We start from the raw sequence: 114,834 nt of genomic DNA on the forward strand, positions 1-114,834 counted from the left end.
CCTTTTCCTTCAGGTGAGTCAGAAGCTGATAACCATGCGCATCCCGAAAAGACAGTGCTGCCAATACCGCGTAACGCAGTGCGGCTCGGGCAAACTCTTCCCGCCATTGCCAAATGTCCATGCTTGTACGCTAAGTGATGCTATTCGAGATTGAAACTTAGTTTGGGAAACTATCTACTTTAGGGTGACGATTTATAGACGAAAGTATTAAGAGTGGGTGCGTTGTGCAGAGTTGAGAGGCTCGATGCGCCTTGCACAAGCGTGGGACAATGGAGCGGATGACTCCCAAAAATTCCTCCCCAGAGCCAGAACACCACCGTTCCGGAACCTCCAAAGCGCATGCGCGCCGCCCGGATGCACCGAGCGCCGGCCCATTGCGCGGGGTGAGGGGAGCGGACGGGACGCGGCCCGCTCAATTGAGTGGCGGCGTCGTACGGGAAAATAACCGCAATCAAGTGCGGCCCGCGACTGAGGGCTGGGACCAGCAGACTACCCCCGAGGGGCGTCCGCTTCTACAGTTCAAGTCGCCGCGTGTTTCGCAGCCACCAGCACACTTGGCGGACCTCACTCTCGAGGAGCGTCAGGCGAAACTCAAGGAACTGGGCCTCCCAGCATTCCGCGCGAAGCAGCTTTCCGTGCACTATTTCCAGCACTACACCACTGACCCCGAGCTCATGACGGACCTTCCGGCGACTGGTCGTGAGGAACTGGTTTCGGCGATGTTCCCGAAGCTGCTCACCGAGGTCAAGCGCCTCGTCACGGACAACGGTGACACTATCAAATTCTTGTGGCGCCTCTTCGACGGCTCCCTCGTGGAATCCGTCCTCATGCGCTACCCCGGCCGCATCACCTTGTGCGTGTCCAGCCAGTGCGGTTGCGGCATGAACTGCCCATTCTGCGCCACCGGCCAGGCCGGCCTGACCCGCAACATGTCCGCCGCTGAAATCCTTGACCAGATTGTGCAGGCCAACCGGGTGATTGCCGAAGGTGGCTTAGGCGGGTTACGCCGCGACGGTGGGCACGATGCCGAACGAGTCACGAACATCGTGTTCATGGGCATGGGTGAGCCGCTGGCCAACTACAAGCGCGTCATGAACGCCGTGCACCGTATGGTGGCTCCCGCCCCCGAAGGCCTGGGGATGAGCGCGCGCAACATCACGGTCTCCACCGTGGGCCTTGTCCCGGCGATCAACAAGCTGGCAGACGAGAACATTCCGGTCACTTTTGCGTTGTCCCTGCACGCACCTGATGACGAGTTGCGCGACGACCTAATCCCCGTGAACTCGCGTTGGAAGGTCGACGAGGCGATCGACGCCGCGTACGGCTACTACAAGAAGACCGGCCGCCGCGTCTCCATCGAGTACGCACTCATCAAGGATATGAACGACCACGCGTGGCGTGCCGCGTTGCTCGCGAAGAAGCTCAACTCGCGCGGACGCGGTTGGGTGCACGTGAACCCGATCCCGTTGAACCCAACCCCCGGATCCATCTGGACCGCTTCTGACCCAGACGTGACGCGGACCTTCATTCAGACTCTGGAAGACGCCGGAGTTCCTACAACGCTGCGCGATACGCGCGGCAAGGAAATCGACGGCGCTTGCGGTCAGTTGGCGGCTGCCGAGTAGTTATTTTTTGATGACGACGCCGGGGCTTGCGTTAGTGCCTCGGCTTCCGGTGGTGCGGGCGGCCGGGGCTATCAAAGCTAGGTCGCGGAGAACCCGCCGAGCACGATAGCCAAAAGTTTTGAAAGGTCGATACTTTTGGCTCTGTTGCGCCCAAGAGTTGGGCAGTAACTTAATTGGCGTCTGCACTATCGACGAACTGTTGAGTTCTCACTGGTCCACAGCTGAACCGACGCGGACCCTGTGAAGTGAATCCGGCGGACATGCAAAAGTACGCAAGAATGAAACTTCTCCCTAAGATGATGATGGCCGCGGTCAGTGGTGTCTTCACCGGAGCATGCCTGGTATTTCTAGTCATCGTCGGAGCACTCGGTTTAACCTATGCGACGACCAAAGCGGTCCATTTGCCGGGTCTCATCCAAGCTTGGTTCACAACCGAGAACGCGATGCCCGCCGTGAACTTCCAGCCGAACTTCGCTGGAATGCTGGTGTTGGTGGGTGTCGTTGCGGCCATGTTTTGTTTCTCGACGTGGCGTCAAGCTCGGGGCGGCTCGTCAAATGAACTTCCCGAGTGCGGGTGAAGTCAGTCTGGGTTCTATTGGAAGGACGGCGGTGCCATCCGTGCCGCGGGCAGTCCTTCGGGCTATGGAAGACGCCGAAATTCCTATCACGCTGCGCGAGATACACGCGGGGCGGGAAAACGGCGGCGCTTGCGGACAACCCGCGGCGGCAGACTAATGCAACACCCGAATTACTGTTCGGCAGCGTACCGACGTGTAGTTTCGCGTAGTTGTTCGGCAAAGGCGTAGATTTCGTCGACCGACTCGATCGGATGCCTAGTTTCAGTCTTGTCCGCGTCGAAAAGACCAATGTACTTTTGAGGTCGATTGAAGTGGAGACGAGCGATTGGGCGCCGGTTGTTGTCATCGAGAAGAATCGCAAAGTATGACTTGGCATCTCGATGGGCAACTCTGCTGGCTTTGACTTCGCCACACACAATCGCCTGAACTACACGGAACCCATCGAGCTCCACAAGTGTGGTTATAACACCATCTTCGTTTGCGAGATCTTTGTCGACAGCTTCTTCGCTAGTGACAGTGCTCGCAAGATCTGCATCGTTGTTTGAAACGTAGACGTGAGTCGTTCCCGTTTCACCAAGCGCTGCCTTGAGTCGATCGTTGATTCGCTCGCTAAGAAATTGGCCGCAAGCCTTAGTTACGAGTGGCGTGAATTGCTCTCGTACTTTTTGAGTGATGGGACCCTCGTAAACTTTTGCTGCAAGGAACTTAACCCACTCCTCTGTTGGTTCCGAGAACAGCGAAGCGATATTCCGCTTAAGGTGGCCTATGTAATTGAGTTCCTCAGCTGCGCTTACAACTGACTCGATATCGAATTTGTCTTTCGACAATTTCTGTAGTTCTGGAATAAGAGTTTCGTCGATGTCCGACATATCGAGAATCAAAAATGGTTTTGAATCCATCCGGTTCGCCGCGTCCAAGTCAGTGTAAAACTGATAGACCTCACCATTCGTCAGAACGGCGACACGTGCGTTTGTCACGGCAAAGTAGCGGTAGAGCTGTGAGGCATGTTCAATTCGGAGATCGCCAGCAGACTTCTTGCACTCAATCAGCATTTGAATTTCACCGTCGCGCACAATCGCGTAGTCAATCTTTGCGCCCTTCTTCACCCCTACGTCGGCGGTGTACTCGGGAACTACTTCAAGTGGATTGAAAACGTCGTATCCGAGGATGGTCGAAATGAACGGCATGACGAACGCGTTCTTAGTCGCTTCTTCAGTGTCAATGATCGATTTTTGCTGACAAATTTTTGCCGCAAGAGCATTTAGACGCTCTGAAAATGCGCTCGGTTCCCCTTCGAAGTAGTTGTAACTTTGAATGTATCTCCAGTTGATGACACTTAGAAAGTGCTTTCCGAAATCTTTCGACGACCATGCTAAATCAACTGAAATCTTTTAACCTGCAGATCACATGTCAATTGCCTACTTACCGTTACGCAATTGACGCCCAATCGATGCGATCTCTTGCTCGCTTCTCGCTCAAGACAGGCATAGCGTTCTGGCATGAGCGAGAGAGAGTTTTCTCAGCAAGATCCAGATGACGCGCATCCCGGGAGTCCGGGGGTGGGCGCGGGGGCAAATTCGCGTCGAAATACTGCCATTTTGGCGTTAGTGGTGGCGGTCATCGCCTTGGTGGTGGCTCTCTTCATGATGTTTAGCCGGGGCGGCGGAACTCCACCTGCTACCAGCTCATCGCCGGGTGTTTCGAGCCCGGATGGAATCCCCAGCACTCTGAACTCTTCCTCTTCACCAACAGTGGCGTCCTCTACTTCAGCCGCAACGACGTCAACGTCGGCACCTACGTCAGCTGCGTCGTCGTCCTCTGTGAATTCGAGCGCAACCGCACTGCCGGCCGCCGAAGCAAAGAATGTGGTCTGGCCGAATCCGGCGGGAAGCCTGCGCTACAGCTCCGCCGAAGAAGCCGTCCAGGGGTTCGCCGAGGAGCTCGTGGGCTTCACGGATCCGGTCTACGGGGACGTGCAACAAGGCGATGCGCGGTCCGGCGAAGTGGAGATCCGAAACGACGCGACCTCCGGGGCGGTCACGACGGTGATGTTCCGGCAAATGTCCGACGGATTCTTCTACATCCTGGGTGCCGTCTCGAGTGAAACTGAGCCAGCGATGCCCGCAGCAGGTGCCGCTATTTCCAGCCCCGTCACCGTGACCGGAAAATCGCGCGCGTTCGAGGCCGTGGTCAACGTTCATCTCTACGCCCACGGAACCTCAGCGCGCATCGGCGAAGCTGTGGTGATGGGCGGCTCCGCGGAACCACTAGAACCATTCACCGGCTCCGTCACGTTCGCCGAGCCCGGGGCAGCGACTGGCGCGTTGGTGTTCCTCGAATACAGCGCCAAGGATGGCAGCGTTTACACGGCGGCCGCGGTGCCGGTTTCCTTTGAGGAGAACTGAGTAGGGTGTAAAGAAGGATCCCACCGCAACCCGGAGGTACATCTTTGGCACTCTTGAATCCGCTACCCGGTCAAAAATCGACCCCGGCATCGCAGGACGTCTTGCTTCTCCCGCATGCTGGCGCGCTTCCTTCCACCTACATTCCGTGGAGTGCTCCGCTGCGGGAGGCTTTCGGCGAGACCTCCGTCCGATTGTCCACGGCGGTTCTTCCGGGGCACGTAAGCTCGGGCGAATCGGCGCCGCGGCGCGCTACCGAACTGCACAGTCTCCACCGGTACGGCGAGCGCCTAGCTCAGGAAATACTCGCCCAACGTCCTTCGAAAGACTCGAGCGAGACCCGGCCCCTGATCATTTTCGGACACAGCATGGGTGCGCTCCTCGCGGTGGAAACGGTGCGTGCGCTCAGCGAAGCCGGGCAGTCCGTGCTGGGAACAGTTCTGTCTGCGAGCGCGGCGCCCGTGAAGCGCAAGCGGTTCGCGCGTGCGCCCATTTACGTCCGTGAATCCGCCGGGGAGTTGCGCGAGCTGAATGACCGGGACGCTCTCGAGTTCCTCGTGAAGATGGGCGGCATTCCGCGCGAGCTCGCGGATCAGCCCGAGGTTGCGTTGTCCTTCTTGCCGCAGATCCGCAGGGATTTTGAGCTCGTGGACGCTTACCGCTTCACACCGCCGCCAACGTTCAACACCAAGCATGTCCTGACGCTGAGCGGCAGCGAGGACGATCGCGCGAGCACCGAGAAAATGCGCGGTTGGCACGAGCTTCTGGGCGTCAACGGCAGCCACCGCGAGTTCCCCGGAGGGCACTTCTACCACCAGCAACACGTCCCCGAGATCGCGGCGGCGCTCGCAGGATTCGCCGACACCACGCTTTCATGACACTCACGCTGAAAGACATGGCGCCCGAGGGCATCATGATCGCTGGTGGCGGGCGGGCAATTCTGTTGCAGATCGCTCACCCGGGCGTCGGACACGGCGTGGTGCAGCATTCGAACTTCGCGAAAGACCCGCTCAAGCGCCTCCACGGCACGCTCACTTACCTTTACGCCCTCACGAATGGCACGCCGCGGCAAGCGGCGAAAGTAGTGGAGTGGGTGAGCAAAGCGCACCAACCAGTTCGTTCAGCTGGCGGCGCGGATCATCCCGCTTACGATGCTCGCGACCCCGAGCTCCAGCTGTGGGTAGCGGCAACGCTCTACGACTCGGCGATCCTGGTCTACGAGAACATCTTCGGACCCATGAACCGCGCGGACGCTGAGAATATTTACCGCGAGTACGCCCTGTTGGGCACCGCGTTGGGGATGCCGGAGGAGCGGTGGCCCGGTTCGCGGGCAGAATTTAGGGATTATTGGTACGACGCCGCAGCTCGGCTCCGCGTCGATCCTCCCGTTCGCGAGGTCGCGGCACAGCTGATGAGGCCCCGGAACGTGCCTCTCTACCTGAAAGCGGCCATGCCGATCGCCCGAACCCTGACGGCCGGAATGCTCCCTGCTCAACTCCGCGAAGCCTACGGTCCTGAAGTATTTGGCGGCGCCTACGGAACTCGGCAGGATCTGGAGTATCGGGCACTCATGGCGAGCTACGGCGTCGTACTACCGAAAATTCCGCTCGCCGTGCGGCACGCGCCAATGCGCTATTACTTGAGCCGTTTGGGCTGAAACCTGCCAAGGATCGGGGCGTGGTTGAATCGAGGCATGGTTGAAAAACGCGTAGCCTCCCGAGCCCTCGTCCCCAGCTTCCACGTCATGAACATTCTGGATCGCGTGGCCCAGTTGCGGGCGGCCGGCCACGACGTGGTGTCCTTGTGCGCGGGGGAGCCCTCGGGCGGAGCGCCAGCGGGAGTGAACCAAGCCGCCGCCGAGCTACACGCTTCCGGTGTATCGCTCAACTACACTTCCGCGTTCGGGATTGCGCCGCTGCGCGAACGGATCGCAGCGCACTATCAACGCTGGTACGGAACGACGGTGAACACCGAAAATATCGCCATCACCACGGGTGCATCCGGCGCGTTCATGCTGGTGTTCCTCGCCGCGTTCAACGCAGGCGACCGCGTCGCCATGGCACGCCCCGGTTACCCCGCGTACCGCAACATCCTCAGCGCCCTTGGCATCAACGTCGTGGAAATCCCGTGCGACGCCTCCACCCGGTACCAACCCACGCCCGAACTGCTCGATGAAGCCCAAGCCGAACACGGGCACCTCGATGGCCTAATCCTCGCCTCGCCCGCAAACCCCACCGGAACCATGGTGGAGCGCGCCGAACTCGAAGCGCTCGTGGCCTGGTGCGACGCCCACGGGGCGCGTCTGATCAGCGACGAGATCTACCACGGCATCACCTACGCGCCGTCATCGGAACCGGATGCGCGCGGCGTCTCCGCCGTGGAATTGGACCCCACCGCCGTGGTCATTTCCTCCTTCTCCAAGTTCTGGGGCATGCCCGGGTGGCGACTGGGCTGGGCGGTGCTGCCGAATGATCTGATCCCGGGCGTCGATGCTCTCGCGGGGAACGTTGCTTTGTGTGCGTCAGCGCCCGCACAGCATGCCGCTGTGGAAGCCTTTTCTGAAGCCGCCTACGCGGAAGGGGACGCCGCGGTGGCCGAATTCGCCCAGACCCGAGCCTTCTTGCTGGAAGCGTTACCGCGCTTGGGCTGGGGCGAAGTAGCGCCAGCCGACGGCGCGTTCTACGTCTACGCGGACTTGGGGCCGTGGCTGTCCGTCTGGGAAACGTCCACCGCGTACTGCGCGGCACTACTCGAGGAAGCGTTCGTGGCCCTGACCCCGGGACCGGATTTTGATGCGGAGGACGGGGACCGGTTCGTGCGGTTGAGCTTCGCAGCAGGCTACGACGCCGTCGCCGTCGCAGTGGATCGAATCCTCGAGTTCCAGGAGCGGCACGCTCGGTAGTGCCAGGGGCCAAGTGTTCTCAGGGATCAGTCCATGACAAGTGTCATGCGGATCCTGTGACGGCTGGCGCTTCTCTTAGGTTCTCAGGGGTGGGACTCTTGAGGCATGGTCTCATCACCGGCAAATTCATCAGGGTCATCTAGGTCATCAGGGCTGAAATCTACGGCGCCCGCGGTTCATTTGCGGAACGTCTCCAAATCTTTTAGAACGCGGGACGGACTCGTAGAGGCCGTCAAGAACGTCAACCTCACTATCCACCCCGGCGAAATCGTGGCCTTTCTGGGCCCGAACGGCGCGGGAAAAACCACCACCATCGACATGATGCTGGGCCTCACCGAACCCACCGACGGCACTGTGGAAATCTTGGGCGCCGCGCCCCGCGTTGCCATGGACGCCGGACGAGTCTCCGCCGTCATGCAGACCGGCGGGCTCTTGCGAGACCTGACCGTCCGCGAAACCGTGACGGCAATCGCCGCCCTGCACCACGGTCGCTCACGCGTGGATGAAGTCATGGCACGAGCTGACATCACGGCTCTAGCGTCTCGCAAAGTCGTCAAATGCTCGGGCGGCGAGCAACAGCGCTTGAAGTTCGCACTGGCGCTCTTGCCAAACCCGGAAGTGCTCTTCTTGGATGAGCCCACCGCCGGCATGGACGTCAACGCCCGGCGCCACTTCTGGCACACGATTCAAGCCGAAGCGCTGACCGGGCGCACCGTGGTTTTCGCGACTCATTACTTGGAAGAGGCGCAAGAGTTCGCCCAACGAGTCATTTTGATGGCGCAAGGCTCCCTCATTGCGGACGCGCCTACCGCGGAATTCCGTTCGCTCGCGTCCGGCCGCACGGTTTCCGCAACGCTGTCCTTGTCTTCAGTTTCAGAAGACGACGCCGCAGCTGGGGTTGAGATTCTTCGCTCCATTCCTGAGGTGCAACAGCTTTCACGCAACGGGGATCGGGTTGAAATCTTGGCTAAGGACTCCGACGCTGTGGCGCGGGCGCTTTTGACCTCTCCAGCGCTCGCGGACCTTTCGCCTCGTGATCTCGAGATCTCCGGGGCATCCCTTGAGAACGCCTTCATTTCTTTGACCGAGGCCAATGCGTCAGCCCACAGTGCTGAAGAAACCGTAAGGACTGCATCGTGAACCCCACCTACATGGTCATAGAGTTCAAGCGCCAAGCGCGGGACGTATCGAACGTGATGTTTGTGCTGTTGCTGCCAGCCGCAATGTACTTGCTGTTCGGCGCTTCCACGGCAGGCGGCGAGCAGATGGCAGGGCACGCGAACCTGAAGTACTACGTCATGGCTTCCATGGCGGCGTACGGTGCCGTAAGTGCGGTGACCGCGATCTCGGCGACGGCGGCCACCGAGCAGACTCAAGGGTGGGGCCGGCAGATCGGGCTGACACCTATGCGGCCCTGGCAGTTCGTGCTCACCAAAACGGTAGTGGCGCTGGCCTTCGCGGCCGTGGCCATGGTCATTGTCTATGCCGTCGGCATCTTCACTGGAGCTAAAGCGGACGCCACCTGGATCTGGTGGGCGACAGCCGCAATCTCTCTGGGCTGCTCGGCGGTTTTTGCGCTTTACGGACTCGCGGCCGGGCTCTTGTTCAAGAGCGACTCCGCGGCTGGCGTGGCCTCCGGTGCCGTGACGTTCTTTGCGTTTTTCGGCAACGTGTTCATCCCACTGTCCGGAACCATGCTGGATATCGCCCGCTTCACGCCGATGTACGGGATGATTGGGCTGGTTAGATGGCCGGTGCTGGAAGGCTTCATGGCGGACGGCAAGCGGGAGGAGCTCTGGTGGTACATCGCCAACGTGGTGGCCTGGACGGTGATTTTCTTGGCGCTCGCATTGTGGGGCGTTCGCCGCTCTCGCGCTCGCCGTTAGGCTGAAGACCATGAGCGAGACGTCATCCGCACGCCCGAGCTTTTGGGCGAGGCACGCGTGGATCATTGCCGCCATTTGGCTGTTCTTCCTGATCTTTCCCTTGATGACAGTGTGGGAGTTCTCAGGTTCTCCAGCCATCCGCATCCTGGGGCTGGCCTCCATTGCTGCTTTCGCCGGCGTGTACCTCTACGGGTTCATCACCTTGCCGGACTGCCTCGGCGGACACGCGCCGAAGAGAGCGTGGACTGTCTTCGGCATCCTGTGCCTCTTGCCCCTGCCAACCATGCTCGTAGACGCCGCCAACTACCTGTCCTTCACGCCCTTCCTGATCAGCTTTGCCGCCTATCTCCTGGGGCTTCGGGCGCTGCTCGTGACTGCGGCGTTGTCCTTTGCTGGCCTGGTCCTTGCAGGATGGTGGTTAGGCAGCGTCGACGCAGTGCTGTCCTTGGGAATTGCGATGGCGTTGGTGTTCATCGTGAACTTGATGGTGACCCAGATGATGCGTGCCGGCCAGAGCGCGGAACACATGCGCGTTGAGCTTGCACGAGCCGAGGAACGGGTGAAATTGTCGCGGGATGTGCACGATCTCTTAGGGCACTCACTCACGGTGGTCAAGCTAAAATCCGAGCTCGCCGAGAAGCTCTTAGACGCCGAACCGGCGCGCGCCAAAAAAGAACTTCACGAGATTGGCGAGATCACGGCGGAAGCTCTAGCGGGGGTCCGAGCTACCGTTACCGGATTGCGCGGAGCGAGCCTGAGCCAAGAGTTGCTGAATTCCCAAGCAACGCTTGAAGCCGCCGGCCACGCGGTGACCGTCTCTGGGGACCCCGTTGACGTGCCACCTGCCGTGAGTGTTCAACTCGGGTGGGTCATCCGCGAAGTGACCACGAATATTCTGCGCCACGCTCACGCCACCGAAGTTCTCATCTCATGGGACGTCGACTCCTTGACCATCGAGGATGACGGCGACGGCTGGGGCAGCATCCGCAAGGACGTCTCAGGTTCTGATGCCGTAGAAGGTAATGGCCTTCGGGGAATTCGCGAACGTTTGGCTGCGGTGGATGCGCGTTTAGTGTTGAGCGAATCGCGCTTTGGCGGCGCTTTAGTGGAGGTGGCGTGGTGACTGGAGATAGAGTTGTTGCGGGAGGCCGTGCGCAGATCAGAGTGCTCATCGCAGACGACCAAGCGCTGGTGCGCGGTGCCATGGCGGCGCTGCTGAACCTGGAACCAGACATCGACGTGATCGCCGAAGTGGGTGACGGCGCAGAGGCGCTTGCGGCCCTCCGCGAGCAGGAAGTGGACGTTTGCTTACTGGACGTTCAAATGCCGGGAATGGACGGCATTGAAACCGCTGAGCGGATTCGCACCGAACAACCACACGTCCGAGTGCTCATGGTGACCACCTTCGACCGGCCCGGATACCTCAAACGAGCGCTCGCGGCCGGTGCCTCCGGGTTCGTGGTCAAAGATACGCCCGCGGATCAGCTGGCCGAAGTAGTGCGACGTATCCACTCGGGACTGCGAGTCGTCGATCCGCACTTGGCACAAGAATCCCTCTTTGAAGGGGATAACCCGCTCACCGAACGCGAAGTGGAGATCCTTCTCCGTGCAGCCGACGGAGAACCGGTCGCCAAAATTGCGGCAGCCCTGTACTTGAGTGCGGGAACGGTGCGGAACTATCTATCCAACGCCATCGCCAAGACGTGCACCACAAACCGCATCGAAGCGGCCCGCACAGCACGAGACCGCGGCTGGATCTAAAAAATAGCGCCAGCCGCGGTCTCGTGTAAGTGCTCCACGCTTTAGCGAGCGTCCTTCAAGAACTGCACCAAATCAGCGGCAATGCCGGTGTACGTTCCGGGGGTGAGCTCGGAAAGGCGAGCTGCGGCGTCGTCCGTCAGACCCAAACTGGCCACGAACTCACGCATGCGAGCCTCATCAACGCGGTGTCCGCGAGTGAGCTCCTTGAGGCGCTCGTAAGGGTTCTCCATGCCAGGCACGCCCGCGATCGCTTCGGCACGCATGACGGTCTGGATGGCTTCGCCGAGAACTTCCCAGTTCTCATTGAGGTCCTGAGCGAGCACGCTCTCGGCGACGTCAAGGCGCTCGAGGCCCTTGGAAACGTTGCTGATCGCGAGAATCGAGTGACCGAAAGCGACGCCGATATTGCGCTGGCTCGAGGAGTCCGTGAGGTCGCGCTGCCAGCGGCTCGTGACGAGCGTTGCTGCCAGGGTGTCGAGAAGCGCGTTGCTGATCTCGAGGTTGGCCTCAGCGTTCTCGAAGCGGATGGGGTTGACCTTGTGCGGCATCGTGGAGGAGCCGGTGGCGCCTTCGACAGGGATCTGGGCGAAGAATCCGATGCTGATGTAGCTCCAGATGTCCGTGCAAATGTTGTGCAGAATGCGGTTGAAGCGGGCGACGTCTGCGTAGAGCTCGGCCTGCCAGTCGTGCGACTCGATCTGCGTGGTCAGCGGGTTCCAGGTGAGCCCGAGACCTTCGACGAAGGTACGGGAAATCTCTGGCCAGTTGGCGGTGGGAACTGCTGCAACGTGGGCGGAGAACGTGCCGGTTGCGCCGTTGATCTTGCCCAAGAATTCAGTGTTCTTGACGCGCTTGAGCTGGCGGTTGAGGCGCCAAGCGAAGACGGCGAGTTCCTTGCCGAGGGTGGTCGGCGTGGCTGGCTGACCGTGCGTGCGAGACATCATCGGGACGTCTTTGTTGGCCTCGGCCATGTCAGCAATCTGCTGGGTCAACGCGTCTGCTGCTGGGAGCCAGACCTTGGACACAGCGTCCTTGATGCCGAGGGCGTAGGAGAGGTTGTTGATGTCTTCGCTGGTGCAAGCGAAGTGAACCATGGGCTTGAGGTGCTCGAGTCCGAGGCCAGCGAGGCGGGCGCCGATGAAGTACTCGACGGCCTTGACGTCGTGAACCGTGACCTTTTCCGTCTCGGCAAGTTCCTTGACGGAGTCCTGGTTGAAGTCCGTGACGATCTTGCGGAGGCCGGCCTTCTGCTCGTCGGTGAGCTTCTTGGCGCCTGGAAGAACGCTGTTTTCCGTCAAGTGAATGAGCCATTCGACCTCGACATGGACGCGATCGCGGTTGAGGGCGGCTTCGCTCAAGTAGTCCACGAGCGGAGCGGTCGCGGCACGGTATCGGCCATCAAGCGGTCCGAGCGCAAGGAAATCTTCAGAGCCTGCGTTGGCGGAAGGTGATTGGACCAAGGATGTGCGAGCAATTTCAACCATGGCCCCTATTCTTTCACCTCTTCGCGGCTTCCTTGGAGTCGATGTCATAGAAGTGTGGATATCCCGTGTGGTGTCACGCACTTTTGGTGTTCTCTTCACCCTTTCTGCGCTGTTATCCCCAGTTTTTGGGCTGGGGCGGGGTGGTGTTCTCTGAGCTTCATAGCCTGTGGTGAGTGGCATTCGGGGCTTGTGCCTTCACGTCAGGACTAAAAGGGGAATCACATGTTGGAGCAATGGTTTGCTGACGCCGCGTCAGAAATCCAACAAGGGCAGCACTTTGCCCAATTGGCCGAAGCCAAGTTGCGGCACATTAGCGCGGTCAAGTGGGACTCCATGGCCGGCATCAACTTCAAGCGGCGTGTGGAGGACATGCACGCACGCACATGGTCTGCGGTTCAAGACTCGCGGGAGGCGGCTCACTCGATGCCGGGCATCATCGCTGGAATGGCTTCCATGGATCAGGATTTGCGAGATCTGCAATCTGATGTAGCCCAGGGATTTGTTGACCAGGGCGTGCGATTAAGCCAGCTAGTGCAAGTTATGGCAGAAGTTGGCATGAATGCTCCGGTCTATCTGGGGCAGCGCGGCGCTTTCAATCCGTTGTCCACTTCCTGACCCGCTATCTCTTCCGAATCACTTTGGGAACTGCATTTTTCTTTTCTTAGGAGTATCGCTATGACCGTATGGGTAGAAGGTGGAACCAGCTCGACAACTGAGTTTCGTCGCGAAGAACTTGAAAAGGCACGGGCGCTGTTGAATGACGCGCACGCGCATCTGACAGAAGCTGAGAGTTGGTATATGAAAGCGCAGGGCAAGACGGCGCCTTTCGGGCTGTTCCACCCGGCCGTGGAACCGGTGTCCATGACTTTGTGGAGAGTTATCAGCAACGTGGACAAGCTTCGGTTCGACACCGCCAAGAATCTGACACGACTGGATCTGGCGATTCAAACCTACGAAGGCTCCGAACGGTTAGTGGTGGAAGCCATCGATCGCGTCCGATCCGACCACCCGTTGGCGTCGCTACTCCTTGATCTTTTGGACGAGTCCCCGCAACTCTCCACGGAATCGGGCGAACTGATCATGCGTCGATGGCCTTCCTTTGCTCAGGAGGCCATCATGCTTCTGTTTCCGGCGCTCAAGGCAAGCTCTCTCGTGGAAAAGGCCGAGTCCGTCAGGGGTCCGGTGGAAGAGTTCTTGGGTGTCAGCGAGGAGAACGTCCCGGAGAATACGGTGAGAGCAGCTGAATGGATCGCAGAGCGCTTCGATTTGGTGGAGCACCTGCCCATCAACGTAGAACGTGCAGAAGACATGGGGTACCGAGAGTTTCGTGGGGACCTCAGTGATCTGGTGGCGATGTCCCGGGAACTGGATCAGACCTCGGTGCCGAAGGAGACAGCCGGGCAAGTCATGATTGCTGAGGTTGAGGGGCTCGCCGGCGGGAAGACCTACGTCGTGACGCTGCCGGGAACCACATCGCTGGATTCCTTGGAGAACCCGTTTTCCATGACAGGCATTGCCGAAGGAATGCTGCACGGAAGCCCTCACGTAGCGCAGGCGACCATGGAATCACTCGAAGCCGTAGGGGCTCCGGCTGGCTCCCGCATCATCTTGAACGGATACAGTCAGGGCGGCATACATGCGGCGAACTTGGCGGGAAACGAGGCTCTGCGCTCGCGATATGACGTCTCGCAGATCGTGACAGTCGGTTCTCCGGTCGCGAGCATCGAGATCCCTGAGGAGGTCAAAGCGCTCCATATTGAACACATAGATGATGCAGTTCCCGCGTCCGACGGGGTTCGAAACCCTGCGACTCCCAACAGGGTGACTGCATACCTCAGTGGTTATGCGAACCTAGACGACCACCTCGCGCTGAATCCGCTGCGCGCGCACCGACTCGAGAATTACCACCTGCAATCTAAGCAACTGACCTTTGACGATTCACCAGGAATCGTTGAAGCCAACGCGGCGCTGGCGGGTGCGGCCGGTATTGCGTCGGTGGCCAAGATCCACCGTGTGACCTGGAAGCGCTCGACTGAGGGATCGTTGCCCAAGATGGCGACGCGGGTCCCACAGGCGAAGTCGTCATTTCGTCCAACTGTCACTGAGGATCTTGGGGTGAAAGTAGGCAGCAAGTAGTTCACTCATGCGAGGCGCTGCCTGAAGGGCCTAAACGCGAGGCGCGGAGCTTTCCCTGTTGTGGGTAGGCTCCGCGCCTTCGTTGTGTCCCGTTGAATTTTTGGTGTTTCTCAGCCTCAATCGAGATTGTTGTTAGGCGCCACGGTCGATCTTGTCTGGGACCACCCAGCCGATCAGCGCAGAAACAACGCTGATGATGATGGAACCCAGAATCGCGTCCCAGAAGAAGGCGTTGACGTGGAATCCGATCGGCGTGAAGGACATGATCCAAGACGTCAGCATGAGCATCGCCGCGTTGATGATGATGGCGAAGAGGCCCAGCGTGAGGCACGTGATGGGGATGGACAAGAAGGAAATGATCGGCCGGACAATGGCGTTGACCAAGCCGAAAATTGCGCCGACGGCAAGGTAGGAGAGGATGTCTCCGGCCGCGTTGCTTCCGGTTGCCGAGGCGGCGGCTTCAGTACCTACCGTGATGCCCGGCAGCAGCCAAGCTGCGATGAAAAGTGCAAGTGCGTTGACGATGACTCGGATGAGAAAACGGATCATATTGTCATCATGTCACGCCTCTTCTAGGTATGGGCTGTGACGAGCCGCTCAATTTGGGCATGCAGTTGGGGATATTCTTCCTATATGTCTTCTGAGGAAAAATCTGTACCGACTCTTCGTCCCCGACCGGTCGTCGATCGGCTTCCGCGCTACGCCGCGGGCAAGCCTGCCGCACCCGTACCAGGTCTTGAGGCCTTCAAACTGGCATCCAACGAGAATCCTCTGGCGCCGTTGCCAGAAGTCTTGACCGCGATTGCCGAACAAGTAGCTATTAACCGATACCCGGACTCCGTTGCGACGAAGCTACGCGAGAAACTGGGCGAGTACTTGGGTGTACCCGCCGACGATATTGTGACTGGCGCCGGCTCTCTCGGCGGTTTGGTCCAAATTCTGTCTGCCTTCGCTGGCCAGAACGATGATGGCAAGCCGGATGAAGTGATTTACGCGTGGCGTTCCTTCGAGGCGTACCCCATTTGCGTACAAACGACCGGTGCTGCTTCTGTGGCGGTTCCCGTTCTCGCTGATGGACGTCACGATCTCGATGGAATGATCGCCGCAATTACTGATCAGACCAAGGTCATCATCCTGTGCACCCCTAACAACCCGACAGGACCGTCGCTGACGAAGGCCGAAGTTGAAGGCTTCCTGGCTCGAGTGCCTGCGCACATCCTGGTGGTCCTGGACGAGGCTTACACGGAATTCGTGCGTGATCCGGAGGCTGTTGACGGTATTCAGCTGTACCGCTCCTACCCGAACCTCGTGGTGCTTCGGACGTTCTCGAAGGCTCACGGTCTGGCGAACTTGCGCGTGGGCTACTCCGTTTCCCAGCCTCACATCACGGAAAGCCTGCGCATCGTGGCAACGCCGTTCGCGGTCTCAACGCTTGCGCAAGATGCCGCCGTGGTCTCCTTGGAGAACATCGACAAGGTACTTGCCCGCGTTGAGGAACTTGTTCAAGAACGAAACCGGGTTGTTGCCGGTCTCAAAAAACAGGGCTGGGACTTCCCGGAATCGCAGGGCAACTTTGTGTGGCTTCCGCTCGGTGAGCGTAGCCAAGAGTTTGCTCAGGCGGCTGAAAAGCAAGCGCTTTCGGTCCGCGCTTTTGGTGTTGAAGGTGTGCGCGTGAGCATCGGCGAAGTCGAGGCGAATTCTCGGTTCTTGAGCATCGCGAAAGACTTTGTTCAGTAGCTCGAACATGCAATTCTCAGAGGCAAATGCCGACTAAAGTTTGGCCCTGCGACACCGTCGTGGGGCCAAACTTTTTGGTTAATGGCTGAAATTTACGCGAATCGGGTGCATAGTACGGAGTGAGGTGACGGCGTTCAGCGGCTGTTGCCAAAACCTATTCTGGAAAGAGTGTGCTGTGAAGCGAAGCTGCTCCCATAACAAGTCGCACACGGCCCGGGGTAACGAGTACGAGGTATTTCATGCATGAATCTGGCGACATGATCCAGCTGTTGAACAGCGAGGGTGAGCGCACGGCCAACCCGGAATGGGATGCCTATCTGGGGGACGTCGACGCGGACATGCTGCGCCAGTTCTACCGCGACATGTTTTACACCCGGCGCTTCGACAAGGAAGCGACTGCGCTCCAGCGTCAGGGTCAGCTAGCACTCTGGGTTCCACTGCGTGGCCAAGAGGCCGCACAAATTGGTGCTGGCCGAGCCACGAAACCGCAAGACTACTTGTTCCCGACGTACCGCGAGCACGGTGTAGCGCTGACGCGAAACGTTGACTTCCCACAAATGCTGCGGTTGTTCCGCGGTATTTCCAATGGCGGTTGGGATCCCCGGGACAATAACTTCCACATGTACACCATGGTGCTGGCAGCCCAGGTGCCACATGCAACGGGCTATGCCATGGCCACCAAAATGGACGAAGCTGACTTCTCGCCAGAGAAGCGTGCCGCGGATGGCACGGCAGTGATGGCCTTCTTCGGTGACGGGGCAAGTTCTGAAGGCGACGTCCACGAATCCATGGTCTTCGCCGCCAGCTTCAACGCACCGTTGGTCTTCTTCTGCCAGAACAACCAGTGGGCCATCTCCGTCCCCGTAGAAGTGCAAGCGAAAGTACCTATTTCGCAGCGCGCTCAGGGTTACGGATTCCCCGGCATCCGAGTCGATGGAAACGACGTCCTTGCCGTCTTGGCAGTCACGCGTTGGGCGCTTGAGCGCGCTCGCACCGGCCAAGGACCAACCTTCATTGAGGCGTATACCTACCGCATGAGTGCTCACACGACCGCGGATGATCCCACAAAGTACCGTCTCGATTCAGAAGAGGCATCTTGGATTGACCGGGATCCGCTGGTTCGTCTGGAGAAGCACCTGCGCGACAACGGTTTGGGGGACGAAGCCTTCTTCGAGGATGTCTCTCGCGGAGCAGACGAGATGGCGCATCGCGTGCGACAGGAAGCAATGGCCTTCCCTGTCCCTCGCCTCGAGCAACTTTTCGACAACGTCTACGCAGGCGCTCACCCGCTGATTCAAGCGGAGCTGAAACAGCACCTTGAGTATGAGGCCGGATTCTTGGACCGACCAGAGTCGGACAACACCGATGGAGGTGCGCACTAATGACCACCATGACTATTGCCAAGGCAATTACCAACGGCCTAGCGAAGGTGCTCGAAAGCAACCCAAAGTCCGTACTGATCGGTGAGGACATTGGAAAGCTCGGCGGCGTGTACCGCGTCACCGAAGGTCTTCAAGCAAAATTCGGTGCGACCCGAGTCATTGATTCGCCGCTCGCCGAATCTGGAATTGTTGGCACCTCCATCGGTATGTCCCTCCGTGGCTACATGCCCATCGCGGAGATCCAGTTCGATGGCTTCGTCTTCCCGGCCTACAACCAAATCACCACGCAGCTTGCAAAGATGCGTTCTCGCGCCGAGGGCCGCTTTGGCGCACCCGTGGTCATCCGCATTCCTTACGGTGGTGGCATCGGTTCTGTCGAGCACCACTCGGAATCGCCGGAAGCGCTCTTTGCGCACACCGCCGGCCTGCGTATCATCACGCCGTCCAACGCGAACGACGCCTACTGGATGATTCAGCAGGCAGCGACCTGTGGCGATCCAGTGATCTTCTTCGAACCTAAGCGCCGCTATTGGCTCAAGGGTGAGGTCGACCTCGAGAACCCAGCTCCGGACGCCTTCCGTGCCCAAGTGGTCCGAGAGGGTAACGATGCAACGATCGTCACCTACGGACCATTGGTTCCCGTCGCGCTCGCAGCGGCCGAAGCCAGCCTCGAGGATGGCCGAAGCGTTGAAGTCATTGATCTTCGATCCATCAGCCCGATCGACTTCGACGCGATCGCTGAGTCAGTCGAGAAGACCGGCCGCCTGATTGTCACTCACGAGGCACCGACGTTCGGTGGCATCGGTGGAGAAATCGCATCCCGCATTGCCGAGCGGTGCTTCCACTCCCTAGAAGCGCCAGTCATTCGCGTCGGCGGCTACCACATGCCGTATCCGATCTCGAAGGTTGAAGACCAATACTTGCCGGACATCGATAAGGTGCTTGACGCCCTTGACCGGTCCTTTGCTTACTAGCATTCCCTCGCGGAATCAGGAGAATCATGCGCACCTTTAATTTGCCAGACGTCGGCGAAGGGCTGACCGAAGCAGAAGTCGTTTCATGGAAAGTGAAGCCAGGCGATTCCATTCGCGTCAACGACATCTTCGTTGAGATCGAGACCGCGAAGAGCCTCGTGGAGCTACCGAGCCCGTTCGAGGGCGTTGTTCGAGAACTCCATGCCGCTGAAGGCGACACTCTCGAGGTTGGCGCCCCGCTGTTTTCGGTCGATACTCTCGCCGATGACCCAAACCCCAAGACGAGCCCCATCCGAACCATCAAGGTTGATTCGGTTCCCGGTGAACTGGTCACCCCAACGGGGCTGACGGCTGGATCAAAGCTCGGCCTCGAGGAAGCCCCTGCTTCGATGAAGTCGGATTCAGAAGTAGGACCCTTGGTTGGTTCCGGCCCCAAGGCGGACGCCCCACACCGCCGTCGCCGTATCCGCCCTGGAATTGACGCTGCAGCGCCGTCTCCCGTAACCACACCAGCAGACTCCCCGGTTGCCGCGCAAGAGCCAAAGGCTGAGCAAGCGCCTGCGGCTATGTCATCAATAGCCAAAGCTCGTCAGCCGCTGACGCACTTCGTCAACCGCGTTCTCGCTAAGCCTCCGGTGCGCAAAGTAGCTCGTGACCTCGGCATCGATCTTGAGCGCGTGACTCCAACGGGCGCCTACGGTGAGGTCACCCGTGGCGACTTGGAGAGCTACCAGGCGCAACGCGAGCGTGAACAAGATGCTGCGCCAAAGTTCTGGGCCGGATCAGACCAAACGAATAAGGGCCATGTTGAACGCCAGACCGTCCGTGGCGTCCGCAAAGCCACCGCGAAGGCGATGGTTGATTCTGCCTTCAGCGCCCCGCACGTCTCCATCTTCGTTGATGTTGATGCATCGAGGACCATGGAATTCGTTCAGCGTTTGAAGAAGAGCCGCGACTTCGAAGGCATCAAGGTCTCTCCGCTGCTTATTCTGGCCAAGGCCGTCATCTGGGCCGCAGCGCGGAATCCTTCAGTGAACGCCAGCTGGGTGGATACCGCAGACGGTGCTGAAATCCATGTCAAGCACTTCATGAACCTGGGCATCGCGGCCGCGACGCCTCGTGGGCTCATGGTGCCGAACATCAAGGATGCGCAGAACCTGTCCCTCAAGGAGCTGGCCATAGCGCTCAACGACTTGGCGAGCACTGCCCGTGCAGGCAAGACGAAGCCGTCAGACATGCAGAACGGCACACTGACTGTGACGAACATCGGCGCACTTGGCATCGACACGGGCACGCCGATCATCAACCCGGGAGAAGTGGCGATCGTTGCCTTCGGAACCATTCGGCAGAAGCCGTGGGTGGTTTCTGGAGAAGTCATTCCACGCTGGATCACCACGCTCGGCGGATCCTTCGACCACCGCGTGGTTGATGGTGACCTGTCGGCGCGATTCATGGCTGACGTCGCAGCGATCATGGAAGAGCCAGCACTGTTGCTTGACTAAAGGGCCAGCGAGCCGCTTCGAAGATGGAGCGCGTCCAAGTCCCTAAAACTAACTTCCAAGTTCCAAACACTAGAGGAGCCGGTCACCGAAAGGTGACCGGCTCCTCTAGTTGAGAACCTAGTTTGCTACCGTGAAGCGGCGCTCGCGGTGCTGTGGGTTCTCGATTTCGTCGAGAACGGCAACAGCGAAGTCCTGAGTCGAGATGGAATCTCCCACAGGGGATTCGGCACCCAACTTGTATTGACCAGTGCGCTCACCCGGAGCGATCATCGGTGCTGGGGCAAGCATGGTCCAGTTGACGCCCGAGGAGTCGCGATAGGCATCAAGAGCCTTGGACATTGTCTCTGCCTCAGCCTTGTAGGCGTCGGGGAAGCCCGGCTGATCCTTCAGCTGAGCGTCGCCGACCTGAAGGGCGCCAGCGCCACCGATAACGAACAAACGGGTTGGCAAAAGCGTCTCAGCCAATTCCTCGTGCGTGTTCAGGATCGGGGCGTGATCTCCACCGTCGCGTGCTGGGGGCACGGAAATGACGATGACGTCGTTGTCCTGCGCGAGTTCCTGAATCTTATTCACGTCGGTCACGTCAGCCTGCTGGCTGCTGACCTTTCCGGCAAGCGCTTTATCTGCCAACTGACCCGAACGGCTCAGAACCGTCACTTCGTGGCCACGGGTTACTGCTTCGTTGACAATCTGGCTGCCAACCATGCCATTTCCGCCATACACAGCGATCTTCATGGGTGATTCCTTTCGAGAGGGCTTTGCAACGTTTCGCAAAATCTTTGAAGCGATTCAGCTACTGGACATCTACAGGGCCTAACCGGTGGGTCGTAGCCCTTATTCCACTAACTTGAATCTTTAATTATTGGTTTGATTCCACTCGTCCACAGTGAGCCGGTCGAACGCAAAGATCTCGCCGAGACCTGCCCATTCGTTCGCGCCCAGACGGGATACGGGATCGAGAAGCCCGGGAATCGGATGCCGTCGTTCGTTGAAGAGGTCGCTGTTGACGGCAAAATGACGCACTCTTCCAAAGGCCATATATCCGTTACCCATCTGGAGAACTTGTTCCAGCACGCACTCAATGACCGCCGGTGACTGAGCAACGCGAGGTGGTTTGACCGTCTTTGACGGTTCCATGGCGATGCCCACCTTCTCGAACTCGCTGATGCCGTGTTCAAACGGTGTTGCGCTCAGATTCACTTGATCCCTGAGCTCGGTGGTCGCGACGTTGAGAACGAACTCCCCGGTCTCCTCGATGTTCCGCAACGAATCCTTCCGCGCCGTAGATGTGAACTGAACAATGCCCGGTTCGGACGAAACAACGGAGAAGAAGGAATGTGGGGCAAGGTTTGGAACCCCTGCGGAGTCGATAGTGGAGACCCAAGCGATGGGACGCGGGATGACCAGAGACGTCAGAAGTTTGTACACTTCTCGACTCGTCAAAGACTCAACAGGTATCTCATCCCGCTCCGTCATGACGCGGCGGCCCCTTCGGCGGCCGCAATCGCCTGGATCAGCACAGGAGCAAGCCGCTTGACTCCTTCACGAATGCTTTCTTCGTCCACGGCGCTAAAGGCGAGACGTAGCTTGTTGGGGTTTTCCTGAGTTGGCGAGAACGCGGCTCCGGGAATGAAAACAACGCCAGCCTCGATGCCAGTGTGCAGCAGCGGGTACGTATCCACTCCTTCGGGAAGCGTCAGCCACACAAAGAAGCCGCCTTCGGGGACAGTCCACGAAATGCTCTCAGGCATGAACTCTTCAAGAGCGGCGATCATTGCAGCACAACGCTTCGCGTAGAGCTCGCGGTACGTGGCAACCTGCCCCTTCCAGTCGTGATTTTCCAGATAGGAAGTCACCAGCATTTGGTTCAGGGTGGGCGGGCACAAGATTACGGCTTCGTTTGCGAGGTAGAAGCGTCGCTGGAATCGCTCTGGAACAAGGGCCCAGCCCACGCGAAGCCCTGGAGCGAAGATCTTGGAGAAGCTACCGAGGTAGAGCACGTCTTCAGGATTGTCGGCTCGCATGGGGCGGTTGAATTCGCCCTCGAACTTGAGCATGCCGTAGGGATTGTCCTCAATCACCAAGAGGCCCTCTTGCTTACAGATGTTCACAATCTGCTGACGCCGCTCGGCGGACAAAGTAATGCCCGAGGGATTGTTGAAGCTAGGGATCGTATAGAGCAGCTTGACCGTCTTGCCTTCAGCGCGCAACGCGACGATGGCTTCTTGGAGGGCCTCTGGAACCAGACCGTGCTCGTCAACGCGAACAGGGTGGACCGCCACTTGGTTGGCTTCAAAGGTGTTCAATGCACCCACGTAGGTGGGGTCCTCGCAAAGCACCACGTCGTGCGGATCGCAGAAGACTTTGCAGGTGATGTCCAGCGCGGACTGGCTGCCGGCGGTCACCACAACGTTCTCGGGAGAAGCATCGAGGATAAATTCTTCAGCCATGACGTGGCAGATAGCTTCGCGAAGTTCTGAGGTGCCCTGGCCATTGCCGTACTGAAGTGCCGTCATGCCCTCTTGCGCAAGGATGTCGTGCGCAAGAGTTCCGAGCTTTTCAAGAGGCAGCGACTGGAGGTACGGATTTCCGCCAGCGAGCGAGACGAGACCTTCACGCATCGAGATATCAAAGACATCACGGACCGCGGATTGCTTGATATTCGCGGCACGCGCGGAGTAAAGGCAATCGAGCTCTGGTGTTGCTTTGTTCATTACTTTCCTTTGTCGCTGAGGTGTGACCTGCTGGCAAGCCATGCCATGACATCCGCCGGTTTAATACGCCGATGGGTGCCCCGATATTCGACGGGGATTTCTCCCTTGTCTGTGAGCTGGCGCATATAAGTATGCGAGATCCCAGCCAGTTTTGCCGCTTCTGAGGTGTTGAGGAATTCTTCGTTGGTGCTCACGGTGATGGAATCGCCTCGGGAGAGGCGCCGGAGAACGTCCTGAACGGCGACCACGGCCTCAGTTGGCAGCTTTACGGCGGTGCCATCCACAAAGACCGTGGCGTCGTCAGAGTCGGCCAGCGCCTTGGCCAGCCGATCGGCGGCGGCGGCGTTCAGAGGCGCGAAGGTTGCGGGCTGATTGGCATGGGATTTTTCGCTCATGATGTCTACGAGTCTAGGCGCTGGGCTGCTGGGATTGTCGGGCACGTTGAACATCGCGCACCCACGAGTAGCTCGCCTTTGGCGTTCGTTCCAACGAGATGCGATCCACATGCACCAGTCCAAATTTTTGACGGTACCCGGCCGCCCATTCCCAGTTGTCTACCAAGGACCAGATGAAGTATCCGCCGACGTTCACGCCCTCGGCGACGCCACCCGCTGAGGTGGTCGCGAAAAGCGTGCGAAGGTGATCCTGCAAGTATTCGATTCTGTTGTGATCTTCTACCCGTCCACGGTCTGGATCCGGAGATTCTTCAAAACTCACGCCGCCTTCGGTGATGAGTAGCGGCGGCAGATTGGGGTAGCGGTCGCGCATGCGGCTCAGCATCACCCCAAGATATTCGGGGGCAATGGGCCAGCCGTAAGCGGTCATGTCCCGGTCTGGCCACTCGGCTTGATGTACAGGGGTCGGCAACGGTACCGGCGAGGGATCTTGTCCGTTGGGGATGAGCATGCTCGCAGGAACTGGTCCGTCCGGGCCGGGGCCGGACGCAATCTTGGTAGGCATGTAGTAGTTCAGCCCATAGAAATCCAGGGGAGTGCTAATGATCTCCAAGTCGCCATCGTGGATGGTCGCACCCATGAGTTCGGTCAGTTTTTCGATGCCCCAGGGGTACTCGCCCTTCAGCACGGGATCGGCGAAAAGCCAGTTGTAAGCAACGTCCACAATCGCGGCACCGGCCGTGGCCAATGGGTCTTTCTCGGAGGCAGGCACCACTGGTGAGTGCACATTGGACATCCCGATCTTCCCGCGCACACTAGCATCGCGAAGTGCCTGAACGGCCATGCCGTGCGCTAAAAGGAGGTGATGCGCGGCTGGCAAAGCTTTCAAACCGGCGTTGCGCGCAGGCGCGTGAAGCTCGGACGCGTACCCGTTTCCCACCACTGTGGCCGGCTCGTTGATGGTGCACCAGTAGTCCACTAGATCGCCGAACTCTTGACCCATGAACGCCGCGTAGTCAGCAAAAGCGGTCGCGGTATCTCGTGACAACCAACCGTCGCCGGTTTCGAGATACGCCGGGGTGTCCCAATGGAACAGAGTCAGAACGGACGTAATTCCGGCGTCGGACAGCTCCTGCAACAGGCGCCGGTAAAAGTCCACGCCGGCCGGATTGGGTGCGCCTCCGGGCTCGGGGAAGATCCGGGACCAAGACACCGAGAAGCGGTAGGCATCCAGGCCCGCCTCGCGCATGAGAGCAACGTCCTGGGGCATGCGGTTGTAATGGTCCACCGCGTTGCGAGCATCGGATCCATCGACCGCTTTCGAGGGGTCGCCAAGCCAGGCATCCCACGTTGAGGGTGTTCTGCCGTCCTGCTCAACGGCGCCCTCAATTTGAAAAGCGCTGGTGGCTGTTCCTACAAGGAAGTTTGGTGGAATCTCGGCGGCAAAGTCCGCTGCATCCGCAATGTTCACAGGCTCATTCTGCAGGAATCACCAGTGAAGGTCACGTGGGCGTCAACACGCGGACCACACAAGAGAGACTGAGAGACGTCCCGGGCTTCGTCCCCGAACATTCCTGGCGGTTCCGGCGCAATGGATAAGTAGCGATGCCCGGTAGGCGTGGTGGTAGCAACGCTGTGCCGACCACCGGGAACCACACTGCTGGACCACCCGGCTTGTTGCTTGACGTAGTTGCAGGCCTCGCACATTCCCTGCCCGTTCTCCACGGTGGTTAGGCCGCCCTCCGCCCAGCCCACCACGTGGTCCGTGTGCCGGATGGATGCATCACACCACGTCGTCGCACAGCTCGCGTCCCGCAGCTCAATGAATCGCTTGAGCCCTGACGGGAAGATGCGTGCGCGGGATTCCAATCCCACCAAATCACCGGTGGACGGCGCTGTGAACACGCGGCGGATCATGAGCCTCGAATCGGCGGAGGCTCGCTCCACAATTTCACGGGCCACATCGGCTGGCAGCGTGCCATAACCGGCCAGGTGTGCGGGTTCCGAATCCCCGGAGAACAGCGTCCGTTCCGTCATCACAAGCTGAACTTCTACAGAGTGAGGCGGAGTCAGCGCACCTTCGCCGGTGTGCGGGCCGCCCACCACAAGGTCCAGCAGAAGATCCGCCATGATGGCCCCGAGCGCCCGGTTCCCATTGTTGGGCCCGGTCAGGACCTTGCTCGCAGATTTGGACAACGCGTTGAAGATCGCGGCGCCGTCTTGGGCTGGCACAATCGCTGTCAGTTGCGCCATTCCGTCGTCGAGGGGCTGCAAGGTGACGTGACGGTTCTTCTCGGCAGTACGACGACGCTTGGCTGCGGCTAGTCGGTCAACTCCCTGAGCGTGATCGGCGGCTAGAGCGCGCAGATCGCGGGAACCCAAGTGTGCGATCTTCTGAGGATCGCCGCACACCAACTCATCAACCTCGGCTCGCGCATCCGAAGACAGTGGAGCTGTGGTCAGGTAGACCGCTTCGCAGCGCTCGCGGTTTAAGACTCCACTGGCCAAGGCCTCGAAAGTTCGGGGCATGTCATCGACCACCGCCAACGCCACCTCCAAGGCACGAGCGCCTCGGTATCGCGGTTCTTTCTGTGCTAACGCGATCTCGGCCTCGAGGCTCTTTGTAGCGGATTCGCCTAACCTCTGCGGGGTGGCTGCGTCCGCAGTTTCATCGGCGAGGGAAGGGGCTGCGAACGGGTCGTTTGACGGCCCTTCGGAACCCGGTAGGGGCGGAACGCTCGAGAGCGAAGACGCGCGAACCGCATGCAGACTATGGATGGTGCGCATTTCGAACGCATCCGCGGCAGCCCGAAGCGCGGATAGCGCTCGCAGCATGTCCACGCATTCGGTTTCACACGCGAGCTGTCCGGCGCTTCCTGAATCGCGGCCGGAAGGCTCGCTCCCCAACGCGGCGCTCGCAAGAACCGCGGTAAGCGCCGCAATTTCGGAACTAGTCCCAACAGAAACAGCAAGCACTCCCGCCGGTTCCTTCGCCTCCGGTGTCACCCGGGCTCCTTCATCAATGTCCATGCCCTCCACGCTAGGCACCCACCCACATAGCAACCCCCGGCAAAGCCGCAATTGTGGATAAGCAAGCCCATTTAGCGCCATCACGCCAACCTGTGCGTTCTTTCCATCACCAATTCATTCAAAAAAGGACCCTCAAAATGCCTGATTCGCCACAACCACTATGAACAAAAGCGCCAAGCACCCATTCAGGTGGATAGGCTGGAACACATGGCATTTCGTAACCGACGCGCAGCAGCTCTTCCCGCAAAACTTTCTCGCTCCTGGCTTCTTGTCAACGCCTCGAAGCCGGAACTTTTCGCACCAGCTCTCGCGTCTGAAGCGGATTCCGTGATTTTTGACCTCGAGGCAAGCGTTCCCGAGGAGAAGAAAGTTGAAGCTCGCGCGGCTGTTGTCGAGGCGCTCAACACGGGCATGACCGCATGGGTGCGCGTCAACATTCCTGACACGGATGATTGGGCGACGGACCTTGCGGACCTCAGCTCCGCGAAGGGTTTGCGCGGCGTGATGCTCGCTCAGACTGAGAAGCCAGAGCAGGTTGCCTACACCGCCATGCGTTTGCGCGCAGGTATCCCGGTTCTCGCGCTGATCGAGTCTGCACTGGGCATCGAGAACGCCACCGCAATCGCTAGCGCGCCTGGCACCTTCCGCTTGGCTTTCGGTACCAACGATTTCCGTAAGGACACCGGCGTTGGCGATGACCCGCTGGCTCTTGCGTATGCCCGCGGCAAGCTCGTGGTCGCTTCCCGCGTTGGCCGCCTCCCGGGCGCCATCGATGGCCCGGCTGCTGTTACCGCCGCAACCGGCGAGGTAGTCGAGGAGTGCAAGACCACCGCTCAGATGGGCATGACCGGAAAGCTTGCCTTGGCAATCGAGCACGCGGATGCCGTGAACAAGGGTCTGTCCCCGAGCGACGACGAGCTCAAGTGGGCACAGCAGATGCTCGAGGCACACGCGGCCGGCGCCGAGGTCGGGGACGGTTCCTACCTGCCGCGTCTGGCTCGCGCTCAGAAGATCGCGGGCCTCGCGGACTCGTACGGCCTCTGGAACGCCTAAATTTCCGTTTCTTTCTGAGTACGACGACGCAGCTCAGCTTTCTCTGTGACCCTCCGGTCGCCAGTGGGCTGGGGGATCTTCGCCGACGCGACCATCGATTGACTCGCGGATGAGATCTGCGTGACCGGTGTGCCGACCGTACTCTTCAATGAGATCGCAGATGATGCGTCGCAGGGTCACTGTGGTTCCCCACGTCTCGCTGAGAAAGATGGGCTGGTCTAACCCATCTTTCTCGATGGCTTCCGCAAGAACCGAGCGCGAACGCAATACAGCGGCGTCGTAATTCTCGTAGAGAGCCGCGGGGGAGTCCTCAGCCGCAGAGGTGAACGGCCAATCATGATCTTCAAGCGACGCCCATGGCTCGCCGGGGTTGCTGCCGAAGAGATCCCACGTAGCCTTCACCGTCTCGGCGCCAGTCAGGTGCTTGAGTAGGCCGCCAATCGTCAGCGCAGAAGGGCCCAAGCGCGTGGCCAATTGCTCGGCCGTGAGGCCGCCGGCCTTCCATCGGAAGGTTGCGCGCAATCGATCCAAAGCGCCCAACAGGTGCTCCGCTTCGGTGCCCGCAAGTGGCGGCTCCCAAGGGTTTTCGCTGTCGTCTCCTTCGTACCAAGTAGCTGTCATGAGGACACGCTACAGCAGGGCGGAGACCCCCGTGAGATGAGCCCCTGCGAGATGAGGCTCGCGAGGCCTAGACCCCGCGAGCCTTGAGCCAGCTCGTGATGACCTTGTTGAACTCGTCCGCGCGTTCCACCTGGGACCAGTGGCCGCACTGGCTGAAGATGTGAGCGTCGGAATTTGGGATGATGTTGAGGATTTCCCACGTGCGGGAGACCGGGATGACAACGTCCTGGACGCCGTGGATCAGGAGGACGGGAACCTCGAGCTTGGAAAGCACGTCGAAGTCCAACGGAAGTTCAATACGGTCGCGGTCGCGGGCCTCAACAACTTCCTTGAGACGATCCGAGGCGGTGTCGTTCAAAGCCGACGCGTAGCGCAGCTTCACGAGCTCATCCGTGACGAGGGACTTGTCCACCACGAAGAGTTCGAGGGTGTTGCGGATGCCTTCTTCAGTCAGCTGCGGGTTGGAGTGACCCTTGAGAGCGCCCGTGAGCTTAGCTCCGCCGGTCCCCATCGAGATGATGCCCAAGAGGCGCTCCGGGAAATCGATGGCGAACTGGAAAGCCAGCCATCCACCCAAAGAGTTGCCCACAATCCAGGTCTTCTCGATGCCCAAAGCATCCAGAACGCGCACCGCGTGGCGAACCCATTCCTTGATGCCGTACTCGGTGCCCTCGGCAACTACGGACTGGCCGTATCCGATCGAGTCGATCGCAATGCAGCGTCCCACCTTGGACAGCTCAGGCAAGTTCAGCCACCAGTTCGCGGCAGCAGTCACGCCCGTGCCGGAGCCGTGGAGGAAGAGGATCGGGGCGCCTTCGCCCACCTCGTGGTAGTGCGTCAGCTCGCCGGGAGCGGTCTCCAGCCACTTGTCTTCGATGCCGAAGAACTTATCCGTGGTGTATTCCGGAATGGCAACCGTGCTCATGAGACTCCTAGGTGTTGATCGAGGCATTTCTTTCAGCCTAGGGACAACATGAGCACGGCTCTAGTGCGCGTTCCAGAGGACGGCACGATTGGCGAAAACTTCCACGGGGGAAGTTTTCGAGTCCGGCCTTATTCGGGCTTCGTTCAAAAAGTCCCGCCGAGGAACTTTTTACTTGAAAACATTCCTCTGCACGCCGAGACCCTCAATTTCGGTCTCGAGCACATCCCCGGCCTTGAGCCACGGATGGCGTCCCTCAGCATTTCGGCGACCCAGTGCCACGCCCGCCGGCGTACCGGTCAGGATCAAGTCGCCGGGGCGCAAGCGAACCAACGTAGAGCAGTAAGCAACCAGCGCAGCCGGCGAAAACACCAGATCAGCCGTGGAATCCTCCTGCACCACTTCACCGTTCACACGCGTGACAATCCGCGCGCCAACTTCAAATTCTTCCGGCGAAACCAAGTACGGCCCCACGGGCGTCGCGGAGTCCCAGCACTTGCCCTGGGTCCACTCGGGCGTTCGGCCCTGGTAGCCGCGCATGGAAACGTCGTTGGACACGGCGTAACCGGCGATCGCTTCCAGAGCATCAGCCTCGGACAACCGGCGCCCACCTGCACCAATCACAATCGCGAGCTCACCCTCCCAATCAATGCGGTGATCCTCGGCAGGAATCTCGATCTCATCCTGAGGACCGCACAACGAATCGGCGAACTTCGTGAAGATCGTGGGGAACTTTGGCACTTCATTACCGGTTTCGGCGATGTGGTTGCGGTAGTTCAAACCAATGCAAAAGACCTTGGAAGGAGAAGTCACCAGCGTCGCAAACGAAGCAGAAGACAAGGGAATGGAAGCTAAACGCTCCACCGAATCCACGGATTGACCGCTCGCAAGGAAAGCGCCAACGTCGGCGAACCCGGAAAGCTCAGTGGCGGCGTCGTTCTCAATAATGGCGGCGAAAGTGTCCGCAGGGTTGCCGTCTCGGCGAAGCGTTGCAAGTCTCATATTGCAACTTCATCACGTTTGCCCCCGAATTTCAGATACCGTTTCAAACAGTGGAACGAAAGGGCTGCCATGAATTGCCATTTAGTGATTGCGTGTCGTGCGGAGGGCACTCTTGAATTACACCGTTTTTCCGGCGGAATTCTGGAGCGCATCGAGGTTTTGCACGGCTATGAGGGCGTGAATTGTCTCGCGTATGACGCTCGCGAGCAGCGTCTGTATGCGTCGCAGACGGGCAGAGTTTCGCACGTGACGGTCTTCAACGTCTTCCAGAACGGCGATATTGAGCCGGCCGGATCGTTCGATCTTCCGCACCAGACCGCCTACATTTCCGTGGCCGAGGACGCGCTGTGGAGTGCCAGCTACCACGACGGCAACATCGCGTACGTCCCGCTGAACCCGGATGGCATGCCTAGCGCGCCCGCCCAAACGGATAGCTTCGGCGAGAACGCGCACTGCATCATCACGGCCCCGGACGGCCGCCATACCTACGCGACCTCGCTGCGGGCTGACGTGATTGCCGCGTATTCCGTAGAGAATTCTGAATTACGACGCCGCAGCTTGCGTTCCGTAACTCCCTCCGGCGCCGGCCCGCGCCATTTGGCATTTGTGAATGACGAGACCTTGTTGGCCGTGACGGAGATGACCGGTGAAGTCATCGAGTTCCGGCGCGATGTTGCTACGGGTGAGCTGACAGAACTTACGCGGGTGTCGATGGTGCCCGAGGGCGCCGGACTCACGCGCGGCGTGGCACGTTACCCCGGTGGCCCGGAGGTCCCCGCCCGCCCGATCTGGGCGGCCGACGTCCAGGCGACCTGCGAACTGATCTTCGCGACCGAGCGCACCACCAGCACGGTGACGGCGATTCGCCACACCGCAGAGACCGTAGCGGACGAGCCCGAACTCGAAGTCCTGGAACACATCCGCACCGAAGAGCGGCCGCGAGCCACCGCCGTTTCGCCAGACGGAAAGTACTTCGTAGTGGGCGGCGAGACCTCGAGTCACGCGTCTGTGTATCGCGTGAATCATGACCATGATCCGTCCGCCGTCGACGCTCATTATCCTTCGGTGCTGGATTTGGTATGCCGCGTCCAGACTGGCGAAAACCCGGCCTGGTTTGCGTTCTTGCCGTAGGGGAGAGTTAGTACGAAGCTCCTCGGACTCCAGATGGAACTCGGTCAGAAGGTGCGCCAGTCCCTTGCTTGAACTTGAGCGCAGAGAGGATCGCTTCGAGGGTGGCCGGTCCGTGCTGGTTGAGGCACGCGCCTGCCACGAAGCGGTCTGGTCGCAGGAAGATCATCGGGGTGGGGCGGTCATCGAACCACTTCTTCATGCGGCCCGTGTGATCGCCAAGAACCATGACGTCCTTGTCCATGTACTTCTCGGCCCATTCGCGCTGCGTTTCCGGAACGATCGAGACAAGCTTGGCGCCAAGACCGCGGAGCTTCTCGAGCGCAGCTTCGGGAAGCACGTCCTTGGGGCTGTTGCCCCAGACAATGACGGTCCACCAGTTGCCGATGACGTCGTCAAGCAATGCGTTCTTCTGCTAGGAGGTGTTGAAGCGGTACTGCGGGAACTGCACGCCTACTGGGGAGACCGTGTTGTTAGCTGTCAGCACGGGGATCATCTTGGAGACGATGTGGGACGTCGCGCGGCCTGGTGTGCGGGTAGAAGGATCCGCGAGCACGCCTTCGGTGTAGCGAGGCATTGGCTTGAAGCGCATGCCGGAGTTCCAGCCCTGACCCATCCACACGGGCATGAGGTGCGCAGCGTCGCCGGCGATGATCTGGCGGCCCTTGCGGAAGGAGCCAGCAATACGGCCGTGGTGCGTGAAAACACGGCGGCGAATGTAGTCCAGGCTCGCCGGATCCGGCACGTGATCCTTGAGCATCCGGTTTACGAATTCGGGATCCGTGACCTGCTCTTCGGTTTCGTGATCCAAGAGCATGAACTCCCAACGGCGGACGGCGTGGGGCAAGCCAATGGAAACGTACGGACGCTTCGGGTCTGCGCCCAAGAAGACATTCGGAGTGCCGAGTGGATCGTTGTTGACGTCAACCACCAACCAGCGGGTGGAAGGAGATTCGCCCTCGAAGGAGACGCCCATGCGCTTGCGCGTAGGGGACTTGCCGCCTTCGCAACCCACCAAGTACTGGGCACGGAAGCGGCGCTCCACCAAGGTGTCGTCGTCCTGAGAGACCAGCGCAATGGCGGTGACGCCGTTTGCGTCTTCCTCAACGTTCTCTACGCGGTGGCCAAAGTGAACTTCCACGTTGTCGAAGCGCGCGAGGCCCTCGTAGAGCGCCTTATCAACCTCGGGCTGGATGAAGCTGTGCTTGCGATCCCATCCGAACTCGTCCGTCTTGGGGTTGTTGGTGAGGATGACCTTTCCGGCGCCGTTGACCAAGCGCATGATGTGCTGTGGGGAAGTGTGTGGGCGGACGGTGTCCACGAGGCCCACGGTCTGGATGGTGCGGAAGGACTCGTCGTCGAGTCCCACACCGCGCGGGTAGTCGATGAGCTGGTCCATCGCTTCAAGGACCACCACCTTGCGGCCGTACATGCCCAAGATGTTGGCGAGCATGAGGCCAACTGGCCCCGCGCCAACAATAAGAACTTCGGTGTCCTGGACTGCAGTTTCTGGGACGTCAGTGTCCGTAGTTGCCATGATTCCGCCTTGCTTCAGAATTATTGTGCAAATAACGCACATCATCTGCCGTTATTTGCAAATTTGAGTCAATTCAAGACGTGTTAGTGAGCTAGGTCAAGTACAGCGTGCCGTCTGATGGAACGCATGTTCAGGCAATTAGCCCAGCGCAACCAGCATGTCCTGAGCGGCCCGCTGGAGACGAGCTACGGCGTCGTGCTCAATATCAGAACGGGTAGTGATCACGTTTAAGCAAGCCGCGGGCCCGCCGTGCGGCAACTGGAGTGGAACCGCAAATCCATACATATGCGGTTCCACTTCGCCAAAAGTCTTGGTGTAGCCCCGCGTTGACGCCGCGATCACCTCAGGGTGCGCGGACGGTCCGTGGGGCAGCAGCGATGAGATCGCGTGGCCAGCAGCGCCGCGGTCCAGCGGATGCGTGCTGCCTTCCGTGAACACCACGTGATATGCGCCGTTGCGTGGCGACACCACCAGTACCGCGCGGGCAATATCGCCCTCAGAAACAATGAGCGCTACCGTCACTCCCAAGGCGTCCGACGACGCCTGCATCGGTCCCAGCGCCACCTCGCGAAGGTTCGAGTAGGCAGATACGGCCAACTGCGCCAGTCCGAACGATCCCCGATATTTCCCGTCCGGCCCGCGGAAAACCAGCAGCGCATCAGCCAGGGTGTTGAGCAGCCGGTAAGCCACCGTGCGGTGCACACCCAGATGCTCACTAACTTCCACCACCGTGACGCCCTCGCGAGCGGCAATGAATTTGAGCGCATCGATGCCGCGTGCCAGCGTCTGCGCTCCCGAAGTGCGGGAGGCGGCGGGCGTGGGGGATTCGGGCGTGCTCGGCATTCAATGATCATGACATGTCCGCCGATTCTGTGTCGCGAGAGTGACTTGCGCGCCTTCTCGTAAACCCACAACTCAGAGGCCTTTCGCGGCGCCGAAACACGTGGACTAGTTAGCGCCGCAACACCCTTTTGTCTTGATTCACCATGAAAGGCACACGATGACCTACAAGCTCGCGACGTACCTCACTTTCGAAAACACCGCACGTCAGGCCATGGAGTTCTACCACTCCGTACTCGGCGGCAAGCTGGATATGAATACGTTCTCCGAATTCGGCATGAGCCAGGGTGAGGCGGACGCCGACCTCATCATGCATGCGCAGCTGGAGACCGAAGAAGGCGCCTTCATCATGGCCTCGGACACCCCGGCGCACATGGAAGTTCAGAAGCATGGCGGCTTCTCGATCGCACTGTTCTCCCAGGACTACGAGAGCGTCCAGGACAAGTTCGATACGCTCGCAGCCGGCGGCCAGGTCCTCCAGCCGCTGGGACAGGCTCCGTGGGGCGACTACTTCGGCATGTTTGTTGACCAGTTCGGCATCAACTGGATGTTCATCGTAGCGGGCCCGAAGGGCGAGGCTGCAGCGGAGTAACCTTCCGCTGATCCGTTGGTTGACTTGGGCGATACTTGGTTAATGACTATTGAAGCTTTTGCCGGGAACCCACCCATTGCACAGGACGCGCTGAACCAGATCTTTGTGGAGGCGCGCACCGCGTACCGCTTCGATGAGACGAACGTGGTTGCGGACGAGGATCTCGTGAAGATCCAGGAGCTAGTTGCACTCGGCCCGACGGCCATGAACTCGCAGCCCATGCGCATCACCTGGGTGAAGTCGCGCGAAGCTCGCGAGCGTCTGGCCGAGCACATGTCTTCCAACAACAAGGAGAAGACCCTCTCCGCTCCCATGACCGCGATCCTGTCCTACGACGATTCGTACTCGGAGCACATGGGTCTCGTGGCACCACACGCAGTTGGCATGAGCGAGAAGCTCGGTGCCGACGCAAAGGCACGCCGCGGCATGGGCGAGCTGAGCTCCCACTTGCAGGGTGGCTACTTCATTCTTGCCCTGCGCGCTTTGGGCTTCGCGACCGGTCCAATGGCCGGCTTCAGCGTGGATGGCGTCAACAAGGAGTTCTTCGAAGGAACCGCTTTGAGCGCATTCATGGTGGTCAACTTTGGCCGCGCCGGCGAGAACGCTTACCGCCCACGCGCACCTCGTCTGAGCTTTGACCAGCAGACGGAGACCGTCTAGCTCTAGGCTGGAGCGGTGACTACACAACAATCACCACTCATTTACGGATGCATGGGCCTTGGTGGCCCGTGGGGTCCGGGCGCTCTCGCGGGACGCCCGGACCAAAACGAACTGGTGGCTCAAGCCCATCACGCCATCGATGCCGTGCTCGCAGCAGGCATCACCACCTTTGATCACGCTGACATCTATAAAGATGGCCGCGCGGAAGAAGTCTTCGGGAAAGTGCTCGCTGAGCGCCCCGAATTGCGCGAAACCATCAGCATTCAATCCAAAGTCGGCATCATCCTCGGTGACCCGCAGCGCTACGATTCCTCGCCCGCTCACGTAAGCGGCGGCGTCGTACGAATTGCGGAACGACTGGGAATCCCGCAGCTGGATACTTTGCTCATCCACCGTCCGGACCCGCTGACCTCGTGGGACGAGCTCGCGGAGACGCTCGGTAAGCTGCGCGAGGACGGGCTCGTCAAGCGCTTCGGCGTCTCGAACATGTCGGCGGCCCAAATGAGCGCGTTTGAACGCGCTTTCGGCGAAGCGCCTGTCGCGGCGCAAATTCAGCTGAGCCTGCAGCACCGGAATCTGCTGGACTCGAGCATTCTTTTTATTGCTTCGGATGAGCCCGTGGAATCCGGATTCGTTGAGTATTGCCTCGAGAAAAACGTTGAGATCCAGGCGTGGTCGCCGCTGGCAGGTGGCCTCTATGACCCGTCGCGAACGGGAGAAGCTGACGCGGAAGTGCTCGCCACCCGCGAGCTCGTCGGCGATATCGCAAAGAGTCTCGATTGCTCCGCCGAGGCCGTAGTTCTGGCGTTCTTGCTCAAGCTTCCGTGGGGTGTGCGGCCTGTGCTGGGCACCACGAATCCTGCGCGCATCGCCGCGAGTGCTGACGCTGCGGCCGTCGCTGAGCGGATGAGTCGCGAAGACTGGTACCGCTTGTGGACGGCCGCGCGCGGGGCGAAAGTTCCGTAAGGGATTACTGCTTCGCGGACGTGATCTTCCGATCGCGGTACGCATTGGCACGAGCCACGAACCAGTCGATGGTCTCCGGGTTCTGTAGCGAACCGCGGTTGATGGCGCGCTCGGGATCGTGACCGGCGAAGAGTTTCTTCACGGGAACTTCGGTGCGCTTGCCAGCATGCGTGGTGGGCACGCCGGGCACCGCGATGATCTCATCAGGGACGTGGCGAGCTGAGGTGCGCGAGCGGATGGTGGTCTTGATCCGATCCGAAAGTTCCTCGCTGACCTTGCCGTTCTCGGTGGTCTGGCCATCGCGAAGCACCACGAACAGCGGCATGTAGTACCCGCCGTCGGCTTCCTCCACGCCAATCACCAACGAATCGGTGACCTCCGGAATGTGCTGCATCGCACTGTAAATATCAGCCGATCCCAAGCGCACGCCTTGGCGGTTGAGCGTGGCATCGGAGCGACCGTGCACAATGAAGCCGCCGGAAGGCAGCTCGGAGATCCAGTCGCCGTGCGTCCAGACGCCCGGGAACTTCTCGAAGTACGCATCGCGGTACTTCTGACCGTCCTCGTCGCCCCAGAAGAACACAGGCATAGACGGCATGGGACGGGTGATGGTCATGTCGCCCACGTCGTTGAAGACGCGGCGTCCGCTGTCATCCCAAGCTTCAACAGCCACCGCGAGCTGCGGTCCCTGCAGTTCGCCCAATCGCACCGGCTCCAACGGGTTCGATCCCAAGAAACCACTGCAGATGTCTGTGCCGCCGGAGTCAGATCCCAAGTGCACATCGGGTCGCACGTGCGTGTGCACCCAAGCCCATGTCGAGTCCGGCAACGGCGAACCGGTGGACAGGATTGAGCGCATCTTGGACAAGTCGTATTCGGCACCCGGGACCAGTCCGGACTTTTCCACGAGGGAAAGGTAAGCGGCGCCGGTGGCGAACATCGTGGCGCCGGTTTCGGCGATGATCTTGAACTGGTGATCCACGCGGCCGGCCATGGGCGAGCCCGCGTAGGTGACCACGGAAGCGCCGGTGATCAGGTTGTTGACGAGCGTATTCCACACCATCCATGAGGTGTTCGCTGCGACGTAGTAGAGGTCGCCGCGGCGCATGTCATGGTTGAGTCCGGGGCCCTTGAGCGATTCGAGCACCATGCCGCCGTGCCCGTGCACTATGCCCTTCGGCTTGCCCGTGGTTCCGGAGGAAAACAGGACCCACAGAGGGTGCGCAAACGGGACGCGCTCGTAGTTCGGCGTCGCGGGGGCCAACGGTTCTTCCTGTACGACGCCGCCGCTCGGCGCCGCGCGATAGCTCAGGACACCGTCCGTGAGTTCTGCGGAATTTCCCGGATCCAGCGTGGGCACGAGGATTCGCGTCGTGACGCTCGGGATTTCGTCCGCGATCTCCCTGAGCTGCGCGGAGCGATCAATGATCTTGCCGTTGAACTGGTAGCTGTCAACGCCGAACAACACCTTTGGCTCGAGCTGCTTGAGACGATCCAGCGTTGCTTGCACCGAGAGGTCAGGGGAGTTGATGGTCCAGACTGCGCCGATCGAGGCGGCGGCCAACAGCCCGATCAACGCTTCCGGAATGTTCGGCAAATACGCGGCGACGCGATCACCAGGCTGAACGCCACGATCCTTGAGAAGTTGAGCCAATTGGGCCACGTTGTTCTCGAGCTCGGCCCAAGAGAAGCGCGTTTGAGTGCCATCTTCGGTGACGTTCAACAGCGCGAGCTCGTCCCGCTGCTCAGGGTTCTGTGCGTACTTCAGCACGTTTTCGGTGAAGTTGATCTTCGCCTCCGGGTACCAAACGGCCCCAGGCATCTGCTCGCTTGCGAGTGCGCGCTCGGTGTCCCCGAAGCCCTCACCGATGACCCCATAAAAACGGCGCACGGCATCCCAGAAGCCACTCGTGTCATCAACAGACCACTTGAGGACGTCGCGGTAAGTTTTCAACTCAATGCCGCGGTGTTCCAGCGTCCATTGCATGAAGTGCCAGAGTGTGGTGCTTTTCGTGAACTCTTCGCTGGGTTCCCATGTGATCGCTCCGCGGTTGATGGTGGTTTCCAAAGGAAGCTGGTGCGGCGTTGCACCCGACGTTGTGGTGGTAGTCACGTTCATGAATTCGATAGTAAGTCAGCGCGCTGAGACACCTAATTTTAGTGAAAGAACGCTACGTCATAGAGCGGCGCGACTAAGAATACATGCACTTGTGCAATATTGCACTGGTGCAATAAAGTAGTCGGGTGAGTGAATGCAAACCTGAACCATCCCTGCGCGAGCGACGCCAAGTGGAGACCTGGACTCAGATCCACACTGCCGCTTTGGACCTTGCGCTATCTGACGGCCTTGCTGTGGCAACCATTGACGCCATCGCCGAGCGCGCTGGAATCTCTCGCCGAACCTTCTTTAATTACTTCCCCTCTAAAGAAGACGCGCTCCTGGGGTTGCGAACCCCGCAACTGAGCGACGAAGTTCGGGAGCGATTCCGCGCCAGCCAAGAACCTGCACTCGTGCGTCTCACGAGGCTCGTTCGAGGCACGGTGCGCGAAACCTCTGCTATGGACCAGTTGGGCCGTACTGCTGACATGAAGCGCCGTAAGGAGCTGGTCAGCCAGCACCCTGAATTGGCGCTCCGCATGAAGGCTCACATGGGCGCTGTCTCGGACATGCTCATGAAAGAGCTCGAGCGGGCTGAAGAAGAAATTGCCGACGGCAACGAAGAGCCAATACCTGATGGATTCAGCCACGAGGACGCGGAAGCCGCCATCATGCTGGCCAACATCATCCTTTTTCACGCCTTCAAAAAAGAGGGTGAATCTGCATTGCATCGAGATTCAGACGCAATCATTCACTCCATTGAAACCTTTAGAAACATCCTGGAAAGCAAATAATGAGCGCTACTAATGAAGAGGTCGCCGTCTCAGCGACTCAAGAGGCGAGTCAACAGCCTCTTACTAATTCACACTTAGAGACCGGTGCTATCCCGGTAGTTCAAGAGAAGACCGCACACTTAGGCCTCATCTTTGCGGCCCTCATGCTCTCTATGCTGCTGTCTTCGCTCAATCAGACGGTGCTTTCCACAGCACTTCCTACGATTGTGGGCGAGCTCAACGGCGTAGAGCATATGTCGTGGGTCATCACGGCGTTCATCCTAACCAGCACCATCATGATGCCCGTCTACGGAAAGTTGGGCGACATCTTCGGCCGCAAGCCGCTCTTGATGTTCGCCATCATCATGTTCTTGACCGGCAGTGTCATCGGTGCGTTGTCGCCGGATATGAACCTGCTGATCTTCGCTCGTGCCATTCAGGGCATCGGCGGCGGTGGCCTCATGATTTTGTCGCAAGCGATCATCGCTGACGTGGTTCCTGCGCGTGAGCGCGGTAAGTACATGGGCGTCATGGGTGGCGTCTTCGCGTTCTCCTCCGTCGCTGGTCCGCTGTTGGGCGGCTGGCTCACTGAAGGTCCCGGCTGGCGTTGGGCATTCTGGATGAACGTGCCATTGGCCATCATCGCGTTTGTTGCGTGCGTGACGTTGCTCCATATTCACAAGCCTGTTCACGAGACGCGTCCAAAGATCGACTACCTTGGCATGGTTCTGATTGCTATCGCCACGGCATCCATCGTCTTGATGGCAACGTGGGGCGGCAACCAGTACGAATGGAGTTCTCCTGAAATCCTCGGCCTGATCGCTGCTGCCGTGATTGCTGCCGCATTGTTCGTGTGGGTTGAATCCAAGGCTGCGAATCCCATCATTCCGTTGGCCTTGTTCAAGAACAAGAACTTCAACCTCACCACGGTGGCTGGTTTGGTGACCGGCATTTCGATGTTCGGCGCTATTGGCTACATGCCTACCTACTTGCAGATGGTCACGGGCTTCGGCCCGTCCCAGGCAGGCTTGCTCATGATTCCGATGATGGCTTCCCTCCTGATCGTCAGCGTGTTCGTGGGTCGCTACGTCTCCGCGTCCGGCCGCTACAAGAAGGTCATGATCGCCGGTTCCATCGTGACGGCGCTTGGCTTGTACTTGCTTTCCACGCTTCACGCGGACGCCCCGGTCTGGCTCATTTGCGCCTACCTTGGCGTGATGGGCATTGGCTTGGGTGCTTCGATGCAGCTCCTGACCTTGGTCGCTCAGAACTCCTTCCACATCTCCATGGTGGGAACGGCAACCGCCGGTCAGAACTACTTCCGCCAGGTCGGCGCAACGCTCGGTTCCGCAGTGGTGGGTTCCGTCTTCGCTTCGCGCTTGAAGGACTTCTTGTCAGAGCGTTTGCCGCAGTCGGCAGGCGGGGGTGGCGAGCATGCTGGCTCGTCGCTCACACCGGCGCTCGTTAACAGCTTGCCTGACCAGCTCAAGGACATCGTGATCGGTGCCTACAACGAAGCTTTGGTTCCGTTGTTCTTCTGGCTCGTTCCGGTCATGTTGATCGGCATCATTGCCCTCTTCTTCGTCTACGAGAAGCCTCTCGCCACGAAGATCGAGCGCGGCTAAACCTCGCCCTCACTCACTGTCATTCCCGCTTTCGCCAGGGGATAAATGAACGCTAGCGGCGTCGTCGTACTTCTAAATTACGACGGCGCCGCTTGCTTTAAGCGCGCACGCTTGGCGGGTGTGGCACCGGCCGCGCGGTGTTTTGTTCACCCAGAATTAAGCAACTGTCCAGATTGTGTTTCTAGGGTCGAGGGTATGCCGAATTATCTGATGGCTGGCGGCGCCCGGCTCGCGCAACAACCGGGGCGATTTGTGGCCATTGGCGACTCGTTTACCGAGGGTGTGGGGGACTGGAATCCGCGCTTGCCCAATGGGGTGCGCGGGTGGGCGGATCGTGTGGCGAAGCAGCTCTCCAAGGTGGATCCGGCCTGGGAGTATGCGAATCTGGCCATTCGAAGCCGGCGCTTGGATCCCATTGTGGACGAACAGATTGACGTGGCTCTCGCCATGGAACCAACGCTCATTTCCTTTTATGCGGGCGGAAATGACATTCTGGAATTGCGTCAAGACATGGATGATTTGCTGGCGCGGTACGCGGCGGCCGTGGACCGATTGTGCTCGTCCGGCGCCCAAGTAGTGCTGTTTACCGGTTTTGATGTTCCGCTCAATCCCGTTTTCGGCCCTATGAAGCGGCGAAATCATCAATTCAACGATGCCGTGCGGCAACTCGTGGCGGACAACGCTGATCGTGGGGCCGTGCTGCTGGACTACTGGACGCTGGATGCGTTTTCGGATCAACGCATGTGGGATGTCGACAAATTGCACATGAACCGTGCAGGGCATCGCTATCTAGCCATTCAGTTTCTGGAGCTGTTCGGCATTGACCACTTCTTGGAGTTTGAACCTTTTGGGCGCACGAAGCGCGTGGGGCCGGTGGGCTACACCGTTCGCGAAGTGGAGTGGTGGCGCGAGTTTGTGATGCCCATGTTCGGGCGGCGTCGGCGGGGCGTGACGTTGGGAGACTCGTTGTCCCCGCGGTGGCCTGAGCCGATCCGTCCCGCGGATGGGATGAAGAGACTTTACCGAAAGCGGCTTCGCAGACTAGGGCAAGACGCGTTTGCGTCACTAGGATCGAAGAATGAGTGACGCGCCTTCCGTGGCTTCCGGTTCTGCCGATGTGCCAGAGGCACTCGCCGAGCCCACTCGGCGCGTCAGTTCCCGATGGGTGAGCAGTGTTGTTGCCGTCAACTGGGGCATCAATGTGGCGTTCTTTGCGCCGATCAATGTGTTGATTGGCCTGCAGGCCACGGCGATTGATGAGTCTCAGAAGGAAGCCATTCTCTCGCTCGTGACCGCGTGCGGTGCCATGGTGGCGTTGTTTGCTAATCCTCTGACGGGCGCGCTTTCTGACCGGACTTCGTCGCGATTCGGGCGCCGTCGGCCGTGGGTTTTGGGCGGAGTCATCATTGCCGTGGCGGCGTTGCTGGTCATGTCCGGTGCTACTTCTGTAGCCGTGATGGTGTTGGCCTGGAGCGCTTTGCAGCTCGGCGCGAACGCCATGTATTCCACGATTTTTGCGGCTATTCCAGACAGAGTCCCGGTGGAGCAGCGAGGATCCGTCGGCGGTTTTGCGGCGATGGGGCAGACGCTCGGCATCCTGACCGGCGCCGTGATTGGCTTTGTCATTAATGGCAATGTGCCGCTGGGGTACTTGCTGTGTACTGTGCTCATCGCCTTGAGCGTGGTGCTGTATCTGTTTGTGGGCGATGATCCGGCACTGCCTCGTTCCTTGGTTTCGCCATGGAAATGGAGCGAATTCCTGGCAGGGTTCTGGGTTTCCCCGCGCAAGTATCCGGATTTTGCCTGGGCGTGGATTACGCGTTTCCTGATGTTCGTGGGCAACCAACTCACGATCGTGTACTTGCTGTTCTTCCTCACTGACGTGATCAAGCATCCGGATCCTGCGGGAGGTGTGCTGGTACTGACCGGAGTGTACGCAGTCATGACGATTGCCACCACCGTTCTTGCCGGCCGCTGGAGCGATGCCGTGGGTAAGCGGCGCGTGTTTGTGGCGGGATCATCTGCCCTCATTGCCGTGGCCGCGTTGATCATGGCCTTCGCGCCCGTCTTCCCGGCAGCCGTTGTTGGCGCAGCGGTTTTGGGTGCCGGTTTTGGCGCGTATTTGGCGGTGGACTTCGCGCTCTTGACGCAGGTTTTGCCTTCTTCCGCGAACCGCGCGAAGGACCTCGGCGTCGTCAATATCGCGGCGTCTTTGCCGCAGGTCATTGCACCGACGATCGCGCTCATCGCCGTCACGCAGCTGGGTGGATACCGGGTCATGTTTATCTTGGCCGCGGCGATCGGATTGCTGGCGGCCGTATTGGTGTACCGCATCAAGTCGGTCCCTTAGATTCTTCGCCTGGAACCTCCGGCGACTTAAACGACGCTTCCCGGCACCGAAGCTTGTCGGTGCAGGGAAATCCCGTCGTTAGTTTCGTGATCTGAGGCTTTAGATCACGGCGTAGGTAATCATTCCGTCGTTTTCCGGTTGGCCTGCTGCTTGCGACGTTGGAGCTGATGCGCTTTCGGAGGGCTGAGCATTGTTGGTCTCAGACGGCTTGGCGGCCGGAGCTGACGACTTCTGAGCCTCCGCAACTTGGGTGGCGCTCGAGCTCGAGTTCAGCGAAGAGCTCTCGGTGGCTGGTGCCTCTGTTGCCGGAGCCTCGGTGGCCGGGGCTGAAATAGTGGTTCCTGAACCTACGTTGTTCACGGGCTGCTCCTTTGTAGAAGTAATGGGTTCTAGAGCGACGCGGGGCCGCGGATAAATGCCACGGTTTCCCACGTGTCGTTTGGACGCTGAACATCAACGGCTCGGTACACGTAGACGCTGACTTCAGTGCCGCACAAAGCCCCCTTGATCGGCGCCGAAAAGTATGGCTTGTCGTCTGCAACCCAGGCCTTGTGGATAGTGTTATAGGTCCACGTGCCCGTGTAGTAGGTGACGTAGCGGTTGTAGCCGACCTTCGTCGGTCCCTTGGTGGTGTTGAGCGCCGGGCCAGACCAGCGAGCTGTACTCTGATGCCGCGGGCCGTGCCTTTTATAAGCACTGGGCGAAGGTCATGAACACCCCCGCATGGCATGAGAACAACGAAGGCTAAGGAGACTCACACCATGAGCGAACCAATCAACATCGGATCTGTAGACGACATCGACGAAGGCGAAGCAAGGGTCATCCCGGCAGCGGAAGCTGGCACGGAAGAGGACATTGCGGTGTTCCACGCGGAAGACGGCAACTTCTACGCACTCAACGACGAATGCACGCATGAGACGGCGTCCTTAGCTGACGGCTGGATTGAAGGAACGGAAGTTGAGTGCCCCGTACACTCGGCCAAGTTCTGCTTGAAGTCCGGCGAAGCCATGTGCATGCCGGCCACCATCGCAGCACGCACGCACAAGGTGGAGGTCGTTGACGGGGACGTTCTTCTGTACCCCAACGTTCCTACCGCCGAACAGGCCTAGGTCCCACAGAACTTTCAGTACGCAGCTTCAGCTACAAAGGACACAGCACTATGACTTCGCCACAATCCGTCGCGATAGTCGGCGGCGGAATGGGTGGTTTTTCCACCGCCCACGAACTTCGCCGCCGCGGCTATGAGGGTCCTATCTCGATTCTCGATCCGTACGGCACTCCGTATGACCGTCCGCCGCTTTCAAAGGAGTACTTCCTTCAAGAGCGCTCAGCTGAAGAAATTCACCTGATCAAGGAGGACTGGTACGCGGAAAATAACGTCGAGGTAGTTCCCCAGAAAGCCGTCTCGATCCACCCTCATGAGGGCGTTGTGGTGGCTGAGGATGGAACGAAGATTCCGGGTGAAGTCATTGTGCTGGCCACCGGTGGTGTGGCTCGCAAGCTGCACATTCCTGGCAACGATCTGGACACCGTGTTGCAGCTGCGTACTAAAGAAGACTCGGACAAGCTGCGTGAGGCAATCGCTGGCGGCAAGCGCCTCACCATCATCGGTGCTGGTTTGATTGGCGCCGAGGTAGCCTCGAGCGCTCTCAAGCACGGCGCCACCGTCACACTTATCGATCCGGCTGAGACGCCGCTGATCCCCGCGGTGGGCGAGACGCTCGCCAAACGCCTCCATGGAATGCACGCGGACAAGGGCATCACCGTTGTCCAGGGTATTCCGCTCGAGATCTTCGTCGATGAAAACGGGACGAATGTCCGCGTCGAATCGGGCGAAACGTACGCGAGCGACGTCGTACTGGTAGGAATTGGCATTATCCCGCTCACGGATCTCGCGGAAGACGCGGGCCTTGAGGAAGATAACGGCACGCTCGTGGACGAAGCCCAACGCACCACGCACCCGAACGTGTACGCGGTAGGGGACTCGTCCCGCACCCGCTTGCGTGACGGCACGCTTTTGCGCCGCGCGGAGCACTGGGAGCACGCCATGAACACGGGCAAGACGGCCGCGGCTGCCATCTTGGGTCAGGATCTGCCCGTGCATTCGGCGCCATGGTTCTGGTCTGATCGCCACGGCGTGCACGTTGAAGGCGTCGGCACTATGTGGACCGAGCACGGCGAGACGGTGATTCGTGAAGTCGACGGCGTCCCTGCCGCGGCATTCCGCCTCAACGAAAACGGCGAACTCGTGGGGTGCGCAGCGATCGATGATGCGCTCGCCGTGCGCGCTGCCCGCCGGATCATCGACAAGAAAATCCCCGTGGATCCTGCACAGCTCGCAGATTCCAGCATCAATCTCAAGAAACTGGCGAAGTAGGCTCTCATGACTGAAACGGCTGAAAATGTTGGAGTGTACGCGGAGCGGCTCGCTGACGCTGAGCTCACGCACCGGTAGCGCAATTCTTCTATCACGAAGCAGAGCTGCTGGATGATGGCCGCTTTGCGGACTGGCTGGAGATCTTCGACGATGACCTTTTCTACTGGGCGCCGTTGCGCACCAACCGTTTGCGCCGTCAGGCAGCACTCAGAGTGGGTTCGCTTGGCGAGGCCGCGTACTTCGATGAGACGAAGGAATCGCTCGCGTGGCGCATCCGCCGCTACGACTCCGGCATGGCCTGGGCCGAAGATCCTCCATCGCGCACGCGCCACCTGATTTCTAACGTGATGGTCCGCCATTCGGGCGAGAACCAGCTCACGGTCCGCAGCGCGTTCTTGGTCTACCGCAACCGTCTCCAGACGGAAACGGATATCTACGCGGGCGGCCGGATCGATACCCTGCGCGTTGCCGCTCGAGCGTAGTCACGAAGGATTCCAGGCCATGGAGAAAGGCGAATCGGCCGGCAAGATTGTCATCACGTTCTAGACGGCTCCCGCCGGAGGGATCGGTTCTTTAATCGTTGCAAGAATAGTAAGTTTTGGAAAAACTATTGATGTTAATGAGTGGTCGAGGTTATCCTCGAGCTACTTCGAGGATCTGTCTAAGTTTTCGATCTAACAAAGGAGCTAGGATGGGACTTGAAAAAAAGGATTCTTTACAGCCGTATTGGTGGCTGGGCTGGCGCCAGTCGCGCTAGTGCCAACGATTGCGCAGGCCGTAAATTCTACCTACTGTTACAACAGTAACTGGATTTGTATTTATGATGATTCGTATCATCAAAATGGTTTAGGTGCGAGGACTGCAGGTTTTGCACTCACCAATGTTTCTAGCGCTGCCAATGATCGGATGACTTCGTGGGCTGGAAACGGAGTCTGCTAGCCCAATGAAATCCAATTTCGCTCTCGTCGATGTCCCCGCCATTCGGCTTAGGAATCTGACTAAAGAGTTTTATTCAAAATCGGAGACGGTCACGGCCGTGGACGATGTGACGTTAGAGATTTCAGCTGGGACTTTCACGTGTTTGATGGGGCCAAGTGGCTGCGGTAAGTCGACGCTACTGCACCTCATTTCCGGTGTGGAGACACCGACGAGCGGCGAGATTTGGGTTAATGAGTCCAACGTTTCAGAGTTATCGCAAGCGGAACTTTCCAATTTTAGATTGCGCCAACTTGGCATTGTGTTTCAAGACCACCGACTTATTCCCGAATTCACGCTTCTAGAGAACGTGACCTTGCCACTGGAGATCGCGGGCATTTCTGCCGTTGAGGCGCGTACCGCGGGAGAAGGGGCGCTGGAGCGTGTGGGAATCGCCGAACTCGCAAACCGTTATCCGGATGAAGTCTCCGGTGGACAGAAGCAGCGCGCCGGTATTGCGCGTGGGATTGCAGGAAACAAGCGGATATTGCTTGCAGATGAGGCCACGGGCGCGCTTGATCGAAAGAATTCCTTTTCAATATTCGGTCTTTTTCGAGAGTTGGCGGACGCTGGTTTCATGGTTCTGGCCGCCACTCATGATCAAGGAGTGTCCGAGTTCGCGGACGAGATCATTGGGATGGAAGACGGTCACTTGGTGGCAGTTGGAGCGGAAGCCCGGTCATGACCTTCAGGCTCATCGGGCGTTTCCTACGTTCTTGGCTCAAGCGTCCTTTTGCTATTCCACTAGGAGCCATAGCTTTAGTCCTCACCGTGGTTTTCATTGTTCTTACACGCGTTGAAATTTCGCCAGAAGGTGACCGTGCTTTGAATTACGGTGGGCGGGACATTTCCATTTCTCTGAATCAAGGCGTGGACTTGCAATCAGGGTCGGTCGATCTCCGCAAAATTGAGCAGGAGCTTCAAGCTCTCGGCGCGCGGAATCAGTGCTTTCGGATTGGCTCCTACATTGGCAACTATTCCTATTTTGAAACAACCGCTGACTGTGGCGGGGCGGCTTTCGGCGATGTCTTAGTGGAAGGGCGGTCTACCGCGGCCGTCAACGAAGTGGTGGTGGCTGGCAGTACCAAACTAAAAATCGGTGACACCATTAGCGGCCACACACCGCAACCATTAACAGTCGTGGGGATTACAAACAACAAGTTTGCCGAAAATGCGCCGCGTGTCTTGGCGCATACTGGGACATGGCTTTCGTGGCCGTGGCCGGACACCACCAGTACGCATCCACGATTGGGCGGCATCGCAATGATGATGGTGGACGCTCCGGACGTGCCGGGCTTTGAAGATCAGTTTGCCGTAGCCCAATCCGGCATCCCCCTTTTGCAAGACGCCTTATTGAGCAATGCGTTGACTTCAAGATCGACCAATGTGGATCGGCAGAATTGGCTCTACAAAGACATCGCCATTCCGGCGATGATCTTCATTGCATTCCTGGGGATGTCTCTCAATAGACGTATCCGCACCAGCCGCACGGAATTACTCGTCACTCAGGGCCTGAGCCCGAATAAGGCGGGCCGAGTGGTCGCTCAAGCGGAGTTGGTGACTTTTCTTCTGTATGCGGGTGCCGGAATCACTGTCGGCTTCGGCATGAGCCTGGCACTTTCCCCGTTGCTCGCCGAATTTTTGGGACGCCCGCTCTCCGGCGTACCGCCGCTGTGGGATCCCGTATTACGAATTCTCGGGGGTGTTTTCCTCGCCCACATTCTGGTGATCACAAACTCTTGGTTCACGAACTTGCGGCGTAAGCGTGGTGCGCAAAAGATGGCATCCGTCAAACCCAAAGCCTTCAAGTTCCGAGCGATTCTCAGCGCACTATTTGTGGGCATCGCAGTTTCACTATTTGTCACTCAGTTCACCTTTGACCGGATACTTATCACGGGAATTATCATCTGCGCCTCGGTCGCCCTGATTGCTCCTGAACTGATATTGGTGGCGGTGCGATTCATTCCGGCCAAGAATCCCTCCAGCAAATATGCGGCAGCACGCGTGAGCAAACATATTGGATCGCCGACTTTGGTCTTCACGGGTGCCCTGCTCACGGCTGGTCCCCTGTTGCTGCTCTCAACATTCATTGCCTCCACAGTTGAAATGAATAATGAAATGGATCGACAACCTCCCATTTCCGGGCAAGCAATTTTTTACCAAGTGGATCAGGCGAAAATTGGAAATGATGTTTCGCGGATCATCTCCTCGGTCATTCCGGAATCTCGGGCTATCGAGATTGGCTCGTTAGATCTCGGCGAGCGTGACAGCATTACGGCCTCACCGGAAGGAACTGGTGGCGTCCGGGTTATCAAGAGTGTGGAGGATCTTGAGGCGATTTTTCAAAAACCAGTATCTGCTGAGATCAGGAAAGTTCTTGGAGGTGGTGGAGTTCTCTTTGGAAACGACTCATTCGGAAACCCGTACCCTAAAGACGCGAATTCGCTGTGGTTAACAAGTGGATCCAGCCAGCCGAAGCCCGTTCCGCTGCCATCGGCCATTCAGGCCACTCTTGAGTGGCGATGGTCTAAGGCGGCGCCCGCCATCATCTTGGCGGAGTCCTCGGAAAAGTTGGGCATCAAGGTCGCGCCGACGTTCAGAGTTTTCACCAACGTTCCGGACGACCAGCGAGATGCAGTTAAAAGCGCGCTCGTGTCCGAGGGTTATGACCAGCGCACCATCGAGATGTATCGCGAGGGGGATCGCCATTCGATCGGTGCTCTAGATTATGTGCTGATATTTCTGGTCGTCTTTATCAGTTTGGCGATGGTGCTTGGAGCCATTAACGGAAGTCTTAAGACGTTGGGCGAACAAAGTGTGGAGCTCAACCTGCTGGGAGTATCGGTCGGCTGGCTGAAGGCTGTCTTCGCCAAAGAGACTCTATCGCTCGTGGCGCTGGGAACCCTCGCTGGAGTCCTTATTTCCGTACCTGTTGCCGGATTGTCTATTGCTCAGCAAAAGGTCGGGTTCGTAGTGCCGTGGGGATTGCTGGCCATCATTCTCGCAATGGAAATCGTACTCGTAATAGCGATGGTCGTCATTCAAGGCCGGCGTTACCTGCAACCAGCGGCGACCGGCCGGTAATCGTCGCTTGGGTCAGCCTTGTGTCCGCAACGACTCAAGGGTGACCCAAGCTGCGTCGTCGTTATCTTAGAAAGGGTACGGCGCAATCTCTGGGCGCATGGTCAACCACTGAATCTCGGTAAAGGATTCGATGTTTGCGGTCGCTCCACCGATACGCGTTCCGTTGCCGGAGTTCTTGACGCCGCCGAATGGCGCTTGCGATTCGTCCATCACCGTTTGTTCGTTGATGTGTACCTTGCCGGAATCGAGCTGGTCAGCGATCTGCATCGCCAACCCCACGTCGCCAAGAATTGAAATCGACAGTCCCAGATCGCTATTGTTCGCGAGCTCGACGGCCTCTTCAGCCGTGGAGAATTTCATGACAGGCGCTACCGGGCCGAAGATCTCTTGGTTCCACGCTGGATGCTCAACTTTCATGTCCGTGAGCACGGTGGGCTGATAGAACAGGCCCTCCTTGATGGCGCCGCCAGCAGTAACAGTGGCGCCTTGCAATACGGAATCCTGGACCAGGGCGTCTACCTTTTTGAGCTGGTTCTCATCAATGATGGGACCCAATGCAACTTGCTCGGTGGCGGGATTGCCCACTGGCAAGTGCTTCGCCTTTTCGGCGAGCGCGGCCACGTATTCATCGTGAATGGACTCGTGGACAAGGTGCCGTCCCGTGGACATGCAGATTTGGCCTTGGTGCATGAAGGAGCCGAAAGCTGCTGCCGAAGCGGCTTTTGCCAAGTCAGCGCCCGGAAGCACGATCATCGCGTTGTTTCCACCGAGTTCCAAGTGCGCCCGCTTGAGCAAGCGTCCCGCGGTTTCGCCGATCTTCCGGCCCGCGTTCGTGGACCCCGTGAACGCAATCACGGAGACTTCGGGCGCCTCCACAACGGCCGCACCTACATCCGCTCCACCCGGTAGCAGGCTGAGCACTCCAGCTGGCAACCCAGCTTCTTCAAAAATTCGCATGAGTACGACGCCGCCGCACACCGCAGTGCGCGGGTCCGGCTTCAGCAGGACTGCATTTCCCAGTGCTAGCGCGGGCGCCACGGCTCGGATGGAAAGAATGAGCGGGAAGTTGAACGGCGCGATGACGCTGACGACGCCCACGGGACGACGGCGCGCAAAGGACCAACGATCGTCGTCCGAGGCGAGGACTTCACCTTGAGGGAGATGAGGGAGAGCGGAGGCGTCAAAGCACTCGTTCGCGGCGACGTGGGTTTCGAGGCCGGCTTTGCCCTGGATGGCACCGGACTCCTTCATGATCCATTCGTGGATCTCTGGCGCGTGCTCTTCGAAGAGCATTCCGGCCTTGCGGAGGATGGCAGCGCGCTCTTCAGGCTTCTTCGTCGCCCATTCTTTTTGAGCCTTCGCAGCGACTTGTGCTGCTTCTTTGACGTCGTCGACGCTCGCCATGCCTACCGAAGCGAGTTTGTTGCCCGTCGCTGGTTCGAGGGCATCGGCGGTTGTGGAGGCATCTCGCCAACCATTGATGTTGATCTTGTTTTCCCACGTGGACTGATCGAAGAGCGTCATTGCCATCCTTAAGCTGGTCATATGCGGTGAAAGTGATCCACTACATAGATAGATAGTGATGACTCTCATTAGATCATTGGCTCACACTATGTGGAAGAGGTTCTCAGCAAACCACTAGGCTAGATAAATGTCTGAAATGTTCTCTTCGCTGCCGTTTGGGCTGGCGTATGTAGGACTTTTCTTAGGTGCCATGTTGCGCGCAAACACCACGTATTGGATCGGCCGCGGCATCGCCCGAGGAGCTGAGCACTCCCGGTTCAAACACTTCCTTGAGGGTCCTATTTACGAGCGAGCCCAGCGTTTTATGGAACGGTGGGGCATCTTCGCTGTTCCCTTGTCCTTCTTGACCGTGGGTATTCAGACGGCCGTCAACGCGAGTGCCGGAATGGGCCGGATGTCACTCAAGCGCTACTTGCCCGCGGTCATCGTGGGATGCCTCATGTGGGCACTCATTTACTCGACGGTTGGCATGGCCGTGATTTTCGCCTGGCTAGACCTCGGCTGGCAATGGGTAGTGGCCGGAGCGATTGTGGTTGGAATTGTCACGATGGCATGGATCAAATACCGTCGCCAAGACGGATAAGAACGTGGCGGTACGGCGAACTACTTCGCGCGTTCTCGCTCAAGTTTGTCGATGGACGTGATGATGCGATCGGCGCTTTCCAGAATGCGTTTTTGGGAAGCTGATTTCGCATAGACAACTTTTCGACCACGGGATTTCAGTCCCACAGGGTTCGATCTATGCTGCTGCCCGCGTGGCGATGCGGACTGGTTCATCTCATCAATCATGATTCCTCCTTCACTCCATTGTCCTCAAAAAGGTCCGCCGGAACCAGTATGTCTGGCTCCGGCGGATTCACTGCACACTGGAGGTACTAGTTGCTAAGTACCTCAGAAACGGGCGTGAATTCGTAGCCGTGTGCTTCGGCGACGGACTTGAAGGTGACCTTGCCCTTGTGGGTGTTGAGGCCGTTCGCGAAGCCAGCGTCAGACTTCAACGCTTCTTCCCAACCGCGGTCTGCGATGCGCAGCGCGTAAGGAAGGGTGGCGTTCGTGAGAGCCGCGGTGGAGGTCTGTGGGACGGCTCCTGGCATGTTGGCCACGCAGTAGTACACGGAATCGTGAACGCGGAAGGTTGGCTCAGCGTGAGTGGTGGCCTTCGAGCCCTCGAAGCAGCCGCCCTGGTCAATAGCGATGTCCACGAGCACGGAGTTTGGCTTCATCTTCTCCACCATGTCCAGCGTGACGAGCTTCGGTGCTGCGGCGCCGGGGATGAGCACGGAACCGATCACCAAGTCTGCGGCAGCAACCTCGGAAGCGATGGTCAGCTTGTTGGAAGCCAAGGTTTTGATGCGACCGTGGTGGACCGTATCGATTTCCTTGAGGCGTGCAATGTTGATGTCGATGATCGTGACATCAGCACCCATGCCTGCCGCGACAACAGCTGCGTTCTCGCCGGCAACGCCGCCGCCGATCACCACAACCTTGGCCGGACGGGTTCCGGGAACGCCACCCATGAGGATGCCTGGGCCGCCATTAGGCTGCTGGAGCTGCACGGCGCCGATCTGAGCGGACAAACGGCCAGCGACCTCGGACATTGGGGCAAGCAAGGGGAGTGCACGTCCGTTGGTCACGGTTTCGTAAGCGATCGCCGTCGTACCTGCATTGACCAATGCGTCAGTGCAGGCCTTGTCAGCAGCCAAGTGCAAGTAAGTAAAGAGGACCAAGCCGTCACGCAAGCGGTGGAATTCCTCAGCGATAGGTTCCTTGACCTTGACCACCATGTCCGCGCGGGACCAGACCTCGTCAGCGGACTCGACAATCTCGGCGCCCACTGCGCGGTAGTCATCATCGGTGTGTCCGGAGCCCACGCCAGCGCCGGCCTGGATGAGGACCTTGTGGCCGCGGTTATCGAATTCGGACACGCCAGCGGGGGTCATCGCGACGCGGAATTCGTTGTTCTTAACTTCGGTGGGGACGCCGATGATCACGGTGGCTCCTAGCAATTGTGGTGGGTTTTTCTCGTGCGATCTGCCGCACTTTCTGCACACAACTGTAGGGTTTTCTGCGGAAGTACAATAGGTTCACCGAATTATCCGCGGTTACCTCAAAAATATTGGTAGATAGTAACGAAAGCGAGTTCCAGTGATGGCGGCCACATCGAAGAATCTGCGGGAGAATTTCGTGCTCGATTCAACTGATCACAAGCTACTCGCTTTGCTCAATGAAAACTCGCGCCGCACGAACGCTTCGCTGGCTGAGGAGTTGGGGATTGCGCAGTCAACGTGCCTCGCGCGGCTCAACGCACTGAGGGATCACGGCGTGATTCGCCGATTTACGATCGAGGTGGAGCCGGCGTCCGTGGGCCATGCCTTGGAGGCGCTTATTTCGGTGCGCATTCGTCCGGGCGCGCGGCACCTCATGGCCGAATTCTCGGCGATGATTCGAGCGCTGCCGGGTGTTGCCCAAGTGTTCTTCTTGGGCGGTGACGAGGACTTCTTGATCCATGTGGGACTCAAGGATTCGCAAGAAGTGCGGCAATTCGTGCTGGACCACTTGTCCGCGAATCCGGCCGTTGCGAATACGCGGACAAGCTTGGTCTTTGAGAACTCCCGTGGGGAAGTGCCCTGGGTTTAGGCGTGCGCCTAGCTAGGGTTTAGGCGTCAATCACGAGGTCGGTCTGTGCGGTGGAGCAGCACGGCAAGAACTTGCCGGCGGCTACTTCACGAGCACGAATGCCGCCTTGATGATTCATGTCCACTTCTCCGGACAACTTCACGACCTTGCAAGAACCGCACATGCCTTCTTGGCAGTTCGCGCCAATTCGCACGCCGGCGCTCTGAGCTACGTGAAGGATGCGCTGGTCCGGGTTGATGCGGACTTTGAGCTTTGACTTCACGAAGGACATGGTCAGCGTGCCTTCGCCCACTGACTTGAACGCGGAGTCGTCCGGTGGGAACTCCTGAAGCTCCTCGGTCTCCTCGAGAGGCTCGGCGATGGCCGCCGTCTCCAGGAACTGCAAGTTGGTGGTGTGCGTCTCTGGGGCAGCCTCACGAGCGGCGGCAATTTCCTCCGCAAACTCCTCAGCAATATCCTCGGCATGCGCGATTTCCTCTTGGTATTCAAGAAGAGTCGCGCGGTCGCCTGAGAAGAACTCCATATGCACGGACGTGTCATCCACACCCACGTTGCGGAGCAAGTCGGCGGCGTGGTTCAAGTAGCCTTCCGGCCCGCACGCGTACACCTTGCGGCCGTTCGCATCCGGCGCCACTTGCTCGATCATCTCGGCGGTCAGGCGCCCCAGCATCCACTCCCAGTTCTCCGGCACCGAACGGTCGCCGAGGGAATAAAACACCTTGATGCGCTCATCCACCGCGCTGATGTATTCGAGCTCCTTGTGGAACGCGAAGCCACCCGGTTCCGCACCGTGATAAAGCACGACGACGTCTGCTCGGCTAGGGAGCGCATGGATGGTTCGCACCATGGACATGATGGGCGTGATGCCCGCACCGGCTGCGAGCAGCAGGTAGCGCGGGCGACGTTCCTGGTCCGGAAGGTGGAAAGCTCCCACCGGGCCAAGCATGTCCAGAACGGTTCCCGGGCGCACGTTGTCATGTACCCACGGGGAGACGAGTCCCTGAGCATCTCGTTTGACCGAGATGCTGAAGGTCCACGGAGATGTGGGCGCACTCGAGATCGAGTAGCTGCGGTCCACGAACTCGCCGTCTTCCCCATTAATAGGGAAGGCAATATTCAGGTACTGGCCGGCGCGGAACGCGAGCGGGGCACCGTCGAGGCGGCGGAACACAAAGGTCATGATCCCGCCTGCCTCGGGGATTGTCTGCACGCACTCGGCCAGGAACTCTTGCGGGTGCCACGGACCTAGCGCACGAGCGGCACTGGCGGCCGCATCGTTAGCGCTGAGGACCCGATTCCACGGCATTTGAAAATCGCTGGTCCTCTTGGGCTCCGGCGTTTCAATGCTGGTGGTCATAACGGTCATGCCAAGTGCTCCTGCATCCGCTGCACGTACCAATTGATGAAGGCTTCCACCTGGTATTCGCTCTTCATGTACGGGCCGGGCTCGTAAGCAGGGCTAGCGGCGCCCTGCTGGCAGAGCTCCACGAAGGCCTTGTCCTGAATGTTCGTCTGCTTCCACGTGTGGGTGAGCTTCTCGAGATCGTAGTCGTCGCCCTCAACGGCGTCATCTGCCACGAGCCACGTGGTGCGCACCAAAGTCTGGTGCTCGTTGATGGGGAAGACGCCGAACGTGATGACGTGGTCGCCCAAGAAATGGAACCAGCTGTTGGGCTGCAAGTGCATCGAGCAACGGCCCAAGCGGAAGTCCCGAAGTTCGCCCAAAAGCTTCTTGGACAAACGGTGTCCGTCAGGGGAGAAAGATTCGCCTTCGCCATCGAGTGGTTCGCGGGAAATGCGGATGCCGGCGATGCGGGTGTCGAGCTCTTCGACGACTTCGTACGGCAAACCGTAGCGGCGGCAGCGAGCCTCAAGTGCTGCTTCCGATTCCTTATTACGCTGCCAAACGTCTTCAAGATGCGGAGGGACGGTCTCTTCCGTCAAACCCCAGGTAGGGAAGAGCGAGCAAGCGAGCTCTGGGTGACCGTCACAGTGGTAACACTCGCGGTTGTTCTCCATGACAAGCTTCCAATTGCCCTCTTCAACAATGTTCTGCTGGTAGGCAATCTTGGTTCGGCTCAAATCGTGAGGCGCAAGGTACGGCTCAAAAATCTTGGCGGTCTCGTCAAAGTCCGTTGGTGGTTCATCCGCGACGCAAACAAAGATGAGTCCCGCGTAAATACGGCTGTGTGCCTTCTTGAGGCCGAAGCAGCTTTTGTCGAAGTCGGTCTCGCCGGGTGCGGAGGCGTGAATGAGATCGCCTTCGGGGGAGTAGGTCCACGAGTGGTAGCCACACACCAAGTTGCCGGTGCTTCCCGATGGGGCGGTGAGCACGCGTGCGCCGCGGTGACGGCACACATTGTGGAGGACGTTGACTCCGCCGTCGTCATTGCGCATCACCAAAAGTGAGGTGGGGCCGTACTCAATTGTTACGTAATCCCCGGGCTCAGGTACTTCAGCAACGCTTGCGGCGAAGAGCCAGTGCTTCTGGAAGATGCCCTGCATGTCCATGCTGAAGACGGTGGGATCCGTGTAAAACGGAGCGTCCAGGGAGTATCCGACTCGTCGTTCGTCGAAGAGATCCTTGATCTCCGCGAGTTGATCGAGTGGTTTGGTGCTACGAAGCGTGCCGCGCGACGTGCGAGGCGCGTTGGTGGAAACAGACATATGCAGGTATTCCTTGTGATCAGAGGGCGATGACCAAGCGGTACAGATCACTTTAGAGATTTGTAATGTGTGAGAAAAGCGTAATTTTTTATGTGAAGTCGTGCACAATTACCGCATGATCGATTCCCGCCTCCTCACGCTTCGTACATTCGCTGCATGCGGCACTGTGGCAGCCACCGCTGAGCTCACTGGATACTCGCCGTCAGCGGTGTCCGCGCAACTTCGAGAGCTCCAAAAAAGTTTGGGAATGCAGCTGGTGACGAAGGATGGTCGCGGACTGCGATTGACGTTGACGGGGCGTCGACTTGTCGAGGGCGCCGATGTGCTTTTGGCGCAGTGGGAAGAGCTCAAAGCATCCGCTCTGAAAGCCGGCGAACAAATCCCGGCGCGTCTTGGATTGGGTGGTTTTTCGACGGCGGCTTCGCAACTCTTGGCACCGCTTGCCGCTCGGCTGCGATCGCAACGCCCAGATCTGGAACTTCAGCTTATTGACGCGGATCCTGAGCGTTGTTACCGGTTGCTGTTGGCGGAGCGAATCGATCTTGCCGTGGTGGTGTCGATGCAGTCCGCGGCTCACGGCGAAGACGATCCGCAATTCGAACACGTGCACCTTCTCGATGACCCGCTCGACGTGGTGGTGCCGGCAACTCATCCGCTCGCTGATCGAGGTGCTGTGGGGTTGGAGGAGCTGGCTTCCGACGCATGGATTACGGACGTTCCAGGTTCGACGTATCGGGCACTTTTCACGGCAGCTTTTGCGGCCGTTGGACACACTCCGCGCGTGGCTCACGAGTCCACTGAATGGGAGACGATGACCTCCTTTGTGAGTGCCGGAATGGGGGTTGGATTCCTTCCTCGGCTTGCTCCGATGAGCGCGGAAAAGGATCTTGTCCGGCTGCGCTTAAGTGGCGCTAGTAGGCCCATGCGTGGCATCGTGGCAGTAGTTCGTCGAGGCAGTCTGGAGTCTCCATTGCTACGCGAATCCATAGAAATATTGCAGGATTCTGCGCACCAGATACTGATAGGCCGTATGGAATAAGAGCGATTGCGGCGCCTATTTATTAAGCGGGAGACCCTTGACAAGCCTTGTGACTCTCAGCACACTGTTCAGTAGTCTGCAACATATATCAGACTAATATTTTAGAGTCCGGAGGTTTAGGCATGGGCAATAAAGCCGTCAGCTACGCAGGCCCGGGAAAAGTCGAAGTTATCGACACTCCATACCCTGACTTTGTGCTTCACGATGGTCCCGGTGTTCATCCGGCTAACGTAGGTCGCAAGGTCAATCACGGCGTCATTCTCAAGACAATCGCCACCAATATTTGTGGTTCGGACCAGCACATGGTGCGAGGACGCACTACGGCGCCGGTAGGCCTGGTACTTGGTCACGAGATCACTGGTGAGGTGGTTGAGGTTGGCCCCGACGTTGAGTACTTGAAGGTCGGAGACATCGTTTCCGTTCCGTTCAACATCTCGTGCGGCCGTTGCCGTAACTGTAAAGAGGGGCAGACGGGCATTTGCTTGAACGTGAACCCTGACCGTCCAGGTTCTGCATACGGATACGTGGATATGGGTGGCTGGGTAGGCGGTCAGGCTGAATACGTCTTGGTTCCTTACGCTGACTGGAACGCTCTCAAGTTCCCTGATCGCGATCAGGCACTTGAGAAGATCCTCGACCTCACCATGCTTTCGGACATTTTCCCCACCGGCTTCCACGGTGCTGTTGGTGCCGGAGTGACGCTGGGATCCACGGTCTACGTTGCCGGTGCAGGACCTGTTGGCCTAGCGGCCGCAACGTCCGCCCAATTGCTGGGCGCCGCCGTCGTTATTGTGGGAGACCTCAACAAGGACCGCTTGGCGCAAGCCCGCAGCTTCGGCTGTGAAACGGTAGATGTCTCGCTGGGCAACCCAGCAGACCAAATCGAGCAACTTTTGGGAACGCCTGAAGTTGACTGCGGTATTGACGCAGTGGGCTTCGAAGCGCGCGGCCACGGTAGCGCGGCCGGTACCGAGCAGCCGGCGACGGTCCTGAACTCGCTCATGGAAATCACTCGCGCCGGCGGCCGTTTGGGTATTCCGGGCCTCTACGTGACGGGTGACCCAGGAGCAACGGATGAGGCCGCCAAGGTGGGCTCGCTGTCCATGCGCTTTGGCCTGGGCTTCGCCAAATCTCACACGTTCGTCACGGGTCAGTGCCCAGTGATGAAGTACAACCGCGGGTTGATGCACGCGATCTTGAGCGACAAGGTGTCTATCGCCAAGAACGTCAAGGCAACCCCGATCTCCTTGGACAAGGCACCTGAAGGCTATGCAGCCTTCGACGAAGGCGCAGCACGCAAATTCGTCCTAGACCCCCACGGAATGATCAAAATCTAACGCGTGCTGCTCGGCCATGAACGGATTACCGACTCATGGCCGAGATGGCGCCATCACTCCACCATTCGGCGAACGCTGCGCGGAACTTCTCCGCGAAGCAAAGGTTGAGAGCCGTGAGTCTCAGCTGGTAGGAGGTGCCTAGCCTCAATCTTTCATCTTGCGCAATCAGTGTGCAACCCAAAATTCATCACTCAGGCGACGCGGCGTCGTCGTACTCAAGAAAACGACGCCGCGTCCCTAACGGAGGAAAAGCCGTGAATAAACCAGGCACAACCAAGATCGAGAGAAATCTCTTCGACGAATTCCGCAAGGCGATTAGCCGCAAGCCAGAAAACTACTCACAATCTGGCACGGACAAATGGATTATAGGCATTGCCGGCGCCATTGCAATCTCATTCATCATTTGGGGCTTCGCATCCCCAGAAGGTCTAGGCGTCGCCGCGAGCGCCGCTCTTGACTGGGTCATGACCAACACGGGCTGGCTGTTTGTCAGCGCCGCCGCGTTCTTCGCGACGTTCGTGGTGGTCGTAGCTTTCAATAGCTTCGGCCGCATCCCACTGGGCAAGGACGGCGAGAAGCCGCAGTTCAGCACCACTTCGTGGATTTCCATGATGTTCGCCACCGGTATGGGCATCGGCCTGGTGTTCTACGGTGTGGGTGAACCTCTGTTCTTCTACATGTCGCCTCCGCCAGGCACCGTGGACGGTTCCACGGATGCCGCGCTGGGTACCGCCATGGGCACCACGCTCTTCCACTGGACCCTGTTCCCGTGGGCGATGTACGCCATTGTGGGGCTCGGAATGGCCTACAGCTGCTACCGCATGGGACGCCCGCAGTTGTTCTCCGCAATGTTCGTGCCGATTTTCGGCGAGCGTGTTGTCCATGGTGCGGGCGGCCGTACCATCAACATCCTCGCCATCCTGGCGACGCTTTTCGGCTCCGCATGTTCGCTGGGTCTTGGCGCGCTGCAGATTGCCGGCGGTATTGAATCCGGCGGCTTCATGAGCAACGTCGGGTCATCTCTGGTGGTGGTCATCATCGCCATTCTGACGGCGCTGTTCGTAGCCTCCGCCGTGTCCGGCATTGAGCGCGGCATCCAGTGGCTCTCCAACGCCAACATGGTGCTCGCCGTGATTCTTGCAGTTCTCGTGTTCATCGGCGGACCGACGCTCTTCATCCTGAACGTCATCCCGAACTCGATCGGTTCCTTCATCAGCGACCTCCCGGCCATGGCTTCCCGCACGGCGGCCTCCGGTGACGTTGCCACCTGGTTGTCCTCGTGGACCGTCTTCTACTGGGCCTGGTGGGTGTCATGGGCACCATTCGTGGGCTTGTTCATTGCACGTATTTCCCGTGGCCGCACCATCCGCCAGTTCGTGACCGGCGTGCTGTTGGTTCCATCGATCGTGACGCTGCTCTGGTTCGCCATCTTCGGTGGCGGCGCGATTGGTCTGCAAGAGCGTGCTGAGCGTGCGAAGGACATGGGAGGCGCGTTGGCCCAGATGGTGGACGGCGCTCCGAACATTGACTTCAACTCGGTGCTCTTCGACTACCTCGGCGCTCTCTCGCTTCCTGACTGGCTCAAGGCCACCATGCTGGTGGTCACCGTGATCCTCATTGCGATCTTCTTCGTGACCGGCGCTGACTCAGCGTCGATCGTGATGGGCGCATTGTCTGAGAACGGTGCCGAGCACCCTTCCAAGAAGTCCATCATCTTCTGGGGCTCGTCCGTGGGTGCCGTGGCAGCAGTCATGCTGTTGGCCGGTGGTGATCATCCGGCGGCCGCGCTGAACGGCCTCAAGAACATCACGATTGTCTCGGCTCTGCCGTTCGTGATTGTCATGCTCCTGCTCTGTGCCGCCATTTGGAAGGATCTTAGTAGGGATCCGCTGGTGCTGAAGAACAAGGTGGCCCAGGAGGTTCTGGAGCAGTCCGTGGTTCAGGGCGTTGAGCGTCACGAGACGGGCGAGTTCAGCCTGCTGACTACCGAGATTGAAATTGTTCAGCCCGCTGGTTCCGCCGCGGATGACGATGATCTCTACGAGAAGGACGCTGTGCGTTAGTTTTCTTGATTACGACGGCGAAGCCCTGACTTTCAGTCCCTGCCCTGTAGAGGGTGGGGACTGAAAGTTTTTAAGGGGCGATGTTGCGGAGAGCTTTAGCCCCCGGAGGTCACTTAGACAGTCGGAGCCTAGACGTTCAGGAGCGCTTCGCGGACGGCCACTTCGAAGTCCTTGACGTGGTGCTCGGCGAGATCAGCGGCTTTGGCCTCGTCGCCATCGATGATGGCCTGCAGGAGCGCCAGGTGTTCTTTCACATGGGTGCTCATGCGGGGGAGACGGTCAACCACCATGCACCAGATACGGGTGGCCAGGTTGCTTTGACGAATGAGGACGTCTTCGAGGTACGGGTTGCCGCACGCGCGGTAGATGGCGCGGTGGACACCGGCGTCAAAGGTGAGCAGCTCGGTAGTGGTGGCGTTTTGGACATCAAACTCTTCGATGTCGCGCTTGGTTTCGCGCAGCTCGTCACGCATGGCGGCGGTGGCCACGCGGGCGGCACGAGCCGCGGCGGCAGGTTCTAGCTGCTGGCGGATTTCGGAGACGAACGCGAGGTCGCTGACCTCAACGCGGGTCGCGAAGGTGCCACGCTTGGGGTAGGTCACCACGAGCTTGTCTACTTCAAGGCGCTTGAGTGCTTCGCGCACGGGGGTGCGCCCGATGCCCAATTCGCTGATGATCTGCTCATCGTGGATGGGGTCGCCGGGGTAAATGCGCAGAGTCACGAGCATCTGAAGAATTTGCTCGTACGCGATGTCCGCCATGGACGCGCCGTTCGACCTGGGCTGGGATGCCAGAGCCTGCGCCACTTTTTACCCTCTTTCAAAAATCAGTCCGGAGAAACTCTTGACCAAGAAATTGCTGTGACTTAGGCTACTAGAAACTCTAGTATATAAGTTGAATACAAAGTTTGCGCATCGTCAGGAGCAAGAACAATGACCACTTCAGTGTTTGATTCATCCAGCATCTCACCCTCCTCCCAGCGCGTCGTCATTATTGGCGCCGGCATTGTGGGAACCAACCTGGCTGACGAACTCGTCCAGCGCGGATTCACCAACATCACGGTCCTTGAACAGGGCCCACTCGAACTTCCCGGCGGATCCACGTCTCACGCTCCGGGCCTCGTCTACCAGACCAACTCGTCGAAGAACATGACCAAGTTCGCCGCCTACACGGTAGAGAAGCTCACGTCCCTCGACGCATTCAACCCAGTCGGTGGCTTGGAAATCGCCGTCACCGAATCTCGCTGGGCGGATCTTCACCGCAAGCAGGGTTGGGCCTCCGCGTGGGGCATCGAAACCAAGCTCTTGTCTCCTGCCGAGTGCAAGGACATGTATCCGCTGCTCAACGAGGAGATTGTCCTTGGCGGCCTCTACATTCCTTCTGATGGACTAGCGCTCGCCGGCAAGGCAGTCGACGCACTCATCACTCGCACGAAGGCTGCAGGCGTGGTCTACCGCGACCGCACCGAAGTCACGGGCATCGAGCACTCCAACCACCGCGTGACCGGCGTCCGTGTGGGCGAAGAGCTTATTGAAGCTGACGTCGTCATTTCTTGCGCAGGTTTCTGGGGCGTCAAGGTCGCCGCAATGGCTGGCATGAAGTTGCCACTCGTTCCGATGGCCCACCAGTACGCCAAGACGTCTGCGGTCAAGGGACTTGAGGGCCGCAACGAAGATCCCAACGGCGCTGGCCTTCCCATCCTGCGTTACCAGGATGAGGACCTCTACTTCCGCGAACACGGCGAGGTGTACGGCATTGGTTCGTACGCGCACCGCCCGATGCCGATCGATCTCGACGACCTTCCCAAGATCAACTTGGACGAGTACTCGAAGGAAAACATGCCTTCGAGCCTTGAGTTCACGCTCGAAGACTTCTTGCCAGCTTGGGAAGCCTGCAAGAGCTTGCTTCCTGATCTCAAGGACGCCGAGGTCGCAAGCGGCTTCAACGGCATCTTCTCCTTCACCCCTGACGGCGGATCGCTCGTCGGCGAATCCCCAGACGTAGAAGGATTCTTCGTCGCTGAGGCTGTCTGGGTGACCCACTCGGCCGGCATCGCTCGCGCCGTCGCCGAACTCATCGCCACGGGACGCTCGGAAATCGACCTCTCCGACAGCGACATCAACCGCTTCGAGGACGTCGAGTTGGCGCCAAGCTTCGTCAAGGCCACCTCGAGCCAGAGCTTCGTTGAGGTCTACGACATCCGCCACCCACTCGAGCCACGCTTGAGCAACCGCAGCCTGCGCGTGAGCCCTTTCCAGGCACGCCACCGGGAGCTCGGCGCACACTTCTTACAGTCCGGCGGTTGGGAGCGTCCGTACTGGTACGAGTCCAACGCCAAGTACCTCTCCGAGCTTCCATGGGATTGGCAGCCGCCAGTGCGTGACTCGTGGAGCGCCATGCACCACTCACCAATCGCCGCGGTCGAGGCCTACAAGACCCGCACTGGCGTGGCCATGTATGACATGACCCCACTCAAGCGTCTTGAGATATCCGGCCCAGGTGCCCTGACCATGCTTCAGCGCTTGAGCACGGGCAACATCGCCAAGTCCGTGGGATCGGTGACCTACACGCTCATGTTGGATGAGAGCGGCGGAATCCGAAGCGACATCACGGTTGCTCGGCTCGAGGACGACGTCTTCCAGGTCGGCGCCAACGGCAACATCGATACGGCCTACTTTGAGGTGGAAGCCCGCAAGCAGAACACCGGCGAACTGCCTGGCGGTTACGTCCACGTCCGTGACATCACGGGTGGGACGTGCTGCATCGGTTTGTGGGGTCCGCTGGCTCGCGAGGTCATCAGCGGCATCACGAATGAGGACTTCTCCAACGATGGCCTCAAGTATTTCCGCTCGCAGAAGGCGTACCTTGGCGGAGTTCCGGTGACCGCATGGCGCTTGTCCTACGTGGGCGAGCTCGGCTGGGAAATCTACACCACCGCGGATAACGGCGAGCGCTTGTGGGATGTCTTGTGGGAGGCCGGCCAGAAGCACGGGATCATCGCAGCCGGCCGTGCCGCCTTCGGCTCGCTCCGCTTGGAGAAGGGCTACCGTTCGTGGGGCTCGGACATGAGCACCGAGCACAACCCATACGAGGTCGGTCTCGGCTTCGCTGTCAGCACCAAGAAGGAAGAGGACTTCGTCGGCAAGGCCGCGCTCGAAGCCATTCGCGACAAGCCACTCACGCGCAACTTGCGCTGCTTGCTGATTGATTCAGCGAAGGACGTGGTGCTGGGCAAGGAGCCTGTCTACTACGACGGCGCAGCGGTTGGTTACGTGACGAGCGCCGGTTTCGCGTACACGGTGGGCCGTCCGATCGCCTACGCGTGGCTGCCAGCTGGCATTGAGTACGGAGAGACGGTCTACGTCGAGTACTTCGGCAAGAAGATTGCCGCGACGGTCACTGAGGATCCAATTTACGACCCAGAAATGAAGCGGCTCCGCGGCATCCCGGAGGACACCACGGAGCGCGTCAACGTGGCTGCGAAGTAGTTTCGCAGCTGGTACCTTCCACGTTTGGGGGCTACCAGCTGGACTCGCGTGGGCGGCCTTCGTCGTAGCCAGCAGCTGACTGGACTCCGACGATGGCCCGCTCGCGGAACTCCTCAATCGAGCGAGAACCTGCGTAGGTGAAGGACGAACGAACGCCGGAGATGATTCCGTCGATCAAGTCCTCAACACCTGGGCGCTCCGGATCCAAAAACATCTTGGAGTGGGAGATGCCTTCTTCGAAGAGCGCCATGCGCGCACGGTCGAAGGCGGAGGCGTCCTTGGTGCGGTTCTTGACGGCACGAGCCGAAGCCATGCCGAAGGACTCCTTGTAGAGCTTGCCGTTGGAATCCTGCATGAGATCGCCAGCGGACTCGTGAGTTCCGGCGAACCAGGAACCGATCATCACGTTTGCGGCACCGGCGGCCAACGCCAGGGCGACGTCGCGAGGGTACTTCACGCCACCATCAGCCCAGACGCTCGCTCCTAGATCCGTGGCAGTCTGCGCGCACTCGAGCACGGCCGAGAACTGCGGGCGGCCCACCCCGGTCATCATGCGAGTGGTGCACATAGCGCCCGGGCCCACGCCGACCTTAATGATGTCTGCACCTGCGGAAACCAACTCATCCACGCCTCGCGCGGACACGATGTTTCCAGCAACAATCTGGATACGACGGCCGGTCTTATCCGCGAATGCATCGCGAGCGGCCACCGAATGGCCCAGCGCCTCAATCATCTTTTCCTGGTGACCGTGAGCAGTGTCCACCACCAGCACGTCGGTTCCAGCTTCCAAAAGAGCATCGGCCTTGGACCGCACATCACCATTGATGCCAATCGCGCCGCCCACCAAGAGCTTTCCGGACGGATCCAGCGCCGGCGTGTAAATCGCCGAGCGCAGTACGCCCTTGCGCGTCAAGACGCCTGCAAGCTGGTCACCGTCGAGCACAGGAACCATGTTCAAGTGGCGAGAGGTGAGCTTGTCGAAGACATCGCGCAGGTCGGCATCAGCAGAGACGGTCACCATCTTGGTGTGCATGACCTCGGAAATCCGCGTAAAGCGATCTACCTCGTGGAGGTCGCGCAGGTTCACCACGCCGACAGGCGTGCCGTTCTCTACGACTACCGCCGCGCCATGCGCCCGCTTTCCGATCAGCGCTAGAGCCGAGGCAACGGCGTCGTCCGGGGAAACCGTAATAGGGGTCTCGAAAACCGGGTGCGCAGCCTTGACCTTCGCGATCATGTCCGCCACCGCAGCCTGGCTGATGTCCTGCGGAATAATCGCGATTCCGCCTCGACGTGCCATGGTTTCGGCCATACGGCGGCCCGTCACCGCGGTCATGTTGGAGGCCACGAGCGGAATGGTGGTGCCAATGTTGTCCGGTGTCTTCAGATCAACATCCAGACGGGACGTCACGGAAGAACGCGAAGGCACCATGAAAACGTCGTTGAAAGTGAGGTCATGGGCGGGGGTGACATCGTTAAGAAATTTCACCGTTCAAGCCTAACTAATAGAGGGAAGCGCAAGACTCCCGGTATATCGCGATAGGTTAAGGGCAGAGTACTAACGAATACCTTGAGGAGAATTCGTGGAAATCTGGCCTGGAGAAGCGTACCCATTAGGCGCTACCTATGATGGCAACGGAACTAATTTCGCGATCTACTCAGAAGTCGCGGAAAAAGTAGAACTGTGCTTGTTTGACGATCAGGGCACCGAGTCCCGCGTTGAACTGACGGAAGTCGATGGCTACGTGTGGCATGGCTATGTACCCCACGTGATTCCCGGCCATCGCTACGGCTACCGTGTCCACGGTCCGTACGATCCCGCCAACGGGCACCGCTGCAACCCCAACAAGCTCCTGTTGGACCCGTACGCGAAGGCCGTTGAAGGTGAAATCGATTGGGATCAGTCCCTCTTCAGCTACAACTGGGGCGACGAAAACTCCTTCAACGATCAGGATTCTGCCGGCCATGCCATGAAGGGCATTGTGGTGAATCCGTTCTTCGACTGGTCCGGTGACCGCAAGCCACGCACGCCGTATCACCAGTCCGTGATTTACGAAGCCCACGTCAAGGGCCTCACCGAACTGCACCCGGACGTCCCGGAGGAACTCCGCGGCACTTACGCCGGTGTGGCTCACCCGGCCGTGATCGCGCACTTGCAGAAGCTGGGCATCACCGCGATTGAACTCATGCCCGTGCACCAGTTCGTCAACGACAGCACGCTGCAGGAAAAAGGCCTCTCAAACTACTGGGGCTACAACACCATTGGATTCTTCGCTCCCCACAATAAGTACAGCTCCACGGGGGACGCGGGCCAGCAGGTTCAAGAGTTCAAGGCCATGGTCAAGGCGCTGCACATTGCGGGCATCGAAGTGATTCTGGACGTGGTGTACAACCACACGGCTGAGGGCAACCAGATGGGCCCCACGTTGTCCATGCGCGGCATCGACAACCAGGCGTACTACCGCCTGGAAGAGAGCGACAAGCGCTACTACACGGACTACACCGGCACCGGTAACTCGATCAACGTCCGCAACCCGCATGCCATCCAGTTGCTCATGGACAGCTTGCGCTATTGGGCGATCGAGATGCGTGTGGACGGTTTCCGCTTTGACCTCGCGTCCACCCTGGCTCGCGAGTTCTATGACGTAGACAAGCTCTCCACGTTCTTCGAACTCATTCAGCAGGACCCGGTGATCAGCCAGGTCAAGCTCATTGCCGAGCCGTGGGACATTGGTCCCGGCGGCTACCAAGTGGGTAACTTCCCGCCGCAATGGACGGAATGGAACGGCAAGTACCGCGATACCGTGCGTGATTTCTGGCGCGGAGAACGCTCGTCGCTCGGCGAATTCGCGTCCCGCATTTCGGGTTCCGCGGACCTCTACGAGCACTCCGGCCGCCGCCCAGTGGCGTCCATCAACTTCGTCACCGCTCACGATGGCTTCACGATGCGAGACCTCGTCTCCTACAACGAGAAGCACAATGAGGCCAACGGCGAGAACAACAACGACGGCGAATCCCACAACCGTTCATGGAACAGTGGTGTGGAAGGACCCACGGATGATCCCGAGGTCCTCGCCATCCGCGCGCGGCAGCAGCGAAACTTCATTGCCACGCTGATGCTGAGCCAGGGCGTTCCGATGCTCTGCCACGGCGACGAATTGGGCCGCACCCAGAACGGCAACAACAACGGCTATGCGCAGGATTCTGAGCTGACGTGGATTGACTGGGAGAAGGCGGATACCCCGCTGCTCGAGTTCACTGCCGCGGTAGCCAAGCTGCGCGCTGAGCACCCGACCTTCCGGCGTCGTCGGTTCTTCGACGGCCGCCAAGTTGAAGTGGAAGACGGTGCGGATCTGCCGGATATCCTCTGGTTCGGCACGGACGGCAAGTCCATGTCCGCCGAGGCATGGAACGCCAACACCCCGGCCTCCGTGGGCATGTTCCTGAACGGTTACGGCATTCGGTCCACCGATTTCCGCGGTCAGCCCATATCGGACAAGAACTTCTTGCTCTACTTCAATGGGCATTTTGAGGACGTGGATATCACTATCCCGTCTGAGAAGTTCGCCAAGGGCTGGGACATTGTGGTGGACACGGCGGGAACCAGTGCGGATTCGCAGGTTCTTGCGGCGGGTTCAACGTTCAAAATCACTGCGCGCTCCATGATTGTGCTGCGCGAGCATGAAGACGTAGAAGTTGATACGGACCACTCCGTCGCGGCTTCGCTCGCGGCGATGGCGGGATCGGTGAGCCAGAAATCGGAGACCATGTCGTGAGAATCCCCGCGAGCACGTACCGCCTCCAAATTCGTGAGAGCTTCACGCTCTTCGACGCCGCCGAGCTAGTTCCGTACCTGCGCGATCTGGGCAGCGATTGGGTCTATCTCTCACCTATCCTGACCGCCACGCAGGGCTCGGATCACGGCTACGACGTTGTTGATTTCACCACCGTGGATCCGTCTCGCGGGGGTCCCGAGGGCCTCAAAGCGCTCGCGGACGCCGCGCATGCGGCGGGTATGGGCGTGCTTGTGGACATCGTCCCCAACCACATGGGCGTCGCGGATCATTCCGCGAACGCTTGGTGGTGGGACTTGCTTACGCATGGCAAGAATTCGCGGTACGCTGCGGCGTTTGACGTGGATTGGGCCGCTGGCAACGGCAAAATTCGGCTTCCCGTGCTGGGTGACAGTCCGGAGGAACTTCAGCATCTTGAGTACGACGACGCAGCTCGCCTGGTGCGGTACTTCGACAAGACATTCCCTCTTGCCCCCGGGACGGACGCCTCGGCTGCCGGACTGGCCGATCAGCACTACGAGCTCGTGTCATGGCGCGAGGCCGACGCCACGTTGAACTACCGCCGCTTCTTCGGCGTGACCACGCTTGCGGGCGTGCGCGTGGAAGAGCCGTGGGTCTTCGACGAAGCCCACGCCGAAATCAAGCGCTGGTTCAATGAAGGACTCGTAGATGGACTGCGCGTGGATCATCCGGATGGCCTCGCGGATCCGCAAGGGTATTTGGACCGGCTGGCCGAGTTGACCGGTGGCGCCTACGTGCTGGTGGAGAAGATCCTGGAGCCGGGAGAGAAGCTTCCCGAGTCCTGGAAGACCGCCGGCACCACCGGCTACGACGCCCTCGCGACCGTGGACCGGCTCTTCGTGGATCCCTCCGGACGCGAGATCCTCACGGACATGGTTCCCGTGGAGCGGTACGCCGAAATGACGCATGACACCAAGCGTGGCATCGCGGATGGACTCTTGAATTCCGAAGTGCGGCGCCTCGCTCGGCTGGCTACTTCGTCTTTGCCGGACGTCGAGTTTGAGCAGCTCGTGGATGCCATCGCAGAGATTCTGGCAAGCTTCCCGGTGTACCGCTCCTACTTGCCGGACCACGGCTCCGAGTATGTGGAAGAGGCTGTGATTGCGGCCCGTGTGCACCGTCCCGATCTGTCCGAACTCTTGGGGCGCGTGCGTCCGCTCTTGAGCGATTGCTCGCTCGAGTTCTCGAAGCGATTCCAGCAGACCTCCGGCATGATCATGGCCAAGGGCGTGGAGGACACTGCGTTTTACCGTTACACGCGTTTGACCTCGCTCAACGAGGTGGGCGCCGACCCTTCGGTGTTCTCGATCGACCCTTTCGACGTCCACACACAACTGACGCACCGTCAGTTCCAGACGCCGCATTCCATGACCACGTTGTCCACGCATGACACCAAGCGGTCCGAGGACACTCGTGCCCGCATTTCGGTGTTGGCCGAAGTTCCGGCGGACTGGGCAGGAACGCTGGCTCAGCTCGATGCCTTGGCGCCTCTCGGGGACAAAGCCTTTGCGGATCTCTTGTGGCAAGCGCTCATTGGGGCCTGGCCGCTGAGCCGCGAGCGCGCATGGGCGTACGCCGAAAAGGCGGCTCGCGAGGCCGGTAACTCCACTACGTGGACGGACCCGGACTCGGAGTTCGAGGCCAGGCTTCGTCATGCCGTCAACGCAGCCTTTGATGATGAGCGCGTCCGCGCGGTGATCGAGGACTTTGTGCAGCGCATCCAAGCGGCTGGTGAGTCCAATGCGCTTTCCGCCAAGCTCGTGCAGTTGACCATGCCCGGCGTCCCGGATGTGTATCAAGGCACCGAGCTCTGGGATTCCTCTCTTGTGGACCCAGACAACCGCCGTCCCGTGGAGTACGCGGAGCGCAAGGATCTCCTGCAGAACCCGGACGGGCATCCAAAGTTCGCACTGGTCCGCGCGGCCTTGCGTCTCAAGCGCGACAACCCGGATTTGTTCACCACCTACGACGCCGTGACCATCGACGGACCCACGAAGGATCACGCCTTCGCGTTCGATCGCGGCGGAGCCATCACCGTGGTCACTCGCTTGCCGCTGGGCCTCGAGCGCAACGGCGGCTGGCAGGACACCGTACTCAAGCTCGCGGCCGGAACGTACCGCGACGAAATCACGGGTGCCACGCACAGCAGCGACGGCGAGCTTCTCGTGGCCGAGGTTCTCAAGGATGCTCCGGCCACGTTGTTGCGCCGCTTGGCCTAAAGATCTGCATCACCAGCCTCATTCGATAGGAGACTGTCATGACCCGGTTCAGCGTCTGGGCACCGAACGCCACGTCCGTGCAACTCGTCCTGCAAGGAACACCGGATGAGCAAGGGAACACCGAAAACACCGCACACGAGATGACCCGCCTTCCAGCGCCTCAGGTTGCTGAACGGGATATTCGCGACGACGGCTGGTGGGAGCTTGAGCTGGAAACCGGCGACGAGGCCGGAGGCGAAGTTGGCGCTGAGGCTAGCGCCGATTCCAATTCAGAACCGCTGAATTACGGCTTCATCCTGCAATCTCAGACCGGCACGCACGGCACGCTCGAAACGCCACTCCCAGACCCCCGTTCCCGCCGTCAGCCCTCGGGAGTGCACGGTGCCTCGCAGACGTGGGCGGCGTCGTCGTACTCCTGGAAAAGCGAGGCATGGCAAAATCCGGGCCTGAACGGCGGTGCGATTTACGAGATGCACCTCGGCACGTTTACGCCCGAGGGCACGCTGGATGCGGCCGCTGACAAGCTCGAATATCTCAAGGAGCTCGGCGTCGCGTTCGTGGAGTTGCTGCCGGTCAACGGCTTCAACGGCACGCATAACTGGGGCTATGACGGTGTTGCGTGGTTCGCGGTGCATGAGCAGTACGGTGGGCCGGACGCGTATCAGCGCTTTGTGGACCGCGCGCATGAGCTGGGTCTCGGCGTCATTCAAGACGTGGTCTATAACCACTTGGGTCCCAGCGGAAACTATTTGCCGCAGTTCGGGCCGTATTTGAAACCCGGCGACGCCAACACGTGGGGTGACTCGCTCAATCTGGATGGCCCGCACTCGGACGAAGTGCGCCGCTACATTCTGGATAACGTGCGTATGTGGCTCGTCGATTTCCGGGTGGACGGTTTGCGTCTCGACGCCGTGCACGCCCTGCGAGACGAGCGCGCGCTGCACATTCTCGAAGAGATCGCGATCGCCGTCGAGGAACTGCGCGAGCAGCATGGCGAGAAGTTCTTAGTCGCGGAGTCTGACCTGAACAATGACCGGCTCATTCGGCCGCGTTCGGCCGGCGGTTTTGGGTTGGATGCCCAGTGGGATGATGACTACCACCATGCGATGCACGCGAACATCACCGGCGAACTGGACGGATACTACGGGGACTTCGGTGGTGCGTCCGCGCTCGCCAAGACCCTCACGGAGGGGTACTTCCACAACGGTTCGTGGTCCAGTTTCCGCGAACGTCACCACGGCAAGGCCCTAGAGAAGAACCTGATTAGCCCACTCCAAATGGTGGTCTGCATCCAGGACCATGACCAGATTGGCAACCGTGCCGCAGGCGACCGGTGGAGCCCTGCACTCGGTGCTGACCAGCTCATTCTCGGTGCTGCCCTCAACATTTTGAGCCCCTTCACTCCCATGCTGTTCATGGGGGAGGAGTTCGCGGCCTCCACACCGTGGCAGTTCTTCACGAGCCACCCGGAAGAGGACCTGGGCGAAGCCGTTCGCAACGGCCGCTTCGCCGAGTTTGAGCGCATGGGCTGGGATAGCGCGAAAGTTCCCGACCCGCAGGATGAGGCGACATACCGCAATTCCGTCTTGCGCTGGGAGGAGGCGGACGCGTCCGCCGATACCCCGCACGCGGTGGTCTTGGGCGCTTACCGTGAGCTGTTGAACCTTCGCAGTACGACGCCGCAGCTCACCCACCCGGACTTCGCTACCGTTGCGGTGGACTTCAGTGAGCAGGATCAGTGGCTGGTCCTGACGCGTGGCACCGCTTCTGCCAGAACCGTCCACGCGCTCTTCAATCTTTCCTCGCAACCGCAAGCCCTTGAGAAGGTGCGGGAGGCTGCTGGGCTGGGCGGCGGCGTCGTACTGACTCTGTGGACAAGCCCCAACTGTGGGGGAGAAGCGGACGAAACCATCCCCGCGTTGGGCGTAGTGGTCTGGGAGCAGTTCGAAGCAGTGGGAGACTAAGCACGTGGATATTCAGATCATCGTCACGATCATTGCGGGACTGCTTCTGGCTGTTTCCGCACTCGGCACCATTTACCCCGTCCTTCCCGGAAGCATCCTCGCGATCGGCACCTTGTTGGGCTGGGCATGGATTCTGGGAAGCTCGGCGTCCTGGACCATGGGCATCATCGGAATGGCCTTTGCTGCCATCGGATGGAGTGCATCCGCGGTGCTGACCGGCAGGAATCTCAAGAAACAACAGATCCCAAGCCGCTCGATCATTGTGGCCGTGATCTGCGGAATCGTGGGCATGTTCTTGATCCCCGTAGTGGGACTGTTTGTGGGCTTCGGCGCCGGATTGTTGGGCATGGAGTTTGCTCGCCGTAAGGACTTTGGAGCGGCATTGCGCTCGTCCGGTTCCGCGCTGCGAGCTACCGGCCTGGGAATTCTGGTGGAGTTCGGCATGGTGGCGCTCGCGAGCTCCATGTGGGCCATTGGCGTGCTCTGGCACTTCTTCTGGCGCTGAGATATCCACAAGTTTGATCTAGTGCTCGCAAACGGGCTCAAATGAGACCATAATTGGGGCATGCCCCGTTTTTTGACCTTGCCTGATGTTGCCGAGATCCTCAATGTCAATGTGCCGCAGGTACGCGCCCTGGTGCGTAGCGGTGAGCTGAAAGGCGTCCAGATCGGTGGACGCGGAATGTGGCGCGTGGAGGATGTCCAGCTTGAGGCTTACATCAAGCGCGCTTACGAAGAGACGGAAAAGCGCATCAGCGCAGGGGCGGACGTCGAGGGCTAACGCTCGACACTGGTGATGAGCGCGGGCAACGGCATCAGCGCTTGCTCTCAGTATTTTCCGGTAGTTGCCCAGTAAGTCATGCGCTGTTTAATAAGCTGAGCGAATTCAGGCGCACCCGCGTCAACAAGGGCTTGGTGAAGCGTCTTATTCGATGATTTTTTGGCCCAGTACTCAATTTGGCGTCGAGCCGCTTTACTAATAGCTTCGGGTCGACGCTGCGCGATGAGGCACAGCATCTCATCGGGTCGATAGATTTCGAACTCGACGTCTTCCACGGCAGGCTCAAAGTCAGAGTAGTTTGCCGTTACTAGATAATCGACTTTGCCATGTTCTGCAGCCGCAATAACGTGACCGTCTAGTGGATCGCGCACTGTGGTGAGGTGCGTTTTGGAGATCTCATAGCCTGTAATTAGTGCTGCGGGAAAAGCCTCGCACAGCCGACGACGCCACCCGCCTATTTGCTGTTCAGACCAGCCTGGGTTCGCCTTGCGCACGTGATATTGATACTCGGTCATCACATCTTCGCTCCATCTGGGCTCGATGCCGTCAACTCCGGATTCTTGACTGATGATGCAAAACCAGTCGCGAAGTGTCCTCGAGACGAGAATGTTGGCGTCCAGAAATACGAGCGTGGCCCCTTGCTGCATGCTTTCAGCTTAGGCAGTCAGGGGCCACGGATCTCGAAATTACTCTTGAAAGTCCAACGAGTCTTCGAATGCGCGAAGTTCATCGAAAGACTTCCGCTGCTTCTGCGTCCGTTGTTCAGCGAAGGCCTGAAGATCGGTTCGATCGAAGCGGGTGTGTGATCCCACCTTGTGTGAAGGAATTTCGCCGCTAGAAGCCAGCTTCATGAGCGTCGGGCGAGACATTCCAAGGAACTTTGCTGCTTCCACACTAGTGAGGGACTTTGAGAGGCGAGTTATTCCTACTGTTTCTCCGGCGGCTGCTAGGCGAAGGACAGCTTGGAGAAGTTCGCTGAGCGATTCGGGCACAGTAATCGTGTCACCTGTTGGTGATTCAATGCGGATCCGCAAGTCGTCCGGAGAAGCCTTTTCAAAATGTCGCGTGACTTCTCGGGCTTCTGTGCTCTGCGATGACGAAACGTCTATTGTCTGAACGCTCTGGATGTTGGTAGAGGTGGACATGGTCTACTCCTTATTGCTTGCCTCAATTGTGACACGTAACTGCAATAACTGCAATAAGTGAAATCGGCAGATGCGCAAAAGTCAGAGATGTTTGGCTTGAACCCTTATTTGCGGCGCCGGAAGCTGAACGCGCCCACTACCCAGCCGAGTAGGAACACCACGCCCAGCGTGAGCCAGAGCGGTGAATACATTTGGCTGAAAAAGAGCTCGATGCGCACGCGCTCGCGGTTCTGCAAGATAAACACGAACACCACGATGACCAGCGCCACCGCGAGCCACTGCTTGGCCGAAATGCGATGGAGCCACCCTGAAAAACCTGACCCCGAGTTGGGGTCCTGGACGGGGTGCTGATCGCTCATTCTTCTACTTTAGAAGCTTCCGCACTCTGGTGCACGGCGTCGACGGCTTCGTTAGTAAACTCCGTCAAGAGCGCTATCTGCTCGGGGGAGTAACGATCAATCACGGTCATGAGTGACATGGCGAGTGGCATAAACATGCGCCGACCATCCTCGGCCGCTTTAGGCGTAGCTTCCAAAACAACACGACGACGGTCGGTTTCGCTCGCGCGGCGCGTGACGTGCCCGCTCTTCACGAGGCGATCAATGAGGGCCGTAGTGGCTGGCGTCGAGAGGTTGACGGCCTTCGCGAGATCCGTGGGACTTAGTGACTCTCCTGCGAGTGACCCCTGCATGATGGCGCGCAGCGCATACATATCCCGCTGCATCATTTTATTGTTTCCGCCCACCAGATGCGCGTAGTGATCCGAAGCGATCGTGAAATTTTGGAGTGCGTTGATCAGAGCAAACGCCTGAGGATCCGGGCGGTAGGCGCTCGGATCTTTTGGCCCACTAGCAGATGCGGGTGTCACGCTGTAATCTACTTCCATAGTGAAACTATTCTACTATCGAATAGTATCTTTCAAGATATAACCTATGAGGCGGAAGAGCAATGACTGGGAAGCACGAACTCGACCACACCAAGAGTGTGCGCGGAGATTCTCCGCAACAACACTCAACCAAGAAAGCGTACCCACGCTGGTTGAGAATTTTCATTCCGCTCATTTTGGTTCTTGTCTGGTTCGGCGTCACAGGCGTGGGTGGACCCACGTTCGGCAAGCTCGAGGAGGTCCAATCCAACGACCAATCCAGCTTCTTGCCCGCCACCGCCGAGGCCACCAAGGCGCTCGAAGCTCAAGAGAAGTTCCGCACCTCGGAAGCCATTCCGGCGATCATCGTTTTCGAATCTGAATCTGCGCTCACCCCCGCCGATATCTCCAGCTTCATGACGGAGCTCAAAGACTCTGGTCTTGTGGAAGGCGAGCCCGTGGGCCCCATTCCTTCCGAAGACGGCAAGGCGCTGCAAATCGTTGCGCCGCTTACGCCCGACGGCGAGACGGATGAGCAGGTCAAGGAGATTCGCACCATGGCTGCCGAGGCCATCGAAGGGAACGGCCAGGCTTTTGTCACCGGACCTGCCGGCTTCACCACCGACCTCAAGGGCGCCTTCGCTGGCATCGACGGCTTGTTGTTAGGCGTAGCCCTCCTCGCGGTGTTGGTGATCTTGCTGGTGGTCTATCGCTCGGTGCTGTTGCCGTTCGCGGTGCTCTTCACCTCGGTGGCCGCGCTGTGCGCTGCGATTGTGGTGGTCTATTGGATGGCGAAGTGGGGCTGGATCCGCCTCGACGGACAAAGCCAAGGCATCCTCTCCATCCTGGTCATTGGTGCTGCCACGGACTACTCGCTGCTTTATGTTGCGCGCTTCAAAGAGGCGATCGCACACGGGAAGCAACGCTTCGACGCCGCGCTCGCGGCTTGGAAACGCTCGTTTGAACCGATCGTCGCCTCCGCAGGCACTGTCACGGTGGGCCTCTTGTGCTTGCTTTTCTCAGACCTGAATTCCAACAAGGCTCTCGGCCCCATCGCCGCCTCCGGCATCATCTTCTCCGTCTTCGCCTCGTTGACTCTTTTGCCCGCGATCCTCGCACTTCTTGGCCGCAAAGCGTTCTGGCCGTTCTTTCCGAAGCCACTCGCGGACGGTGAAGACGCCCAAGGACTCTGGCTCAACATCGCCCGCTTCGTCCGCAAACATTCGCGCCCCGTCTGGATCGTCACGGCACTCGTTCTCGCGGTCGGCTGCCTCGGCATCACCCAGCTCAAGGCCGAAGGCGTCCCGCAATCAGAGCTCGTCCTCACCGCTACCGACTCCGCTGCGGGACAGAAAGCCATCGCCCGTCACTTTGATGCCGGCGCTGGAAGCCCCGCTTTCGCGATAGTGGGGGCGGCGGCGTCGTCCTCTATTGCGGACAAAATTTCAGAGGACGACGGCGTAGCTTCAGTCACGCTGCTAGCCGCGGACGGTGGGCCCGTGCGACCGGGGACGGACGCGCACGAGGTGGACGGCAAGAATCAGCTGAGCATTACGCTCAAGGACGTGCCGGATTCGCTTGAAGCCGAGCGAACAATTGTGGCGATTCGAGAGGCTGCGCATGCGATCGATCCAGATGCGCTAGTGGGTGGAACCACCGCGACCGCACTGGACACGCAGGTCACCGCGCAAGAGGACATCGTCAAGATCATCCCGCTGGTGCTCGGTGCAATTCTGATCATTCTGATGCTGTTGCTGCGCTCCGTGGTGGCGCCGCTGGTGCTGATTCTGACCACCGTGCTGTCCTACGGTGCGGCGATGGGCGTGTCGGCGTGGGTGTTCAACGGGCTCTTCAATTTCCCGGGCGCCGATCCGGCCGTGCCGCTGTTCGGGTTTGTGTTCCTGGTGGCGCTCGGCGTGGACTACAACATCTTCCTCATGACGCGTGTGCGTGAAGAGGCGCTGCGAGTCGGCACTCACGATGGCATCACGCGTGGCTTGGCTGTCACCGGCGGCGTGATTACGTCTGCTGGCGTGGTGCTTGCCGCGACCTTCGCCGCCCTCGGCGTCATCCCGATCATGTTCATGGTGCAGTTGGGATTCATCGTGGCGTTCGGTGTCCTGCTGGACACGTTCGTGGTGCGTTCGTTCCTTGTGCCCGCGCTGGGGCATGAGCTTGGACGGATCCTGTGGTGGCCGTCCAAGCTGTTCCGTGAATCCAAAACTCGCGACTAGAACAGGACCGCCAACCCGGCCATCGCGAGGCTTCCAAACACGAGTCCCCAGATGACAATGGAGATGCTCTGCCAGAGGATCACTTGGCGCGGTGAGGCGCCGGCGCCAACCATCGCGGCGGACGTGATTTGCGAAGGCAACACGGTCTGGCCGATCAGCGAGACGCCCGGCACACCCCAACGGTTGAACAGGCCCTCGAATCGTTCGCGCTTCTTCGTCTTCTCGGCGTATGGCTTGGCGAAGCGGCCGCGGGTCTTATCGGCGAGCAACACCAGAACGAACATGCTGATCCAGTTACCCACCACGGCGGCGGGGACCGCCAACCACAGCGGCATCCCAGCCACGACTCCAATGGCGGATCCGAAGTAGGACTCGACGAACGGAATCGCCGAAACGAGCGAGACCGCGAGGACCTGAACCCATGAATCCCACTGGCTAACGAACTGGAAAAGGTGCTCTTGCATGATGACTCCTCAATGGTTGAGTTGATGTTGCTATCCACTCAATCGCGATCCCGGGCGCGCCAGTAGTGAGTTGCCGTCACCTCTTTTTGGGAGGATTTCATCAGCTGTCCCTGACAAATGTCATACGGATAGTGTGGAAGGCATGAACCCCCAAGTCACTGCCACTAAAGGAATTGCCGTCCAGCGGGGAATCAGAGCCACCTGGTGGTACACGTACGGTTCCGTGGTGTTTGTGGCGATCACATCTTTGGCGATGGTGGTTTTCTATTCGTTTGCTACCTCGGCGCCATCGTGGATTCGAATGACGGTGACTATCTCCACTGTGGTTCTTGTCATCACTCTGTGTTGGCTTTCAGCGCGGTTCAAGGCAGGTGCTTGGCAGGGCTTTCCGCCCTTTCGTGCGGGTGAGGGCGAACCTTTCACCACGGGACTCGTAGTCCTCACCTGGGCAGCAGCATTCATCACGTGGGTCGCTACGCTGTGGCACCCAGCGCTCATGGTGATGGGAAGCGTTCCTCTGCAGATGGTTTTGTGGACGTGGATGATGCTCGACCCCACCAAAACCTGGGGAGGGTGGGCATTTGGCGTCTTAGCCGCCGTAGTCGCGCATGCGCTTCTGAGCAGCTGGCTTTACGGCGCATCGTCGCTCACTGCTGTAGCAGAGCCGGCAATGGTTCTTTTCGTCATGGCGTTCTACCCCATCACACTGATTCTTAGTCTCTGGTTCTGGGACATCATGCGGCAGCTTGAAAAGGCGCGGCATACCGAGGGCGAGCTTGCGGTGACGCGCGAACGCCTCCGATTCGCAGCCGACCTCCACGACATTCAAGGCCACCATCTCCAAGTGATTGCCTTGAAGACTGAGCTCGCCGAGCGCACTCTGGAAAAGAACCCTCACGTGGCTATGACCAATCTGCGCGAGGCCCGCGAACAGGCCAAGCTCGCCATGGAGGAGACTCGCGCGCTGGTCCACGGTTACCGCGAAGTCACCCTCGAACAGGAACTTCGTAATGCCGCCCAGGTCCTCACGTCCGCGGGCGTTGATTGCTCGGTTGAGCTCCCGGCTGACGGTTCTGCTTTCGGTTCCGTTTCCCCCGAGTACGACGGCGCAGCTTCCGTCCCAGCTCCCTCTCACCGACTCTTGGGTCACGTAGTCAGAGAAGGAACCACCAATATTTTGCGGCACTCAAGTGCTACGAAAGCGAGCATTCGGATGGTGGTGAGCGGCGGCGTCGTACGCCTGGAAATCCGGAATAACAACCCCGCGGAAGCCCCGGCTGCCGCGCAAGTTTCAGCGCATTCGGGGAATGGTATTGCGGGTCTGCGGGAGCGGGTTGTTGCGGCCGGCGGTCAATTGGAGGCGCGGCACGAGGCAGAGGAATTTGTGATGAGCGTGGCTTTGCCACAGGAGGTTTCGGCGTGATTCGAGTGTTGTTGGCCGATGATGAGGACTTGATCCGCGGAGCGCTCGTGGCGCTCTTGGGGCTTGAGGACGATCTCGAAGTTGTCGCAGAAGCGCGTGACGGCGTGGAAGCGATAGCGTTGGCGCGCGAGTTTCAGCCGGATGTGTGTGTGCTGGATTTGGAAATGCCGAATGCCGACGGGATCGAGGCGGCCGCCCAGATTTCACGGTCCGTGCCCACGCGCATCGTCATGGTGACGCGGCATGCCCGGCCAGGTGTTTTGCGGCGGGCGCTGGAGAACAAGGTGTCCGGTTTCGTGCCGAAATCGACGCCCGCGCAGGAACTCGCCCGCGTTATTCGAGATGTGGCTGCCGGAAAGCGGTATGTGGATTCCGAGATTGCCGCGGCTGCTCTGGCGGCCAACGATTGCCCGCTGACCGCGCGTGAATTGGATGTTTTGCGACTGGGGCGTGGGGGAGAGTCCATCGCGCGTATCGCTTCATCGATGGGGCTTGCGCAGGGAACCGTACGCAATTATGTGTCCACGATCTTCGCGAAACTCAACGTGGATTCGCGCCAAGAAGCTGCCCAGCGCGCGTGGGAAAACGGGTGGATTTAGCTTGTTTTTGGGGTTTTTGAAGTCTTTTCGGCGGAGGAGTAACGTATTTTCACGCCTAAAAGCGCGGGGCTTTAACTCAGTTGGTAGAGCGTTTCGTTCGCAATGAAAAGGTCACGGGTTCGATTTCCGTAAGCTCCACAGAATAAGAAGCCTAGCTTAATTGGCCACCTCGTGACCGTCCACCAGAAGCAGAGATAGGTCTGTCCGAACAGGAGCACTAGCGCCCCGAGTAAGAACCAGCCAACTGGCGTGCGGTATGGCGTGAGGCGCGCTACGGACGAACTCCAGACTCTCCCTCGTGAGACGACGATGCGTGGAGTATTGGAGACGGTGCGGCGGAAAGCCAAGCGCATTTCCGCCCTGGCAAGCAGCACGAATTGCGTGCTGAGGCAATGTTGAATTTTTCTCTCATCAGGCAATTAGCGGAAACGTTGCGAAATTTCTATTCGTCAAAAATGTGGATTATGAAAGAATCAGGGCTCGGATCGTAGCATCCCGGTCGAGCCGTCCGGCTCCCGCCTGCGACAGCACGACCCGCCCGAGCGGCGCGGCACCAAAGCAGTGTCTGAGCCTACCGGTAGCGTGGGGGATGGCACTTTGAACACAACACAAGACGCGCCCTTGGCGTGAAGGAGTACAACCCGATGAAGCGCAGGGAGGCACAATCACCCCGCCGCGGTAGCCACCAGGCGCTGCGGTCTCGTCGCTCTGCGCGGAGGGAGCGCTGATGACCTCCCCTCTGACTGACTACCAAGCGAAGTATTACGCGCACGAGCTGCAGCGTAGTTACGCCAACGACCACGTCGGTAAGCTCGCTGGCCTGCTGTTCGACGCGCAGGTGGAGCCGAAGCCGCACCAGATCGATGCGGCGCTATTCGCGTTGCAGACCCCGTTCCTGCCGGGCGTGATCCTGGCTGATGAGGTGGGCCTCGGGAAGACGATCGAGGCGGGCATCGTCATCTCGCAGTACTGGGCGGAGCGCCGTCGCAGCATCCTGATCGTTGCCCCGTCGAGTCTGCGGCAGCAGTGGCAGCAGGAGTTGTACGAGAAGTTCCTGATCCCGTCCGCCATCCTCGATCCGAAGTCGAAGGACTCGTTGCTTGCTGCAGCAGGCGGACGCTCGGCACAGGTGCTGATCTGTTCCTACGAGTTCGCGCTCCGCCACGAGACCTCGCTGCTCAAGGCGTGGGATCTCGTGGTCGCGGACGAGGCGCACCGGCTGCGCAACTTCTGGACGGGTAAGACCAAGGCCGCTGAGGCGGTGGCGCACATCGTCAAGGGTGCTTACAAGACGGTGCTGCTGACGGCGACGCCGCTGCAGAACAAGCTCGAGGAACTGTACGGGCTGGTGTCGATCTTCGACCCGAACTACTTTTACTCGCTCGATGCGTTCCGCGAGCGGTACGTAAAGAACCGTGATCTGGGTGGCGATGACGACCTGGTGGAGCGTGTCGCGACGGTCTCGAAGCGCACGCTGCGCCGCGACGCCGACAAGTACATTCACTTCACCAAGCGCCTGCCCCTGACGGTCGAGTTCACCCCATCACCCGATGAGGCGAGGCTCTACGAGCTGGTGAACGACTACCTGCAGCGTGATGAGTTGTTTGCCTTCGCGGGGAGTCAACGTCACCTCTCTGCTCTGATCATCCGTAAGCGCCTCGGCTCGTCGACCTATGCGGTCGCGAGCACGCTGGAGAACATCGCCAACCGTCTAGCGGACGAGGTTGCGGCCGGAAAGCGTCGTGATGGTCGTGGTGGTCTCGTGGCAGCTGACTTCGCGGTCGATGATGAGATCACCAGCGAGGAGTTGGAGGAAGCCGAGGAGATTGAGGGAACCGGCACCGGCTCGCGCCCCAAATCGTTGCCGATTGACGAATCGCTGCTCCAGGCGATGCGTGCTGAGGTTGCAGAGCTGCGTGAGTACGCCGCGCTTGCCCGCTCGATCACGGAGAACCAGAAGGCCGTCAAGCTCGGCGAGGCACTCGATCTTGGCTTCGAGCGGCTCCGCGAGCTAGGGGCTCCCCAAAAGGCCATCATCTTCACTGACTCGACCAAGACGCAGGAGTACATCGCTCGATCGCTGCGTGAGGCTGGGCGCGGCGACGGACTCGTCTTGTTCAACGGCTCGAACAGCGGGCCTGAGCAGACTGCAATCTACCAGGCATGGCTCAAGGCCAACCAGGACGGCGACCTGATCACCGGTATTGCTGCCGTGGATCGACGCAAGGCCCTCGTGGACTATTTCCGCGCCGAGGGCACGATCATGATCGCGACCGAGGCAGCGGCCGAAGGCATCAACCTGCAGTTCTGCTCCATGCTCGTCAACTACGACCTGCCTTGGAACCCCCAGCGCGTCGAGCAGCGCATCGGCCGCGTGCACCGCTTCGGACAGAAACACAACGTCGTCGTTGTGAACTTCTCGAACAAGGGCAACATCGCTGAGCAGCGCATCCTGGAACTGTTGACCAACAAGTTTCAGCTGTTCTCCAGCGTGTTCGGCGCAAGCGACGAAGTGCTCGGTGCGATCGAGGACGGGCTGGACTTCGAGAAGACGATCAGCGACATCCTCACCCGCTGCCGAACCGCCGACGAGCTGGATGCCGCGTTCCGTGAACTCGAGGGGCAGTATGCGGGAGAGATCTCGCGGGAGATGGCCAGCGCCAAGGCGAAGGTCTTCGACAACCTCGACCCGCACGTCCAGGATCGTCTCAAGGCGTATGACACGCAGTCCGGCGAGGTGCTCAACAAGTTCGAACGCCTGCTGCTCGCCGTAACCCGGCATGAGCTGAATAGATTCGCCACCTTCGAGGGCGACGGGCGCACCTTCGTTCTCAGCGAGTCACCCGTGCCGGATGTGCCGACCGGGCGCTACTTCTTCAAGTCGCTGCCGCTCGATAACGCTCACCAGTATCGCTACGCGAGCCCACTGGCCCAGTACGTCGTCGACGCTTCGAAGGCGCATGAGACACCAGCGCGGGAGCTGACCTTCTCGCTCGGGCAATCAGAGCGCGTCAGCAGCGCGATCCGGGCACTGGCGGGCACCAGCGGCGAGCTGACCGTGAACCTCGCGACCTTCCGCATGAAGGCCCGTGACGAGGATGTCTCCGAGTCCTACATGCTGGCCGGTGCCCTGACCGATGACGGCCAGTGGCTCGACGAGGAGTACGTCGCGGACGTCCTCGACCTGGCCTGTATCTCGGTCGGAGAGCAGCCCGTGGCGATCGACGAGTCCCGCTTCACGCCGCATCTTGATGCGCGACGGGCGGAGCTGGAGAAGGAAGTCCAGGGGCGCAACTCCCGCTACTACGACCAGCAGGAGGAGCTGCTCTATCGCAACCAGCAGGACCGCAAGGCCGAGCACGAGGGTGCCATCCGTGACTACCGGGCGAAGGAGAAGGGAGCCCGCAAGCTCTCTCGGCAGGCCGATGATCCGATGGAGCAGCTACGGCTCAAGAAGGAAGCCCGGAAGTGGGAGCAGCGTGCCGAGGAGGCTGACGAGGACTTCCGAGACGCGCGCAAGAAGCTCCGCGCGGAGGCCGACAAGTACCTTGAGCTGATCGAGCAGTCGCTCCAGGGAACCCAGGAGACCGAGCACCTGTTCACGATTCGCTGGCGGATAGCCACATAGACCACGGGTCATTCACACACCCGACACAACTTGTTGAAATCATGAAAGAGATTCACCCGAATGACTGACGAGATCTACGAAACACCATCCACTACTCCGAACTTCCAGACCGAGCTGGCAGCGCAGCTTGCCGATCTGGTGCCCGAGGCCATCGCCGACGGCAAGGTGGATATCGAGAAGCTTGAAGAACTGCTCGACAGTGACGCCGCTGACGGCAGTGAGCGGTTCGGACTGTTCTGGCCCGGCAAGAAGCGTGCCCTCCGCGCTGCGCAGGAGCCGACCACGGCGACGCTGAAGCCCGACTTTGAGAACTCGAAGGACTGGGACACGACACAGAACGTCTTCATCGAGGGCGACAACCTCGAAGTGCTCAAGATCCTACAAAAGCACTACCACGCCAAGATCAAGCTGATCTACATCGACCCTCCGTACAACACCGGCAAGGACTTCGTCTACCCAGACAACTACAAGGAGGGCCTCGACACTTACCTCGAGTGGACGCGCCAGGTCAACGAGGAAGGCAAGAAGGTCACGACCAATGCCGAGACCGAGGGACGCTACCACTCCAACTGGCTCAACATGATGTATCCGCGCCTCAAGCTGGCGCGGAACCTGCTCACCGATGACGGCGTCATCGCAGTATCGATTGACGAGAACGAAGTAGCCCAGTTGCGAAAACTGATGGACGAGGTCTTTGGCGAAAGCAGATTTCTGGGTCAACTTGCTGTCCAGAACAATCCGCGTGGGCGGGCGCAGGACAAGTACTTCGCTACCAACCATGAGTACGTCTTGCTCTACTCGCGGAGTGAGTTGGAACGAGGGGCCGTGTCGATCGCGAAGAGCCGCGAGCAATTGCAGGCCGAGTATGGCGAGGAGGATTCGAATGGGTTCTTCCGACTCCTCGGGCTGCGCAACTCCCACCGAGAGTTCGGACGCTTCAACCGGCCGAACCTTTTCTATCCGTTGTTCGTAGCGCCGGACGGTGAGGTATTCCTTGAAACTGCCCTTGGCCGCGAAGAGGTGCTTCCGCTCTGGAATGACGGCTTCGAAGGATGTTGGACTTGGGGCGCACCGAAGGCGGCTGCAGAACGCCACCTGCTTCACGGTCGCATGTCTGGCGGCAAGATGCAGATCTTTGTGAAGGATTATGCGGACGGTGCGAAGCGCAAGTTGAAGACGCTACTCGTCGAAAAAGAGTACTCCACGGACGCAGGCCAACGTGCATTCAGCTCGCTGTTCGACTCGAGTGACAAGCTCTTTCAGGCACCAAAGTCACCATACCTCCTGGCGGACTTGATCGAGGCATCGACCGCAGAAGGCGACATGGTACTTGACTTCTTCGCCGGTTCGGGGAGTACGGCCCACGCGGCGTGGCTGCTCGCAGCGCGCGGTGGAGGCGAACGTCGCTGGATCGCCGTCCAACTCCCGGAGCCAACTCCGACGGATTCCGCCGCGAGAGCAGCGGGTTACAAGACTATCGCTGAGCTCAGTCGGGCTCGTATCGAGCGAGCGGGAACACAGATGGCTTTGGAAGCTGACGAGTCGATCGACTTGGGTTTCCGTTCCTACAAGTTGGCCGACACGAACTTCTCGAAGTGGCGCCTTTCAAGTGATGTTGAGGAAACCGTGCTCCAGCAGCACCTGCTTAGCCTTCGTGACAGTGCGACTGATGATGCGACTGCCGATGAGCTGCTCACTGAGATCCTCCTCAAGCAGGGTTACTCGTTGACCGAGAACATCTCGGCTGCTGAGGTCGGTGGGCTTGACGTTCGCCTTGTGCGTGACCGTGATGGCGACGTTGCCGTGTTGGCGTACCTGAATGAGCATGTCAAGCCGACGCTTGAGCAGCTCCGCGCGCTTGTCGATGAGGAGCCGACGCGGATCATCGTGCTCGAGGATGCCTTCCAGGGCGATGACGAACTCAAGACCAACCTGGCCCAGCTCGCGAAGAGCAAGGGTATTGAGATCTGGACGGCGTGAGCATGAAAAACAACACAGCGAGCGGATCAGGGTTTCAGTTCGACGCCAGTCAGCCGTATCAGCTGGATGCAATCGCGTCCGTGGTCGACCTGTTCGATGGGCAGCCGAAGGATGCAGAGAAGCTGGTCACGACGTTGCGTGGTGCAGCGGTGCTGCCTGAGTCCGATCAGGCCGCGCTCGACATTGACCTCACCCAGGAGGTCGGAGCGGTCGGTAACAGCCTCGTGCTTGACCGCGACCTAATCCTCGCGAACCTACAGCGTGTGCAGGACCGGAACGGCCTCGAGGTCGGGCCGTCGCTTGCGGGCGACGCGCTCGATTTCGATATCGAGATGGAGACCGGTACGGGCAAGACGTATGTCTACCTGCGCACGATCTTCGATCTGGCCGTCCGGTACAACTTCACGAAGTTCGTGATTCTCGTGCCGAGCGTGGCGATTCGCGAGGGTGTCAGCACGAGCATCCGGCTCATGCGCGAGCACTTCGAGAACCTCTACAAGCCGCAGGGCATCACCTTCGACGCCTCGATCTACAGCGGCAAGAGCGCCGAGGAGGTGCAGTCGTTCGCGACCTCGACGAACGTGCAGATCCTCATCATGACGATCGACTCGATCCGTGGCAACGCGAACACCCGCATCATCCACCAGACGCGCGACAAGCTGAACGGCCTGCGCCCGATTGACTACCTGAAGGCGACCCACCCGGTCGTGATCATGGACGAGCCGCAGAACATGGAGTCGCAGCTGTCGCAGTCGGCGGTCGGTGAACTCGATCCGGTCTTCACTCTGCGCTACAGCGCGACTCACAAGAAGCAGCGCAACGTCGTCTACCGGCTTGACCCCGTTGACGCTCACGACCTCGGACTGGTGAAGCAGATTGTTGTGGCCGAGGTGGCCCAGCAGGGTGCCGACGCGACGCCCTATATCAAGCTGGTCGAGGTGCGGCGTGAACCATCGTGGTCGGCCCGCCTGGAGCTGTCCTGCCGTAAGGCCGATGGCTCGCTTGAACGGCGCATCGTGAGCGTGAAGCAGCATCAGGAGCTGTCGGATGCGCGCTTGACGAACAACCCGATCTACGAGGGTTGGCGTATCAACGAGATGAGCATCGAGCCCGCGTACGTTGACCTCACCTCGCACGGCTTCCTTTATGAGGGTGAGAGCATCGGTGCCTCGGCCGGCGCGATCTACAAGGAGATGATCCGCGAGACCGTTCGCGAGCACCTGCGTAAGGAGTCGATGCTGCGCGCCAAGGGCATCAAGGTGCTCAGCCTCTTCTTCGTCGACAAGGTCGCCAGCTACCTGGGCGACGGCACGAACAACGACGACGCGAACGGTGACTTCGTGCAGTGGTTCGATGAGGTCTTTGCCGAGGAACGCGCGAAGTCGGCGCGCTACCAGGAGTTGCTGCCGCAGGCGCCGAGCGAGCTTCGCCGGGCGTACTTCTCCCAGATCAAGCGCGGCAAGACGATGACCTTTCAGGACTCGTCTGGCACGACGAAGGCCGATGACGACGCCTATGAGCTGATCATGCAGCAGAAGGAACGGCTGCTCGACGAGAACGAGCCTGTCCGGTTCATCTTCAGCCACTCTGCCCTGCGCGAGGGCTGGGACAACCCGAACGTCTTCCAGATTTGTACCCTGCGCGAGATGGGCGCGGAGACAGAGCGCCGCCAGACCCTCGGCCGCGGACTCCGCCTCCCTGTTGCGAAGACGAAGGTGGGCTACGCCCGTGTCGCTGACCGGGGCATTGCGACGCTGACGGTCGTGGCGAACGAGTCGTATACGAAGTTCGCGGACGCGCTCCAGCGTGAGTACAAGGACGCTGGTGTCGAGATCGGTCGGGTGCGTAGGGCTGAGTTCTCGAAGATCCCGCTACAGGACGAGAACGGCGCGCTCACCGACGACCAGTTCGGCTACCAGCGCTCCGTCCTCGTGTGGGAGCACCTCAAGGACAAGGGCTTCATCGACAAGGACGGCGCGGTCACCCCGAAGTTTCAGCCGAAGCAGCTCGGCTTCGATCTCGCCCTTCCGGTCGACTTTGTCTGGGCCGAGCCGATCATCATCGAGCTGGTTGAGCGCGCCAACATCGGCAAGTACGTCAAACCCGTCAGCAAACGTCAACCGCGCGTGCTCAACAAGCAGCTCTACTCGAATCCGGAGTTCGAGGAGTTCTGGGAGACGATCAGTCAGAAGACCACCTACCGCGTCAAGGTTGGTCGCGACCAGCTGATCGAGAACGCTGTCCGTGCGATACGGGAAGCGCCGCAGATCGATGCGCTGCGTATCCAGGTGACCCGTGCCGGAGTCAGGGTGCTTCGAGGCGGCGCCAAGGGTGAAGAGCTCGGCACCCGCTCGGCGGATCTCAAGGGCAGCTACGACCTGCCCGACATCATCACGGAACTGCAGGAGGCCACTTCCCTTACCCGCAAGACCATTGTCGACATCCTGATCGGCAGTGGCCGGCTGGGCGAGTTCATCGGCAACCCGAACGACTTCATCGCGATGACCAAGCGTGCCCTCCAGGACGAGCTGGCGAAGATCGTGGTCGACGGTATCCAGTACGAGCGGATCGCAGGCTCGGTCTACGAGCTGCGCGAGTTGCAGCGGGACGGCGAGGAGGAGAAGGAGCGCTTCCTCGACCAGATGTACAAGGTGCAGCACACCCAGAAGACCGACTTCGACTACGTCATCTTCGACTCGGATGTCGAGCGCCAATTCGCGGAGCTGCTCGACTCTCGCGAGGACATCAAACTGTTCATGAAGCTGCCCGCAAAGTTCAAGATCGACACCCCAGTCGGCCCGTACAACCCCGACTGGGCGATTATCAAGCAGGAGGACGGCGAAGACCGGATCTACATGATCCGTGAGACGAAGAGCACGCTCGACGACTCGAAACTCCGACCGACCGAGCTTGCGAAGATCAAGTCTGCCAAGCGCCACTTCGAGGCCATCGGTATCGATGACTACGCACGAGCAGTCCCGGGAGCGTGGAAGCTATGACCTCCTCCTACCCGCTCTGGTCAGATGAGCCTGCAACCCAGGATCTGCTGGCCTTTCGCGCGGTCGCAGAGACGGCTGCGGATGCGATCTTCGATGACGGACTCGATCCCGTGGCGATCGGTCTCTCCGGTGCTTGGGGTAGCGGCAAGACGAGCGTCCTCGAGCTGATCAAGTCCGAGATCAAGGAGCGCTCCTCGGGTAGCGAGCGTGAGGTGCTGGTCATCCCGACGCAGCCCTGGCTCTACGACCCGGCAGTTGGCCCCAAGGAGAGCCTCATCGCCGAGGTGCTGGGTGCGCTCAGCAAGGAGTTCAAAGAGACGGATCCGGTTGGCCAGGCTGGCCTCGAAGCATTCAAGAAGCTCGTCCGCAAAGTGAACTGGTCGAAGGCGGTCAAGATGGCCGCCAAGACCGCTATCACGATGCAACTGCCGAACATCGATGACGTCTTCGGCCTAGTTAGCGACGAGCCCGACAGTCTCGACAGCGAGAAAGGCATGGCTGCCTTCCGCGAGGAGTTCGAGGCGTTGTTGGCCGATCCTGCACTGGCCCACCTGTCACGTGTGGTTGTGCTCGTCGATGATCTCGATCGCTGCCTGCCGGACACCGTGGTCGAGACCCTTGAGGCGATCCGGCTGTTTCTTTCGGCCAGGGGAATGTCCTTCGTCATCGCAGCCGACGAGGATCGCGTGGCGGAAGCTATTCAGCAGAAGTTCAAGACGGCTGCACCAAAGAACGAGGACGAGGATCCAGCGAAGCTCTACCTGCATAAGATCGTCCAGACGACGATCCCGCTCCCTGCGCTGAGTCGATTCGACACCGAGGCATATCTCTTCCTGCTGCTTGCGAAAGCGGAGATGGATAACGATGAGGAGGTATATACAGCCTTTGTCGCCAAGTGCGACGAGCTCCGCATCGGTGGAGGCAGTCTGGACGATCTTGAGATCGAGGACGGCACTCCACTGGCTGAGCATCTGGTCACAGCCACACGCCTGACACCGATCCTCTACGAGAAGTTCCACGGCAACCCGCGACGGATCAAACGGTTCCTAAACGATCTGAATGTGCGCCAGGCGGTTGCTCGGCGTCGTGGGTTCGAGCTGGAGGCGGACGAGGTTGCGAAGCTCATGGTGCTGGAGCGGATCCTCACCGATGACTTCGAGACGGTACTCGGCTGGCTTGCGTCTAACCAGCTGCGCGACAAGCTCGACGCTCTCGATGTTGCCGCCAACGGCCGCGTTGAGGAGGTCGAAGAGACAACACCCGAGGCAACCGGGGATGATGGGCAGGACGAGGGGCGCGCTAAGAAGAAGGCGGTCACTCCGGTACCGGAACAGGAGTCAGCCCGCGATGATGACTTCAGCGACACTCTTCGGCGCTGGGCGAAGCTCCCGCCCGCACTCGACGCCTCTGCTATCTCGGGGTACCTCTATCTGGCAGCGTCGTTCGCCAAGATCGAGGTCATTGACGCAGGGCTACCTGAGCGTCTCCGTGACCTGGCGGTCGCGCTGACGTCGAGCCTGAAGCTCGACCGAGCGGGTGTCACCGATGAGACTCTGAGACTGCTGCCCGAGAGCGACGCCCAGATTCTGGTTGGACATCTCGGACGCCGTACTCGCGACCAGCCCGCTCTGCAGAAGTTCACGATCGAGAGCCTGCTTCGCCTTGCGGCCCAGCAGCCGACAACCCAGCCGAACGTGGTGGCGGCGCTACGAGGTCTCCCTGCGGGAGACGTTGAGCCAGCAACGATTATCAAGCTTCGACCCCTGGATCAGGCGATCTATCGGCCGGTGCTTGAGACCTGGCGGGCTGGGTCAGACGACCAGCAGCTCCAGCAGTCTGTGGGCATCGTCGAGACGGCGTGGAGCAGCAATGGGAACTAGCGGTTCATTCGGCGGCAGCGGTGGCAAGGACGCAGGTGACCTCCGCGACAACATTGCGGCGTGGCTTGATACTGCAGGTGGGCCAGGTGGTGCCGATGGTGCTGACACGAGCGGCGCGGATGGAGCCGACCACTCTTCCGATCCGCCGCGTCCCGGAACGCCGGGGCAGCCGCGAGTAGACCTCGGGCCGGCGCTTCGCGTACTGCTCAACTCGCGCGGCCGCGGTGGGCGCAGCGACGGCCCGGGCGGTGGCGGCGGCGGTTCCCGAGGTGGAGGCGGTGGCCGCTCATCGGGTGGCGCCACGCGCTCCGTCGGCCGGGTCTCTCGGGCAGCTGGGCGAGCTGGGCGGCTTGCGCTTGCCTACTCGTCGGGCAACCGGGAGGCCCTGCGCGAAGCTGGCCTCAACTATGACGAGCTGCAGTCGCTTGGTGACCCTGTCGCTATCGGGCTCAAGATCATCGAGACTGCCTTCGAGGCCCAGGCCGACAGCACACTTGCGGATGCTGAGGAGCGCGACATCGTCGCGACCGTCGTTGAGTGGATCCTGGAGCAGCCTGCCGATCATCCGCCAACGCCGGAGGATGTCGTCAGGAAGTCGATCGAGACGACCATCGCGGAGACCGCGCTGACCGAGGTGTCAGCGACGATCTACGCCAAGGACGCCAGCTTCGAGAAGCGCCGTAGCCTGGAGCGTCAGATCCGTGATGTGGCAGCGGAATACGCGGTCCAGGCAACCCTGAACCCGGCAGGCGCGACCGAGCAGCAGATGGCGCAGGCCATCGAGAACGGCATCCGCGACATCGGGCAAATCTTCGGAGTCACGTCATGAGTCGGCTCCTACTCACCCTCTCCGAGGCCACCGCTGACGCTGCCCTGCTGGACGGCAACTTCGACGAGGTGTTCCTCTGGACACACAACGGCCGGACGACCTTCACCGGAGGCGTTGATCCGCACCTGGCTGACCTTGGCGTGGTGAATGTGCGTAACGTCGACCTTGTCCGAATCGCTCTGGGAGTACTCGCCACCGATCGCTCCGTACTTCGAGAGGGCGGTGGCTCGAGCTGGAACGCGAGGGAGTTCGAGCTCACCGTGGAGGTGGGCGATCCCCACGTCTGGGCATCACACGCCGAGCAGCTGGCCAGCACAGTCGGCTTCCTATCGGGCGACCACTGGTCGTTCAGTTTCACACAGGCGCCTGAAGCCGGTGAGGCCGGGCTTCCAATCGAGGAGCAGCACCACGACCGGACGGTACTCCTCAGCGGTGGTGCCGACTCGGCTGCCGGTGCACTCCTTTCAGCGGTTGATCTGGGCAAGGACCGCTCGCAATCGCTGGTGTCGCAGTACAGCTCAACGGCGATCTCCCCGGTACAGCAGCGCATCGTTGGCGCCATCACTGAACTAGCGCCCGGCATCCGGCAGGTACACCGTCAGTTCCATCTTCATCGCGGCTCGAAGCGTCTGGGCGGCTCATCGTTCCGCAGCGAGACATCGACTCGATCGCGCTCGCTGCTGTTCCTGGCGCTGGGACTCGCCGTCGCTGAACGCGCTGGCTCGACGCTCTGGATCCCCGAGAACGGCTTTGCATCGCTCAACCCGCCACTTGGCCCTGACCGTCGGGGCAGCTTGTCGACGCACACGACCCATCCGCGCTTCCTGCGCGAACTGTCCGCCTTGATGCAGAGCGTCGGCGGACATAGCATTATCGAGAATCCCTTCGAGGCCCTCACGAAGGGCGAGATGTTCCGCCGGGTAGCGGACGCGGTCGGAGTCGACGCCGCCTCGACCTACCTCAGTAACACCAACTCCTGCTCGCACACGGACGCGCGCTACAGCGGTGCTCCCGTGGGATCATCTTGCGGCGTGTGCTTCGGCTGCCTCGTTCGCCGTGCGGCCTTCGTAGCTTCTGGCGTTCCCGACATGACCACCTATCTCGTGAACGATCAGATCGGTGGCTACAACACGTTTGTCCGGCAAAAGTCGATCGTTGAGCCTCTCCGGGACTTCGTCGATCGAGGTATTCGTGCACGCGATGTGATGGCTATGTCGCTCCCCGAGGGCTACTCAGCGCAGGATGCCCTTGCCCTGTCTCAGCGGGGAGCCGACGAACTTCGAGGGCTCTTCTGATGACGCCCCAGCTTCCCCCACTTGATCTGCACGCGCATATCAGTCCAAAGACGCGCCCAGCCGATCTTGAGCGGCTCGGTGCGGTCGTGTTCGCGGCCACCAGGTCTCTGGATGAGTACGAGTCCGTCAGGGACCGTCATGACCAGGTCACGATCTGGGGTGTGGGCTGTCATCCGGGCGTGGTGCAGGCGCAGTGGGAGTTTGACGCCGAGAGGTTCGTCTCGCTGATCGCTTCGGCGGCCTTTGTGAGTGAGATCGGGCTGGATCGACGCTCCAAGCTGCCGCTCGACGAGCAGGAGCTAGTTCTCTCCTCGATCCTTGGCGCGCTGCAGCGCACGCCGCGCATCGCTTCCATCCATAGCTCCGGCGCGCCAGGGCGCGTGCTCGATGCCCTGGAACGAACTCCAATCAGGGGGGCAGTTCTCCACTGGTGGCGCGGCGACAAGGCGCAAACGCGCCGAGCAATCGAGCTCGGCTGCTGGTTCTCAATCAACGCGGCGGGTATGAATTACCCGGACGATGTAGCGCTGATCCCGCCTGAACGGATTCTCACTGAGACCGATCACCCTTCTGGCGACCGAACCTCGGCGGTGCCGCGACAGCCGGGAGCTGTCGCTGATGTTGAGAAGGCTCTTGGGGAGGTCTACAAGATCGGTGTGCGAGCCGTGCGTGCACAGGTCTGGACGAACCTGGTTAGCCTTGTGGACGAGACAAACGTTGTCGGTCTTCTTCCGGCTGCCGTACAGCGGATGATCGCGTTCGCGCGGACGAACGAGGCGACGCGATGAAACCTGCCAAGGAGACTAAGGCTGTCAAGCTCCCGTTCGAGACGGGCGAATACCTCATCACGTGGCAAGTGCCGGATCGTAAGGGTGGACGCGCCGGGGTCCCGGGGCTCCTCACTGTCGAGCAAGGGAAATATCCGAGCGGCATTCTCTTCGGTGACCTGCCGATCGAGTGGGTGTCCGAGGGTGCCACAGGCGTTGCCTCGTTCCCGCAGCGGCACCGCTTTGATACCCTCACGGGCCGACTCTCGAGTGGCGCTTACGTCGCCCTGATGAATGGAGAACTCAGCTACAGCTTCCCTGGAAACGGTCGGGCGATCGGTGCATTTGCCGTCCTGTCCCTCGATAGTTTCGACTCTTCAGAGCAACGGAAGTACGCCTCGATTGAGCTTCAGATCGAGGGGTTGGAGTCGGTTGCAGGAGTAGCCCCGATCTCGCACGTGAACATGCCGATGAAAGCCGGCGATGAGCCAGTCTGGACGGCCACAGTCGACAAGGAAGCGAAGCTCGTCTGGGATACGGGCGGACAGTCGATGACGTTCAGCTACGACTATTCCGTTCGTGCACTCGACGGCTACGAGTTTCGGATGGCCTTCGGCCCTGTCCTGCGCCTGACCTCGGGGGAACCTCTGACGGTTGCCGATTGGTGGCTTGAGCGGGTTCGACCCCTTCGACAGCTCATTTCGCTCCTGACAGGTTCCCCGCGCGAGATTCGGTACCTACTTGCGGTGGTCAATGAAGCCGCGCCCCGCTCGCACCGCGACCAGGTGTTCGGCTGGGATATCACCCACGCACCCGTGAACTCGACGCGCGCGGCAGTTGAGGAGATCCGTTCAGCGGTCAGTCTGGCGGGCGACAATCTGAGCCTGCTCGACCTGTTGCACGCCTGGCAGCGCCAGGTAGCTGCCAGGCATCCGCTCTTTGAGACCTACGGTGCGATGGCGACGGCCAGTGACCAGCACCCCCGCTCACGCTTCCTTCTTCTGTTGCAGGCACTCGAAGGATCGTATGGCTTTGAGAATCGAGCCAAACACGAAGCGGACAGGGAGAATTTCGGGGTAAAGCGAGAGGGCGTGATCGCACGAGTACAGGAATTGTTGGACAAGGCAGATCTCTCCTTCATCAACAAGCACCTCCGCAAGGAAGCGCAGCAGGGTCTCGATTCAGCGCTTGCCGATCTGCTGAAGCGGTTGCCCGATGAGATCCCCGACGGACTCGCGAAAAGCGAACTCGTCAAGATCGTCCGCGCGCAGCACAACGGCAAGGACACGCTGCCACTCCAAACTGCGCTCACGAGGGCACGAAACACGCTGTCCCATGGCTCAGGATCGTTCGATCCCGAGCACCTGGCAGTCGTGGCTGACATTCTCGAGCGGGCGGTGCGTTCTGAAGCCATCCGATTGCTTGGTGCTCCGCTCGGCGCGCAGGAACGCGCAGCCAAGAATCAGCCGGGCTGAGGTCCTGATGATGATGATGACTTATTGGAGGGCCATCTCCCGACTGCCCAGTTCCCTCACCTGCTCAGCGCACCGAACACTTCGCTTATGAACAATCGATCATCATCGGCTGCATCCATGCCAATCTCTCGTGCGGACCCCTCGGCTCCTGAGCTTGTTGAGGACAGTCATGGCGTCGAAGCCGAGGCGGCCTCCGGCTTTTTGAAGCGAGAGGCTCTGGATGTAGAGGCGGATCATCTCCTTCACCTGGTCCGCCTACGGCGGATTGCGGCGCAAGGTTACGCCTGCCCGATTGAGAACTACACTCGCGGTGACTCGATGGATGCCGTGCTCGCCCGCGATTTCATAGGCGATCCGACCTGCGCGGTAGCCTTCAAGGATCTTTTCTTCGATATCAGCATGGAGCTTCTTCCCCAAACATGCGGCACGTGGCGGCTGGCTCGACCGCTTCAGTGCCATGCTTCCGATCTGGCCACGGGCTTCTGCTACTAGACTATCGACTTTGCGGACTGTCTCGTTTTGATTGCAGTAAGTCCGTAGGAGCCCCACTCAGGCACCTGTGTATCTGGGTCGGATTGGCTACCGCACTGCTGCCAGTGCAATGCAACCGGAATCGCCTTAGTCTTCTGATCCCCGCATCGAAAGCTACTCCGAACCTAGTCAGCAAACTACGTAAGGGACCGACTCGGAACACCTGTACCGTTGAAGGTATGGGGACGCCACCGCGGCGTTCCCGACAGGACGTGAATAATGGCTACGGCAACAACCCTTTCTATGGGTGTACTGGGAACTTCGAAGAAGATCGACGAGCGCCGGGTGCCAATCCATCCAGCTCACTTTGAGCGTATCCACGAGGACTATCGACACCGCATCATGGTGGAATCCGGCTACGGCGAGCCCTTCGGCATGGACGATTCAGAAATCGCCAAATTTGTGGGTTCAATCGGCACGCGCACCGAGGTGATTGCGGCTTCTGACATTCTGCTGTTGCCCAAGCCGCAGCCTTCAGATCTTGAAGACATGAAAGATGGACAGATCTTGTGGGGCTGGCCGCACTGCGTGCAAGACGATGCCATCACGCAACTGGCCATCGATAAAAAGCTGACGCTGATCGCTTTCGAAGCGATGAATCACTGGGGCCCCGACGGCAGCTTCGGGCTGCACGTCTTCCACAAGAACAACGAGCTGGCCGGCTACGCCTCGGTCATCCACGCGCTGTCTTTGGCCGGCTCAACTGGCGATTACGGCCGCAGGCTCAGCGCCGCGGTGATCGGTTTCGGTGCGACGGCGCGTGGTGCAGTCACTGCGCTTCTTGCGCACGGAATTAACGACGTTCACGTGCTGACCAGTCGGGCAGTCGCGGCGGTCGCTTCGCCCATCCACTCGGTGGACATGGTGCAGTTCGATCAGGTCGACGATTCCCTTGAGGCCATCACCGAAGAGGGCCGCTGGCCGCTCGCGAACTATTTGGCCAAGAGCGACATCGTCGTGAACTGCACGCTGCAGGACCCTAATGATCCGCTGATGTACGTGCGGAATTCGGATCTTGAAGTCTTCACTCCTGGCAGCATCATCATCGATGTCTCCTGCGACGAAGGCATGGGATTTGAATGGGCGAAGCCAACCACTTTCGCAGACCCGATGTTCAAGATCGGCCACAACATCAACTACTACGCGGTTGACCACAGCCCGTCCTACCTCTGGAACTCGGCGAGCTGGGAAATCAGCGAGGCGCTTCTGCCATTCATCAGCGTGGTGCTCGATGGCGAAGAAGCCTGGGATAAGAGCGAGCCGATTCGTCGCGCGATCGAGATCCGAAATGGCATGATCCAGAACCGTGCCATCCTCGCTTTCCAGAAGCGTGATGAAGATTATCCATACGCTCGGAGCGGCAAGAAATAGCAGATCTGAGGCCGATAAAACTCCGCCTAGGGCGTTAGGGCAGAAAGTGTACAAGCAACTTACACAAGTAGCTTGTACACTTTCTGAGTGCCTCATGACTCTTCACCTGACGAACTGACGACGCGCTCGTTCTACGAAGCGCTGTACCCGTTCTCCCTCCGCTTCAATTCCCGGCGGACACTTTCGCCCGGAAAATTGGGCGTTCTGCGCCATCTCGCGGAGCACGGTCGTGCATCAACCACGGAACTCGCGGCCGTGGTTCAAGTCAGCCAGCAAGCAATTTCGCTCGCTACAAAAGAGCTCGAACACTTGGGATTTACTGCCCGCATCCCGGACGACGACGATCGCCGTCGTACCTGGATAACGCTCACCAAAGCGGGCCAACAGAAATTGACGGAAGAATTGGACGCCGGCGTCACTTGGCTGCAAACGGCCATCCAGGAACGTCTCTCTAACGACGAGCGCGCCATTCTTCGCGCTGCCATTCCTGTCCTTCAGAAGTTGGGATCAGAGGCGGCCGATGACTGAAGCGCGATCTAAACTCGGGCCGGCGCTTATTTACGCGGCTCTGTCGACGGCTATCGTCAGCTCTTTGGGCATGCTCTTGGTGCCCACTATTTCGCGGGAAATGAATGTTTCCGTGAGTGCGGCGCAGTGGATGCTGACGGCGAACCTTCTGGTGGGCGCCGTGGCGACGCCGGTCATGGGGCGTATCAGCGATGGGCCGCATAAGAAGCGGCTGTTGTTGTGGTCTCTCACCATCATCTTTGTTGGATCCGTGATCGCAGCGACGGCGCCGAACTTCTCCATCTTCTTGGTCGGTCGTCTATTGCAGGGTCTGACGTATGGAATTGTGCCGGTGACGATTGCTTTGGCTCGCCGTTATGTAACGCCTGACAAGGTGCGTTCTGCCATCTCGAGTCTGTCCGTCACGGTGGCGACGGGTATCGGCATTGGTTATCCGCTGACAGGCATCATCGCGGGACTCTTCGATTTCCGATTCGCTTTCTGGTTCGCAGCGCTCTTTGTTGTCAGTGCCATCATTGTGGTGCTTCGCGTGGTTCCCGCGGGCCCAGATGAGATGGCTCCACGGACTCCCTTCGACTTTGCTGGCGCGGTCTTGCTGGGTCTCGGCCTGGGGTTGCTCTTGCTCGGCATCAGTGAAGGCCCCAACTGGGGCTGGGGATCGCTGCTGACCATCGGCACGTTCTTGGTTTCCGTCATCACTTTGTGGGCGTGGGTCAAGGTTGAATTGGCGTCTGAACACCCGCTCATCAACTTGCGCGTCCTGGGAAACGGCGAGGTGCTGCTGGCTAACAGCACGGCCATCGGCCTAGGTGCCGTGATGTATCTGGGGCTTTCGATCTCCAGCTTGATTGCTCAGGCACCGGCGGCCACTGGCTACGGCATCGCGCTTCCGGTGTTCTGGGCAGGTTGGGTGATGTTCCCGCTCTCGGTGGGTAGCTTCACGGCAAACCGCTTGGTTCGCAAGGTGTCCCACCGCATCCCTCTGGCAACGCTTCTTCCGGTGGGCTCATGCATCATGGCCGCATCCGCATTTCTTATGTGGCTGTCCCATGCGCATCTCTGGGAGATCCTCCTTGGCATGTTGGTGCTTGGTCTGGGAATGGGCACGAGCTATGCCGCAATGCCTGGCCTGATTGCACGCAGTGTCGCAGCGGAAGAACTTGGTAGCTCGGTCAGCTTCAATCAGGTTCTCCGAACTGTGGGTAGCTCCTTCGGAACCGCCGTCTCGGGTGCGGTGCTCGCGGCACACATGGCGCCGGACGCTCACCCGACTGCCGAAGGCATCAATCTGACTCTCGCCATTAGTGCGGGCCTTGCTGCTGTCGTGTTTATTGCGCTGCTCATTCACGCACTGATTTCGCGTCCCAAGCAGTCTCCTATTCACCGGAAATAGTTTCTGCGGATTAGACAAAAGGGGAAGATCGCACCAACCGCTGATGGTTGATGCGCGGGTCATGTTGACCACGCCGCGCTCTCCACCTACGCGGGTAGTCCGAATGACCCATAGTTATTATGCTGGAGGCTCGCTCAGTGCCTTATTGACTCATAGGCGGCCAGAGCCTCGCCGCGAGAGTCGGACAGATCCACAACGGGTTCGAGGTTGGCGCTTTCAGGAGCCCAGTAGTTGACGTAGAGGCCGTCTTGATCGAACTTCTTTTGCTGCGTTTGTGGGTTGAAGATGCGAAAGTACGGTGAGGCATCGCGCCCGCAACCTGCTACCCATTGCCAGTTAAAGGGATTGCTGGCTTCATCCGCGTCGACGAGCGTGTCCCAAAACCACTCTTCACCCACCCTCCAGTCCACCAGCAGATTCTTCGTCAAGAAGGATGCCGCCACCATGCGGACTCGGTTATGCATGAAGCCGGTTTGCCACAGCTCTCGCATGCCTGCGTCTACTATCCCGTACCCGGTGTTGCCTTGTTGCCAAGCTTGAACCTCGTCGCCGACCCCCTTGCTCCATGGGAAGTCTTGATACTTCTGGTTGAGCGATCGTTGGTGAAGGTCTGGGAATGCGTAAGCCGTGTGCCAAGCAAACTCGCGCCATCCAAGTTCGGAAAGGAATACTTCAACTTCTTGATTCGCTGCGCGGCTGATATGCCAGATCGTTCGTGGGCTGATTTCTCCAAAGCGTAGGTGGGGAGATAGCTCAGAAGTAGCGCTTCGCGCTGGAAAATCACGCTCTTCGTGATACCTAGTCACGGCTCTCTCCAGGAAATGGGTGAGCTTTTCGAGTGCCTTCGCTTCGCCGGGTACCCAGCGGTCGTGAAATCCGCTCCACCAACGAGGAGTTGCGGGCTGAAGATTCCATGCCGTGAGGTCTTCGCTATACGGTTGCTGGCCACCTGGGATCAGTGTGGTGGGAATGGGAAGCGGATGGTCGGGTTCGGGCGACCTCAAGCATGCTCGCCAAAACGCTGAATACACAGCATAGGGATCCCCGCTGGAATTAGCGACTGTCCACGGTTCGAACAATAGATTGCCGGGGTAGGAGTGGGCAGTGATTCCACGAGCGGTGAGCGACTCTTTAAGTCGAGCATCGAGAGCCCGGGCCGCTCCGTACCTGCGGTTCCAGTGCACAGCGGTGGCTCCGACCTCTGACACCACCTCGGTGAGCACCTGTTCTGCGGGGCCGCGACGCAGAATCAATGGAATGGAATAGGTGGCCAGGGAACGCTCAAGTTGTTGGAGTGACTCGTGAAGCCACCATCGAGTGGCACTTCCAAGGGGACGGACTTCGGCAGTTTCGTCATCGAGTACGTAAAGCGCCACGATTCCGTCCGGATCTTTCGCCGCCGCACTGAGAGCCGCGTTATCTGCAAGCCTTAAATCGTCTCGGAACCACGTGATAGCGACCATGAGCTGATTCTATCGTTGCGCTCATCATCGATATCGCCTGGGACGAAGGCACGGGCTGTGAATGGGTCAAGCCAACGGCCTTCGCTGACCTGATGTTCAAGATCGGTCACAACATCAACTATTAAGCCGTGGACCTCTGGCCATGCCTGGATTGATTTCGCCTCCAAAGCAGCTTGCGAAGCATCGGAAGGAGCAGTCGGAGTTCCGAAAGACGAGGCTCGCGAAGCTGAGCCTGCCCGCAGGGCCGAGCTGCGCCGTCGTCCTCAAGAAGTGCGCACAAGAATGTGTTGCAACTCACTATCTCCATAGGTACTATTGAACCAATCAACTAACTATGCACATAGTTAGTTTCGAAAGGACAACCCATGAGCACGAATACCGTGACCGCCAAGATTCTGCCCCACCCGTTGAACGCCTGGTACGTCGCGGCGTGGGATCACGAAGTGACCAGAAAGCCCATGTCACGCCAAATTGCCAACCGTCCGGTGGCGTTTTATCGCACGGAAGACGGGCGCGCTGTGGCGCTCGCCGACGCGTGCTGGCACCGCCTCGCTCCGCTGTCTCAGGGCAAAACCGTGGGCAAGGACGGGTTGCAGTGCCCCTATCACGGCATCGTCTACAACTCGGCGGGCCGCTGCGTCTCCATGCCCGCTCAGGAAACCATCAACCCGAGCGCCACGGTTCCGAGCTTCCCTGTGGTGGAGCGCTACCGCTACGTGTGGATTTGGTTGGGTGATCCAACGCTCGCGGACCCTGAACTGGTGCCGGATATGTTCCAGATGACTTCGGACGAATGGGCCGGCGACGGCCTCACCATTCACGCGGACTGCAACTACCAGCTCATCCTGGACAACCTCATGGATCTCACGCACGAGGAATTCGTGCACTCGTCCTCGATTGGGCAAGAAGAGCTCAGCGAATCCGAGTTTGTGGTGACGCACGAAGGTAACCGCGTCACTGTCACGCGCTGGATGCACAACATCGATGCGCCGCCATTCTGGCTCAAGAACATGCGGGACAAGTTCCCTGGTTTCGAGGGCAAGGTGGATCGCTGGCAGATCATCCACTTCGAAGCGCCCGGCACCATCCGCATTGATGTGGGTGTTGCGAAGGCTGGAACTGGTGCACCGGAGGGGGACCGCAGCCAGGGTGTCAACGGCTTTGTCATGAATACCATCACCCCGGAAACAGACCGCTCGAGCCACTATTTCTGGGCCTTCATGCGCAACTACCGCTTGGACAGCCAGCTCATCACCACGCAATTGCGCGATGGCGTGCACGGCGTTTTCGCCGAAGACGAGGCCATGTTGCAAGCGCAGCAAGCCGCGATCGACGCGAACCCTGACTACCAGTTCTACAACCTCAACATCGACTCCGGTGGCATGTGGGTGCGCCGCATCCTCACCGCAATGCTGGAGGCCGAAGGCCGGTTGGTGGCGTCCTAATGGCGGTTTCACAAACGCAGGTGTGGCAATCGGCGATCGTTGTTGAGGTCTCCGAGATTGCGCGCGACATCAAGCGCATCGTTTTTGCTCCGGAATTGCCGGTGAAGGCGGAGCCTGGCTCCCACATTGATCTGCTGGTGCAGATTGATGGCGAGGACGTTCAGCGCTCTTACTCGGTGGTGGATTCGTCCGAGGATGGTTCGCGGATTGCCATCAGCGTGTTCAAGGCGCCGCTGTCTCGCGGTGGTTCCGAGTTCATGCATACGGTTTCCGTGGGGGATTCGATGCGGATCACGCAGCCGCTCCAGAACTTCCCCCTGCGGGTTGGCGCGCAGAAGTACGTGCTGCTTGCGGGTGGCATTGGCGTGACGGCGATTGCGAATATGGCTCGGGTCTTGAAGCGACTCAAGGCGGATTACAATCTGGTTTTCGTGGGTCGTAGCCGTGAGGCGATGGCGTATTTCGCGGAGCTCGAGGCTGAGCATGGCGAGCGACTCCAAGCCCACATTGACGACGAGGGCACGTCGCTGAAGATCCCCGAACTGCTATCTGACGTGGACCAAGACACCGAGCTGTACATGTGCGGACCCATCCGACTCATGGATGCCGTCCGACGCACCTGGATTGAGCGCGAGCTCGATCTGCCGAACCTTCGCTACGAAACTTTCGGCAACAGCGGCTGGTTTGATCCGCAAGAATTCTTGGTCCGCGTGCCGAAGCTGGGCTTGGAAGTGGTGGTCCCGCCGGATCGCTCCATGCTCGAGGCGCTGGAAGATGCCGGCGCGGACATGATGTTCGATTGCCGCAAGGGCGAATGCGGGCTCTGCGAAGTGCGCATCACCGAGCTCACCGGCGTGATCGACCATCGCGACGTGTTCTATAGCGAACGCCAGCAGCGACTGAATCAGAAGATGAACTGCTGCGTTTCGCGGGTGGTGGGGGTTGCTGGCAAGGCTTCTGAAGGTGCCAGCGCGCAGCGCGCCGTGGTCACTATTGAGGCTCACTAAGCCCGGATTCTTCGGAAATTACGACGACGCCGCTCGGGGACATTGTTCCCTTGCGGTGGCGTGACGATTTGGCTCGAGATCTAACTGTCATACCTTGACCGTAGAGTCGTAACTATCAATCACTTCGAGAGTTAGGTGGGGCAAGTGGGAATTGTGCGTTACACAAACTGGGTGGATTTTTACAAGGATGTCATTGCCGTATCCAACGCCACCAAGGTGCATCCGGACACCGTCACTCTAAACATGTATACCGATGGCGTTCGGCAAGACCTAGGCGAACTCCCAACTCCGCCGTGGTACATCAATCAGGACGGAAGCCTCAAAGAGGACTAGGACTTGGCGTTTAGGACAGACGCCAAGTGACGGCGAACTATCTCGATGTCTCGCTCGTGATCCTGCTGGATCTTCCTCTTCTTTACACAGAAGTCTGACATGCGGATGATGACGAGATTCTTTCCCGTCTTGGGTGAGATAACTCCCAGTACTTCGTCGAAGTGTTGCTCGTGGATACGATGAGCAAGTGACTGCGAAGCTACTTCCTGGCAACCCGCACTTCGAATCCGCTGCGGAGGAAATCGTATGCTCCGCGCTCGCGGAGCAGCTGCCGGATGACGCGGTGATCATCGTAGGTCAACGCATCACGCACAGCGGCCATGAAGCGGAGATCGATCTGCTGGTGATGTGGCCGGGTGTGGGTGTCGCCGCCATCGAGGTCAAGGGCGGCATCGTTGAAGTCAAGAACGGAAAGTGGATACAGAGCGGCCGCAATCTGGTCGCCTCGCCCATCGAGCAAGTGCGTCTGGCGAAGCACGCCCTGATCAACTACCTGAAATCAGTCTCGAGCTTCCACATCCCGCGGATTGGTCACTTCGTCGCCGTTCCTTATACGGAGTTGCCGTCTAGCTGGAATGTCCCTGACGCGCCGCGCGAGATCATGATCGACGCGAACGATCTCCCTAGAGCGGCCCGAATTATCGAGAATGGTCTCACTCAGCTCAATGCCTACGTGGCGCCTCAACGGGATCAGCTGGAGCATCTGTGCAAGGCGCTTCGAACCACGCATCGGGCCGTCGAAAACGCCCAGCTCTTGGCGCAAGAGATCGAAGACGAAGGAAATCGCCTCACTCGCGAGCAGGAACGCATCCTCGCACTGCTTCGGCTGCAACCCCGGGCGCAGCTTGTGGGCGGAGCGGGCTCTGGGAAAACGCACTTGGCGCTCATGAAAGCGCGCCAGCTTGCCGCAAACGGGCAACGGGTCGCGCTGATGTGTTATTCGCGCGGTTTGGCGCGGCACCTCGAACTCATGACGCAGACCTGGCACGAGCACGAACGGCCGGTTTACGTGGGGCTATTTCACCGGTTGGGCGAATACTTCGGCGGCCCGAACGTCGAAGAAGCAGCAAGGACGACGACGCTGCCCGCGGATCAGTTCTACGCTGAAGAACTCCCCAAGAACCTTCTGGAAAGCGCGGCGAAGGCCGCGCCAGAACAGAAATTTGACGCCATCGTTGTTGACGAAGCTCAGGACTTCGAGAACCTTTGGTGGGACGCCGTGACCACCTGTCTCGCTGAGGGTGATGAAGGTGTCCTGTACGCATTCGCGGATAGCCGTCAGACAGTCTTCGACCGGAACGGTGCTGCTCCCATTGAGCTCAACCCCTTCCCGCTGGATGACAATCTCCGCAATTCCCGCGCGATCGCGGAGTGCTTCGCGCCCTTGACCGCGCTGCCGCAAGATGTCAGGAGTGAGTCTGGCGAGCGCGTCGAGTGGGTGTCGGTTGATGTCGCAGGAGATCGTAACGCCATCTCCGACGCCGTGCTCGACGTAGCGGATGACCAGATCGAAAAACTTCTGGGCGCCGGTTGGGAGCCTGGAGACGTAGCCCTGCTGACCACCGGCCGGCGTCACCCGGAACACGATGCACAAGTGAAACGGGACGGGTTCGACGTCTACTGGGACTCCTACTTCAGCGCCGAGGATGTCTTCTACGGGCACGTCCTCGGATTCAAGGGACTCGAGAAACGTGCTGTCGTCTTGGCGCTCAACAGTTTTCAGAACCCCGAGCGCGCGCGTCAGATCTTATACGTAGGTCTGTCACGCGCTCGCAGCAAACTGGTGGTTGTGGGAACGCCGGATCTGTTGCGCCAAGCTGGGGGAGACGACGTCTTCAAGCGAGTGACTCGATCACGCTGACCGGCGGAGGGCTTAGGCTTTCTTCTTGAATCGCACCGCAGACCAGTAATCGTCTATGGACACGTTGGAGTTCAGCGTCCAGTCGATCTCTTCCATGTATCGCCAGATGCTGTCGCGGTTGATGTCCGACTTATTGCCCTTCGGATACAGCACCCAGCCCGCGCGAGTGCCCGAAAGATGATCGCGGACAGGCAGGAAAAGTTCATCCAGTTGCGCCTTGTCGCGCGCGGAAATGAGGGCCGAATCGGCGACGCTTTCCTCGATCCCCTCAACAAAGCTCGCGCCCTCCGGCAGGGGTTCCAACAGGGCGAGTTTTTCGGCGCTGGCACCCACCACGTGCACTGAATTTCCGGGCTTGATCTGAAGCTTTTCGGCGATGGTCTTGGTCATGGCACTAGTGTGCCATTTCGAAATTGAATTACGACGACGCAGCTCACTTTTCGTGGGCAGTGGTGTAGCAGAATGAGCGCATGGATGACTACGACCTCATTACCGAGCTCTTGCCCGTGCTGGGCCGGTCGAGTCATGAGGCGTTCAATGTTTTCAACGTGATGCACCATGGGACGCATGAGAAACAGCTGTCGAACATCTTTCGATGGATTCTGGATATCGGAGGCTCGCACCGCTTCGAAACGCTTGGCCAGAGAGTCTTTCTCAGCCTGATCCGCGAGCGGCTGGGACCTTCGGCTGATCTGCCAGACGGGCCTTATTCCGTCCGTCAGGAAGTCAATACTGCCGAGTCAGGACATCGCCTAGACATCGCCGACCTCGTTTTAGAGAATGACTCGACCGTCGTCGTAGTGGAAAACTACGAAACCTCCGACGGCCACGGGCATAGCTACAACTCCTACCTCAAATACGGTCAGCGAGACGGTAAGTTCGGCGTCGTCGTTCTGCTCTGCGCATCCGAGTACACCTACCTCCAATCCGACGGTTGGGAACGTGCGACGGTGATTACGTATGAGAGCTTCCTTGATCGCCTTGTGGATGAGCTGAACAAGGAGAGGAACTACGCACAGTTACACGCCGAGCAGTACTCGTTCCTCATCCAGATGCACAGGAAATTTGCCGCTAAGGGGGATGAAGTGAGTGATTCGGAGTTTTTGGCTTTCATCGACGCAATGTGTGTTTCGGGCGAAGCCAGACGCTACAGAGAGCGCCCAAGTGATGTGGCCGCTGAGAAGTTTGCAAGCGACGTTGCCGAGCGTGCAAGGGAGCGCTTTGAAGGCGGCCGAGAGGTTCTCAAGAGGGTTAAGGATCGACTCAAGATCTATGCGCGCTCAACCCTGCACAGCCAGCTGGACGGCAAGCTTCGAGCGGGCTCTGTCCGCGAGATTCGAGCCAACTACGTGGGTATTTATCAATGGATCGTTGAGCTGGTTGTCACCGCTGACGATGGCGCCACGTCCGCTCAAAATTTTGAGATTCGATTCGGTCCAACAGCATGGAACTATGTCGAAAACGAGAGCGACAGTCTGAGCCTAGGTGACGGTGAAACTGTTGACTATTCGAAGCTTTTCATCGCAAGCACTGGCAACCGCAGGATTATGCGCCAGTCCCAAGTTTCGTTGCTGGAAGTTTTGCACGGCCTGTCCGCCGACGACTATCGCTTGCGGGACGAAATCCTGGCTCTCGATGCCACGAGGTGATGGCAAAGCAAAGCGGCGGCCACCCGAAGGTAACCGCCGCCTGCACCCGAAGGCTTAGCGCCAGCCGAGGGCTGGGGCTACGTGCGTCAGAATCGACTCGATGACGTGAGCGTTGTATTCGACGCCGAGCTGGTTCGGCACCGTGAGCAACAGTGTGTCTGCGGCCGCGATGGCCTCGTCCTGCTTGAGCGTCTCGATGAGTTCGTCCGGCTCACCCGCGTAGGAACGGCCAAAGACGGCGCGAGTCTTCGCGTCGATCTGGCCCACCTGGTCCGAGCTGTAGCGGTCGCGGCCGAAGTACTGCCAGTCGCGGTCGTCGGTCAGGGCGAAGATGCTTCGGCTGACAGAGACGCGAGGTGTGCGCTCGTGGCCGGCTTCCTTCCATGCCTGACGGTAGATCTCGATCTGCTCCGCTTGCTGAACGTGGAACGGCTTGCCGTTCTCGTCGTTCTTCAAGGTGGAGCTTTGCAAGTTCATGCCGAGCTTGGCTGCCCAGACCGCGGTGTCGTTGGAGCCGGAGCTCCACCAAATGCGGTCGCGAAGTCCCTCGGAGTGTGGCTCAACGCGGAGCAGCCCCGGAGGATTCGGGAACATCGGACGAGGGTTCGGCTGTGCAAAGCCTTCGCCTGTCAGTACCTCGAGCAATCGCTCGGTGTGGCGACGTCCCATGTCAGCATCGGATTCGCCCTCAGCGGGGGAGAAGCCGAAGTGGCGCCAGCCGTCGATCACCTGTTCTGGTGAACCACGGCTAATGCCGAGCTGCAGTCTGCCGCCCGAAATCAGGTCCGCGGCACCGGCGTCTTCTGCCATGTACAGCGGGTTTTCGTACCGCATGTCAGCGTTGTGACACTTGATCTCTAGTGCGCGGTCGGGCGGCAGCAGGTGAATTCTTGTGGCCCGACGAGCTACACAACCAGGTTTACCGCGTCGTCGAACGCCCGGCGAAGCAGGGCAGAGGTCGAACTGGGCGTCGCCCCAGGCGATGCCCAGTTCATCTGGAACAGTCCGATCGCCATAGCCGCGGCGGCCTCGCACTGTCTGTCGTCACCGGCGAAGTACTCACCCGCCACGAGTGATTCCGTGAGCTGTCCCCGCCAGGTTCGAGTGAGTTCGAGCGCTGACGAACGGATCCCGGGCGAGGACTGCAGGATTCGGAACGCCATCCCTTCGCGCGAGCCCGGATCGAGCATCTCGACAGCGTCACACATGGCTTCGCGCAGCGCGACCCAGGCCGACGCCTCGACCCGTTCGCGCACCATCGCTGCCACGCCTTGGCCGAACTGTGCGATGTGGTCGAGCACGAGGGAGTCGCGGGAGGCCACGTAGCGGAAGAACGTCGGCCGAGAGACTCCGCATGCCTGGATCAGCTCGTCGGTCGTGACCTCGGCGTAGCCGTGAGCAAGGAAGAGTTCGAGAGCGATTCGGTCGATCTGGTCTCGACTGGTAACCCGCGGTCTCATCCGATGAGCTCCGAGACGGTAACGAACCGGTAGCCCTGCTCCTTCAGCTGATCGATGACGGGGCCGATAGCCTCCTGTGTTGCCGTCCGGCCGAACCAGGGATGGAGCAGGATGATCGACCCCGGGCGCGTGTTCTCGACCGTGGCACTGACGAGATCCCCGGTGCTCTGCGGATCGCCAGACCAGTCTTCGTAGGCGACGTCCCATGTGACGGTGAGGCGACCGTGCTCTGCCAGATAGAGCGGCAGGGTCAGGAGCTTCTTGCCGTGCGGGGGTCGGAAGGTCAGCGGGCCGTCGTACCCAGTGGCGCGGATCGCCTCGTCGGTCGGCTCGATCTCTTCGGCGACCGTCTCCGGCGAGACGAAGGCCATGGACCGATGGCTCCACGTGTGATTGCCGATCTCGTGCCCGTCGTCGATGATGCGCTGCATGGTCGTTGGGTTGCCCTCGACGTCCTTGCCGTTGACGTAGAAGGTCGCTGGCACGTCGCGGTCCTCGAGCACGTCGAGAACGGCGTCGGCGTCTGCATCCGTGGGGCCGTCGTCGAAGGTGAGCGCCACGACCTTCTCGTCCGTCTCCACTCGACTGACGAGTTCGCCGGCGATCTGCCATGAGCGCGTCTGGATGACACGCTTGGTGCCGTAGCTGATTACCAGCAGGAGGACCACGATGACTGCGACGGCGACTACGAGTTTCTTGCGGCGTCGTTTTCGTCGGCTCGGATACTGCGTGCCACTAGAGTTTTGAGACATAGTATCTATTGAAAGGTTCGTTGCACCCTCAAGTCAAACCTCAACCCTTTAGGACCACCGACGACGTGGACCGATTGGCTTCAGCCCTCAGTGACATGGCTCAGCTCCGCCACTTCGGCATCCCGCGGCCCTTCCATGCCTCCACCAGGCCGGAGACCCAACGGACGGACGAGAAGAGGGCGTAGCCGGTACCGGCGAGGCCCACGCAAACCACGAGCCAGCGCCCGATGCCGAGCCAGACGCCTCCGTCCACGTCGAGTGCCCACTGAGTGCCCGTGATGAGCCCGGCGACGGCCATCCAGGCCCCGGCGATGACCACTGCCACCGGCAGGAGGGCCAGGCACATCGCGGCGGCTGCCGACCAGAGCTGACGGGCCTCCAGCTTCGCCGTGGCGGCGATGATCCGGTCGGCACGCTCATTCGAGGCATCAAAGTTTGCAGTCATCGTGGCCGAGGCTTCTCCGACGACCTGCTCGACTGCTTTCTCGACGCGCTCTTCGGTGCGCTTCTCGATCCGCTGCACCGCTCCTCCCACCCGGCTCACGAGCTTCTGGTTGTCCTCAGCCATGGCCTGGAGGTTCTCAGTCGCCGAGGCCGTAGCCACGTGACTTTTCTGCGCTTCGGCGATCAAGCTCTGCGAGGCGCTCTGCAGCCGCTTCCCGTCGAGACTCTGCGCGAACTCGCTGAGCGTGCTTTCGATCTCGCTCAGCCTGCTCTCGACGCTCTCGATCTGCGGCGACGTGCTGGCGGACTGCTGCGAGGTCGACGGCAGGGCCTTCAATTCCTCCTTGACGGTCTCCTCCATCGCGATCCGCAGGTACCCCTTCAGTCCGTTCACGGCTTTCGTCTGCCTGTTGATCGCCGCGATGACCTCGGCGTTCGTAGGTTCCGACGGACTCGAGCCCGTCGAGTTCGACCCGGACTCCTGCTGTTCGTTTCGCATCTCGTCGAGAATGCTCATTGTTCTGCTCCTTCTGTCGGTAGTTCTCGTGGAACTCGAAGATCTGCTGTGCGCCCTCGGCGGTGAACTCCGGCGTCAGCGTCGATGCCTTCTTGCGGCCGAGCTTGCCGTTGTCAGCCCGACGCATCTTGTACGTCCAGCCGTCTCGCTGGGTCTCTGCGAGGGTGACGCCGTGCTCTTCGAGCACCTCGGTGAAACCCGCCCGGTCCACTGACCGCTTGTCCCGCAACGAAGAGGCCACCTTGTCACCGAGCGTGCGCTCGAACCCGTCGACTGCGAACTCTTCTCGGCGTTGTGACCAGTCCGGCCTGGCCTGCTCTGGCGACGGGAGGACTCGGCAATTTTCGGCACGCATCAGTTGGTCATTGACCTGGTGCAGGCCGTTCTTCCACGATGTGTTCCGCTGCAGCGACTTTCCGGTGAGGTTGTCGTGGTTGATGACGTAGATATGGTTATGCAGGTGACCGCCGGCCGAGTCGGCATGGGTGACCACGAGGTGATCGGCCGAGTGCATCCGGCCAGCGAGCTTCTCGCCCAGCTCATTGACCCGCCGCACGTGCCCCTGGTCGTCCTTGTCGAACTCCTCGGGCGAGAAGTTCTGCGTGTACGAGTACAGCTCGTTCTTCCGACCGCGAGATTTCGCCAGCGCCTCAGCGCGGGCGACGAAGCCCTCCGGCGACTCCACTGAGCACGACATCGCCGCGACGCGATCGGTGCCGTTCGTAACGTGCTCCGCGCGCTTGTCCTTGTCGTTGCCGTAGAGGGCGTACCCGACAGAGTCCCTGGCGGACCGGGACGGCTTCACATTGACCGTACTCACAGCGCCGTCCGATCCCCGAGCTGGGCCCGCACGTCATCCATCGAGTCCATGACCTCGCGCAGCAGCTCGGCGTCGAGGGCACCGCCGCGACGAAGAACCTGGTTGAGGTTGACCCCAACCCGGCGCACCTGCTCGACCGCCTGACTCAACTCCGGCGATGGAGTGGAGGCTGCCATGACCTCCATCTGCCCGAGACCGTCCCTGCGAGAGTCCAAGGCATCGAGAATGACCGTGCGCGCCCACTTGCTCGGCTTCACGCCGAGCCTGCGAGCACGTCGCCGAACCGCTTCGCGCTCCGCCTTCGTGACCCGCACGTCGATGCTCACGTCGCGATTCGCCTGGGGCTCATCGACTCCGTGACCATCATCGGTGTTAGTAGCCGTACGGTCAGGGCCAGCAGGGTACTTGTCCGACAAATCGCTGGCGCTCTTGTCGTCCAAGTACCGCTGGCCTCCGTCCTCGGTCGCTTCGCTCCCTGCGGGCGGAGGGGAGAGTCGACCCTCATCGAGGACATGCATCGTGTTCATGACGCACCTCCCGCGGCCATCGCCAACGGCACGTCAGGGCTTCGGACCGCGAGCCCGCTAAGCAGCTCGACGACCGCGCTCTCGGCGTCATGCTCGGCCGAAGTCTCAGGGCCGTAGGTCAGCTCGCGCGAGCCGACTCTCTGGTGGTACACGTTGCCGCTCACGCCCGGCGTGTGCTCGGCGGCCGGGAGGCTGCACTGATGCCACTCGTACGGTTCGATCCTCCCGATGTGCTGCACGAGGTAGCGGTTGATGTCATCGGCGCGGAAGACCTTCACAACCGAGGCCAAACGGCGGATGAACTGGTCCAGCGCCTCGTCCACGTTGCCCTTCTGGCGAGCGTAGTAGAAGAACTCGACCGGCTCGATCGTGGCCGTGATGACGATCAGGCGCGGTGCCACCTCGCCCTTGTTCCTGTAACGCGCCTTTGCGGGTGAGGCGTTGTACGGATCGAGCAGCAGCAACCAGTCGTTCGCGTCCATAGCCGAAGCGCGCAGATCGTCGAGCAGCAGGACCTCCTCCCCACGCCAGTCATCGAGCGGGTTTCCGGTCGCGGCGCGGTAGACCTGCCACCGCTCGCCGTGGGCGTTCGCGGCATTGATCGAGGCCGTGATGAAGTCCGTAGCGAACCGGGTCTTGCCGATCCCGGCGTCCCCGTGAACGAACACCACGTGCGTCGAGAAGGCACCGGCCCGAAGATTCGCGGCCGCCCGGTACGCCCGGCGCTGGCCGTAGGCCGAGAGGGCATCGTCGATCTCTCGCTGATGTCGCGAGTAGATGTCGAACAGCTCATCGGTGAGCATGATCTGATCACGCGTGATCTCGCCCTGGAGCACCCGATCGCGCATGTCCTCGAAGTCCTCGGCCACCCGCTTCTTCTTCAGGTGGGCACGGCCCTTCAGCCATGTCTCACGGCGCTGGGCGTCGATCCCGAGGTAGTCGGGCCCGCGAACAGTGGCGACCTCGGCGGGCGCGTACTGGTGCTTGTCCGAGTACTTCGCATGCGTGAGGTAGCTCAGCATGTTGTCATGCGCGTACCGCCCGGCCTTCGGCTTCTCGACGTACTGCGGCTCGACTCCGAGCAGATCGGCAAGCCTTGCGATCGGCGCACTCTTCGAGCGGTTCTTGAACTTGATGACTGCATGCAGGTGCGCGGGTTTCGGCTCCATCACGAGTGCCTGCTGGGCTTCGCTCCAGACCTCGCGCTCGTCCTTGTCGTGGATGATCCCGTAGGCCTCGACGACCTCGCCACCGCTAGCCTCCAGCCGCTGCACGAGGTAGGCGAGGATCGCCTCGGCATCCTGCTGGAGCAATGCAGCGCCGTTCGGATCGATCACCGCCCAGGTCCAGTACTCCCGATCGAGGTACTGGGTGACGCCGATGCTCGTGGGATTGTTCTCCTGCTTAGCCATGGTGACCACCCCCGGCCAGGGCTGCACGGAAGGGTACGTAGAGAGTCAGGCGCCTAATTGACCCCCTATTGACCCCCAAATGAGACCCCAAATGACCCCGCGTATTCTCGGTGAGTCGGAACGCGGGAACAGCCTTCTGACCAGGCATTTCGTTGCAAAGCGCGGCAATCGACAAGCCCTTGCCGCGCCCGTAGGAACAAGTAGAGCTCCCGAAACTCTTGGAGACTGACACATCAGCGGGCAGCCCGCCTGCGGCGGGTGCCAGGTCAGGCCCTCCGGGCGAGGTCAGGTCGGCGAGAGCGATGGAACGGGGGTGGGGGTCGGTGCTCATCGGCGATCACCCCCAGAACGCTTCCCGTAACGCTTGATGACGGCCTGGTGGGTAACGTCCAGGGCATCACCGATCCTCGCCCAGGTGACCCCGTCTGCACGGGCGTCAGCGACCGACAGCTCTACGACTTCTTCGAGGACGGAGCGGAGCACTCCGAGGTCGTGGAGTCGAGCCTCACTTTCGGCAAGGGACGAATCGCCCTGACGCCAACGGAAACCAAGGACGTGGTCGAATGCGGAGGCGTTGGCGCTCATGCCCGACCACCCCCGACCAGGGAGGCGATGACAGCCCTCTGTCGAGGGGTCAATGGGGTCTTAGCCAGGCGCTTACCGGCACGATGACCAGCGGCGCGGGCAGCGGCGATGACGGGATCGTCACCATCATCGCGGGAAGGGAACCCCTTAGACCACACTGGGGTCAGGGGAGGAAGCAGATCGCTGGTGGAAGCGTCGTCGAGAACGACAGAAGACATGACGGAAAACCTCACGAATGAGTTCTTCCGGATCCCGTCGAGCGCTTACGACTGTGTTTACCGGCTAATTATCGGGGGCTCGTGCCGAGTTACTACCTCGGACCCCGGGGGATTCTCTATGTCTGCAACCATTCTCCCACGACTCGACTCACCATTGCAATGACGAGTCGACTCGTGAGTCAGTTGCGACTCGGATCGATCCGAATGAGGTCAGGGTCGAACTTCACGTGACCTGGGCGGATCGGCTCGATGGTCACCATCACCAGCTCGTCCACGAGTAGCCGACGACGGTCCATGTCCCACGCATCCCACTTCCGCTCTACAGCTTCGCGGCGCTGCACGGTGCCAACGGGATCGTCGATGTCGACCATGAAGTCCGCCGTCTGCGACACTGACCGATCATGCAGTTCGGCGTCGATCTCGACGATGCGGGCCTTCACATCGTTGATCGCTTGCGTGATCTCGATAACGGGCTGACTGACGTCGCTCAGCATGGGGCTCAGCTCGTTCACGCGTTCGACCAGGGCGTTGCGCTCCGTCAGTAGTGCCTCGCGGTCGACCCCGACGTCCTCCTTGGGTACGACCAGGTCGTGCACGTCCCCCGCGGATAGTCTGGTGAGGACGGCTTCGGTCACCATCGCATCGACGGGCGCGCGCTGGCGCGAGAGGTGGAAATGGTCGCCGCACCGGTAGGTACCTACACCTTGACTGTTGGTCCCAGAGACGAGCGTCGCGCCACACTTCCCGCACCGCCCGACCGACGACAGCAGGTACTTCGGCTGATTGCCCTGCCTGGCCGCCCGCCTCACGTTGTCCTCCAGCTTCGCCACCGCTGCCCGCCATGTCTGTTCGGCGACGATAGGCGGGAACCGTTCATCCGTAACAGGGTGCAGCTCGCCCGTGGAATACTTCTTGATGAAGCCCGCGTAGAGCGGGTTCCCGAGCAGGTAACGGACAGCGTCGGTGGAAAACTCGGATCCTCGGGCAGTGCGGTGACCGGCTGCGTTGAGGTCCTCGCGAATGCGGCGGATGGACAGCGACGGCTCGCCGAGAAAGGCGTCGAACGCCCTGCGGACCGCCTCCGCCTGATCAGGGACGACCTCGCCGCCCTTCGTCCAGCCGAACGGTGTCCAGGCCGAGGCAGGCAGGCCCTCTGCCCGTCGACGGGCATTCGACCTGAGCTGGCGCTCGGACTTCCGCCTTGTCTCGAACCTCGCGATGGACGCCAGCATCGTCGCCCTGAACTCGCCGTCAGCCGTGGACAGGTCGATTTCGCCGTCCAGTGTGACGATCTTGAGCCCATGGTCGATCAGGGTGTTGAGATCCTTCGTGCTCCGAAGCAGTCGATCCACGTCCACTGCCACGACCATGTCGATGTGGCCCGCATCGGCGTCGCGAAGCAGTCTCGCCCAGTCAGTCTTGGGACCGCGCGCCTTGGATGCCGACACTCCACTGTCCTCATAGACGTCGACGATCTTCCAACCGCGTTCCTCGGCTCGACGTGCAATGACCTCCTTCTGAGTGCCGACCGACCAGCGCTCACCGGTGAAATCGACGGATGCTCGGACGTACGCCGCAACTTTAGTCATAACTCCAAGGCTACAACTGCGAGATGCACTAGCGCATATCGATGACGCCCGTACCGATTTCAATCTTTTTGGTGCGCGCGCCAATGGCCGCCAAGAGTGGAAACGGAGACGCGTATTGCTGAGCGAAGTGGTGGACGCGGAAATATGCTCCATCAGCGCCCAGCTCTTCTGCAGCGACGGCTAGGTCAATTGCCTGCAACAACGCATCGGACGCACTGCGCGTCCCCGACTGCGGGTGGTCTGTCCAGTGACCGAATGACAGAAAACCTATGTTCTTCATACTTCCCTCAACTTATATGCGTCTGAATCTATTCCAACACGCACAATTACGCTGCGTCACCTTAGTGTCCACAGAGTTCGCACCGGTATCGGGTAACTGAAGCTGCGGCGTCGTACGCTAAAGAAAAGAAAGCGAAAGGAACCCGCATGTCTGAGCGCAAAAAGGTGATTGAGTGGGCGGATCCGCGGCCGGGTCCGGCGGCGATGCCGAAACTGACCGGCCTTGAATATATGCAGCAGATGATGTCCGGAGACCTGCCAGCGCCGCCGATCGCAAGCCTCATGGATTTCACGTTGTCCGAGGTCAGCGCGGGAACTGTTTCGTTTGTGTGCACGCCGGACGAGTCGCACTATAATCCGCTCGGCATTGTTCACGGAGGGCTGGTGTGTACGCTGCTGGACTCGGCGCTGGGATGCGCTGT

At 59.8% G+C, this 114,834-nt stretch carries 102 protein-coding genes, 1 tRNA gene and 3 pseudogenes (2 of these 106 running past the window's edge); 63 read left to right on the plus strand and 43 right to left on the minus strand.

Annotated elements, in window-relative coordinates; all coding sequences use genetic code 11:
- Nucleotides 1–121: the start of a PadR family transcriptional regulator gene (locus BKA12_RS10395; RefSeq protein ID WP_183643475.1), read on the minus strand. Its footprint begins 215 nt before the window's first position; 121 of the gene's 336 nt are visible here — the first part of the coding sequence; its start codon is at nt 119–121; the stop codon falls past the left edge of the window.
- A 157-nt stretch (nt 122–278) separates the two neighbouring features.
- Between BKA12_RS10395 and rlmN the strand changes: the two genes are divergently transcribed.
- Entirely contained in the window at nt 279–1,625 is a 1,347-nt protein-coding gene (gene rlmN / locus BKA12_RS10400) for a dual-specificity RNA methyltransferase RlmN (protein ID WP_183643477.1), read from the plus strand.
- A gap of 278 nt (nt 1,626–1,903) precedes the next feature.
- The gene (locus BKA12_RS10405; protein ID WP_183643479.1) at nt 1,904–2,203 is read left to right on the plus strand and encodes a hypothetical protein; all 300 of its coding nucleotides are present in this window, start codon (nt 1,904–1,906) and stop codon (nt 2,201–2,203) included.
- 170 nt (nt 2,204–2,373) lie between these two features.
- On the opposite strand, the gene BKA12_RS10410 is transcribed toward BKA12_RS10405, so the two are convergent.
- Complete coding sequence (locus BKA12_RS10410; RefSeq protein ID WP_183643482.1) at nt 2,374–3,390, minus strand: type I restriction endonuclease; 1,017 nt, start codon at nt 3,388–3,390, stop codon at nt 2,374–2,376.
- A gap of 312 nt (nt 3,391–3,702) precedes the next feature.
- On the opposite strand from BKA12_RS10410, the gene BKA12_RS10415 reads away from it, so the two are divergent.
- The 8 genes from BKA12_RS10415 (at nt 3,703) to BKA12_RS10450 (ending at nt 11,154) form a co-directional block, all read left to right on the plus strand.
- Nucleotides 3,703–4,608: a Gmad2 immunoglobulin-like domain-containing protein gene (locus BKA12_RS10415; RefSeq protein ID WP_183643485.1), complete on the plus strand. Its 906-nt coding sequence runs from the start codon at nt 3,703–3,705 to the stop codon at nt 4,606–4,608.
- Nucleotides 4,609–4,652: 44 nt separating this feature from the next.
- Nucleotides 4,653–5,483, plus strand: coding sequence for a thioesterase II family protein (locus BKA12_RS10420; protein WP_183643488.1), 831 nt, complete (start codon nt 4,653–4,655; stop codon nt 5,481–5,483).
- Complete coding sequence (locus BKA12_RS10425; protein WP_183643491.1) at nt 5,480–6,262, plus strand: oxygenase MpaB family protein; 783 nt, start codon at nt 5,480–5,482, stop codon at nt 6,260–6,262. The genes BKA12_RS10420 and BKA12_RS10425 overlap by 4 nt, the downstream gene beginning before the upstream one ends.
- 36 nt (nt 6,263–6,298) lie before the next feature.
- On the plus strand, nt 6,299–7,507 hold the full coding sequence (locus BKA12_RS10430; protein WP_183643494.1) for a pyridoxal phosphate-dependent aminotransferase: 1,209 nt from the start codon (nt 6,299–6,301) through the stop codon (nt 7,505–7,507).
- A gap of 105 nt (nt 7,508–7,612) precedes the next feature.
- Complete coding sequence (locus tag BKA12_RS10435) at nt 7,613–8,647, plus strand: ABC transporter ATP-binding protein (protein ID WP_183643497.1); 1,035 nt, start codon at nt 7,613–7,615, stop codon at nt 8,645–8,647.
- On the plus strand, nt 8,644–9,393 hold the full coding sequence (locus BKA12_RS10440; protein ID WP_338087506.1) for an ABC transporter permease: 750 nt from the start codon (nt 8,644–8,646) through the stop codon (nt 9,391–9,393). Before BKA12_RS10435 ends, BKA12_RS10440 begins: the two co-directional genes overlap by 4 nt.
- 10 nt (nt 9,394–9,403) lie before the next feature.
- Complete coding sequence (locus BKA12_RS10445) at nt 9,404–10,516, plus strand: sensor histidine kinase (protein WP_183643500.1); 1,113 nt, start codon at nt 9,404–9,406, stop codon at nt 10,514–10,516.
- The gene (locus BKA12_RS10450) at nt 10,513–11,154 is read left to right on the plus strand and encodes a response regulator transcription factor (RefSeq protein ID WP_338087507.1); all 642 of its coding nucleotides are present in this window, start codon (nt 10,513–10,515) and stop codon (nt 11,152–11,154) included. Before BKA12_RS10445 ends, BKA12_RS10450 begins: the two co-directional genes overlap by 4 nt.
- A gap of 41 nt (nt 11,155–11,195) precedes the next feature.
- Here the strand turns inward: BKA12_RS10450 and purB are convergent, their stop codons facing one another.
- A complete protein-coding gene (gene purB, locus BKA12_RS10455) occupies nt 11,196–12,638 on the minus strand; it encodes an adenylosuccinate lyase (RefSeq protein WP_183643503.1) in 1,443 nt (480 codons plus the stop codon).
- Between the two features lie 222 nt (nt 12,639–12,860).
- On the opposite strand from purB, the gene BKA12_RS10460 reads away from it, so the two are divergent.
- Nucleotides 12,861–13,253, plus strand: a complete 393-nt coding sequence (locus tag BKA12_RS10460; RefSeq protein ID WP_183643506.1) for a hypothetical protein — start codon at nt 12,861–12,863, stop codon at nt 13,251–13,253.
- Between the two features lie 60 nt (nt 13,254–13,313).
- Nucleotides 13,314–14,774 (plus strand): hypothetical protein, encoded by a 1,461-nt coding sequence (locus BKA12_RS10465; RefSeq protein ID WP_183643509.1) that lies wholly within the window; start codon nt 13,314–13,316, stop codon nt 14,772–14,774.
- Nucleotides 14,775–14,906: 132 nt separating this feature from the next.
- On the opposite strand, the gene BKA12_RS10470 is transcribed toward BKA12_RS10465, so the two are convergent.
- Nucleotides 14,907–15,323, minus strand: coding sequence for a phage holin family protein (locus BKA12_RS10470; RefSeq protein WP_183643512.1), 417 nt, complete (start codon nt 15,321–15,323; stop codon nt 14,907–14,909).
- Between the two features lie 84 nt (nt 15,324–15,407).
- Between BKA12_RS10470 and hisC the strand changes: the two genes are divergently transcribed.
- From hisC to BKA12_RS10490, 4 genes are all read left to right on the plus strand, one after another.
- Entirely contained in the window at nt 15,408–16,511 is a 1,104-nt protein-coding gene (gene hisC, locus BKA12_RS10475) for a histidinol-phosphate transaminase (protein ID WP_183643515.1), read from the plus strand.
- 239 nt (nt 16,512–16,750) lie between these two features.
- On the plus strand, nt 16,751–17,893 hold the full coding sequence (pdhA, locus tag BKA12_RS10480) for a pyruvate dehydrogenase (acetyl-transferring) E1 component subunit alpha (protein WP_246361672.1): 1,143 nt from the start codon (nt 16,751–16,753) through the stop codon (nt 17,891–17,893).
- A complete protein-coding gene (locus BKA12_RS10485; protein ID WP_183643518.1) occupies nt 17,893–18,867 on the plus strand; it encodes an alpha-ketoacid dehydrogenase subunit beta in 975 nt (324 codons plus the stop codon). Before pdhA ends, BKA12_RS10485 begins: the two co-directional genes overlap by 1 nt.
- Nucleotides 18,868–18,893: 26 nt before the next feature.
- Nucleotides 18,894–20,369, plus strand: coding sequence for a dihydrolipoamide acetyltransferase family protein (locus BKA12_RS10490; RefSeq protein WP_183643521.1), 1,476 nt, complete (start codon nt 18,894–18,896; stop codon nt 20,367–20,369).
- A gap of 117 nt (nt 20,370–20,486) precedes the next feature.
- On the opposite strand, the gene BKA12_RS10495 is transcribed toward BKA12_RS10490, so the two are convergent.
- The 6 genes from BKA12_RS10495 to BKA12_RS10520 form a co-directional block, all read right to left on the minus strand.
- On the minus strand, nt 20,487–21,104 hold the full coding sequence (locus tag BKA12_RS10495) for an NAD(P)-dependent oxidoreductase (RefSeq protein WP_183643524.1): 618 nt from the start codon (nt 21,102–21,104) through the stop codon (nt 20,487–20,489).
- A 120-nt stretch (nt 21,105–21,224) separates the two neighbouring features.
- The gene (locus BKA12_RS10500; RefSeq protein ID WP_183643527.1) at nt 21,225–21,845 is read right to left on the minus strand and encodes a flavin reductase family protein; all 621 of its coding nucleotides are present in this window, start codon (nt 21,843–21,845) and stop codon (nt 21,225–21,227) included.
- Entirely contained in the window at nt 21,842–23,083 is a 1,242-nt protein-coding gene (locus tag BKA12_RS10505; RefSeq protein ID WP_246361673.1) for an aminotransferase-like domain-containing protein, read from the minus strand. Before BKA12_RS10505 ends, BKA12_RS10500 begins: the two co-directional genes overlap by 4 nt.
- Nucleotides 23,083–23,478, minus strand: coding sequence for a helix-turn-helix domain-containing protein (locus BKA12_RS10510; RefSeq protein ID WP_183643533.1), 396 nt, complete (start codon nt 23,476–23,478; stop codon nt 23,083–23,085). The genes BKA12_RS10505 and BKA12_RS10510 overlap by 1 nt, the downstream gene beginning before the upstream one ends.
- A 13-nt stretch (nt 23,479–23,491) precedes the next feature.
- Nucleotides 23,492–24,949, minus strand: a complete 1,458-nt coding sequence (locus BKA12_RS10515) for a family 1 glycosylhydrolase (RefSeq protein ID WP_183643535.1) — start codon at nt 24,947–24,949, stop codon at nt 23,492–23,494.
- A complete protein-coding gene (locus BKA12_RS10520) occupies nt 24,946–26,508 on the minus strand; it encodes an HNH endonuclease (protein WP_183643538.1) in 1,563 nt (520 codons plus the stop codon). Before BKA12_RS10520 ends, BKA12_RS10515 begins: the two co-directional genes overlap by 4 nt.
- Nucleotides 26,509–26,715: 207 nt before the next feature.
- Between BKA12_RS10520 and BKA12_RS10525 the strand changes: the two genes are divergently transcribed.
- The gene (locus BKA12_RS10525; protein ID WP_183643541.1) at nt 26,716–27,561 is read left to right on the plus strand and encodes an HpcH/HpaI aldolase/citrate lyase family protein; all 846 of its coding nucleotides are present in this window, start codon (nt 26,716–26,718) and stop codon (nt 27,559–27,561) included.
- Nucleotides 27,562–27,594: 33 nt separating this feature from the next.
- Here BKA12_RS10525 and BKA12_RS10530 read toward each other — a convergent pair whose 3' ends face one another.
- From BKA12_RS10530 to BKA12_RS10540, 3 genes are all read right to left on the minus strand, one after another.
- Nucleotides 27,595–28,182 (minus strand): DinB family protein, encoded by a 588-nt coding sequence (locus BKA12_RS10530; protein WP_183643544.1) that lies wholly within the window; start codon nt 28,180–28,182, stop codon nt 27,595–27,597.
- Nucleotides 28,183–28,249: 67 nt separating this feature from the next.
- The gene (locus tag BKA12_RS10535) at nt 28,250–29,107 is read right to left on the minus strand and encodes an alpha/beta fold hydrolase (protein WP_183643547.1); all 858 of its coding nucleotides are present in this window, start codon (nt 29,105–29,107) and stop codon (nt 28,250–28,252) included.
- 168 nt (nt 29,108–29,275) lie between these two features.
- Nucleotides 29,276–30,106 carry a fumarylacetoacetate hydrolase family protein gene (locus tag BKA12_RS10540; protein WP_183643551.1) on the minus strand — a complete coding sequence of 277 codons (831 nt, stop codon included), beginning with the start codon at nt 30,104–30,106 and terminating at the stop codon, nt 29,276–29,278.
- A gap of 69 nt (nt 30,107–30,175) precedes the next feature.
- On the opposite strand from BKA12_RS10540, the gene BKA12_RS10545 reads away from it, so the two are divergent.
- Nucleotides 30,176–31,237, plus strand: a complete 1,062-nt coding sequence (locus BKA12_RS10545) for a lactonase family protein (protein WP_183643554.1) — start codon at nt 30,176–30,178, stop codon at nt 31,235–31,237.
- Between the two features lie 7 nt (nt 31,238–31,244).
- Here BKA12_RS10545 and BKA12_RS12300 read toward each other — a convergent pair whose 3' ends face one another.
- The 3 genes from BKA12_RS12300 to BKA12_RS10555 all read right to left on the minus strand — a co-directional run bounded on the left by BKA12_RS12300 (nt 31,245) and on the right by BKA12_RS10555 (nt 33,614).
- Nucleotides 31,245–31,637, minus strand: coding sequence for a hypothetical protein (locus tag BKA12_RS12300; protein ID WP_221228079.1), 393 nt, complete (start codon nt 31,635–31,637; stop codon nt 31,245–31,247).
- Between the two features lie 12 nt (nt 31,638–31,649).
- Nucleotides 31,650–32,771 carry an FAD-dependent monooxygenase gene (locus BKA12_RS10550; RefSeq protein ID WP_221228080.1) on the minus strand — a complete coding sequence of 374 codons (1,122 nt, stop codon included), beginning with the start codon at nt 32,769–32,771 and terminating at the stop codon, nt 31,650–31,652.
- A gap of 138 nt (nt 32,772–32,909) precedes the next feature.
- Nucleotides 32,910–33,614: an IclR family transcriptional regulator gene (locus tag BKA12_RS10555; protein WP_183643557.1), complete on the minus strand. Its 705-nt coding sequence runs from the start codon at nt 33,612–33,614 to the stop codon at nt 32,910–32,912.
- Nucleotides 33,615–33,771: 157 nt separating this feature from the next.
- Between BKA12_RS10555 and BKA12_RS10560 the strand changes: the two genes are divergently transcribed.
- The 3 genes from BKA12_RS10560 to BKA12_RS10570 are packed head-to-tail and all read left to right on the plus strand — an operon-like array spanning nt 33,772 to nt 35,829.
- Nucleotides 33,772–34,203 (plus strand): VOC family protein, encoded by a 432-nt coding sequence (locus tag BKA12_RS10560; RefSeq protein WP_183643560.1) that lies wholly within the window; start codon nt 33,772–33,774, stop codon nt 34,201–34,203.
- 42 nt (nt 34,204–34,245) lie between these two features.
- Nucleotides 34,246–34,863 (plus strand): malonic semialdehyde reductase, encoded by a 618-nt coding sequence (locus BKA12_RS10565; RefSeq protein WP_183643563.1) that lies wholly within the window; start codon nt 34,246–34,248, stop codon nt 34,861–34,863.
- 15 nt (nt 34,864–34,878) lie between these two features.
- Nucleotides 34,879–35,829, plus strand: coding sequence for an aldo/keto reductase (locus BKA12_RS10570; protein ID WP_338087508.1), 951 nt, complete (start codon nt 34,879–34,881; stop codon nt 35,827–35,829).
- 4 nt (nt 35,830–35,833) lie between these two features.
- Here the strand turns inward: BKA12_RS10570 and BKA12_RS10575 are convergent, their stop codons facing one another.
- Nucleotides 35,834–37,942, minus strand: a complete 2,109-nt coding sequence (locus tag BKA12_RS10575) for an acetoacetate--CoA ligase (protein WP_338087509.1) — start codon at nt 37,940–37,942, stop codon at nt 35,834–35,836.
- 131 nt (nt 37,943–38,073) lie between these two features.
- Between BKA12_RS10575 and BKA12_RS10580 the strand changes: the two genes are divergently transcribed.
- The 4 genes from BKA12_RS10580 to BKA12_RS10595 all read left to right on the plus strand — a co-directional run bounded on the left by BKA12_RS10580 (nt 38,074) and on the right by BKA12_RS10595 (nt 42,675).
- Nucleotides 38,074–38,721, plus strand: a complete 648-nt coding sequence (locus BKA12_RS10580; protein ID WP_221228081.1) for a TetR family transcriptional regulator — start codon at nt 38,074–38,076, stop codon at nt 38,719–38,721.
- Nucleotides 38,721–40,325 carry an MDR family MFS transporter gene (locus tag BKA12_RS10585; RefSeq protein WP_183643569.1) on the plus strand — a complete coding sequence of 535 codons (1,605 nt, stop codon included), beginning with the start codon at nt 38,721–38,723 and terminating at the stop codon, nt 40,323–40,325. Before BKA12_RS10580 ends, BKA12_RS10585 begins: the two co-directional genes overlap by 1 nt.
- Nucleotides 40,326–40,520: 195 nt before the next feature.
- Nucleotides 40,521–41,411, plus strand: coding sequence for an SGNH/GDSL hydrolase family protein (locus tag BKA12_RS10590; RefSeq protein WP_246361674.1), 891 nt, complete (start codon nt 40,521–40,523; stop codon nt 41,409–41,411).
- Nucleotides 41,404–42,675, plus strand: coding sequence for an MFS transporter (locus BKA12_RS10595; protein ID WP_183643572.1), 1,272 nt, complete (start codon nt 41,404–41,406; stop codon nt 42,673–42,675). The genes BKA12_RS10590 and BKA12_RS10595 overlap by 8 nt, the downstream gene beginning before the upstream one ends.
- Before the next feature lie 99 nt (nt 42,676–42,774).
- Here the strand turns inward: BKA12_RS10595 and BKA12_RS10600 are convergent, their stop codons facing one another.
- Nucleotides 42,775–43,035 (minus strand): hypothetical protein, encoded by a 261-nt coding sequence (locus BKA12_RS10600; protein WP_183643574.1) that lies wholly within the window; start codon nt 43,033–43,035, stop codon nt 42,775–42,777.
- 401 nt (nt 43,036–43,436) lie between these two features.
- On the opposite strand from BKA12_RS10600, the gene BKA12_RS10605 reads away from it, so the two are divergent.
- From BKA12_RS10605 to BKA12_RS10625, 5 genes are all read left to right on the plus strand, one after another.
- Entirely contained in the window at nt 43,437–43,784 is a 348-nt protein-coding gene (locus BKA12_RS10605) for a bifunctional 3-phenylpropionate/cinnamic acid dioxygenase ferredoxin subunit (RefSeq protein WP_183643577.1), read from the plus strand.
- Nucleotides 43,785–43,834: 50 nt separating this feature from the next.
- A complete protein-coding gene (locus tag BKA12_RS10610; protein ID WP_183643580.1) occupies nt 43,835–45,052 on the plus strand; it encodes an NAD(P)/FAD-dependent oxidoreductase in 1,218 nt (405 codons plus the stop codon).
- 107 nt (nt 45,053–45,159) lie between these two features.
- Complete coding sequence (locus BKA12_RS10615; protein WP_246361992.1) at nt 45,160–45,534, plus strand: aromatic-ring-hydroxylating dioxygenase subunit beta; 375 nt, start codon at nt 45,160–45,162, stop codon at nt 45,532–45,534.
- A gap of 461 nt (nt 45,535–45,995) precedes the next feature.
- Complete coding sequence (locus tag BKA12_RS10620; protein ID WP_071894620.1) at nt 45,996–46,712, plus strand: ABC transporter ATP-binding protein; 717 nt, start codon at nt 45,996–45,998, stop codon at nt 46,710–46,712.
- Nucleotides 46,709–49,111 (plus strand): ABC transporter permease family protein, encoded by a 2,403-nt coding sequence (locus BKA12_RS10625; RefSeq protein WP_183643583.1) that lies wholly within the window; start codon nt 46,709–46,711, stop codon nt 49,109–49,111. The genes BKA12_RS10620 and BKA12_RS10625 overlap by 4 nt, the downstream gene beginning before the upstream one ends.
- Nucleotides 49,112–49,177: 66 nt before the next feature.
- Here BKA12_RS10625 and BKA12_RS10630 read toward each other — a convergent pair whose 3' ends face one another.
- Nucleotides 49,178–50,635 (minus strand): benzaldehyde dehydrogenase, encoded by a 1,458-nt coding sequence (locus BKA12_RS10630; protein WP_183643586.1) that lies wholly within the window; start codon nt 50,633–50,635, stop codon nt 49,178–49,180.
- Nucleotides 50,636–50,762: 127 nt separating this feature from the next.
- Between BKA12_RS10630 and BKA12_RS10635 the strand changes: the two genes are divergently transcribed.
- Complete coding sequence (locus BKA12_RS10635; protein WP_221228082.1) at nt 50,763–51,218, plus strand: DedA family protein; 456 nt, start codon at nt 50,763–50,765, stop codon at nt 51,216–51,218.
- Nucleotides 51,219–51,238: 20 nt separating this feature from the next.
- On the opposite strand, the gene BKA12_RS10640 is transcribed toward BKA12_RS10635, so the two are convergent.
- Together BKA12_RS10640 and ald are read right to left on the minus strand one after the other, a co-directional pair.
- Nucleotides 51,239–51,424 (minus strand): hypothetical protein, encoded by a 186-nt coding sequence (locus BKA12_RS10640; protein ID WP_183643589.1) that lies wholly within the window; start codon nt 51,422–51,424, stop codon nt 51,239–51,241.
- Nucleotides 51,425–51,510: 86 nt separating this feature from the next.
- A complete protein-coding gene (gene ald / locus BKA12_RS10645; RefSeq protein ID WP_183643592.1) occupies nt 51,511–52,626 on the minus strand; it encodes an alanine dehydrogenase in 1,116 nt (371 codons plus the stop codon).
- 157 nt (nt 52,627–52,783) lie between these two features.
- Between ald and BKA12_RS10650 the strand changes: the two genes are divergently transcribed.
- On the plus strand, nt 52,784–53,272 hold the full coding sequence (locus BKA12_RS10650; RefSeq protein ID WP_183643595.1) for an Lrp/AsnC family transcriptional regulator: 489 nt from the start codon (nt 52,784–52,786) through the stop codon (nt 53,270–53,272).
- 19 nt (nt 53,273–53,291) lie between these two features.
- Here the strand turns inward: BKA12_RS10650 and BKA12_RS10655 are convergent, their stop codons facing one another.
- Entirely contained in the window at nt 53,292–54,638 is a 1,347-nt protein-coding gene (locus tag BKA12_RS10655; protein WP_183643598.1) for a ferredoxin reductase, read from the minus strand.
- A complete protein-coding gene (locus tag BKA12_RS10660) occupies nt 54,635–55,939 on the minus strand; it encodes an aromatic ring-hydroxylating oxygenase subunit alpha (RefSeq protein WP_183643600.1) in 1,305 nt (434 codons plus the stop codon). Before BKA12_RS10660 ends, BKA12_RS10655 begins: the two co-directional genes overlap by 4 nt.
- Nucleotides 55,940–56,054: 115 nt before the next feature.
- Here BKA12_RS10660 and BKA12_RS10665 point away from each other — a divergent pair, with 115 nt between their 5' ends.
- From BKA12_RS10665 to BKA12_RS10675, 3 genes are all read left to right on the plus strand, one after another.
- Nucleotides 56,055–56,978, plus strand: coding sequence for a LysR family transcriptional regulator (locus tag BKA12_RS10665; RefSeq protein ID WP_183643603.1), 924 nt, complete (start codon nt 56,055–56,057; stop codon nt 56,976–56,978).
- A gap of 122 nt (nt 56,979–57,100) precedes the next feature.
- Complete coding sequence (gene fdhA, locus BKA12_RS10670; protein ID WP_183643606.1) at nt 57,101–58,315, plus strand: formaldehyde dehydrogenase, glutathione-independent; 1,215 nt, start codon at nt 57,101–57,103, stop codon at nt 58,313–58,315.
- A 254-nt stretch (nt 58,316–58,569) separates the two neighbouring features.
- Entirely contained in the window at nt 58,570–60,378 is a 1,809-nt protein-coding gene (locus BKA12_RS10675) for a BCCT family transporter (RefSeq protein ID WP_183643609.1), read from the plus strand.
- 128 nt (nt 60,379–60,506) lie between these two features.
- On the opposite strand, the gene BKA12_RS10680 is transcribed toward BKA12_RS10675, so the two are convergent.
- Complete coding sequence (locus tag BKA12_RS10680; protein WP_183645026.1) at nt 60,507–61,139, minus strand: GntR family transcriptional regulator; 633 nt, start codon at nt 61,137–61,139, stop codon at nt 60,507–60,509.
- A gap of 171 nt (nt 61,140–61,310) precedes the next feature.
- Between BKA12_RS10680 and BKA12_RS10685 the strand changes: the two genes are divergently transcribed.
- Nucleotides 61,311–63,866 carry a GcvT family protein gene (locus tag BKA12_RS10685; protein WP_183643612.1) on the plus strand — a complete coding sequence of 852 codons (2,556 nt, stop codon included), beginning with the start codon at nt 61,311–61,313 and terminating at the stop codon, nt 63,864–63,866.
- 31 nt (nt 63,867–63,897) lie between these two features.
- On the opposite strand, the gene BKA12_RS10690 is transcribed toward BKA12_RS10685, so the two are convergent.
- Nucleotides 63,898–65,355: a GuaB1 family IMP dehydrogenase-related protein gene (locus tag BKA12_RS10690; protein ID WP_183643615.1), complete on the minus strand. Its 1,458-nt coding sequence runs from the start codon at nt 65,353–65,355 to the stop codon at nt 63,898–63,900.
- A gap of 94 nt (nt 65,356–65,449) precedes the next feature.
- On the opposite strand from BKA12_RS10690, the gene glgX reads away from it, so the two are divergent.
- From glgX to BKA12_RS10715, 5 genes are read left to right on the plus strand one after another with little or no spacing between them, the layout of a single operon-like run.
- On the plus strand, nt 65,450–67,642 hold the full coding sequence (gene glgX / locus BKA12_RS10695; RefSeq protein ID WP_183643618.1) for a glycogen debranching protein GlgX: 2,193 nt from the start codon (nt 65,450–65,452) through the stop codon (nt 67,640–67,642).
- On the plus strand, nt 67,639–69,900 hold the full coding sequence (gene treY / locus BKA12_RS10700) for a malto-oligosyltrehalose synthase (RefSeq protein ID WP_183643621.1): 2,262 nt from the start codon (nt 67,639–67,641) through the stop codon (nt 69,898–69,900). Before glgX ends, treY begins: the two co-directional genes overlap by 4 nt.
- A gap of 38 nt (nt 69,901–69,938) precedes the next feature.
- On the plus strand, nt 69,939–71,864 hold the full coding sequence (gene treZ / locus BKA12_RS10705; RefSeq protein ID WP_183643625.1) for a malto-oligosyltrehalose trehalohydrolase: 1,926 nt from the start codon (nt 69,939–69,941) through the stop codon (nt 71,862–71,864).
- Between the two features lie 4 nt (nt 71,865–71,868).
- Nucleotides 71,869–72,369, plus strand: coding sequence for a DUF456 family protein (locus tag BKA12_RS10710; protein WP_183643628.1), 501 nt, complete (start codon nt 71,869–71,871; stop codon nt 72,367–72,369).
- A gap of 60 nt (nt 72,370–72,429) precedes the next feature.
- Nucleotides 72,430–72,645: a helix-turn-helix domain-containing protein gene (locus BKA12_RS10715; protein ID WP_183643631.1), complete on the plus strand. Its 216-nt coding sequence runs from the start codon at nt 72,430–72,432 to the stop codon at nt 72,643–72,645.
- Between the two features lie 47 nt (nt 72,646–72,692).
- On the opposite strand, the gene BKA12_RS10720 is transcribed toward BKA12_RS10715, so the two are convergent.
- The 4 genes from BKA12_RS10720 to BKA12_RS10735 all read right to left on the minus strand — a co-directional run bounded on the left by BKA12_RS10720 (nt 72,693) and on the right by BKA12_RS10735 (nt 74,676).
- The gene (locus tag BKA12_RS10720) at nt 72,693–73,292 is read right to left on the minus strand and encodes a PIN domain-containing protein (RefSeq protein WP_183643634.1); all 600 of its coding nucleotides are present in this window, start codon (nt 73,290–73,292) and stop codon (nt 72,693–72,695) included.
- A gap of 39 nt (nt 73,293–73,331) precedes the next feature.
- The gene (locus BKA12_RS10725; protein ID WP_183643636.1) at nt 73,332–73,790 is read right to left on the minus strand and encodes a helix-turn-helix domain-containing protein; all 459 of its coding nucleotides are present in this window, start codon (nt 73,788–73,790) and stop codon (nt 73,332–73,334) included.
- A 104-nt stretch (nt 73,791–73,894) separates the two neighbouring features.
- Entirely contained in the window at nt 73,895–74,149 is a 255-nt protein-coding gene (locus tag BKA12_RS10730; protein WP_157103276.1) for a LapA family protein, read from the minus strand.
- Nucleotides 74,146–74,676 carry a MarR family winged helix-turn-helix transcriptional regulator gene (locus BKA12_RS10735; RefSeq protein ID WP_183643639.1) on the minus strand — a complete coding sequence of 177 codons (531 nt, stop codon included), beginning with the start codon at nt 74,674–74,676 and terminating at the stop codon, nt 74,146–74,148. Before BKA12_RS10735 ends, BKA12_RS10730 begins: the two co-directional genes overlap by 4 nt.
- Nucleotides 74,677–74,738: 62 nt before the next feature.
- Here BKA12_RS10735 and BKA12_RS10740 point away from each other — a divergent pair, with 62 nt between their 5' ends.
- The gene (locus BKA12_RS10740) at nt 74,739–76,889 is read left to right on the plus strand and encodes an MMPL family transporter (RefSeq protein WP_183643642.1); all 2,151 of its coding nucleotides are present in this window, start codon (nt 74,739–74,741) and stop codon (nt 76,887–76,889) included.
- Here the strand turns inward: BKA12_RS10740 and BKA12_RS10745 are convergent.
- Nucleotides 76,886–77,353 (minus strand): small multi-drug export protein, encoded by a 468-nt coding sequence (locus BKA12_RS10745; RefSeq protein WP_183643645.1) that lies wholly within the window; start codon nt 77,351–77,353, stop codon nt 76,886–76,888. The two genes, BKA12_RS10740 and BKA12_RS10745, sit on opposite strands and share 4 nt — an antisense overlap.
- A gap of 142 nt (nt 77,354–77,495) precedes the next feature.
- Here BKA12_RS10745 and BKA12_RS10750 point away from each other — a divergent pair, with 142 nt between their 5' ends.
- The 15 genes from BKA12_RS10750 (at nt 77,496) to BKA12_RS10820 (ending at nt 98,051) form a co-directional block, all read left to right on the plus strand.
- Nucleotides 77,496–78,776 carry a sensor histidine kinase gene (locus tag BKA12_RS10750; RefSeq protein ID WP_183643647.1) on the plus strand — a complete coding sequence of 427 codons (1,281 nt, stop codon included), beginning with the start codon at nt 77,496–77,498 and terminating at the stop codon, nt 78,774–78,776.
- Nucleotides 78,773–79,375, plus strand: a complete 603-nt coding sequence (locus BKA12_RS10755) for a response regulator (protein WP_183643650.1) — start codon at nt 78,773–78,775, stop codon at nt 79,373–79,375. Before BKA12_RS10750 ends, BKA12_RS10755 begins: the two co-directional genes overlap by 4 nt.
- Before the next feature lie 65 nt (nt 79,376–79,440).
- Nucleotides 79,441–79,513 (plus strand) — tRNA-Ala (locus BKA12_RS10760).
- 589 nt (nt 79,514–80,102) lie between these two features.
- Nucleotides 80,103–83,003, plus strand: coding sequence for an SNF2-related protein (locus tag BKA12_RS10765; protein ID WP_183643653.1), 2,901 nt, complete (start codon nt 80,103–80,105; stop codon nt 83,001–83,003).
- A 60-nt stretch (nt 83,004–83,063) separates the two neighbouring features.
- The gene (locus BKA12_RS10770; RefSeq protein WP_183643656.1) at nt 83,064–84,983 is read left to right on the plus strand and encodes a site-specific DNA-methyltransferase; all 1,920 of its coding nucleotides are present in this window, start codon (nt 83,064–83,066) and stop codon (nt 84,981–84,983) included.
- Nucleotides 84,984–84,985: 2 nt separating this feature from the next.
- Complete coding sequence (locus BKA12_RS10775) at nt 84,986–87,982, plus strand: restriction endonuclease (RefSeq protein WP_183643659.1); 2,997 nt, start codon at nt 84,986–84,988, stop codon at nt 87,980–87,982.
- On the plus strand, nt 87,979–89,862 hold the full coding sequence (locus tag BKA12_RS10780; RefSeq protein WP_183643663.1) for a KAP family P-loop NTPase fold protein: 1,884 nt from the start codon (nt 87,979–87,981) through the stop codon (nt 89,860–89,862). The genes BKA12_RS10775 and BKA12_RS10780 overlap by 4 nt, the downstream gene beginning before the upstream one ends.
- Nucleotides 89,852–90,691, plus strand: a complete 840-nt coding sequence (locus BKA12_RS10785) for a hypothetical protein (protein WP_183643666.1) — start codon at nt 89,852–89,854, stop codon at nt 90,689–90,691. Before BKA12_RS10780 ends, BKA12_RS10785 begins: the two co-directional genes overlap by 11 nt.
- Complete coding sequence (locus BKA12_RS10790) at nt 90,688–91,986, plus strand: adenine nucleotide alpha hydrolase family protein (protein ID WP_183643669.1); 1,299 nt, start codon at nt 90,688–90,690, stop codon at nt 91,984–91,986. Before BKA12_RS10785 ends, BKA12_RS10790 begins: the two co-directional genes overlap by 4 nt.
- Entirely contained in the window at nt 91,986–92,774 is a 789-nt protein-coding gene (locus BKA12_RS10795) for a TatD family hydrolase (RefSeq protein ID WP_183643672.1), read from the plus strand. Before BKA12_RS10790 ends, BKA12_RS10795 begins: the two co-directional genes overlap by 1 nt.
- Nucleotides 92,771–94,228 carry an ApeA N-terminal domain 1-containing protein gene (locus tag BKA12_RS10800; RefSeq protein WP_183643675.1) on the plus strand — a complete coding sequence of 486 codons (1,458 nt, stop codon included), beginning with the start codon at nt 92,771–92,773 and terminating at the stop codon, nt 94,226–94,228. The genes BKA12_RS10795 and BKA12_RS10800 overlap by 4 nt, the downstream gene beginning before the upstream one ends.
- Before the next feature lie 87 nt (nt 94,229–94,315).
- Complete coding sequence (locus tag BKA12_RS10805) at nt 94,316–94,720, plus strand: hypothetical protein (protein WP_183643678.1); 405 nt, start codon at nt 94,316–94,318, stop codon at nt 94,718–94,720.
- A 255-nt stretch (nt 94,721–94,975) separates the two neighbouring features.
- Nucleotides 94,976–96,130, plus strand: coding sequence for a N(5)-(carboxyethyl)ornithine synthase (locus tag BKA12_RS10810; protein WP_418303760.1), 1,155 nt, complete (start codon nt 94,976–94,978; stop codon nt 96,128–96,130).
- Between the two features lie 87 nt (nt 96,131–96,217).
- Nucleotides 96,218–96,658 (plus strand): MarR family transcriptional regulator, encoded by a 441-nt coding sequence (locus BKA12_RS10815; RefSeq protein WP_221228084.1) that lies wholly within the window; start codon nt 96,218–96,220, stop codon nt 96,656–96,658.
- Nucleotides 96,651–98,051 carry an MFS transporter gene (locus tag BKA12_RS10820; protein ID WP_183643681.1) on the plus strand — a complete coding sequence of 467 codons (1,401 nt, stop codon included), beginning with the start codon at nt 96,651–96,653 and terminating at the stop codon, nt 98,049–98,051. Before BKA12_RS10815 ends, BKA12_RS10820 begins: the two co-directional genes overlap by 8 nt.
- 134 nt (nt 98,052–98,185) lie before the next feature.
- On the opposite strand, the gene BKA12_RS10825 is transcribed toward BKA12_RS10820, so the two are convergent.
- Nucleotides 98,186–99,514, minus strand: a complete 1,329-nt coding sequence (locus tag BKA12_RS10825) for a cryptochrome/photolyase family protein (RefSeq protein WP_183643684.1) — start codon at nt 99,512–99,514, stop codon at nt 98,186–98,188.
- Nucleotides 99,515–99,879: 365 nt separating this feature from the next.
- Between BKA12_RS10825 and BKA12_RS10830 the strand changes: the two genes are divergently transcribed.
- From BKA12_RS10830 to BKA12_RS10845, 4 genes are all read left to right on the plus strand, one after another.
- Nucleotides 99,880–100,959 carry a Rieske 2Fe-2S domain-containing protein gene (locus tag BKA12_RS10830; protein WP_183643686.1) on the plus strand — a complete coding sequence of 360 codons (1,080 nt, stop codon included), beginning with the start codon at nt 99,880–99,882 and terminating at the stop codon, nt 100,957–100,959.
- The gene (locus BKA12_RS10835) at nt 100,959–101,966 is read left to right on the plus strand and encodes a PDR/VanB family oxidoreductase (protein ID WP_183643689.1); all 1,008 of its coding nucleotides are present in this window, start codon (nt 100,959–100,961) and stop codon (nt 101,964–101,966) included. The genes BKA12_RS10830 and BKA12_RS10835 overlap by 1 nt, the downstream gene beginning before the upstream one ends.
- Before the next feature lie 171 nt (nt 101,967–102,137).
- On the plus strand, nt 102,138–102,299 hold the full coding sequence (locus BKA12_RS10840; RefSeq protein WP_183643692.1) for a hypothetical protein: 162 nt from the start codon (nt 102,138–102,140) through the stop codon (nt 102,297–102,299).
- A 187-nt stretch (nt 102,300–102,486) separates the two neighbouring features.
- The gene (locus BKA12_RS10845; protein ID WP_183643695.1) at nt 102,487–104,160 is read left to right on the plus strand and encodes an NERD domain-containing protein; all 1,674 of its coding nucleotides are present in this window, start codon (nt 102,487–102,489) and stop codon (nt 104,158–104,160) included.
- Nucleotides 104,161–104,172: 12 nt separating this feature from the next.
- Here BKA12_RS10845 and BKA12_RS10850 read toward each other — a convergent pair whose 3' ends face one another.
- A complete protein-coding gene (locus BKA12_RS10850; RefSeq protein ID WP_183643698.1) occupies nt 104,173–104,550 on the minus strand; it encodes a DUF3052 domain-containing protein in 378 nt (125 codons plus the stop codon).
- Between the two features lie 80 nt (nt 104,551–104,630).
- Here BKA12_RS10850 and BKA12_RS10855 point away from each other — a divergent pair, with 80 nt between their 5' ends.
- A complete protein-coding gene (locus BKA12_RS10855; RefSeq protein WP_183643701.1) occupies nt 104,631–105,809 on the plus strand; it encodes a PD-(D/E)XK nuclease family protein in 1,179 nt (392 codons plus the stop codon).
- A gap of 54 nt (nt 105,810–105,863) precedes the next feature.
- On the opposite strand, the pseudogene BKA12_RS10860 reads toward BKA12_RS10855, so the two are convergent.
- From BKA12_RS10860 to BKA12_RS10910, 11 genes and pseudogenes are all read right to left on the minus strand, one after another.
- Nucleotides 105,864–106,649, minus strand: a pseudogene (locus BKA12_RS10860) (LLM class flavin-dependent oxidoreductase); the annotation flags it as partial.
- Nucleotides 106,650–106,714: 65 nt separating this feature from the next.
- Entirely contained in the window at nt 106,715–107,269 is a 555-nt protein-coding gene (locus tag BKA12_RS10865; RefSeq protein ID WP_183643704.1) for a TetR/AcrR family transcriptional regulator, read from the minus strand.
- A complete protein-coding gene (locus tag BKA12_RS10870) occupies nt 107,266–108,021 on the minus strand; it encodes a polysaccharide deacetylase family protein (protein ID WP_183643707.1) in 756 nt (251 codons plus the stop codon). The genes BKA12_RS10865 and BKA12_RS10870 overlap by 4 nt, the downstream gene beginning before the upstream one ends.
- Nucleotides 108,022–108,121: 100 nt before the next feature.
- Nucleotides 108,122–108,889, minus strand: a complete 768-nt coding sequence (locus BKA12_RS12755; protein WP_460691950.1) for a hypothetical protein — start codon at nt 108,887–108,889, stop codon at nt 108,122–108,124.
- Between the two features lie 451 nt (nt 108,890–109,340).
- Nucleotides 109,341–109,802, minus strand: a pseudogene (locus BKA12_RS12760) (relaxase/mobilization nuclease domain-containing protein); the annotation flags it as partial.
- Nucleotides 109,799–110,128 (minus strand): plasmid mobilization protein, encoded by a 330-nt coding sequence (locus BKA12_RS10885; RefSeq protein WP_221228085.1) that lies wholly within the window; start codon nt 110,126–110,128, stop codon nt 109,799–109,801. The gene BKA12_RS10885 and the pseudogene BKA12_RS12760, both read right to left, overlap by 4 nt.
- A 197-nt stretch (nt 110,129–110,325) precedes the next feature.
- A complete protein-coding gene (locus BKA12_RS10890; RefSeq protein ID WP_338087539.1) occupies nt 110,326–111,750 on the minus strand; it encodes a Rep family protein in 1,425 nt (474 codons plus the stop codon).
- Nucleotides 111,751–112,068: 318 nt separating this feature from the next.
- The gene (locus BKA12_RS10895) at nt 112,069–112,326 is read right to left on the minus strand and encodes a hypothetical protein (RefSeq protein WP_183643720.1); all 258 of its coding nucleotides are present in this window, start codon (nt 112,324–112,326) and stop codon (nt 112,069–112,071) included.
- Complete coding sequence (locus BKA12_RS10900; protein WP_246361678.1) at nt 112,323–112,544, minus strand: hypothetical protein; 222 nt, start codon at nt 112,542–112,544, stop codon at nt 112,323–112,325. The genes BKA12_RS10895 and BKA12_RS10900 overlap by 4 nt, the downstream gene beginning before the upstream one ends.
- Nucleotides 112,545–112,723: 179 nt before the next feature.
- The gene (locus BKA12_RS10905) at nt 112,724–114,133 is read right to left on the minus strand and encodes a recombinase family protein (RefSeq protein WP_183643723.1); all 1,410 of its coding nucleotides are present in this window, start codon (nt 114,131–114,133) and stop codon (nt 112,724–112,726) included.
- Between the two features lie 31 nt (nt 114,134–114,164).
- Nucleotides 114,165–114,413 (minus strand): annotated as a pseudogene (locus BKA12_RS10910) (LLM class flavin-dependent oxidoreductase); the annotation flags it as partial.
- A 146-nt stretch (nt 114,414–114,559) separates the two neighbouring features.
- On the opposite strand from BKA12_RS10910, the gene BKA12_RS10915 reads away from it, so the two are divergent.
- On the plus strand, nt 114,560–114,834 hold the 5' portion of the coding sequence (locus BKA12_RS10915; protein ID WP_183643726.1) for a PaaI family thioesterase. 217 nt of this gene lie beyond the right edge of the window; 275 of the gene's 492 nt are visible here — the first part of the coding sequence; the start codon lies at nt 114,560–114,562; its stop codon lies beyond the right edge, outside the window.

This window comes from Neomicrococcus lactis (assembly GCF_014200305.1).
In the GTDB taxonomy this organism is placed as follows: domain Bacteria; phylum Actinomycetota; class Actinomycetes; order Actinomycetales; family Micrococcaceae; genus Neomicrococcus; species Neomicrococcus lactis.

Bases quoted from the DNA above. Each gene is read 5' to 3' on its own strand.
- BKA12_RS10470 (WP_183643512.1), bottom strand. From the start codon at position 15,323: ATGATCCGTTTTCTCATCCGAGTCATCGTCAACGCACTTGCACTTTTC.
- BKA12_RS10410 (WP_183643482.1), bottom strand. From the start codon at position 3,390: ATGCCGTTCATTTCGACCATCCTCGGATACGACGTTTTCAATCCACTT.
- BKA12_RS10800 (WP_183643675.1), top strand. From the start codon at position 92,771: ATGAAACCTGCCAAGGAGACTAAGGCTGTCAAGCTCCCGTTCGAGACG.
- treZ (WP_183643625.1), top strand. From the start codon at position 69,939: ATGACCCGGTTCAGCGTCTGGGCACCGAACGCCACGTCCGTGCAACTC.
- BKA12_RS10590 (WP_246361674.1), top strand. From the start codon at position 40,521: ATGCCGAATTATCTGATGGCTGGCGGCGCCCGGCTCGCGCAACAACCG.
- BKA12_RS10685 (WP_183643612.1), top strand. From the start codon at position 61,311: ATGACCACTTCAGTGTTTGATTCATCCAGCATCTCACCCTCCTCCCAG.
- BKA12_RS10770 (WP_183643656.1), top strand. From the start codon at position 83,064: ATGACTGACGAGATCTACGAAACACCATCCACTACTCCGAACTTCCAG.
- BKA12_RS10495 (WP_183643524.1), bottom strand. From the start codon at position 21,104: ATGAAGATCGCTGTGTATGGCGGAAATGGCATGGTTGGCAGCCAGATT.
- fdhA (WP_183643606.1), top strand. From the start codon at position 57,101: ATGGGCAATAAAGCCGTCAGCTACGCAGGCCCGGGAAAAGTCGAAGTT.
- BKA12_RS10830 (WP_183643686.1), top strand. From the start codon at position 99,880: ATGAGCACGAATACCGTGACCGCCAAGATTCTGCCCCACCCGTTGAAC.
- BKA12_RS10565 (WP_183643563.1), top strand. From the start codon at position 34,246: ATGACTATTGAAGCTTTTGCCGGGAACCCACCCATTGCACAGGACGCG.
- BKA12_RS10665 (WP_183643603.1), top strand. From the start codon at position 56,055: ATGATCGATTCCCGCCTCCTCACGCTTCGTACATTCGCTGCATGCGGC.
- BKA12_RS10715 (WP_183643631.1), top strand. From the start codon at position 72,430: ATGCCCCGTTTTTTGACCTTGCCTGATGTTGCCGAGATCCTCAATGTC.
- BKA12_RS10605 (WP_183643577.1), top strand. From the start codon at position 43,437: ATGAGCGAACCAATCAACATCGGATCTGTAGACGACATCGACGAAGGC.
- BKA12_RS10465 (WP_183643509.1), top strand. From the start codon at position 13,314: ATGACCGTATGGGTAGAAGGTGGAACCAGCTCGACAACTGAGTTTCGT.
- BKA12_RS10730 (WP_157103276.1), bottom strand. From the start codon at position 74,149: ATGAGCGATCAGCACCCCGTCCAGGACCCCAACTCGGGGTCAGGTTTT.
- BKA12_RS10865 (WP_183643704.1), bottom strand. From the start codon at position 107,269: ATGAGACCGCGGGTTACCAGTCGAGACCAGATCGACCGAATCGCTCTC.
- BKA12_RS10445 (WP_183643500.1), top strand. From the start codon at position 9,404: ATGAGCGAGACGTCATCCGCACGCCCGAGCTTTTGGGCGAGGCACGCG.
- BKA12_RS10735 (WP_183643639.1), bottom strand. From the start codon at position 74,676: ATGGAAGTAGATTACAGCGTGACACCCGCATCTGCTAGTGGGCCAAAA.
- BKA12_RS10510 (WP_183643533.1), bottom strand. From the start codon at position 23,478: ATGAGCGAAAAATCCCATGCCAATCAGCCCGCAACCTTCGCGCCTCTG.
- BKA12_RS10595 (WP_183643572.1), top strand. From the start codon at position 41,404: ATGAGTGACGCGCCTTCCGTGGCTTCCGGTTCTGCCGATGTGCCAGAG.
- BKA12_RS10680 (WP_183645026.1), bottom strand. From the start codon at position 61,139: ATGGCGGACATCGCGTACGAGCAAATTCTTCAGATGCTCGTGACTCTG.
- BKA12_RS10415 (WP_183643485.1), top strand. From the start codon at position 3,703: ATGAGCGAGAGAGAGTTTTCTCAGCAAGATCCAGATGACGCGCATCCC.
- BKA12_RS10435 (WP_183643497.1), top strand. From the start codon at position 7,613: ATGGTCTCATCACCGGCAAATTCATCAGGGTCATCTAGGTCATCAGGG.
- BKA12_RS10535 (WP_183643547.1), bottom strand. From the start codon at position 29,107: ATGAGCACGGTTGCCATTCCGGAATACACCACGGATAAGTTCTTCGGC.
- BKA12_RS10740 (WP_183643642.1), top strand. From the start codon at position 74,739: ATGACTGGGAAGCACGAACTCGACCACACCAAGAGTGTGCGCGGAGAT.
- BKA12_RS10895 (WP_183643720.1), bottom strand. From the start codon at position 112,326: ATGAGCGCCAACGCCTCCGCATTCGACCACGTCCTTGGTTTCCGTTGG.
- BKA12_RS10805 (WP_183643678.1), top strand. From the start codon at position 94,316: ATGAACAATCGATCATCATCGGCTGCATCCATGCCAATCTCTCGTGCG.
- BKA12_RS10905 (WP_183643723.1), bottom strand. From the start codon at position 114,133: ATGACTAAAGTTGCGGCGTACGTCCGAGCATCCGTCGATTTCACCGGT.
- BKA12_RS10635 (WP_221228082.1), top strand. From the start codon at position 50,763: ATGTCTGAAATGTTCTCTTCGCTGCCGTTTGGGCTGGCGTATGTAGGA.
- BKA12_RS10650 (WP_183643595.1), top strand. From the start codon at position 52,784: ATGGCGGCCACATCGAAGAATCTGCGGGAGAATTTCGTGCTCGATTCA.
- BKA12_RS10545 (WP_183643554.1), top strand. From the start codon at position 30,176: ATGAATTGCCATTTAGTGATTGCGTGTCGTGCGGAGGGCACTCTTGAA.
- hisC (WP_183643515.1), top strand. From the start codon at position 15,408: ATGTCTTCTGAGGAAAAATCTGTACCGACTCTTCGTCCCCGACCGGTC.
- BKA12_RS10900 (WP_246361678.1), bottom strand. From the start codon at position 112,544: ATGTCTTCTGTCGTTCTCGACGACGCTTCCACCAGCGATCTGCTTCCT.
- BKA12_RS10785 (WP_183643666.1), top strand. From the start codon at position 89,852: ATGGGAACTAGCGGTTCATTCGGCGGCAGCGGTGGCAAGGACGCAGGT.
- BKA12_RS10780 (WP_183643663.1), top strand. From the start codon at position 87,979: ATGACCTCCTCCTACCCGCTCTGGTCAGATGAGCCTGCAACCCAGGAT.
- BKA12_RS10775 (WP_183643659.1), top strand. From the start codon at position 84,986: ATGAAAAACAACACAGCGAGCGGATCAGGGTTTCAGTTCGACGCCAGT.
- BKA12_RS10405 (WP_183643479.1), top strand. From the start codon at position 1,904: ATGAAACTTCTCCCTAAGATGATGATGGCCGCGGTCAGTGGTGTCTTC.
- BKA12_RS10870 (WP_183643707.1), bottom strand. From the start codon at position 108,021: ATGTCTCAAAACTCTAGTGGCACGCAGTATCCGAGCCGACGAAAACGA.
- BKA12_RS10825 (WP_183643684.1), bottom strand. From the start codon at position 99,514: ATGGTCGCTATCACGTGGTTCCGAGACGATTTAAGGCTTGCAGATAAC.
- BKA12_RS10835 (WP_183643689.1), top strand. From the start codon at position 100,959: ATGGCGGTTTCACAAACGCAGGTGTGGCAATCGGCGATCGTTGTTGAG.
- BKA12_RS10525 (WP_183643541.1), top strand. From the start codon at position 26,716: ATGGCATTTCGTAACCGACGCGCAGCAGCTCTTCCCGCAAAACTTTCT.
- BKA12_RS10820 (WP_183643681.1), top strand. From the start codon at position 96,651: ATGACTGAAGCGCGATCTAAACTCGGGCCGGCGCTTATTTACGCGGCT.
- BKA12_RS10660 (WP_183643600.1), bottom strand. From the start codon at position 55,939: ATGTCTGTTTCCACCAACGCGCCTCGCACGTCGCGCGGCACGCTTCGT.
- BKA12_RS10560 (WP_183643560.1), top strand. From the start codon at position 33,772: ATGACCTACAAGCTCGCGACGTACCTCACTTTCGAAAACACCGCACGT.
- BKA12_RS10765 (WP_183643653.1), top strand. From the start codon at position 80,103: ATGACCTCCCCTCTGACTGACTACCAAGCGAAGTATTACGCGCACGAG.
- BKA12_RS10520 (WP_183643538.1), bottom strand. From the start codon at position 26,508: ATGGACATTGATGAAGGAGCCCGGGTGACACCGGAGGCGAAGGAACCG.
- BKA12_RS10555 (WP_183643557.1), bottom strand. From the start codon at position 33,614: ATGCCGAGCACGCCCGAATCCCCCACGCCCGCCGCCTCCCGCACTTCG.
- BKA12_RS10550 (WP_221228080.1), bottom strand. From the start codon at position 32,771: ATGGCAACTACGGACACTGACGTCCCAGAAACTGCAGTCCAGGACACC.
- purB (WP_183643503.1), bottom strand. From the start codon at position 12,638: ATGGTTGAAATTGCTCGCACATCCTTGGTCCAATCACCTTCCGCCAAC.
- BKA12_RS10850 (WP_183643698.1), bottom strand. From the start codon at position 104,550: ATGACCAAGACCATCGCCGAAAAGCTTCAGATCAAGCCCGGAAATTCA.
- BKA12_RS10630 (WP_183643586.1), bottom strand. From the start codon at position 50,635: ATGACGCTCTTCGATCAGTCCACGTGGGAAAACAAGATCAACATCAAT.
- BKA12_RS10500 (WP_183643527.1), bottom strand. From the start codon at position 21,845: ATGACGGAGCGGGATGAGATACCTGTTGAGTCTTTGACGAGTCGAGAA.
- BKA12_RS10745 (WP_183643645.1), bottom strand. From the start codon at position 77,353: ATGCAAGAGCACCTTTTCCAGTTCGTTAGCCAGTGGGATTCATGGGTT.
- BKA12_RS10625 (WP_183643583.1), top strand. From the start codon at position 46,709: ATGACCTTCAGGCTCATCGGGCGTTTCCTACGTTCTTGGCTCAAGCGT.
- BKA12_RS10620 (WP_071894620.1), top strand. From the start codon at position 45,996: ATGAAATCCAATTTCGCTCTCGTCGATGTCCCCGCCATTCGGCTTAGG.
- BKA12_RS10425 (WP_183643491.1), top strand. From the start codon at position 5,480: ATGACACTCACGCTGAAAGACATGGCGCCCGAGGGCATCATGATCGCT.
- pdhA (WP_246361672.1), top strand. From the start codon at position 16,751: ATGCATGAATCTGGCGACATGATCCAGCTGTTGAACAGCGAGGGTGAG.
- BKA12_RS10640 (WP_183643589.1), bottom strand. From the start codon at position 51,424: ATGATTGATGAGATGAACCAGTCCGCATCGCCACGCGGGCAGCAGCAT.
- rlmN (WP_183643477.1), top strand. From the start codon at position 279: ATGACTCCCAAAAATTCCTCCCCAGAGCCAGAACACCACCGTTCCGGA.
- BKA12_RS10720 (WP_183643634.1), bottom strand. From the start codon at position 73,292: ATGCAGCAAGGGGCCACGCTCGTATTTCTGGACGCCAACATTCTCGTC.
- BKA12_RS10460 (WP_183643506.1), top strand. From the start codon at position 12,861: ATGTTGGAGCAATGGTTTGCTGACGCCGCGTCAGAAATCCAACAAGGG.
- BKA12_RS10485 (WP_183643518.1), top strand. From the start codon at position 17,893: ATGACCACCATGACTATTGCCAAGGCAATTACCAACGGCCTAGCGAAG.
- BKA12_RS10750 (WP_183643647.1), top strand. From the start codon at position 77,496: ATGAACCCCCAAGTCACTGCCACTAAAGGAATTGCCGTCCAGCGGGGA.
- BKA12_RS10540 (WP_183643551.1), bottom strand. From the start codon at position 30,106: ATGAGACTTGCAACGCTTCGCCGAGACGGCAACCCTGCGGACACTTTC.
- BKA12_RS10855 (WP_183643701.1), top strand. From the start codon at position 104,631: ATGGATGACTACGACCTCATTACCGAGCTCTTGCCCGTGCTGGGCCGG.
- BKA12_RS10585 (WP_183643569.1), top strand. From the start codon at position 38,721: ATGAGCGCTACTAATGAAGAGGTCGCCGTCTCAGCGACTCAAGAGGCG.
- BKA12_RS10725 (WP_183643636.1), bottom strand. From the start codon at position 73,790: ATGTCCACCTCTACCAACATCCAGAGCGTTCAGACAATAGACGTTTCG.
- BKA12_RS10430 (WP_183643494.1), top strand. From the start codon at position 6,299: ATGGTTGAAAAACGCGTAGCCTCCCGAGCCCTCGTCCCCAGCTTCCAC.
- BKA12_RS10610 (WP_183643580.1), top strand. From the start codon at position 43,835: ATGACTTCGCCACAATCCGTCGCGATAGTCGGCGGCGGAATGGGTGGT.
- BKA12_RS10490 (WP_183643521.1), top strand. From the start codon at position 18,894: ATGCGCACCTTTAATTTGCCAGACGTCGGCGAAGGGCTGACCGAAGCA.
- BKA12_RS10795 (WP_183643672.1), top strand. From the start codon at position 91,986: ATGACGCCCCAGCTTCCCCCACTTGATCTGCACGCGCATATCAGTCCA.
- BKA12_RS10505 (WP_246361673.1), bottom strand. From the start codon at position 23,083: ATGAACAAAGCAACACCAGAGCTCGATTGCCTTTACTCCGCGCGTGCC.
- BKA12_RS10655 (WP_183643598.1), bottom strand. From the start codon at position 54,638: ATGACCGTTATGACCACCAGCATTGAAACGCCGGAGCCCAAGAGGACC.
- BKA12_RS10530 (WP_183643544.1), bottom strand. From the start codon at position 28,182: ATGACAGCTACTTGGTACGAAGGAGACGACAGCGAAAACCCTTGGGAG.
- BKA12_RS10790 (WP_183643669.1), top strand. From the start codon at position 90,688: ATGAGTCGGCTCCTACTCACCCTCTCCGAGGCCACCGCTGACGCTGCC.